Raw genomic sequence first — 90,861 nt, 5'->3', positions numbered from 1 at the left:
CTCTATCAGACTCTTTCGTGTCCGATTCCCCGTCGGAGCGGGGCTTGCTTTCCAGTTCTTCGCTTTCGCGCTTTCCCTTTCCAGCGGTTCCGACTCTACCAGACTCACTCGGCGTGTTCTGCCTCAAGAATTCCGATGGCCTTTGGATTGGCCTTTTGCCTTTCGGCTGGAATCGACTTTACCAGAAGCATTAGGGCCGATCGAATCGGTCCTGGCTGTCTGAATGTCGAATCGAATGGGCTCCGCAGGAAATTGGCTTCCATTGGGAACCCCGTAGATGTTAACTACCGCACTCGAATCTTGTCCAGTTTCGAGGCAACTGTCTAAATCTACCTCCCCACGCCAACCGTGTCAACGGTCTTTGTGGGGCGAAGAGGAGACTAACAGGTCGGGGACGCCAAGCGCACATCAGGCTGCGACGGGAAGTTCGGCGCTGCGGTCCGTGGCTTCGAGGTCTCCCGTCTGGCCGGCGCGGGCGGCTCGGCCGCCGAGGATGTAGACGTACGTGAGGAAGGTCAGCTCGGCGCCGACCCCTATGCCGATACGGGCCCATGTGGGCAGGCCGGACGGGGTGACGAAGCCTTCGATCAGCCCTGAGACGAAGAGGACCAGCGCCAGGCCGAGCGCCATTCCGAGCGCGGCGCGGCCCTGTTGGGCCAGGGCTGCGCGGCGGCTGTACGGACCCGGGTCGATGACGGTCCAGCCCAGGCGCAGTCCCGTACCCGCGACGACGAAGACCGCGGTCAGTTCGAGCAGGCCGTGGGGAAGGATCAGGACGAGGAAGGTGTCGAGGCGGCCGGCCGATGACATCAGTCCGATGCCGACTCCCAGGTTGAGCACGTTGACGAAGAGGATCCAGATCACCGGGAGGCAGAGAAAGGCCCCCAGAACCAGGCACATGGCGGCGGCCTGGGCGTTGTTCGTCCAGACCTGGGCCGCGAAGGACGCCGCCGGGTGGCTTGAGTAGTACGTCTCGTACGCGCCGCCGGGTCGCGTCATCCGGCGCAGGTCCTCGGGGGCGGCGATCGCGGACTGGATCTCGGGGTGGGCGCCTATCCACCAGCCGATGACGGCGGCGAGAAGCGTGGAGAGCAGCGCGGTCGGGATCCACCAGCGCCTGGAGCGGTAGACGGCCGAGGGGAATCCCGCCGTCAGGAAGCTCGCGGCGTCGCGCCAGCCGGCGCGGCGGGCGCCGGTGACCGTGGCGCGGGCACGGGCACGGGCCACCAGCTGGGTGAGGCGCGTGGTGAGCATGGGGTCGGGAGCGCTCGACTGGATCAGGGAGAGATGCGTGGCCGTGCGTTGGTAGAGGGTGACGAGCTCGTCGGCCTCGGCGCCGCTGAGGCGACGGCCTCGGCTCAGGAGATGTCCAGGCGGTCCCACTCTGCACGGTGGGCTGTCACGAAGACATCGAGATCCATGACCGGCTGCTGCTCCAGGCACTGGGTGCGTACGGTCCGTATTACTGCGGCGCGCTGGGCCAGCTTGGCAGACCGAGGTTTTCCCGGGGCGTGGAAGATCGGCGAAAGGTGGGCACCGGTGGACGAGCTTGTGACGGGCGACGCGGTCGTGCTGGGGCTGCGCCCGGCGCGGCTGCCGAGTCGGGCGCTCGCGCTGGCGATCGATCTCGTGATGGTCTGGTCGGTCTATCTGCTGGTGTCGGTCGGTCTGGCCGTGGCGACTGACTCGCTGGACGACGCGGCTTCCATGGCGCTGTCCGTCGCGACGTTCCTGCTGGTGCTGGTGGGTGGCCCGATCGTGGTGGAGACCCTCAGCCACGGGCGTTCGCTGGGGAAACTGGCGTGTGGGCTGCGAGTCGTACGGGACGACGGCGGGCCCATCCGGTTCCGGCACGCGCTCGTACGCGGGGCGCTCTCGGTGGTGGAGATCATGATGTCCCTCGGGGTCGCCTGTATCGCGTCGCTGGTGTCGGCGCGGGGGCGGCGGATCGGGGACGTCTTCGCGGGAACTCTGGTGGTACGGGAACGGATTCCGGCGCCGAACATGGCCACGGTCCCGGCGCCGCCGCCCTGGCTCGTCGGGCGGTTCGCGGAGCTGGACCTGTCCGCAGTGCCGGACGGCCTGTGGCTCGCGATACGTCAATACCTGACGCGCATGGGACAGCTGGACTCGGCCGTGAGCCAGGCGATGGCGGAACAGCTCGCTGGTGATCTGACGGCCCGTACGGGGGCTCCCGTGCCGCAGGGGTGCCTGCGGGCGCCTATCTGGCGGCGGTGATGAACGAGCGGCAGACCAGGGACGCGCGGCGGACCCTCACGGCTCCCGCGGCCCCGGTCGCCGTTCCCTCCCCGGTCGCCGGTTCCGTATCGGTCGCCGGTTCCGTAACCGCCGCGAGCCCGGCGGATGTTCCGGCGGCCGGCTCCCCGGTGGCTCCGGTGACCGCGCCGGATGCCGGATCGCCGCCGCCCGCCACGGGGTTCGCGCCGCCCGCGTAGGCGGCGCTCCGTCAGGACAGGGCCGACGGCGGGGATTCGAGGTCTTCGAGTTCGATGCCGGGGGCCGAGAGCACCACGTCACCGGCGAGGTGGATCGTGTGCCGCTCCCCCGTGTCCAGGGCGTTGACCTGGTACTCGTCCACGATCAGGGGCCCGTTGTCAGTGGCATGCGCTTCACTGTTCATCAGCGCCCAGGACTGATCCACGGTCCGGGGTGCCAGTACGGGGTGCGTGAAAGCCACGAGGCGTACCCGTGTCGCGGGGGAACCGGAGGTGAGACGCAGAAGCCGTGCGGTCGCTACGAGAAACGCGGGAGAGGTGCCGGTGAAGGCGTGGGCGCGGACATTGCCTTCCGTGGCATGGGTTCCGGTCGGGTCGGTACGGACCCAGGTGACGCCGTCGAGAGCGGCGCCACGGATCTCCCAGCTCGCGGCGTGCAGTTGGAGACGGATGGGGCGGCCGAGTTCGTCGAGGGCCAGATCGACGGAGCCCGCGTGGTCGCCGGAGGGAGTGGTGGTCTGGGAGACATAGCGCCAGCCGGACGGACCTGGCGCGCAGTGGAAGTGCTCGTCACCGAGAGGGGTGTGATCGTGCGGATCATGGAGCGAATAACGGCCGCGGGGCATGGGGGCTTCCGGGTCCTTCGGGTCCTCGGCGGCTGACACCTTCCCGCCACCCCCACGCGTACGGAACAAGCCCCCGACACGGGGGTGCGGGGGCCTGTTCTGTACCGCGGGTGAGGACGGGGACCGCCCCTGGGTGGGGCGGGGAGTGATCAGTAGCGGTAGTGGTCGGGCTTGTACGGGCCCTCGACCTCGACACCGATGTACGCGGCCTGCTCCGGGCGGAGCGTCGTGAGCCTCACACCGAGCGCGTCGAGGTGGAGGCGGGCGACCTTCTCGTCCAGGTGCTTGGGGAGCACGTAGACATCGGTCGGGTACTCCTCCTGCTTGGTGAACAGCTCGATCTGGGCCAGGGTCTGGTCCGCGAACGAGTTGGACATCACGAAGGACGGGTGGCCGGTCGCGTTGCCCAGGTTCAGCAGGCGGCCCTCGGAGAGGACGATGAGCACCTTCCCGTCGGGGAAGGTCCAGGTGTGGACCTGCGGCTTGACCTCGTCCTTGACGACGCCGTCGATCTTCGCCAGGCCGGCCATGTCGATCTCGTTGTCGAAGTGACCGATGTTGCCGACGATCGCCTGGTGCTTCATCTTGGCCATGTCCGAGGCCATGATGATGTCCTTGTTGCCCGTCGTGGTGACGAAGATGTCGGCGATACCGACGACATCGTCGAGCGTCGCGACCTGGTAGCCGTCCATCGCCGCCTGGAGCGCGCAGATCGGGTCGATCTCCGTGATGATCACGCGGGCGCCCTGGCCGCGGAGGGACTCCGCACAACCCTTGCCGACATCCCCGTAACCGAAGACGACCGCGACCTTTCCGCCGATGAGGACGTCGGTGGCGCGGTTGATGCCGTCGATCAGGGAGTGGCGGCAGCCGTACTTGTTGTCGAACTTGGACTTGGTGACGGCGTCATTGACATTGATCGCCGGGAAGAGGAGGGCACCATCACGCTGCATCTCGTACAGACGGTGGACACCGGTCGTGGTCTCCTCCGTGACACCGCGGATCTCGGACGCCAGGCGGGTCCACTTCTGCGGGTTCTCGGAGAGGGTGCGGTTCAGCAGGCGGAGGATGTAGCCGTACTCCTCGCTGTCCGCGGTGGCCGGGTCGGGGGCCGCGCCGGCCTTCTCGAACTCGACGCCCTTGTGGACCAGGAGGGTGGCGTCGCCACCGTCGTCCAGAATCATGTTCGGGCCGCCGGTGGGGGTGTTGGGCCAGGTCAGAGCCTGTTCCGTGCACCACCAGTACTCCTCCAGCGTCTCGCCCTTCCAGGCGAAGACCGGGACGCCCTGCGGGTTGTCCGGGGTGCCGGTGGGGCCGACCGCGATGGCGGCGGCGGCGTGGTCCTGGGTGGAGAAGATGTTGCAGGACGCCCAGCGGACCTCGGCGCCGAGGGCCACCAGCGTCTCGATGAGGACCGCGGTCTGCACGGTCATGTGCAGCGAGCCGGTGACGCGGGCACCGGCCAGCGGCTGGGTCTCGGCGTATTCCTTGCGGATCGACATCAGACCGGGCATCTCGTGCTCGGCGAGAGTGATCTCCTTGCGGCCGAACTCGGCGAGCGAGAGATCGGCGACCTTGAAGTCCTGTCGGTTGGTGACAGTCGTCATAGCGAGCTGCTCCTCGTAAACGGGGTCGAGGGTGGATACGTACTGACACTGCGGCAACGGGCATACGAATGCCCGGGGACTCGCGGCGCAGCCCGTCGGAGGCCCTCTCTCCCTCGGCCGGTCCGTACCCGGACCGCCCGACCGCCATCAGCAGCGACGTCTGGCTCTGGCCACGAATCTACACCGGTACGACCGGCGGCCCACAGTCAAATCCGTAAGCGGTCAGTCCTTGGCCGGGTTTGTACCTGTCGCCGCCGCGGACGCGCTGTAGATATCCGGCTCCAGGTAGATCACGCGGGCGATCGGCACGGCCTCGCGGATCCGGGACTCGGCTGCGTTGATCGCCTGGGCGACCTCACCGGCCGTGTCGTCGTGTTCCACCGCGATCTTGGCGGCGACCAGCAGTTCCTCGGGGCCGAGGTGAAGCGTGCGCATGTGGATGATGCCGGTCACGACATCGCCGTCGACGATCGCGGTCTTGATCTTCTCGACGTCCTCCGCGCCCGCGGACTCGCCGAGGAGCAGGGACTTCGTCTCGGCCGCGAGCACCAGCGCGATGACGATGAGGAGGATGCCGATGCAGAGCGTGCCGATGCCGTCCCAGATCCCGTTGCCGGTGGCCAGCGCCGCACCCACGCCGCCGAGCGCGAGTACGAGACCGACCAGCGCGCCGAAGTCCTCCAGGAGCACGACGGGCAGCTCGGGGGCCTTGGCCCGGCGGATGAACTCCTTCCAGGACTGCGTGCCGCGCGTGGCGTTGGACTCCTTGATGGCCGTACGGAAGGAGAGGGACTCCGCGATGATCGCGAAGACGAGCACCCCGACCGGCCAGTACCAGGCCTCGATCTCGTGCGGGTGCTTGATCTTCTCGTAGCCCTCGTAGATCGCGAACATGCCGCCGACCGAGAAGAGCACGATCGAGACGAGGAAGGCGTAGATGTAGCGCTCGCGGCCGTAGCCGAAGGGGTGTTGCGGGGTCGCCTCGCGCTTCGCCTTCTTCCCGCCGAGGAGCAGCAGCCCCTGGTTGCCCGAGTCGGCGAGGGAGTGCACCCCTTCCGCGAGCATCGACGACGATCCGCTGAATGCGAACGCCACGAACTTGGCTACCGCGATGGCGAGGTTGGCGCCGAGCGCCGCCACGATCGCCTTGGTTCCGCCGGACGCGCTCATGGGTGCGTGGGTGTCCCTTCCTTGGTCTGCGGCCCTGGCGCCGCGGTACGGCGGGACATTGTTGCAGCCGCCTTCGCGACCGCCGGCTCAGGCCACCACTGTGGCGCGGAAGACCGTACCCGTACCGGACAGTTCGGCCTTCTCGCCCGCCGGGACGAAGACCGAACCGCCGGGGGCGAGGTCCATTTGGTTGGCCCGGGGCGTGCCCGCCGTGCAGAGCAGGATCTGCGGTGTGGCGAGGGTGAGGTCGCGGGGCTCTGCGCCCGGGGCGAGCGTGTAGCGCGACAGCCGGAACTCGTCGATGGGGGTGTCGTACAACTCCTCGCCGGAGGCGGACGCCTCCGGCCGCAGGACGCCCGGCTCCGTCGCCTCGAAGCGGACGATGCGCAGCAGTTCGGGTACGTCCACGTGCTTGGGGGTGAGACCGCAGCGGAGGACGTTGTCCGAGTTGGCCATGATCTCGACGCCGAGCCCGCTGAGATAGGCGTGCGGGACGCCCGCGCCGAGGAAGAGCGCCTCGCCGGGCTGGAGTTGTACGTAGTTGAGCAGCATGGCCGCGATGACACCGGGGTCACCGGGGTAGTGCCGGGCGATCGACGCGTACGGCGCGTAGGCGCCGCCGAGCCGTTCCGCCGCGGCGGCGGCCTCGGTGACCGTGGCGGTCATCCCGTCCGGGTCCGCGCCGAGCACCGCCGTCAGGACCTCGCGCAGCGCGGCCTCCTCCGGGTGGGCGCGCAGGAGGTCGACGTAGGGCTTGAGCGAGTCGACGCCCAGCCCGGCGAGGAGCCCGGCGGCCTCCTCCGGGGCGCGGAAGCCGCACAGCCCGTCGAAGGGGGTGAGCGCGCAGATGAGCTCGGGCTTGTGGTTGGCGTCCTTGTAGTTGCGGTGCGGGGCGTCCACCGGGACGCCTCGGCGCTCCTCGTCCTCGTATCCCTGTTTCGCCTGTGCGAGGTCGGGGTGGACCTGGAGGGAGAGCGGGGAGCCGGCCGCGAGGATCTTGAGGAGGAACGGCAGCCGGGGGCCGAACTTGGCCATGGCCGCCGCGCCGAGTTCCGCCTCGGGGCCGGCGGCGATGACCTCGGAGAGCGGCTGCTCGCCGGCGCCCCGGTCGAGGCGGGACGGTGCCCCGGGGTGGGCGCCCATCCACATCTCGGCCTGGGGCTCGCCCGTGGGCGTGGCGCCGAGCAGTTCCGGGATGGCGGTCGTGGAGCCCCACGCGTAGGGGCGCACGGCGTTGGAGAGGCGGTCCATGGATGAGCTTCCTTGTACGGGGCGGGGCGGCGCTGGTGCGGGCCGGGGGCGCGGTGGGGAGCCGGGTGTTCTTCGTGTGCAGGGGGTTCTTCGTGTGCCAGGAGGTCTTCCGCTGCTGGGTGTTCCTCGTGTGCCTCGGGGTCTTGCGCCGGGGGCGTGTTGTCCGCTTCAGCGGTGGCGGGTCATGCGGGGGTGGCTCCGGCGAGCGTCAGATAGACCGTGGCGAAGTCGGTGACCGCGATCAGTTCCGCGAGCGCTTCGAGTTCGCTGCCCTCTTCGGGCTCCAGTTCGCTGATCGGCGTGTCGTGGCCGATCGCGAGTTCACGGGCGGCGGGCGCGGCGGTCAGTCCGCCCGCCGGGCGGTCCCTGAGCAGGACGATCCGGGCGCGCAGCGCCTGGCCGTCCTCCGTCCGGTCGCGGAAGAAATCGTCCGGGTCGCTCTCGCCGCCCGCGAGGTCACCGGCGAGCAGCGCGCCGTGGGCCGGGAGCGCCTCCGGGAGTTCGGCGGCGAGCGCGGGGCGGCCGGTCAGCTCGGCCAGGACGGCCGCGAAACGGCGCCCGGCCGGGGCGGCGGCCGTGCCCTCGGTCCAGATCAGCGGGAGGCTGTCGGCGAGTTCCGCGGCGAGCGTCTTGGCCGGGTTGCTGTAGGTCGCGATGGCCGGGCCGCAGCGTTCGGCGGTGCGGTCCAGCCGGTCGGCGACACGCTGGAGCGTCTCGGCCGGGGCGGTGAGCAGTCCCGCGCGGTCGAGGAGCACGAGCAGCGGGACGAGCAGCGCCCACAGCGCGCCGGAGCCGGCCACGAGGGTCCCCTCGCCCTCCGGGCCCTCCGTGTTCGGGGCGCGCTCGCCGGTCGGGGTCTGCGGGCCGTTCGGGGCGTACTGGCCGCTCGGGGCCGTTGCCATGGGGACGAGCAGGCCCCGCGCGGCGCCCACCGCCTCGCTCAGCGGGGAGCGTCCCGGGGCGACGGCGACGACCGTACAGCCACGGCGGTACGCCTGTTCGGCGAGGAGCGCGAGGCCGGGTTCGCTGCCCTCGGTCGTCGCGATCAGCAGCAGGTCCACGGGGCCCGCCCAGCCCGGCAGCGTCCAGCGCAGCGCGCCCGCGGCGGGGGCAACGCCGGTGGGCGTGAGCCGGACGACCGGGGCGGCGGCGCCCGCGAGCGCGCCGATCAGGTCGGCGGTGCCGGTCGCCGCCGCGCCGGACCCCGCGATCAGTACGGCGCGGGGGCGGCCCTCCGGGCTCAGCTCGGTGACCCCCGCCTCCGTGGCGTGCCGCAGCGCGGTGCGCACCCGGGCTCCGGCCTCGGCGGCGCCGCGCAGCAGACCGTGGCGGTCGGCACGGGCGAGCGCGTCGGGAAGGTCGAGCAGCGAGTCGTCGAGCATGGGGAGGAGCCTCCGAATCGCCGGGGCGCGGGTGCGGGGCGCGTGCGGGTGGGCGGTGGTGCGGGGCGGCGTCGCTCAGCCGGGGCGGCGGGCTTCGTCCACGAGGAGGACCGGGATGTCGTCCCGTACCGGATAGGCCAGACCGCAGTCCTTACCGGTGCAGATCAGCTCGGGAGTTTCGGCTGCGGTGCGGTCGCTGAGCGGCGCGTGGCAGGCCGGGCAGGCGAGGATCTCCAGAAGGCCGGCTTCGAGCGGCATGGGGGCGGTGTCCCTTCGAGCAGGTGGATAGAGCCACGTCAGCGTACCGCCGTCGGGCCGGGGGTGCGGGGACGCCTGCGCGGTGGGGGTACGGGAGCGCGCGGGCCGCGTCGGTACGTACCCCCGCGCGGGTCAGCCGCGGATCAGGGCCAGGGCGGTGTCCCTGATCTCGCGCATCGTCGCTTCGTCGCGCGCTTCGACGTTCAGGCGCAGCAGCGGTTCGGTGTTGGAGGGGCGGAGGTTGAACCACCAGTCGGCGGAGATCACGGTCAGGCCGTCGAGTTCGTCGAAGGTGACGCCGGCCTGGGTCGCGTATGCCGCGCGGACGGCGGCGGTGCGGGCCTTCTGGTCGTCGACGGTGGAGTTGATCTCGCCGGAGGCGGCATAGCGGTCGTACGAGGAGACCAGTGCGGAGAGGGTGCCTTCCTGTCCGCCGAGCGCGGAGAGGACGTGGAGCGCGGCGAGCATGCCGGTGTCGGCGTTCCAGAAGTCGCGGAAGTAGTAGTGGGCGGAGTGCTCGCCGCCGAAGACGGCGCCGGTGGTGGCCATTTCCTGCTTGATGAAGGAGTGGCCGACCCGGGTGCGGACGGGGATGCCGCCGTGTTCCCTGACGACTTCGGGGACCGACCAGGAGGTGATCAGGTTGTGGATGACCGTGGCGCCCGGGTGTTTGGCGAGTTCGCGCGCGGCGACCAGCGCGGTGATCGCCGACGGGGAGACGCCCTCGCCGCGTTCGTCCACGACGAAGCAGCGGTCGGCGTCGCCGTCGAAGGCCAGGCCGAGGTCGGCGCCCTCGGCCAGGACGCGGGCCTGGAGGTCGACGAGGTTCTTCGGGTCGAGGGGGTTGGCCTCGTGGTTGGGGAAGGTGCCGTCCAGCTCGAAGTACATCGGTACGACGTCGAGCGGGAGTCCGGCGAGGACGGTCGGAACGGTGTGGCCGCCCATGCCGTTGCCCGCGTCCACGACAACCTTGAGCGGGCGGATCCCGGAGAGACCGACCAGGGAGAGGAGATACGCGGCGTAGTCGTCGAGGGTGTCGCGGCGGGCGAGGGTGCCGGGGCGGGCGGCGGGCGGCGGGGTGCCGTGGGCCAGCCACTGTTCGACCAGGGCGCGGATGTCGGCCAGGCCGGTGTCCTGGCCGACCGGGGCGGCGCCGGCCCGGCACATCTTGATGCCGTTGTACTGGGCCGGGTTGTGGGACGCGGTGAACATCGCGCCGGGGACGTCCAGCGCCCCCGACGCGTAGTACAGCTGGTCGGTGGAGCAGAGTCCGATGATCGTGGTGTCGGTCCCGCGCGAGACGGCGCCCCGGGCGAAGGCCGCCGTCAGCCCCGGCGAGGAGGGGCGCATGTCGTGGCCGACGACGATCGCGTCCGCCGCGGTGACCTCGGCGAAGGCCGCGCCGAACAGCTCCGCGAGCCGGTCGTCCAGTTGGTCGGGGTAGACCCCGCGCACGTCGTACGCCTTTACGATCTGCGACAAATCCGTCACGGCCGACCCTCCAGAGCGGTTTCCCCACGGACCCGTCAAAGTACCCGTGGACGCCTCGATGATCCCGTACGGGACCGGGCGGGGTCCACGGGAACCCGGCCGGGGTCGTCGGCGGTACGCGCGAACTGGGCCGCCGTTCCCGGGAAACGGCGGCCGGGCCCGTACTCGCGGACTGCGCGTCGGGGGTCGGCACCGGCCGGTCGTCGAAGCAGAAAGAAGCTTCCGAGCAGAAGGAGCTTCCGAGCAGAGCAGAGTGGCGGTTCAGGACTCCGGGGAGCGCAGGACCCGCAGATGGCCCCGGCGCCCGACCTCCACCGGATCCGCCCCCCGCGCGCCCTTGCCGCCGGCCCCTGCGGCGCGCTCCTGTGGGCGGGCCGCTTCCCGTACGGCGTTGGCGAGAGCCTCAAGATCATCACTGCTCGGGCGCGCGGGGGCCGAGCCGTCCGTCAGACGGACGACCTCCCAGCCGCGCGGAGCGGTCAGCCGCTCGCTGTGTTCCGCACACAGGTCGTAGCAGTGGGGCTCGGCGTAGGTGGCGAGCGGGCCGAGGACCGCGGTCGAGTCGGCATAGACGTACGTCAGTGTCGCGACAGCAGGGCGGCCGCACGCGGTGCGCGAACAGCGACGTACAGGGCTCACGATGTTGGACGGTACCGCACTCTTGAGCGGGCCGCGACGACTCACCACCAGGTCACCCGCCCGTGTCGCGGCGTGATATCCCGCACAACTTGGCCGGAATCAACTGACCCGACCTGCGCGGGGAGAGGTGCGACGGGGAGACGACACCCCGTTACATGGTTACCACTTGGGGCAAACCCATAAATTATGTCATGCCCGATGATCAGGCAGATGTACGGAATCGAGCCCAAGCTTGGCCGGAATGCTCAATACGCGACATGCCGCCCGAGGGGAGACCGGAGCCGCCATGACGGAATCACGGGGAGGGCTACCCTGCGTCAGTGATGGACAGTCCTGTACCGCCCCGCCCGACCGGCCCGGGACCGCGCCGCCGTGACCGCCACGGGCGCGGTATGCGCGGGCCCGTGGCCCCGCCCCAGGTGCCTCTCGCGACCAGCCGCTCGGAGTCCTTCCGCGATCTCGTACGGGATTCCGTGGACCGGCTGGAGCGGCGCTGGCCGCAGCTGGCCGAGGTCGACTTCCTGGTCCTGGACGTGCCCGCCACGCTCGACGACACCGTGCCGCTCGGCAGCTCCGCCCCCGCGACCAAGGGCCACCCCGCGCGGATCCTCGTCTACCGGCGCCCGGTGGAGATCCGCAGCAAGAACCGCGACGAGCGGGCGCTGCTGGTGCACGAGGTCGTGGTCGAGCAGGTCGCCGAGCTGCTCGGGCTGTCACCCGAGTCGGTCGACCCCCGGTACGGGCAGGACTGAGCCCGGACCGGGGGCAGGCCGGCCGGGGCTACTTCCCGTCGACCAGGATCGTCAGGTCCTCCTTGGCCTCCGGTACGGAGACCGTCCCCCGGTCGTCCGGGAACGTCTGGACCGTGAACATCTGGACGCCGTCCTCGGGCAGGGCCAGCATGCGGGCCGCGTGGACCGGGCCGCCCGACTGCGGCTCCACCGTCAGCGCGTACGAACCTTTCAGGCCGTTCGGTACGGGCGGGGTCTCCGTCAGGGTCGTACCGCCCTTGACGGTGTAGACCTTCTCCGTCGCCTCGCCGCCCCCGCTGCCCGCCGAGGCCGTGACCTTGACCTTCGCGGTCGCGCCCGGCGCCGTCAGATAGAGCGTCGACCCCTTGGCGCGGTTGTCGGCGACGGTCGCCCTGGACTCGATCGCGCCGGTCGCCGGGATGAAGGCGATCTCCCGGTTCTCCCCCTTGCCCCGGACGACCCGCAGCGCGGCGACCACCGGGGCCCCGCGGCTTCCGTCGGAGGGGCTCAGGATCAGCGAGCCGCCCTCGCCCTTGGTGATGTCGCCCAGTTCGAGGGCGCCGGTCATCTCCGACTTGACGTGCAGGCTCTCGGCCCCGGCCGGGGTGAAGGTGCCGTCGGCGCCCGCCAGCTGCACCTTGAGGTCCGCGTCGTTGCCGCCGGTCGCGAACACCACCAGCCGGGCGTCGGTCGCGTCCGCCGGGATGCCGGGCAGCACCAGCCTGCTCGCCGGGTCGGCCGCGGCGGGCAGCCAGTCGCTGCCGCCCGCGTTGTCCGCGGCGCCGACCACGGCGCCGACCCGGCCCGCGCGGGTGCTGACGTGGACGGTCACATTGGGGGTGTCCTCGGTGGTCAGCGTGGACAGCAGGACGGGAACGCTCGACCGGGCCGGGACCGGAATGCCCTCGCCCGCGTCGGACTTGATCGCGCCGTCCTTGCCGTACAGCTCGATGTCCACGACGGCGACGGTGTCGTCGGGGTTGGTGAGGTGGACGTAGTCCTGGCGCGATCTCTCGGTGCTGGCGCCGGGGAACCAGAAGTCGGTGTCGGGTGCGGTGCAGGTCATCCCGAGCAGTCCCCGGGCGTCGCCGACGCTCACCGTGGTGGTCTGCTGGGTCGTCCAGCCGGGGGCGAGCCGGCCGGTGGCGGTGCCGACGAGCGCGGGCGACTCGGCGCCGCTCACCTCGGCGGTCACGGGCCTGCCCGGCTCCGCCGTGGAGAGGAACGGCTTGCCCTGCGCGGAGTCCTTCCCCGTCCCGCCGTTCTTCCCGTCGCCGCCCGCCTCGCTGTCGTCGGCGGCCAGCGTGACGGTGGAGGTCTTCAGCTCCGCCGAGCCCGGCTCGTCGGCCCCGGCCTCACGGTCCGCGCCGCCCTTCCCCTTGGGCGTGATGGAGGTGTACGTCGTCTCCGCGATCTCCGAGACGCTCGGCGCCGGGCAGAGCGTGCTGGTACGTTCCACGGGCAGCCGCGCGGGGGTGCGCGCCGCTGCCTCGTCGCCGGAGGCCGGCGCGGTCAGCGAGGCGAATCCGGTGACGGCGGCGAGGGCGGTGGCGGCCGCGAGGAGGGAGAGGGTGGGGCGGTTCACTGGTTACTGCTCCCGTCGGGGCGCTGACGCGGGTCGTTCTGGGTACCGTCGGTGTAGGGCTGCCGCCGGCCGTAGTACGGGTCGTACCCCGCCTGGTCGTAGCCGCTGTACGGGGTGTACGGGCCGTTCTCGTACCCGGCGTCCCGGTACGGGCCGTCCTGGTACGGGCCGTCCGGCTGGTACGGCTGCTGGTACTGGCCGTCGCCGTACTGCTGAGGCTGCCGCGACGGCTGCTGCGGCTCGTTCCCGTACGAAGGCTGGGGGGACTGCCGCGGCTCGTTCCCGTACGGAGGCTGGGACTGCGCGTAGGCGGCGCCGTCCCACTCGCCGTACGCGGCCTGCTCCGGTACGGCGGCCTGCTGCGGTACGGGTTCGGGTGCGGCCGCGGGCTCCGGTACCGCCGGAGCCTCCGGTACGGCCGCGGGCTCCGTCGCCGCGCGCAGCCTGCGCGCCCTGCGGCCCTCGCCCGACGCGGACTGCTCCGGGAGCGCGGCCACCTCGGCGGGCAGGTCGTCGTCGATCTCCCGGCGGCGCCCCGGCAGGGCGAGCACCAGCAGGACGACGGCGAGCGCGCTCTTGGTCCAGATCCACGCGGTGTGCGTGAACGGGTCCTCGTACGCGAGGTCGAGCCGGCCGCCCTCGGCGGGCAGTTCGAAGCCCTGGGCCCAGCCGTCGACGGTCTTCTTCGTCAGCTCCTCGCCGTCGAGCGTGGCCCGCCAGCCCTCGGCGGCCCGGTCCGCGATCCGCAGCACCCGTCCGGCGGCGCCCGACGGGATCGTGGTGTGCGCCTCGACCGGTTCGGACGCGACGGCCAGCGGCTCGCCGTCGCCCTTGCCGTCGACGATGATGGCCCGCGAGATCTGCCGGTCCACACGCCACAGCGCGCTGCCGTCGAGCTGGCTCAGCCGGGTCAGCCCCGGGGTCGCGTCGAGGACGCGGCCGGTCTGGCGCGGCACCCCGTCCCGTACCAGGACGTAACGGATCGCGAAGCCGCTGAGCTGGTCGGTCTGGTCGGCGCCGGAGCCCGCGACCAGGTTGGCGACGACCTTGTCGAGCCGGGCGTCACCGCCGCCCGACGCGGTCAGCTCGGCGTCACCGAGCCGCGCGCCCGAGCCCCTGACCAGGGAGTACGAGACCTCGGCCGACGAGGTGCCGCCGAGGACCAGGGTGCGCGGCTGGTCGCGGGTGATGCTCTCCTCGGCGACGAACGCCGGGACCTGCACCGGGTCGCGGCGCTCCAGCGGGCCCGCCGCGCCGCCGATCATCCAGCCGATCGCGGCGAGCGCCGGGCCGAGTCCCGCGGCGGCGGCGATGAGTACGGCGACGGGCTGGCGCCAGCCGAAGCTCCGGGTCGCGACCCGGATCCGCGCGCCGTCCGCGCCGAGGACGGCGGCGGCGATCAGCGCGAGCCCGTAGAGCAGCGTGGCGGGTCCGGCCCAGCCGGAGTTGTTGGAGAGTACGGCGAAGACCAGCGCGACGACCGCGACGGTCCAGGCCGTACGGATCGCGAACTGCCGCTCGGCGCGGAGCGTGCCCGCCAGCGCGGCCAGCACGATGCCAAGCATCAGGACGCCACCGGCCGCCTTGGGCCCGCCGGGGCTGATGCCGAGCAGGTCGAGGGCGGTCGCCGATCCCGTACCGAACTCCAGTCCCGCTTCGCGGAAGAAGGCGGCGGGGCTGGTCAGCAGCGAGAGCGACCAGGGGGCCAGCAGCAGGAGCGGGGTGCCGAGCGCGGCGAGGAAGCGCGGTCCGTACGCCGTGAGGTCGTGTCGGCGCAGGGCCAGGGCGCCGAGGCCGAGCAGCAGCGCCAGCGGCCAGACGATCGGTGTGAAGGCCATCGCGAAGGTCAGCAGGAAGGCGTAGGCCCAGGTGGCGCGCCAGCTGCCGCGCGGCTCGCCGCGCGATCCGCCGCGCAGCCCGTACGCGAGGACGGCTGCGCGGGCCATCAACGGCAGCAGGACGGCGAGGACGGCCGTGCCGAGCCGCCCGGTGGCCAGCGCGCCGGTCGCGGCGGGCAGGAAGGCGTACGCGACGCTCGCCCAGGCCCGCAGCAGCCGGGAGGGGACCAGGTCGCGCGAGGCGAAATAGGCGGTGACCCCGGCGAGCGGCACCGAGCAGACGAGCAGCACGGTGAGCGCGAGGCCGGTGGAGCCGAGGAGGAGCCCGGAGAGGGCCGCCAGCAGGGCGAGATAGGGGGGCGCGGTCACGGTGAGGCCCGTGCCGACCGGCTGCCAGCCGTCGGCGTACCGGGACCAGAGGCCGGAGACGTCGGCGGGCGCGGGGAGCAGGGCGCCACCCGCGAGCGCGCCGCCGCCGAAGAGCCCCCGGCAGGCGACGAGCGAGACGAGCAGCAGGAGGGCGAAGAGGACGGGGCCCGGCTTGCGCGCGAGCTTCTTCAGCCGGGCGAACTGCTCGACCTCCATGTAGTCCGCGTCGTCGCCGCCCGGTCCCGACTCGACGGCGCCGTGCCGTGAGCCGCCCGCGTCGGCGGTGTCGGAGTCGCCGCCGATACTGGCGGCGATCTGCTCGACGGTGACCCGGATCGTCGCGCCGGGCGGCGGGAAGAGCGGGCGCAGTTCGGCGGCCTCGACGACGCCCTTGCCGCGCTGTTTGCGGGCGGCGAGGATCCGGCCCGGTCTGAGCAGGGTGCCGAAGAGCCCCATGACCTCGTCGATGGCCTGGACGGGCGCCTTGCCGACCAGATAGGCGAGGGTGCGCAGCAGGGTGCCGACGACGATCCGGAACAGTACGTACGGGATGACGGCGGCCCGCGCGTTGGCGAGCATCGTGTAGACGGCGCCCGCCTTGTCGACCCGGTGCGGGTTGACGACGGAGCGGCCCGCGCAGTCGACCGTACGGCGTTCGCGGGCGGACGCCTCGGCGTGCCGCAGGACGGCGTCGGGGGCGACGAGCACCCGGTGGCCCGCGGCATGGACCCGCCAGCAGAAATCGACGTCGTCGCGCATCAGGGGGAGGTCGCGGTCGAAGCCGCCGAGTTCGTCCCAGACGTCGCGGCGGATGAGCATGCCGGCGCTGGAGACGGAGAGGACGGTACGGACCTGGTCGTGCTGGCCCTGGTCCTGTTCGCGCCGGTCGAGGCCGGTCCAGCGGCGTCCGCTGTTGGCGATGGAGACGCCGACTTCGAGGAGCTGCTTACGGTCGTACCAGCTGCGGAGTTTGGGGCCGATGACGACGGCGTACGTGTCGGAGTCGGCGACGCGCAGCAGTTCGGCGAGGGCGTCGGGTTCCGGCGCGCAGTCGTCGTGGAGGAGCCAGAGCCACTGCACCGGTTCGCCGTGGGGCAGTTCCGGCAGGTCGTAGTTCTCGTCCTGCCAGGTCCGGGTCACCGGGTCCCAGCCACCGGGCCGCTTGAGGTATGGCAGGTCGTCGGGGGTGGGCGCGCCGGCGAGCCGGGCCGCCTCATCGACCGCCGCGCCGAAGCCGGAGCGGCGCGCGAGATGCAGGACGCGTTCGTCGCCGAGCGACTCGGCGAGCAGCTGGGCCGAGTCGTCCGCGCTGCCGGTGTCGGCGGCCATGACGTTCTGTACGGGGCGTTCCTGGCCCAGCAGTCCGGCGAGGACGTCGGGCAGCCAGCGCGCGCCGTCGTGGGAGACGAGTACCGCGGTCACGACGTGCCGGGGGAACTCGGGGGCGGTGGTGGTGGCGGGAACGAACGCGGCTGTGGTGGGGGACATTGGGGTGGCGGGCCCTCCGGCCGGGGGGTCGCCCCGAAGGGGCGTTGGGCGTCTCGGACGGGGCCCCACACTAACGGCTGGGAATAAGAGCCGGGCGCCGTGCGCCCGATGATCCCGGACACGCCCCGGCCCGGCACGGGAGGGCGGCCGGGAAAGCGGTGGGGAAGCGGTGGGGAAGCCGCCGGAAAGCCGTACGGGAAACAGAACGGCCCGCCGTCCGCGGTGAGGTGCGGACTGCGGGCCGTGGGACCGGGACGGTCACCGTACGTCGGGAAACCGGTCATCGGCGTTCACGGGCGGATGGCGAGCAATCAGATCGCGGCCTTCTTCAGCCGCCGCCGCTCACGCTCGGACAAACCGCCCCAGATACCGAATCTCTCGTCGTTGGCGAGGGCATACTCAAGGCATTCGGAACGGACTTCGCAGGCGAGGCAGACCTTCTTGGCCTCGCGGGTGGAGCCGCCCTTCTCGGGGAAGAAGGACTCGGGGTCGGTCTGGGCGCACAACGCGCGCTCCTGCCAGCCGAGTTCTTCGTCCGCGTCCTCGACCAGCAGTTGTTGGAACAGCTCGGTCATGTGCGCCCCTCGTCTGTCTCTATTGCATCCCCGTGGGTATGGCCGTTGTCGAGTCGGCCGAACGACACGAGTGAAATTACAAGTCCGTGCTCTGGGTCGGTCAAGCCGAGATCTGCTATTGGGCCCGGTATTCACTCTCTGGAACCAAGGCTATGCGAATAGTGTTCAAATCACCAAAAACCTGACACATGCCACTGGCCTGACCGCATCCCCCTTCCTCACGACATGAGAGACGTCGCGAAACGCGAGCATGTCGCGGATCCGACCGGAGAAGCGATCCGGATCACAGTCGCTGCCCCATGTGTCCGCACCCTCCGGCATGCAAACCTCCAGCTCAGAGGATTAACCGGATGCGGTGAAACATTGGGGCCAAATCGGTCATCGAGTTGACAACCGGGAATGGATTCGCAACCTTGGTTCCATGCCAGCGAACCCCTCGCAGACCGCGACCCACGCCCGTGGGTTCCGCAGCGCTGTCCAGGCCCGCTGTTGCTGTTCCAGCTGTTGATGCCCCCGGCCTAGCCGCCACGGGCACCAGCTGCGGTCGTTCCCGGCCGCCGGTTCTCCCTCCCCGCGCTTCGCGTACGCCTTCCGGGCGCCTCCCGCTCGTACGCGCTCCGTGACACCCCCCTCACTTCGTTTCTGCCGAGGAACACCGCACCCCATGAACAGCGACAGCGACATCCAGATCGCCGGCGACCTCCTCGAGGTCCCGCACCTGCTCCGGCCCGCCCGGGAGCACCCCGTCACCGTGGCCGAATACGTGGGCCTCGCCCGCGCCCTCGCCGCCGACCGCGCGCTGTGGGCCCCGCTCGTCCAGTACGACGCCACCAGCCGCTGGTACCACCGGCTGCGCACCGGCCCCGGCTACGAGGTGTGGCTGCTCTCCTGGGTGCCGGGACAGGGCACCCACGCCCACGACCACGGCCGCTCCTCGGGCGTCCTGACCGTGCTCGAAGGAGAGCTGACGGAGCGTTCGCGCACCGGCGTCCGTACGCTCGCAGCGGGCGCCCAGCGTGTCCTCGCGCCCGGTTATGCCCACGAAGTGGTCAACGACACGTTGGAACCGGCCGTGAGTCTGCACATCTACTACCCGGGTCTGACCGAGATGCCCATGCACTCCGCCCCGGCCACCCGGAATGTCGTACCCGCCTGACGCCCACCCCTCAAGGATCACCCTGCGGCTGACAGACTGTTCCTATGCGCATTGTGGTTCTGGCCGGCGGTATCGGCGGCGCCCGTTTCCTCCGTGGCCTCCAGCGGGCCGCGCCGGACGCGGACGTCACGGTGATCGGCAACACCGGTGACGACATCCATCTGTTCGGGCTGAAGGTATGTCCCGACCTCGACACCGTGATGTACACCCTCGGGGGCGGCATCAACGAAGAGCAGGGCTGGGGGCGTCTCGACGAGACGTTCCAGGTCAAGGAGGAACTGGCGGCCTACGGCGTGGGCCCCGAGTGGTTCGGCCTCGGCGACCGCGACTTCGCCACCCATATCGTCCGTACGCAGATGCTCGGCGCCGGCTACGCGCTGAGCGCCGTCACCGAAGCGCTCTGCGCCCGCTGGAAGCCGGGCGTGCGGCTGCTGCCGATGACCGACGACCGGGTCGAGACGCATGTCGCCATCGATGTGGACGGCGAGCGCAGGGCCGTGCACTTCCAGGAGTACTGGGTGAAGATGCGGGCCTCGGTCGACGCGCACGCGGTCGTCCCGGTCGGCGCCGACCGGGCCAAGCCCGCGCCGGGGGTGCTGGAGGCCCTCGCCGCCGCCGACGTCATCCTCTTCCCGCCGTCCAACCCGGTGGTCAGCATCGGGACGATCCTGGCCGTGCCCGGTATCCGGGAGGCCATCGCCGAGGCGGGCGTCCCGGTCGTCGGTCTCTCCCCCATCGTCGGCGACGCGCCCGTGCGCGGCATGGCCGACAAGGTGCTCTCCGCGATCGGTGTCGAGTCGACGGCCTCGGCGGTCGCCCTGCACTACGGCTCGGGGCTGCTCGACGGCTGGCTGGTCGACACCGTGGACGCCGGGGCGGTGGCCACGATCGAGGAGGCGGGCATCCGCAGCCGCGCGGTCCCGCTGATGATGACGGATCTGGACGCCACCGCCGCGATGGCCCGCGAGGCGCTGGCCCTCGCCGAGGAGGTACGGGCATGACGGCGCCGTCCCCCGTGTCGTACCGGGTGCGCGCGCTGGCCGGACTGCCCGAGGTCCAGCCCGGTGACGACCTGGTGAAGCTGATCGTGACCGCCGGTCCCGGGCTGGCCGACGGGGACATCCTGCTGGTCACCTCGAAGATCGTCTCCAAGGCCGAGGGCCGGATCGTCGAGGCGGCGGACCGCGAGGCCGCCATCGACGCCGAGACGGTACGGGTCGTGGCCCGGCGCGGCACCCTCCGTATCGTCGAGAACCGGCAGGGCCTGGTCATGGCCGCCGCCGGGGTCGACGCCTCCAACACCGCCGCCGGGACGGTCCTGCTGCTGCCCGAGGAGCCGGACGCCTCCGCGCGCGCCCTGCGGGAGGGGCTGCGGGACGCGCTCGGGGTGAATGTCGGCGTGATCGTCACGGACACCTTCGGGCGGCCCTGGCGCAGCGGCCTCACCGATGTCGCGATCGGCGCCGCCGGGGTCCGCGCCCTGGACGATCTGCGCGGCGGCACGGACTCCCACGGCAACCCGCTGAACGTGACGGTCGTCGCCGTCGCCGACGAGCTGGCCGCCGCGGGCGATCTGGTCAAGGGCAAGGCCGAGGGCCTGCCGGTGGCCGTGGTGAGCGGGCTGGCGCACCTCGTGGCCGAGCCGGGCGCGGCCGAGGACGGCACCCGCGCGCTGGTGCGGGGCGCGGCGGACGACATGTTCCGCCTCGGCACCTCCGAGGCCGTACGGGAAGCGGTGACCCAGCGGCGTACCGTCCGTGAGTTCGCCGACGAGCCGGTCGACCCCGGCGCGGTCCGGCGCGCGGTCGCGGCGGCGATCACGGCGCCCGCGCCGCACCACACCACCCCGTGGCGGTTCGTCCTGCTGGAGTCCGAGCGCTCCAGGACCGCCCTGCTGGACGCCATGCGGGACGCCTGGATCGCCGATCTGCGCCGGGACGGCAGGTCGGAGGAGTCCATCGCCAAGCGGGTGCGGCGCGGTGACATCCTGCGCCGGGCCCCTTATCTGGTGGTGCCGTGTCTGGTCATGGACGGCTCGCACACCTACGGCGACGCGCGCCGGGACGCCGCCGAGCGCGAGATGTTCGTCGTCGCCTCGGGCGCCGGGGTGCAGAACTTCCTGGTGGCGCTGGCCGGTGAGCGGCTCGGCTCCGCCTGGGTCTCCTCCACGATGTTCTGCCGCGATGTCGTACGGGACGTGCTGGACCTGCCGGGCCACTGGGACCCGATGGGCGCGGTCGCGGTCGGCCGTGCGGCGGCCCCGCCCGAGGACCGGCCCGCGCGCTCCCCGGAGGCGTTCTTCGAGGTGCGCTGAGGGCCCCGGCAGGGGCTCAGAGCCGGGCGATGTCCCCCGCCCGCATCCTCGGCGCGCGGCGCGGCGGGGTGGCGCCGCTCAGCAGGATCAGCCGGACGGCGCGGTGGCGCTGGCCCTCGTACGGGGCGAGGAGGTCCAGCATCGCCGCGTCGCCCGTGTCGCGGTCACCGGCCAGCGCGTGGCCGACGATGCCGGGCAGGTGGAGATCGCCCACGGTCACGGCGTCGGGGGCGCCGTTCGCGCGCTGGACGGTCTCCGCCGAGGTCCACGGGCCGACGCCCGGGACCAACTCCAGCCGGGCGGCTGCCTGTTCGGGCTCCATCGTCGCGGCCTCCTCCAGTCTGCGGGCGACCCGGGCCGCCCGCAGGACCGTCGAGGCGCGCCGGGCGTCGACCCCGGCCCGGTGCCACTCCCAGGACGGGATCAGCGTCCAGGTCCGCGCGTCGGGCATGACGTACAGCCCCTCCCCCGGGCCCTTCGCCGCCGGTCCCGGCGCGGGCTCCCCGTACTTCCGTACCAGCAGCCGCCAGGCGCGGTACGCCTCGACCGTGGTGACCTTCTGCTCCAGGATCGACGGGATCAGGGATTCCAGTACGAGTCCGGTACGGCAGAGCCGCAGCCCCGGGCGGCGGCGCGCGGTCTCGGCGAGCAGCCGGTGGCGCGGGGTGAACCCGTCCGGGGCGTCGGCGGCGCCGAGCAGTTCGGGGAGCTGTTCGAGCAGCCAGTCCGCGCCCGGCCCCCACGCCTCGGCCGCCACCGCACCGTCCCGGCACACGACCCGCAGCGTGCCGGGCCCCTCGGGCGTCCGGCTGGCCCGCCGTACCGCCCCGTCCGCGTCCGCGCGGAACGTCGGGTCGCCCGGCCCCCTGCGCAGCGGCCCGAGCACCAGCCCGAGGTCGTACGGCTTCGGGGGCGTCCAGCGCCGCGGCTTCCCGGCCGGGGACGGGCCCGCGGGACGGGGCGCCGGGAGCGCGGGTCGGGGAGCGAAGCGGCCTGCCACAGGGGGGTCCTCGGGGGTGTCGGGGTCACCCCCGAGCCTAACCGCCCCGAACCAGCCACCAGCAGGCCCGCCACAGGCCGCTACAGGCCGCTACAGGTCCGAGGAGAACCGCACCGCCCCCGCCGGCAGCACCGCCCCGCACCACACCCGGACCCCCGACCGCAGTTCGTTGTCCGCGCCGACCACCGCGCCGTCCCCCACGACCGCGCCCGAGACCACCGTGCGGGCGCCGATCCGGGCGCCCGCGCCGATCAGGGAGTCGCTGACGACCGCGCCCGCCTCGACGACCGCGCCGTCCAGCACCGCGCTGCCCGAGATCCGGGCGCCCGCGCCGATCACCGCCGAGGCGCCGATCACCGTACCGCTGGTGAGTTTGGCGTCGGCGGCGACGGAGGCGGTCGGCAGGATCAGCCGGTCTCCGCAGCGGCCGGGGACCGCCGGGGAGGGGGCGCGGCCGAGGACCAGATCGGCGGAGCCGCGTACGAACGCCTGCGGGGTGCCCAGATCCAGCCAGTACGTGGAGTCGACCATCCCCTGGAGGTGCGCGCCCGCCGCCAGCAGCCCGGGGAAGGTCTCACGCTCGACGGAGACCGGACGCCCCAGCGGTATCGCGTCGATCACCGAGCGCCGGAACACATAGGCGCCCGCGTTGATCTGGTCGGTGACGATCTCCTCCGGGGTCTGCGGCTTCTCCAGGAACGCCGTCACCCGCCCGTCCGCGTCGGTCGGCACCAGCCCGAAGGCGCGCGGGTCCTCGACCCGGGTCAGATGCAGCGAGACGTCCGCGCCGGACGAGGTGTGCGTCGCGACGAGCGCGCGGATGTCGAGGCCGGTGAGGATGTCGCCGTTGAAGACGAGCACCGGGTCGTCCGGCCCGGAGCGCAGTCGGGAGGCGACGTTCCCGAGGGCGCCGCCCGTCCCGAGCGGGTCGCGCTCGGTCACGTACTCCAGGCTCAGACCGAGGGACGAACCGTCCCCGAAGTACGGCTCGAAGACCTCGGCGAGGTACGACGTGGCGAGGACGACGCGCTCGACGCCCGCCGCCTTCGCCCGCGCCAACTGGTGCGTGAGGAACGGGACGCCCGCCGCGGGCACCATCGGCTTGGGCGTGTGCACCGTGAGCGGCCGTAGCCGGGTGCCCTTTCCACCGACCAGGAGGATCGCTTCTGTCACCGTGTCGTCTCCGCTTCTGCAAGGGGCCGGGCTTGTCGTACGTACATGCATACATGCGTACGTACCCGGAAACCGACCAGTGTTCGCGGCGGGAAGCGAATCCGAACCTACCCGTCCCGGCCGGTCAGCGGCCCTGGTAGTCGGCGGCCGAGGTCCGTGCCGCGCCGAGCTTCTCGTAGAGCCGGATCCCCGGGCACTCGGTGGAGAATCCGTCCCGGTGGCCGGAGATCCGGTTGAGACTGACCCGGGTGCCCTTGGCGTACTTCCCGCTCCCGCCGGACGTCAGCGTGACCTTGGAGCGCGGGTCGTGCCCGTACAGCCCGAGCTTCCACGCGGTGAGCTTGGCGATGGCGGTCACGGCGGCGGCCGGTGGATTCGTACCGCTGTACGTTCCGAGGACGGCGATGCCCGTGCTGTTGGTGTTGAAGCCGAGGGTGTGCGCGCCGAGTACGGGCTTGGCCACTCCACCGGCCCGCCCTTCGTAGATGTTTCCGCACTTGTCGATGGCGAAGTTGTAGCCGAAATCGCGCCAGCCACTGCTCTTGACGTGGTAGCGGTAGATACTGCGCAGGACTGAGGGCGCCTCGGCACAGGTGTAGTTGTTCCCGGTGGCGCTGTGGTGCACGAAGGCCGCCTTGACGGTGCTGGTGTAGCCGAACCGGCTCTCGCGCAGCGACTCGTCGGCGCCCCAGCCGCGGCGGGTGATGATGGCGGGGCGCGGCCCCTCGTAGCGCTGGGCGTCCACCGAGCCGGTCGGCCCCGCGGCCCCGGTCGACTCGGCTGCCTCTGCCGCCTCCGTCGACTGCGCTGCCTCTGTCGACTGCGCTGCTTCTGTCGACTGCGCTGTCTCTGTCGACTGCGCTGCGGACAGCTCGGGGATGACGGCCGCGCCGAGCGGTGCCAGGCCCGCGTTCGCCTCCGAACTGGCCCGGTCCGCCTCGGACATGGCGGCGGCGACGTCCGACGGGCCGCCGGGCGCGGCACCGGACGCGCCCTCCTCCTGGCCCTTGGCGGGCACCCCGGCCCTGGTCGGTTCCTCGCCCGGATCGATCAGTTCCAGCCGCATACCGTACGGCAGCAGCGTACGGATCGGGCGGGTCGTCCCGCCCTCGCCTCCCTCGCCCGCGCCTCCCCCTCCGGCTCCTTCTGCTCCTTCTGCGCCTTCTGCGCCTGCGGCTCCTTCGGCTTCCTCCACGGCCCGTACGCGCAGCTCCACGCCGTCCGAATCGCCGACCCAGAGCGGCGCGGTGGAGCCATGGACCGTCCCCGAGTCGCGCTCCTCTGTACCGAGGTCGGCACCGTGTTCCTGGTTGTGCGTCTCGACGTCCTGCCAGTCGGACCAGACCTGGGTGCCGGTCGCGCGGGTACGGACCTGGACCGTGCCGTGGAGTTCGGCGTCGGCGTCGTCCCAGACGACACCGACCAGCGAGAAGGGGCGGACATCGCGCCGGGTCACGCCCTGTTCCATGGCCGCGCCGGGCGCCCGCGCCGACCGGAGGGGGGTGAGCGGGAGGGACTGGGTGGAGCCCGGCACGGAGCGGACGGCGGTGGTGCCGGTCGTGGTGGCGGTTGCCGTGGTGGTGGCGGAGGTGGCCGGTTCGGCCGCCGCGCCCGAGGACAGTGACAGGGGGAGGACCAGGGCGGCGGTACACGCGACGCCGATCGAGGATGCAAGGTTGGCACGCATGTGCCGATCCTCCGGGCGCGAGGACCCGCCCGCCCGTCGGGAAAACTGACGGCACGTCGGTCCAACCGGCGTACGGCGTCACCGGTACGGCGGCGGCGCGCGAGCCCGTCGGCGTACCCTTGCCCGGGTGAAAGCCAGCGACCGCACCCCTGCCGACCTGCTGCGATCCGCTCTCGCCGCGGACCCGGCCCGCCCCTTGGTCACCTTCTACGACGATGCCACCGGTGAGCGCGTCGAATTGTCCGTGGCCACCTTCGCCAATTGGGTGTCCAAGACCGCCAATCTGCTCCAGGGCGAACTGTCCGCCGAGCCGGGCGACCGGCTCGCGCTGCTGCTGCCCGCGCACTGGCAGAGCGCCGTCTGGCTGCTCGCCTGCTCCTCGGTCGGGGTGACCGCCGAGATCGGCGGCGACCCCGCCGGGGCCGATCTCGTCGTCAGCGGCCCCGACACGCTGGACGCGGCCCGCGCGTGCGGCGGCGAGCGGGTGGCGCTCGCGCTGCGCCCGCTCGGCGGCCGTTTCCCGCAGCCCCCGCAGGGCTTCGCCGACTACGCGGTCGAGGTACCGGGACAGGGCGACCGCTTCACGCCGTACGCCCCGGTGGACCCGGACGCGCCCGCGCTCGTCGTCGACGGTACGGAGCTGACCTCGGCCCAACTCGTCGCGCGGGCACGGGAGGACGCCGCAGGGCGCGGTCTCGCGCCCGGTTCCAGGCTGCTGTCGGGGCTCCCGTACGACAGCTGGGAGGGGCTCTCGGCCGGGCTGTTCGCACCGCTCGCGGCGGACGGGTCCGTCGTCCTCTGCCGGCATCTCGGGAAGCTCCCGGCGGACGCCCTCGAACAGCGCGTCACCAGCGAGAGAGTCACCCACCGCACGGGGTGAAACACGGGGTGAAACGCCGGGTGGACCGGGTGCGCGACGCCGTGACCAAACCGAAGTACATGATCGGCGATACACAGGTTCCCGAGCACAACCCAGGGCGGCCCTCGCCCGTCTACGACAGCAACCGGCGGCCCAGTGCGCCGCCGTACGGCTTGAAGGATGGACGAAGACGTGACCGACAGTGCTGGCACGCCGCCCGAACCGGACGAGAAGTCCGCGGAGTCCGGGAAGACCGGGGGGTCCGAGGGGTCCGGGTCGGCGGGGACCTCGGACGCTGCGGACACTGCGGATTCCACGGCCTCCTCCGACACCGCGAACTCCCCCGGCGCCACGAATCCCTCCGGCACCACGGAGGACACCCCCGAGCCCGCCGCTGACACCGTCCCCGCCGACACCGTCCCCGCTGCCTCCGTCCCCGCTGCCTCCGTCCCCGCTGCCTCCGCGCGCCCCAAGCGCAAGCGCCGCTGGCTGCGTTGGGTCGCGGTCGGGACCTCCGTCGCCGTGCTCGCGGCGGGCGGCGCGGGCTGGTGGTTCTACCAGAAGCTCGACGGCAACATCACGACCGACACCAGCACCGCCGCCGAGCTGGAGACCTACGAGAAGGACCGCCCCCAGCCCGTCGCCCTCGACGCGGAGAACATCCTCCTCATCGGCTCGGACAGCCGGGCGGGCAAGGGCAACGGCAAGTACGGCCAGGACGACGGTGGTTCACAGCGCTCGGACACGACGATCCTGCTGCATCTCGCCGCCGACCGGAAGAGCGCGACCGCCGTCTCCTTCCCGCGCGACCTGATGGTGGACACCCCGAGCTGCCGCAGGGCGGACGGCACGCGGGCGAAGGAGCGGTTCGCGCAGTTCAACTGGGCCTTCGAGGCGGGCGGGGCGGCCTGTTCCATCCGTACGATCGAGAAGCTCACCGGCATCCGCGTCGACCACCACATGGTGATCGACTTCAACGGTTTCAAGGACATGGTGGACGCGGTGGACGGCGTCGAGGTCTGTCTCAAGGAGCCGGTCGACGACAGCGACTCCAAGCTCAAGCTCCCGGCGGGCCGGCAGATCCTCGACGGCGAGCAGGCCCTCGGCTACGTACGGGTGCGCAAGAGCCTCGGTGACGGCAGCGACACCCAGCGCATAAGCCGGCAGCAGGGTTTTCTCGGGGCGCTGTTCAAGAAGGTGCAGAGCGACGGCGTACTGCTCGACCCGACGCAGCTCTATCCGGTGCTGAACGCGGCGACGAAGTCCCTCACCACCGATCCGGGTCTCGGTTCACTCAGCGACCTTTACGATCTGACGCGTTCCATGCGGAGCGTTCCGGCCGAAAAGGTGCAGTTTCTGACCGCTCCCCGGCAGCAGTACCGGTACAACGCGAATCGCGACGAACTCGTACAGCCGGACGCGGATCTCCTTTTCGAGCAGTTGCGCGACGACAAGCCCATCTCCGTATCCCTCCGGGAGAAGGCGGACGACAGCGGAACCACGGGCGACGGCGAAACCACGAAGGGCGACGAAACGGCCGGCGGCGAAACGACCCGCGTCGGCGAAACCGCGAGCGGCGCTCCGAACCCGTCGCCGACATTCTCGGGGACAAATGCCTCGGTGGGCGTGTGCGAGTAAAACGATTCCCAAAGACTCACCGGCGGTCCATGAAGATTGGGCGGATTGCCCACTTGTAAGAAGCGTGGAATTTGTCACGCGCGTCACTCGACGCTGAACTGGACGGATAGTGTGGCGCGATCCGGTGCAACCGGCCGTCAGGTCGCGCACTAGCTGGAGCGAAACCGAGCGTCTTCCGGGGAAGACCTCGCGTGGCACCGACGGAGGATTCAAGCAACCGTGGATGCACAGAACCGTGGGCAGGCGGAGGAGATCGACCCCGCCGACCAGTGGGTCCTCAACCCGGAAACGGGTAACTACGAGCTGCGACTGGACCAATCCGCTGGGCAGTCGCCCGCGGTGACTCCACCGCGAAACGCGCGTAGAGCGGCCCCCTCGCCCCGGAAGGCGGAGCCCGAGGCCGGGTCGGAGCCCGGCCCGGAATCAGGGACGGAACCGGGTGCGGGATCCGGTACGAGATCCGGCTCCCGCGGCAGCGGCAAGGCGGCCCAGCCGCGCACCGACGTGCCGGGACAGCGCGGCAGCCGCCGGGCCGGGAAGAGCCAGCCGGAGGCGGCGGCAGCGGTCGTGGGCAGGCGCAAGCGCAAGCCGAGGAAGTCGGGGAAGAAGAAAGCGCTGGGCTGGACCGGCGGGGTGCTGGCGTTCCTCGTCGTCGGCGGCTCCATCGGCGGATACCTCTACTACGAGCACCTCAACGGCAACATCGCCACCATCGATGTCGCGGGCGCGGGCAGCGGCGGCTTCAAGAAGGGCGAGCCCGTCAACATACTGTTGATCGGTACGGACAAACGTACCGGCGCCGGTAACGAGGGATACGGCGACGCGGGCAGCGTCGGCCACGCCGACACCAATTTGCTGTTCCACGTATCGAAAGACCGTACGAACGCCACGGTCCTCTCGATCCCCCGCGACCTGATCACCGATATCCCCGACTGCGAGACCAGGACGGAGAACGGCACGGAGACCATTCCCGGCACTCCGCAGACGCGGTTCAACAACAGCCTCGGCCAGGACGACCGCGACCCCGGCTGCACGATGCGTACCGTCCAGGAAATCACCGGGCTGGAGGTCGACCACTTCATGATGGCCGACTTCAACGCCGTCAAAACGCTGTCCACGGCGGTCGGCGGTGTCACGGTCTGTGTGGCCAAGGACGTCGACGACAAGAAGTCGCGGCTCAAGCTCTCCAAGGGCGAGCACAAGATCTCGGGTGAGGACGCGCTGGCCTTCGTCCGTACCCGGCACGCCTTCGGCAACGAGAGCGACCTCAGCCGGATCGAGACGCAGCAGCAGTTCCTCAGCTCGATGATCCGCGAGATGAAGTCCGGCGACACGCTCACCAGCCCGAGTAAACTGTTCAAGCTGGCGGAGGCGGCGACGAAGGCGCTCACGGTCGACACCGGCATCGGCAGCATCGACAAGCTCAGCGACCTCGCCACGGAGCTGGCCAAGGTCCCGGCCAAGAACATCACCTTCATGACGCTGCCGGTCCTCGACAACCCCGCCGAGGCGGTCAAGGCGACCGTGGTCCTCAACGACGCCGAGGCCAAGCCGCTGTTCGCGATGATGCAGAACGACGTCTCCCTCACCGAGGTGAAGAAGAAGGAGTCGGCGAAGGAGCAGGCCGCCAAGAAGGAGCAGGCGGCGCTCCTCAAGGGCACCAGGGCCGCCCCGGCCGACGTACGGGTCGACGTGTTCAACGGCGGCGGCCCGCAGGGGTCCGCGCAGGAGACGCTGAACTGGCTCCAGATCACCGAGGGCGTCCTGAAGTCCTCCAACAAGGGCAACGCCCCGGAGAACGTGGACAGGACGACGCTGGAGTACGCGCCGAACCAGGCCGACCAGGCGCGCGCGCTCGCCGCGATGATGGGGCTGCCCGCCGCCGGGATGAAGCCGGGCACGGAGGACGCCGTAGGGCTTGAGGCGATGACGCTGACCCTCGGCAAGGACTTCAAGGGCGCGGGTGTGCCGATCACGGGCCCGGCCAAGGTGTCGAAGAACGTACAGAAGGTCGAAGCGGACAAGCAGGTCTGCGCGAAGTGACGACGACGGGACGTCGGCCCGTACCGCACGAGAAGAAGATGGGCTCCTCCAGCGGGAGCGCCTCAGTAAGTACTGTCGCCGCAAACCCTCCTCCCCATGCGGAGAGCACGGCTACGGACACGGCTGCAGCTACGGCGCGGGCGCCCCGGCGCGTACTCCGCTGGTCGGCCGCCGTGCTGTCCCTGCTGATACTCGGGACGGCCGGCGCCGGTTATCTGTACTACGAACACCTCAACGGCAATATCCGCAGCGGCGCGCGCAGCGGCTCCGGGGACGACCCCGACAAAGCAGGCGCGAACGCGGCGGGCCAGACCCCCGTGAACATCCTGCTGCTGGGCTCCGACAGCCGTAACAAACCGGAGAACGTCGCGCTGGGCGGCAGCAGGAACACCATCGGCGATCCGCCGCTCGCGGATGTGCAGATGCTGGTCCACATATCCGCCGACCGGAAGAACGCCTCGGTCGTCTCCATACCCCGGGACACCCGGGTCACCATCCCCGAGTGCGAGGACGCGAAGACCGGCAAGGTCTACCCGCAGACCGAAACGATCATCAACGCCTCGCTGGGGCGCGGCGGGGCGGGCTGCACGCTGTCGACCTGGCAGCGGCTGACCGGTCTCTACATCGACCACTGGATGACGATCGACTTCTCCGGTGTGGTGCGGATGGCCGACGCGATCGGTGGCGTCGATGTCTGCGTGAAGAACAACGTCTGGGACCGGCCCACGGCCTACGCGTCCGGCGGATCGGGTCTCAAGCTGACGGCGGGCACGCACAAGATCCAGGGGGAACAGGCCCTCCAGTGGCTGCGGACCCGGCACGCCTTCTCCAGCGACCTCGGCCGCGCCAAGGCGCAGCACATGTACATGAACTCGATGATCCGCCATCTCAAGGACCAGAACGTCTTCACCGACACGGCCAGGCTCACGGGCCTCGCGGAGGCCGCCACGGAGTCGCTGGAGGTCTCCGAGGAGATCGGCACGGTCAAGAAGCTCTTCGATCTGGCGATGCAGCTGAAGAGCGTGCCGACCGACCGCGTCACCATGGCGACCATGCCGACGGTGGAGGATCCCCAGGACCGGAACCACCTGATCCCCGACCCGGCCGACGCCCCGAAGCTGTGGACGATGCTCCGCGACGACGTGGCGTTCGACAGCAACGGGGACAGCAACGGGGACAGGAGCGACGCCAAGAGCGGTTCCAGGACCGATGCCGAGGCGAAGGCACCGGCCACCCCGTCGGCGCCGGCCACCGCCGAAGCCACCAAGGAACCCGCCTCGGCGCCCGCCGACACCGGTGTGTTCGTACGCAACGGCACCGGTGGGACGTCACAGGCTCCGGTACGGGACCGGGCGGCCGCCGTCGCCGGTCTGCTCCACGCCAAGGGGTACACCCGGGCCACGGCCGACCCCCAGCCCGCTCCGCAGGAGACGACCACGGTCAGCTTCCCCAGCGTGGAGCTGGAGGGCGACGCCCAGGCGGTCGCCGCGTCGCTCGGGATTCCGCCGGCATCGGTGAAGAAGTCCACCGATGTCACGGGGATCACCGTGGTCATCGGCGCGGACTGGCGCAGCGGCTCGGCCTACCCGGGGACTGCCGAGCCCAGCGCGTCCGCGTCCGCGTCCGCCGGTGCCGGCGCTGACGGCGCTGACGGCAAGCCCTCGGCGGGCGGAATACCGGACACGGCGGACGCGATCAACGGCGCGGAGAAGGACGCGTGCATGGACGTGTACGCGCCGTACCGTTTCTGAGCGGTACGGCGCCGGTACGTACGCGAGGGGCCGGTACGTATCACGAGAGGCCGGTACGTACGCGAGGGGCCGCCCGGCGGTTCTCGGGCCGGGCGGCCCCTCGTCCACGTACACGTACCTCTTGTGCTTCTTACGCCTCTTGCGCCTCTTGCGCCTCAACCGGGCGGGCTGTCGGGCGGCGGCTCGCGATGACCTTCTTGGCCAGCGAGCGCGGGCTGGTCAGGAAGCCGTAGCCCCAGGACATGTGCATGGTGGCCAGCGCCACCGGGATCTGGAGGCGCGCTTTGAGGGGCAGGCCCCGGCCCGCCGGGAGCGAGCCCGCGGTGATCGCGGCGAGATAGCCGGCGGGGACGATCAGGCCCCAGGGGGTGAGCGCCACGCCGACGACGACGCCCGCGGCGATGGCGCAGACGGCGGTCGGGGGCGCGAGGTAGCGCAGGTTGATCGAGCCGGCGTGGTAGCGGGCGACGACATGGCGCCAGCGGCCGTAGTCCTTGTACTGCTTGGCGAGCGCCTTCACCGAGGGGCGCGGGCGGTACTGGACGCGCAGCTCGGGGGAGAACCAGATGGCGCCGCCCGCCTCGCGGATGCGGAAGTTCAGCTCCCAGTCCTGGGCGCGGATGAACTCCTCGTTGTAGCCGTTCTGCTGTTCGAGCGCCTCGCGCCGGAAAACACCCAGATACACGGTTTCGGCGGGCCCGGCCTGGCCTCCGGTGTGGAAGGCCGCGTTGCCGACGCCGATCTTCGAGGTCATCGCGGCGGCGACCGCGTGCTCCCAGTCGTTCTCGCCCTCGGCGTGCATGATCCCGCCGACGTTCTGCGCGCCCGTCTCCGCCAGGAGCCGGACGGCGGTCGCGATGTAGTTCGGCGAGAGCATGCCGTGGCCGTCGACCCGTACGACGACGGGGTGCTTGGACGCCTTGATCGCGGCGTTCAGCGCCGCCGGGGTACGGCCGGTGGGGTTCGGAACGGTGTGGACGCGGGCGCGGGCGCTCGACGCGGTCTCCCGCACCAGTTCGGCGGCGATCTCGTCGGTACGGTCCGTGGAGGGGCCGAGCGCGATCACCACCTCCATCTCACCGTCGTACTCCTGCTCCAGGATGTGCCGGACGGAGTTCCTCAGATGACGTTCCTCATTGAGCACCGGCATGATCACGGAGACCGCGGGCGACAGGGCAGGCATGTGGTCCTTCGGGTCCTTCGAGTCCTTCGGGGGGACTGCGCGGAGTGCGCTACGGCCGCCACGTTACCGCGAACGGGGGAACGCGACGCGCGCCGCCCGGTTGCGGCCGGGCGCCGCTGATCGTATGGGCCTACCGTGCGCTGATCCGCCGTTTCCCCCCGCCCCCGGCACGCTCCCCCCTCCCGTCCTCCCGTTCCCCTTCTCCCCCTCCCCCCCATCCCTCTCCCATCCCTCTCCCATCCCTCTCCCCGTCTCGCGGAGGTGCTCCCCCGTGTCCACGCCGCCCCGCACCACCCGCCGTCCCGTTCCGCCGCCCCGCCGCCGGCCCCGGCCGCGCTGGGGGGCGCGGCTGGCGACGGCGTTCTCCGTGCTGGTGCTGGGGGCGGGCGGGATCGGCCACGCGGTGATGACGAGCCTCGACACCGGGATCGGCCGGGTCGACCCGTTCAAGGACATGAAGAACCGGCCGGGCGCGGGACGCGGGCTGAATCTCCTGCTGGTCGGCACCGACGGCCGCGACCGGATCACCGAGGAGGAGCGGCGGAAGTACCGGCTGGGCGGCGCGCCCTGCCACTGCACCGACACGATCATGCTGGTCCACCTCTCGGCGGACGGGAAGCGTGCCAGCGTCGTCAGCGTGCCGCGCGACAGCTACACGGAGCTGCCCGACCACACCGACGCCACCGGCATTCACCACGGGCCGCACGCGGTGAAGCTGAACGCGGTGTACGCGGAGGGCGGGCCGCGGCTGACCGTCGCCACGGTCGAACGTATGACAGGAGTGAAGATCAGCCATTATTTGGAGGTCGACTTCACCAGCTTCATGAAGACGGTCGACGCGCTCGACGGCGTGGACATCTGCACCTCCCGGCCGCTGAAGGACGCGTACACCGGGCTCGATCTGGCGCCGGGCACCCACAGGATGAACGGCGGCGAGGCCCTCCAGTACGTACGCTCCCGGCATATCGACGGCGCGGCCGACCTCGGCAGGATGCAGCGCCAGCAGCGGTTCGTGGCCGCGCTGATCAACCGGGCGACCAGCAGCGGCGTCCTGCTGAACCCGGTGCGGTTCCGGCAGGTCGCCTCGACCATGCTCGGTTCGGTACGGGCCGACGCGGGCTTCGGTACGGAGCAGATGCTCACCGTCAACGAGGCGATGCGGGGCTTCTCGCCGTCCTCGTCGGAGTTCACGTCCGTACCGCTGGCGGGCAACGGCTCCGGGACCCTGGTCAAGGGCGTCGGCTCGACGGTGAAGTGGGACCCGGTGAAGTCGGAGCGGCTCTTCCGGGCGCTGCGCGAGGACAAGCCACTGGCGCCACCGCCCGCCGCCGGGCCTGCGGCGACGGACCGCGCCACCCCGGTCGACGTACGGCCCGAGGAGATCAGGGTGCAGGTCTACAACGGCACCCCCACGGACGGCCTCGGCAAGCGGGTCGACGACGAGTTGCGCGCCACCGGTTTCCGTACGACCGGCGCCCCCCTCACCTCCGACGCGCCCCACACCGCCCGGACGGTCGTGATGTACGACCCGCGCTGGGACCGCTCGGCGAAATCCCTCGCGGCGGCACTGCCCGGCAGCGAGCTGCGGGCGGTCGAGCGGCAGGGGCCGACGCTGAAGGTGGTGGCGGGCACGGACTTCGAGGCGGTCACGCCCGTACGGGCCGAGGAGGCGCCCCGGGGCGAGTTCGGCGCGACCACGGGTGACCAGGCGGTCTGCCCGTAGAAACGCCCCCACAACGCTATCGCGTGGGGCCGTTCCACACGTCACCTTTGTCGTTTATTAGTACGGTCCGCATTGCATCAGCTTGGCAACAGCCCCGGTCCGATTTCCCTACCTCCCTGTATGGACCACGGCAAGGCCCGGCACACTGGTCCGCATGAATGATTGGCCCGAGGGATCGAACGGCGACCGTTACGGGCGCGGCAGCGGAGGCACACAGCCCGAGGGCGCGCGTGCCATGCCGCATGCGCGGCGACGCGGGGTGCCCCAGCAGACGCCGGGATACGTACAGGGCGCCGGCCCCGTCCCCGGGTACGGCAACGGCAACGGCAACGGCAACGGCAACGGCAACGGCAACGGCAACGGGTACGGGTACGGCAACCGCGACGGCTACAACACCGGCCAGGTGTACAGCGGCGGTGGCGGCGGAGTGCCCCGGCAGAACGGTGGCGCGGGCGGCGGGGGCGGTGACTTCGGGTACGGCTACGGGTCCGGCGGGTCGCCGCAGGCCCCCGACTGGCGCAAGCGCATCAAGGTCGGCGCGCTGGCGCTGGTCGTGACGCTCCTCGCGGTCACCATCGGTACGTACTTCTGGGCCGGTTCGCAGCTGAAGCGCGAGGTCGATCTCTCCAAGGTCATCGAGCGCCCGAACCAGGGCGAGGGCACCAACTATCTGATCGTCGGTTCGGACAGCCGCGAGGGCATGTCCGACGAGGAGAAGAAGAAGCTCCACACCGGCTCCGCCGAGGGCAAGCGGACCGACTCGATGATGATCCTGCACACCGGGTCCAACGGCCCGACGCTGATCTCGCTGCCGCGCGACTCCAACGTCACGATCCCCTCGTTCAAGGGCTCCGAGTCCGGCAAGCTCTTCCCGAACACCGGCCGCCAGACCAAGCTGAACGCGGCGTACGCGGAGGACGGCCCCGAGCTGCTCGTCCGTACCGTCGAGTACAACACCGGGCTGCGGATCGACCACTACGTCGAGATCGGCTTCGCGGGCTTCGCCAATGTCGTGGACGCGATCGGCGGCGTGGACCTGGACATCCCCAAGGCGTTCAAGGACGAGAAGTCCGGCGCCGACTTCCAGGCGGGCGAGCAGACCCTCAACGGCGAACAGGCGCTCGCCTTCGTCCGTACCCGCTACGCCTTCGCGGGCAGCGACCTGGACCGTACGAAGAACCAGCAGAAGTTCCTCGCGGCCCTCGCCTCGCAGACCGCCACCCCGAGCACGATCATCAACCCGTTCAAGCTCTACCCGACGATGAGCGCGGGCCTGGACACCCTGATCGTCGACAAGGACATGTCGCTGTGGTCCCTGGGCAGCATGTTCTTCGCGATGAAGGGCGTCACGGGCGGCGACGGCACCTCCATGAACATGCCGATCTCGGGCTCCACCGGCTCCAACCTCGTCTGGGACCGGGCGAAGGTCACCGAACTGGTGAAGCAGCTCAACAACGACGAGAAAGTCACGGTCACCGGCAACTGATGTCCACGCCCACCTCCTCCCCTCCCTCCGTCGACCACGGGCTCGTCGAGGCGGCGACCCAGATCGCCCGTACCCGGGCCCGTGGCGACAACCACACCATGGCGGCCGCCGCCCGCACGGCCGACGGCCGCATCGTCACCGCGCTCAACGCCTACCACTTCACCGGCGGCCCCTGCGCCGAACTCGTCCTCGTCGGCACGGCCGCCGCCCAGGGCGTCTACGACCTCACCACGATCGTCGCCGTGGGCGACCGCGACCGGGGCGTCATGCCCCCGTGCGGCCGCTGCCGCCAGTTCCTGCTGGACTACTTCCCGGGCCTGTACGTCATCGTCGGCACCGGCGAGCAGCTCCGTACCGTACCGATCACGGCCCTGCTCCCGGAGAGCTACACGTGGGCGGACCACCAGGACTGACGGCGGGGCCGACGTAAGGCTGAGGGCCGGGTCCTTGTGGTCGGGCAGCCGGATCACAGTCCTTCCCGCCGCGGCAGCCGTACCGGTCCGTCTACGGGTACAGATCCAGTACCGCCCACAGCCGCCGCCCGTCCTCGGCGGTGTCCGTGCCACAGCTCGTGGCGCCCAGTTCCGCGATGCGGGGCAGGGTCTCCGGGGCGGCCGTGGGCAGACCGGGGCAGGGGGAGAGGACCACGACGAGCAACTGGCCGTCCTGGGGCGCGAGATGGACGCTGATCCGTTTGGCGCCGTCGGCCACCGCCGTGGTCACCAGCAGGGCGGCGACGGCGGAGGCGGCCCGGTCGGCGCCGGTGTGGCCCCACGCGTGCAGCTGCTCGACGACCCGCCGCCGCACCACGCCGGCGGTCCACGGCGAGGCGTCCAGCGTCCAGTTGACGCCACGGCGGTTCGCCATCATCACCGCCGGACGCACCGGCCGCGTCGGCGCCGGCACCGGCCTCGGCGGCTGCGCCGGACGCTTCGGAGGAGGCGGGGTCTTCGGCGGATAGTCCGGCTGCTTCGCGTCCATGGCTGGCAAGGCGACCCCCGAATCGACGGAAGTGACCCACTGTAGAACGGCGTTCAGCTACTACCGGGCAGTAGTAACACTCCCGGGTGACGGTGCGATCGTCATCGCCCCTGTCCGGGGCGAGTCGAGCCACACACTCTGCCCTCCGGCGGTGACCGTCGGACCGAACTCCTCCGCTCCTGGCCCACCGAGGTCGGCGTACTCCCGGTACACCGTCTCGACCTCGCGCCACAGGCTCCGCGCGCCGAACTCCCGTATCTCCTGCCCGGATTGGACGGTCGCGCCCGAGCCCGCCCCGTCCTGGAGCCATACGCGTACGGCGTCGCCGTAACTTTCTGTAAGCACTTGAGCCGGCCCCGGGGTACGGACGAGTTTTGGCCCCACCCTCGAACCGGTGGACGACGGCTCACTCTCGCCCCTGACGGCCGCTTCTCGCAGGCCATGTCTGTGCATCAGCCCATCACCGGCCCGGCGGTCGAACGCCCGTCGGAGCCAAAAGAACTCCGTGCACTGGAGCCCAAACAAGTGCTTACAAACACGATGGAGAAGCGGATCTCGAACTCGCTTCAAGCCCTGTGGGAGGATTCCCTCCGCCCGGTCCCCGGTCGGCAGGTCTACGGAGCCGTTCCGTCTCCCGAGAATACGGATCTGGAAATGATCTCCCAAAAATCTCCCAAATGATCTACGCGCCACAAAATGAAGCCCCTCGCGACCCCCGCGAGGGGCTTCTCCTTTTGAGCCCGTCACCCCATCCACCTGGGATAACATGCCCTTCTGCTTCGCTACGGAAGGTTCCTCGCCATCACGATGCGCTGGACCTGGTTCGTGCCCTCGTAGATCTGCGTGATCTTGGCATCGCGCATCATCCGCTCCACCGGGTAGTCGCGGGTGTAGCCGTAGCCGCCGAGCAGCTGGACCGCGTCGGTGGTGATCTCCATCGCGGCGTCGGAGGCGAAGCATTTCGCCGCCGCGCCGAAGAAGGTCAGCTGCTCCTTGGTGCCGGTCGCGCCCGCGGAGACGCGTTCCGAGCGGGCAGCGGCGGCGTAGGTGAGCTGGCGGGCGGCCTCCAGCTTCATGGCCATGTCGGCGAGCATGAACTGGACGCCCTGGAAGTCCGCGATGGGCTTGCCGAACTGCTTGCGCTCCTGGACGTACCCCTTGGCGTAGTCCAGGGCGCCCTGGGCGATGCCGAGGGCCTGGGCGGCGATGGTGATGCGGGTGTGGTCGAGGGTCTGCATCGCGGTGGCGAAGCCCGTACCCTCGGCGCCGATCAGGCGGTCGGCGGGGATGCGGACGTTGTCGAGGTAGACCTCGCGGGTCGGGGAGCCCTTGATGCCGAGCTTCTTCTCCGGGGCGCCGAAGGAGACGCCCTCGTCGCTCTTCTCGACGACGAACGCGCTGATGCCCTTGGTGCGCTTGTCGGGGTCGGTGACCGCCATGACCGTGTAGTAGTCGGATTCGCCCGCGTTGGTGATCCAGCGCTTCACCCCGTTGAGGACGTAGTGGTCGCCGTCCCTGACCGCCTTGGTCTTCATGCCGCCCGCGTCGGAGCCCGCGTCCGGCTCGGAGAGGCAGTACGAGAACAGCGCGTCGCCCTTGGCCAGCGGCCCCAGGTACTTCCGCTTGAGGTCCTCGCCGCCCGAGAGGATCACCGGCAGCGAGCCGAGCTTGTTGACCGCCGGGATCAGCGAGGACGAGGCGCAGACCCGCGCCACCTCCTCGATCACGATCACGGTGGCGAGGGCGTCCGCCCCGGCGCCGCCGTACTCCTCGGGTACGTGGACGGCGTGCAGGTCGGAGGCGACCAGCGCGTCCAGGGCCTCCTGGGGGAAACGGGCCTCTTCGTCCACGACCGCGGCGTACGGCAGGATCTTCGCCTCGGCGAGCGCGCGGACGGTCTCGCGGAGCATGTCGTGCTCCTCGGACGGGCGGTACAGGTCGAAATCGGCCGATCCGGTCACGGTCTTCCACTCCCAAAGATGCTAACTACCGTTAAGTAACCTGATTTTAGGGGCGAACCCGGCGCAGGCATAGGTGAGCTTCCCGACAGCCGCCCGCCCACCCTCCTCTACCTCGCTCACCACGCGGATATGCTCGGGCCGCGCGACACGTCTCCGGCACGCGGCCTATCCGTACCGCACTCGCCCGTATCCCTTGGAGCACCCATATGGCCCTCAAGATCACCGTGATCGGCACCGGCTACCTCGGCGCCACCCACGCCGCGGCCATGGCGGAGCTGGGCTTCGAGGTGCTCGGGCTCGATGTCGTACCGGAGAAGATCGAGATGCTCGCCGCGGGCCGGGTCCCGATGTACGAACCCGGGCTGGAGGAGCTGCTGCGCCGGCATGTCGCCGGGATCGCGGGATCCACCGGACGGCTGCGGTTCACGCTGGACTGGGCGGAGGCCGCGGACTTCGGCGACGTCCATTTCGTCTGCGTGAACACCCCGCAGAAGCACGGCGAGTACGCCTGCGACATGTCGTACGTCGACTCCGCGATGGAGAGCCTCGCCCGCCATCTGCGCCGGCCCGCGCTCGTCGTCGGCAAGTCCACCGTGCCGGTCGGCAGCGCGGACCGCCTCGCGGCCCGGATCCGCGAGCTGGCGCCCGCGGGCGACGAGGTGGAGCTGGCCTGGAACCCGGAGTTCCTCCGCGAGGGCTTCGCCGTCCAGGACACCCTGCACCCGGACCGGATCGTCATCGGCGTCACGAGCGAGCGCGCCGAGCGGACACTGCGCGAGGTGTACGCGACCCCGGTCGGGGAAGGGTCGCCGTTCGTCGTGACGGACTTCCCCACCGCCGAACTGGTCAAGACCTCCGCCAACTCCTTCCTCGCCACCAAGATCTCCTTCATCAACGCCATGGCCGAGGTCTGCGAGGCCGCGGGCGGTGATGTCGTCAAACTGGCCGAGGCGCTGGGTTACGACGACCGCATCGGCAAGAAATTCCTCCGCGCGGGCATCGGCTTCGGCGGGGGTTGCCTCCCGAAGGACATCCGCGCGTTCATGGCGCGCGCGGGCGAGCTGGGCGCCGACCAGGCGCTGACCTTCCTGCGCGAGGTCGACTCGATCAACATGCGCCGCCGGGGCCACATGGTGGAGCTGGCGCGCGAGGCCGTCGGCGGCGACGGGTCCTTCCTGGGCAAGCGGGTCGCGGTCCTGGGCGCGACGTTCAAGCCGGACTCCGACGACGTACGGGACTCCCCCGCGCTCAATGTCGCCGGGCAGATACACCTCCAGGGCGGCCAGGTCACCGTCTACGACCCCAAGGGCATGGAGAACGCCAAGCGGCTCTTCCCGACCCTCCGGTACGCGGACAGCGCGCTGGACGCGGTACGCGGCGCGGACGCCGTCCTGCACCTGACCGAGTGGCGCGAGTTCCGCGAGCTGGACCCGGAGGTCCTGGGCGAGGCCACGTCCCGCCGGCTGATCCTGGACGGCCGCAACGCCCTGGACCCGGAGGTATGGCGCAAGGCGGGCTGGACGTACCGCGCGATGGGCCGCCCGCGCGCCTGACCGCCTCTTCGCGCCTGACCACCTCTTTAAGAGGCGGCGTTTTTACGGTACGGGCCGCTCTTTACGGGCCGTACCGTTACGGGCCGCTCTTTACGGACAGCTCCGAAGAGGCGGTCCGGGCCTGTCGCCCTCCGCCAGCCTGGCGCGGTACGCGCGCATCTTGGCGCGGGCCCCGCACACCGACATGGCACACCAGCGACCGCGCCCCGCCGGGCTGCGGTCGTAGAAGGCCCACCGGCAGTCCTCCGCCTCGCACGCCTTGAGCCGTACCCACGTACCGTCCGCCACCGCGCCCGCGATGGCCACCGCGATACGGGACAGCAGCGCGTCCGGCTCCACGGCCGGGCGGAGTACGGCCGCGCCCCACGCGTCGACGGCGACCCGGAGCGGAGCGGCGGCCAGCAGCCGGTCCAGTACGGCGGTCGAGCCGTCGCCCGTGCGGTGGCCCGCGTGGGCGAGGCAGGCCGTACGCAGCGCCTCGCGGAGCTCGCGGGCGGCGGGGACGGTCCGTGCGGTGAGCCCGAAGGCGGCGCGGCCCTCCGGCGTGGCAAGTGAGTCGACGCCCGTCTCGATGTCCAGGGTGTTCACGAACCCCTGCACCAGGGCGAGCCCGCCGGGCGCGGGCGGCCTGTCAGTCATGGTTGCGACGGTACCTCCGGTGCGGGACCATGCGGCAACCATTACCTGTTAATGACGCTTACCAGTAACCGAGGAGGATCCCCATGGCCATCGCCACGCTGGGCGCCATCGTCCTGGACTGCCCCGACCCGGTCGCGCTCGCCCGTTTCTACGCGGCGCTGCTCGGCGGCGAGGTGGTCGAGGACGCCCAAGAGGACACCCAGGACGGGGACACCGAGGCCGGGGCCAGCTGGGTCGACCTGACGGGCGTCCCCGGCGCCCCACTCGCCTTCCAGGCCGCGCCCGGGTACGTACCGCCATCCTGGCCCTCGCCCGAGGGCTCCCAGCAGTTCCACCTGGACCTGACCGTCCCCGACCTGGACGCGGCGGAGGAACAGGTCCTGGCACTGGGCGCGACGGCCCTGGAGGCGGCGGACCGGAAGAGGACGTTCCGCGTCTACGCCGACCCTGCGGGGCATCCGTTCTGCCTCTGCTCGGGCTGAGCCCTGCCAGGACGGCGTCAACCAGGGGCTGACGGGGCCCTCATCCTCCCCGGCTCAGCTCGCGCGTCCCGGCGGGGCCGGCCGGAGACTCACCGTCGGCGGCGGGATGTGCTCTCGTCCGATGAGGATGAGGCGTCATTAATGGTGTTGACCTCGGGCGTGGCCCGTCTCGTCCGTCCCGACCGGATGTTGTTCTCGTGTTGGGTACCGCCAACACGTCCCTGCGGGTAGTCCTCCAGGAACTCCGGTGCTTCGTGAGACGGGTCGGCCTGCCGCCGGAGCGCGCTGCGGATGTGCTTGAGCGCTCCCGGCTCGCGAACGGCCTCGGCGCTGGCGATTCCCATGAGCGTCGCCGCCGCTCGGCACTGGTCGTCGCTCAGGCCCTCGATCTCCTCCTTGCTCAGCTGCTTCCCCTTCAGCGCCTCGACGAGGGGCAGGAATTGCTCGGCGTCGAGTTCGGGGACCAGACCGATGAACCGGCTCTCTTCCTCACGGACGTAGCGGCCGTAGGTTTTCTGGGTTCCCGGATACTGATCCATGTTGGTGGTGATGTACGGAGCCCCGCCGCGCCCGGGACGCTCGTTGTACGGACCGAACGGGGTGTCGTGGGTGGTGAAGCTCTCCGCCGCCTGGGTACCGCCGCGTGCGATGTCTCGCTCGGCCCAGCGTTCCCGCCGCTTGTTGGCCTTTTCGCGCTCCTCATCGGTGACCCTCTGCACATACGCGGCGGCGGCAGCGTTCCCCGCCATGCGCTGCACGGCCAGGACAGACGACGGAGTGGCCTGACGGTTCCCCAGGAAGGGCGCCGCATTGACGCTCTGGCTCTGGGTTGCCGAGGTCCGAGGCGGCAGAGCTTTTCCTTCCCGCTCGCCATGCTTCTGCTTGCGGTCGAAACCCATGATGCCGCCACTCCCTGTAGTGGAGTCGGCAGCCGGGCACAGCACCCGGCCCCGAACCGTTCCGCCAGTCGCCCTCGACGCTAGGCGTACCGGAGGCGTCCGTACATGTCCGCGAGGGCAACCCTTCGCCTCCTGCGGGCACACCGGGTTTCAGCGGCACCGGAGCGTCCCCGACCGATGGCGCCACGGTCCACGATGATCGGGTTTCATCCGTTTCCCGGATATCGGCACGCGACCCGCTACAGCCGGGGGTCGGACATGAAATGCTTTCTCGAACTCGGGGCGTAGTACCTCGCCTGTCGCGGCTTCCCCGAACCGCATTTATTGCACGGCAATCGCGCTACTTCGGTGAGACCCGCGCGGGGCGAAAAATGATACAAGTCCCTGACCGTTCCCTCACACTTTCCGACGCTGCACCCCGCCGAGGCCCACGATGTGGAGCGGCCTCCGTTGTCGGAAACCGAGTGATTGCAGAACAGGCAAGGGAAAGGATGCAACCCGTCCTCATTCTCGATGTAGGCAATTGCGTCAGGTTCATTGCAGCCTGGGCAAATCCACGCCATCTCAAGCCTCTCGTAGCGAGCAGGCCCGAATCATGACCCGAACTGCCTTTCTAACGCGGGCGATTGGTGTTGGTTCACCCCTGCGTGTGACGGCTCATCCGGCGAACGCCCCTGCCGGATGCCCGGCGAGTGTGGCCCCTGACGGGATCCGCGCCATTCCGTACCGGGGCCGTCCCCGCCGATCGATTTACGGGTCCGGTACGGAATTGGTTTGCTGCTGTCTTACCCCGGTGAGCGCGCCCACCCGATCGAGCGGCTCGACGGTGTCGATGTCGTCCTGGCCACCCTGGCCACCTTGGCCGCCCTGATCGCTCTGGCCGCCCTGGCCGCCCTGGCCACCCTGGTCGCTCTGGTCGCTCTGGCCGCTCTGGCCGCTCTGGCCGCTCTGGTCGCTCTGGGGACCTGTCCCCATCAGCACCCCGGTCCGGCACCTCACCGGGAGCCTGGTAGTCGGGGCAGACCGGCCGGCCACACCGACACGGTGGCCAACGCAACGCCGCACCAGACAGGTCCACGCCTTCCGCACCTTCCGCGCCACCGTCACCCTGAGGCTCGCCATAGACCTTGGGCACAAACCTTCGATCACCCATCACCCAACACCCCCCGAAGCCCCGACCCAACCCGCGTAAGAACAGGACGAGTCAGAACCGCGAACCGGCCGGGATCAGGCCACCAGCCCGGCACATCCGACGCGAGCTGCCAGAAACCCCCCGACGCACGCAACGCGTGCGACTCGTCAACATCCGCCGCCGGCACTCTTGCCGGCATCCCCTGCATGGCCATGATCGCCGCCCTGATTCGTGGAGTGATCTCCCTTCACTCCAGACAACGCGACGACTACTCACAGCGCTACGCTTGTCGCGGCGGCAGACCTGAGAGCCTTAAGAGCTATCTGCGCGGGGAGTCGGGCCAGTGAAGACACCGGAGCCGAACACAGCACTTGAGCGCCTGTATCGCGAGAGCGGATGGACAATGCGCCAACTCGCCCAAGCAATCAACCGCATCGGAACCGAGCGCGGGACCCCGCTCAAGTACCAGGACCCTTCGGTCCACCAATGGCTGAAAGGCCACATGCCCAAGGAAAGCACTCGGTCACTCATCGTGGAGGCGCTCGCCCGTAGGCTGCTCCGCCCCATCACGCACGCCGAGGCAGGGTTTCCCACAACCCGGAAAGAGCCGAATGGAGGCAGCATGTGCTACATGGAACAACGCATTGGATGACTATCCGCTGGTGCAGTCAGGAAGATTGGATCAGCGGATGCGCACCATGCTGCGACTGATCAAACCTCACCTCAGGAACCGCGCCGCCCGCGATCTCCACGACCGAGCCATCCTGGTTGCTCCGAGTTCCCTCATGATCTGAGCGACAAAGGAATCACTCCACATCCGCCGCCCTCACCCCAAGTCGCCATCATCGCCGCCGGATGATGGCACGGCAGCAGCGATCCGAGGGGGTGGGACTTACGCCCGATCCGAGGGATGGGGGCTTACCCGACACGCGATGTACCTCATTCCCGCATGCCCCGTACCCGAATTCAACAAATTCACCCAATCGGATGAACTCTGTTTCCGCAACACAATTCCTGGGCAGCGTCTCCGCCAGATCCGACCTTCCGAAAGGGACCGACTGAGGTCTTCTCGGCAACGTGACGGTTGCGGTGTGTGACGGGGTGCGGGTGCCCACTCGCGGCCTAGTTCTGCGGTGCCAGGGTGCGCAGGACGCAGAACTCGTTGCCCTCGGGGTCTGCCATGACCACCCAGTTTCGGTCTGAGCCCTGGCCCACATCCGTCTTGGTGGCGCCGAGGCCGAGCAATCTGGTCACCTCGTCCTCGGTGCTGCCGTCGATCGGGCTGACGTCGAGGTGCAGCCGGTTCTTCACGGTCTTGCCCTCGGGCACCTGGATGAACAACAGGGTGGGCGACATCTGACGGACCCGAACATCCTCGACGGTCGGAACCCAGGAGCCGATCTCGACCTTGCCGTCGCTCCGGTCGATCACCTTGAAGTCCAGGACCTCGCACCAGAAGGCCGCGAGCCTCTCCGGATCGTGGCAGTCAACGGCCAACTCGGTGAACCTACTTGTCATGACTCTCCCAGATAGTGCGGACGGGGCTCAGAGTATGCCGCCCGTCCGACAGATTTGAGATCTTCCTGACTAGGGACATCAGACGGGCTTGACCCGGCATCAGATACGCGAAAAGCCCCTGGTAGGAACAGGTCTGCGAAGATCACGTTCCGGAACCCAGAGGCTTCACGCGTTGACCAGTATCACCTACACCGCAACACTCGACGTCGGCAGGGAGACCGCCGAAACTCTCGCCCGGCTCTTGCGCGAGCACCGCGAACGGCTCGGCACCCGCAAGGGGACCCGCGCTCTGGGCGTCTTCAAGCAGGGTGTCCTGGTGCTGCGGTGGTTCGTCGACGGGACCCGGCTGGCCCAACTCGCCCGGGATAACGGGGTTTCGGTACCCACCGCGTACCGCTACTTGCACGAGGGGCTGACCGTGCTCGCCGACCACGCCCCGGATCTGTCCACCGCGCTGGAACGGGCGACGGCCGCCGGCCACACCCATCTCAACCTGGACGGCACCGTCATCCGTACCGACCGCGTCGCCGCCCCGGGCCCCAACGGCGCCGACCTCTGGTGGTCCGGGAAGCACAAGCACCACGGCGGCAACGTCCAGGTCATCTCCGCCCCCGACGGCTGGCCCATCTGGGTCTCCCCGGTCCGCCCCGGCCGCGAGCACGACACCACCTGCGCCCGCACCCACGGCCTGGTCGACGCCCTCAACCGACTCGCCTCCACCCTGGACATTCCTACCCTGACCGACCTCGGCTACGAGAACGCCGGCGACGGCTTCCGCCACCCGGTCAAAAAACCCATGGGCGGCGAACTCGACGACGCGCAGCAGACGTTCAACTCGGTCATCCGAGGCGTCCATGCGGTCGCCGAGCGGGCCAACGCCCTACTCAAGGTCACCTTCAAGGCCCTGCGCCGGGTCAGCCTCGACCCCAGCGGCATCACCCGGATCGCCCGAGCCGCCCTCGTCCTGCTCCAGTTGGAGCACGGCCGAACGACTTGAACGAAGATCACGAACCGTCACGAGACGTTACCGAGAAGGGTTCACTGTGAGTTACGAAGATAACGGCGACATGACGATTTACCAGGTTGTCATTAACGACGAAGAGCAATACTCCATTTGGCCGTCCGGCAGAGAGATCGCCATCGGCTGGAAGGCGCAGGGCAAGACGGGAACCAAGGCCGAGTGCATGGAATACATTAAGGAAGTGTGGACGGATATGCGCCCCCTGTCGCTCCGCAGGGCAATGGGAGAGTCCGTTTAAGGACGGATCCGGATTTACCGGTTCGCCCCCACGCAGGTGGGACCGCAGGAAAGATCTCAGCCGCCGTGACACCATGTTTCGCCCCCGGTACGAGCCACTCGGCGCCCGTACCGGGGGCGCCATGCTGTTCGGTGCGTCCTCAGCCGTCCAGCTCGGCGATCGTCGCCCGCGACGGGCCGCGTTCGGCGGTCAGTTGCCGGGACACGTCCTCCGCCGCGCGCAGCGCCCGTACCGCGTTCTGCCAGGTCAGCTTGGCCAGATCCGTGGTGGACCACTTGCGGGCCAGCAACTCCGCGATCAGGTTGGGGTAGCCCGAAACATCGTCCAGCCCCACGGGGGTGAACGGTGTGCCGTCGTAGTCGCCGCCGATCCCGATGTGGTCGACGCCCGCGACCCCGCGCATGTGGTCGAGGTGGTCGGCGACGGTGGAGACCGTGGCGACCGGGCGGGGGTGGGACACCTCGAACGCCTCGTGGACCTTCATCGCCTCGGCCGTGGTGGAGAGCGGATGCAGCCCGTGGGCGGTCATGTTCTCGTCCGCCTGCCGGTTCCACTCGACCGCCTCGGGGAGGACGAACTTCGGTACGAAGGTGACCATCGCGACGCCCCCGTTCCCGGGCAGCAGCTCCAGCACGTCGTCCGGGATGTTGCGCGGATGGTCGCAGACCGCGCGCGCCGACGAGTGCGAGAAGATCACCGGCGCCCCGGTCACGGCGAGCGCGTCGCGCATGGTCGTGGCGGCGACGTGGGAGAGGTCGACCAGCATGCCGACGCGGTTCATCTCGCGTACGACCTCCCGGCCGAAGGCGGAGAGCCCGCCCACGCCGGGGACGTCCGTCGCCGAGTCGGCCCAGGCCAGATTGTCGTTGTGGGTGAGCGTCATGTAGCGGACGCCCAGGGTGTACAGGGCCCGCAGGGTGGCGAGGGAGTTGTTGATGGAGTGGCCGCCCTCGGCACCCATCAGCGAGGCGATCCGGCCCTCGCGGCGCGCCGTCTCCATGTCGTCCGCCGTCAGCGCGCGAGCCAGGTCGGCGGGGTGCCGGGCGAGCAACTGCCCGACCACGTCGATCTGTTCGAGCGTCGCGCTGACCGCGTCGTCCCCGGCCATGTCGGACTGTACGTACACGGACCAGAACTGCCCGCCGACTCCGCCGAGCCGCAGCCGGGGGATGTCCGTGTGCAGCAGCCGCGAGGTGTCGTCGGCGATGTCGAGGCGGTCCAGGTCGTACCGGACGTGCTCGCGCAGCGCCCACGGCAGATCGTTGTGGCCGTCGACGACGGGGAAGTCGGCGAGCAGCGCGTGCGCCCGGTCGAGGAAGCCCGCGCCGGCGGACGGCGCGGCCGTCACTTGCCGAATCCGAAGTGGTCCAGGCCCGCGACCTTGGCGCGCAGCCGCTTGCCCTTCTCCGTCGCCTGGTCGTTCAGCTCCTGCTGGAACTCCCGCATCCGGCGCTGGAGTTCGGGGTCGTGCGCCGCGAGGATCCGGGCCGCCAGCAGCCCCGCGTTGCGCGCGCCGCCGACCGAGACCGTGGCGACCGGCACCCCGGCGGGCATCTGGACGATGGAGAGCAGGGAGTCCATGCCGTCGAGGTACTTGAGCGGTACGGGAACCCCGATCACCGGCAGCGGCGTCACCGAGGCCAGCATGCCCGGCAGATGCGCCGCGCCGCCCGCGCCCGCGATGATCGCCTTGAGCCCGCGCCCGGCGGCGTGCTCGCCGTACCCGATCATCTCGTGCGGCATCCGGTGGGCGGAGACGACGTCGACCTCGTACGGGATCTCGAACTCGTGGAGCGCCGTGACAGCGGCCTCCATGACGGGCCAGTCGGAGTCGGAGCCCATGACGACGCCGACGAGGGGGGAGTTCATTCGGTAATCGTTCCTCGGAGGTATCCGGCGGCGTGGCGGGCGCGGTCCAGCACGTCGTCCAGGTCGTCGCCGTAGGTGTTGACGTGGCCCACCTTGCGGCCGGGCTTCACGTCCTTGCCATACATGTGGATCTTCAGCCGCGGGTCGCGGGCCATGCAGTGCAGATACGCCGTGTACATGTCGGGGTAGTCGCCGCCGAGGACGTTGCACATCACGGTCCAGGGCGCGCGCGGGCGCGGGTCGCCGAGCGGCAGGTCGAGCACGGCCCGTACGTGATTGGCGAACTGCGAGGTGATCGCGCCGTCCTGGGTCCAGTGCCCGGAGTTGTGGGGGCGCATCGCGAGTTCGTTGACCAGGATGCGGCCGTCCGCCGTCTCGAACAGCTCGACCGCGAGATGGCCCACGACGCCCAGCTCGGCGGCGATCCGCAGCGCGAGCCGCTGGGCCTCGCCCGCCAGCTCGTCCGAGAGGCCGGGGGCCGGCGCGATCACCGTGTCGCAGACACCGTCGACCTGCTGGGACTCGACGACGGGGTACGCCACGGCCTGGCCGTGCGGCGAGCGGACTATGTTCGCCGCCAGCTCCCGTACGAAGTCGACCTTCTCCTCGGCGAGGACCGGGACCCCGGCGCGGAAGGGCGGTTCGGCGTCCGCCTCGGACCGTACGACCCAGACCCCCTTGCCGTCGTACCCACCGCGCACCGTCTTGAGGATCACGGGGAAGCCGTCGCCCTCGGCGGCGAAGGCGGCCACATCGGCGGGGCCGGTCACGATGCGGTGGCGCGGGCAGGGGACGCCCAGCTCGGTGAGGCGCGCGCGCATCACGCCCTTGTCCTGGGCGTGCCGGAGCGCGTCCGGTCCCGGCCTGATGGGGATGCCGTCGGCCTCCAGTGCGCGCAGATGTTCGATCGGCACGTGTTCGTGGTCGAACGTGATCACATCGCAGCCGCGCGCGAAGTCACGCAGTGTGTCCAGGTCGCGGTAGTCGCCGACCACGACATCGTTCACCACCTGGGCCGCGGAATCCTGGGGGGTGTCACTGAGGAGCTTGAACCTGAGGCCGAGGGGGATGCCCGCCTCGTGGGTCATACGGGCGAGCTGACCGCCGCCGACCATGCCGACTACCGGGAATGTCACGTACCCAGGGTATCCGCCGCCGCCCCCGCCCTCCCTCATCGCCCGCCGCCACCGGGCGTTTGCGTACGGTCGTCCCGGGCGGCCCGCCGGGGGCCCTGGTTAGCATGGTGCGGTACTGGCATTCGGTATCGATCACCCAAACCGGTGGTCGGGCGGTACCGGGCGAGCCATCGAGCGGGCTGTCGAGCGACTGGGGCTGAACGGGCATATGAGCGAACGCGGCGCACTGCGCGTGCGGCTGGACCGGCTCGTCCGCGAGGTGGTCAGGTTCGGCGCGGTGGGCGGCGCGGGGCTCCTGGTCAACCTGCTGGTCTTCAACCTCCTGCGGCACACCACCACGCTGCCCGTGGTGCGGGCCAGCGTCCTGGCCACGGTCGTCGCCATCGCCTTCAACTACGTGGGCTTCCGCTACTTCACCTACCGCGACCGCGACAAGAGCGGCCGGACCCGCGAGCTGACGCTCTTCCTGCTGTTCAGCGCGGCCGGTCTGGTGATCGAGAACGGTGTCCTGTACGCGGCGACCTACGGCTTCGGCTGGGACACCCCGCTCCAGAGCAACGTGTTCAAGTTCCTCGGCACCGGGATAGCGACGCTCTTCCGCTTCTGGTCGTACCGGACGTGGGTCTTCCGCTCCGACCCGTCCGACCCCGCGGACGGAGCCCCTTCGGTACGGGACCGGCCCCAGCCCGACCGCGTCGGCTGAGCCCGCGTACGGCGGGGGCATCAGCGGACCGGCCGCTCCGACTCCTTGGGCGCCTTGCGGTTGTTGCGCGCCTCCCGGCTCAGGAACAGCGCGAAGACCGGCGGCTGCTGCTGGACCAGCTCCAGCCGCCCGCCGTCCGCCTCCGCCAGATCCCGCGCCACGGCCAGCCCGATCCCGGTGGAGTTGCGGCCGCTGATGCTCCGCTCGAAGATCCGCGCCCCGAGATCCGCCGGTACGCCGGCCCCCTCGTCGGTCACCTCGATGACCGCCTGATTGCCGGTGACCCGGGTGCGCAGCGCGACCGTACCGCCACCGTGCATCAGCGAGTTCTCGATCAGCGCGGCCAGCACCTGGGCGACCGCGCCCGGGGTGGCGACCGGCCGCATCCCCGGCTTGCCCGAGCAGACGATGGCGCGTCCGGCGCTGCGGTAGGCCGGGCGCCACTCCTCGATCTGCTGCTTGACGACCTCGTCGAGGTCGAAGGCGACGGCGGAGCCGGTCCGCGGGTCGCGCGCGTTGGTGAGCAGCCGCTCGACCACATCGGTCAGCCGCTCCACCTGCGTCAGCGCGATCATCGCCTCCTCCTTCACCGTGTCCAGGTCGTCGGTGACGGAGATCTCCTCCAGCCGCATCGACAGGGCGGTCAGGGGCGTACGGAGCTGGTGCGAGGCGTCCGCCGCGAGCCGCCGCTCCGCCGTGAGCATCCGGGCGATCCGCTCGGCGCTGGCGTCGAGCACATCGGCGACCCGGTCCAGCTCCGGTACGGCGTACCGCTTGTGCCGGGGGCGCGGGTCCCCCGAGCCGAGACGCTCGGCGGTCTCGGCGAGGTCGGTGAGCGGGGAGGCGAGCCGGTTGGCCTGCCGTACCGCCAGCAGTACGGCGGCGATGACGGCCAGCAGCGCGACCGCGCCGATGATCAGCAGGGTGCGGCCGACCTCACGGGTGACGGAGGAGCGCGCCTCCTCGACCGTGACGGTCTCGTTCTCCTCGCCGGTCTCCGTGGCCCGGATGACACTGCCGACGGGCCGCACCCCGATCTCCACGGTGTCCCGGCCCGGGATCTCGATCCGCGCGTACCGCTTCTGGTCGACCTGCTCGGCCAGCACCTTGGCGGTCACCCGGTCACCGCCGAGGAGCCGGCCGTCGACGATACTGACCAGCCGCAGCGCCTCGGAGTCCACACTCTCCTGGGCGCTGTTGCTGATGGTGCGGGTCTCGACGATGACGAGCGACACCCCGAAGACCGCGATGACGACGAGCACCACGGCGAGCGTGGAGTTGATCAGACGACGGCGCACCGTTAGCTCTTCTTATCTCGGTTCTCGTTAGCTCTTCAGCTCTTCAGCTCTTCGTATTCAGCTCCCGGGCTCGCGTTCCCCCGGGCTCTCGAGCTCTTCTCAGCTCTTCTCAGCTCTTCTCGAAGCGGAAGCCGACACCCCGGACCGTGGCGATGTAGCGCGGGTTGGCGGCATCGTCACCGAGCTTCTTGCGCAGCCAGGAGATGTGCATGTCGAGGGTCTTGGTCGACGACCACCAGGTGGTGTCCCAGACCTCGCGCATCAGCTGGTCCCGTGTCACGACCCGGCCCGCGTCGCGGACCAGGACCCGCAGCAGGTCGAACTCCTTGGCGGTGAGCTGGAGCTCCTCGTCGCCCATCCAGGCCCGGTGCGACTCGACGTCGATCCGTACGCCATGGGTCGCGGGCGCGGGCGCCGGGTCGGCTGCGCCGCGGCGCAGCAGCGCCCGTACCCGCGCGAGCAGCTCGGCGAGCCGGAACGGCTTGGTCACGTAGTCGTCGGCACCGGCGTCCAGACCGACAACGGTGTCCACCTCGTCGGCGCGGGCGGTCAGTACCAGGATGGGGATCGTGTGGCCCTCGGCACGCAGTCTGCGCGCGACCTCCAGGCCGTCCATTCCGGGCAGCCCCAGGTCGAGTACGACCAGGTCGATACCGCCCTGGAGTCCGGCGTCCAGAGCGGTCGGGCCGTCCTCACGGACCTCGACTTCATAGCCTTCCCGGCGCAGGGCGCGGGCCAGCGGCTCCGAGATGGAAGCGTCGTCCTCGGCGAGCAGTACACGCGTCATGAGGTGATGGTAGACCGCACGGGGTGGGCTGCGGGCCCCGCTCGGCGGCACCTTCACCTTCCTCGCGCGAACGGATGATCCACCTTCGAATATAAGAATTCAATCCCCTCCTACCTGTGATCCACATCTCATACCTGTTCATATCGGCCGCTGTCATGCCGTATGGTGTCGAGGCGCATGTAGCAGTACTTGGGGACCTTTGGGCCACTGAGGCCCGAAGGTCTCTTTTACGTACGGGAGCCTCCGCGAGAGCCGGGCTCCGCACCCGCACGACACCCGCACGCAAGGATCTACCCATGGCGTCCAGCCTGACGAAGGACCCGACCGGCGCTCCCGCCGGATCCGGGAAGACCTTCTTCGGCCACCCCCGCGGACTGGCCCCGCTCTTCATGACCGAGATGTGGGAGCGCTTCAGCTTCTACGGCATGAGGGCCCTGCTCACCATCTACCTGCTCTCCGGCGGGCCCGACGCCTCCAAGGGGCTCCAGGGCGGCGGCCTGGGGATGGACCTGGCCACCACCACGGCCATCTACTCCATCTACCTGTCGATGGTCTACCTGCTGGCCCTGCCGGGCGGCTGGCTCGGCGACCGGGTGTGGGGGCCGCGCAGGACCGTCACGATCGCGGCCTGCACGATCATGCTCGGCCATCTCACCCTGGCGCTGCCGGGCACGGGGACCTTCTTCGTCGGCCTGGCGCTGGTGGCGATCGGCTCGGGGCTGCTGAAGGCCAACATCTCCACGATGGTCGGCCATCTGTACGACGGCCCCAACGACCCGCGCCGCGACGGCGGCTTCACCATCTTCTACATGGGCATCAACATGGGTGCCTTCTTCGCGCCGCTGGTCATCGGGACCGTCGGGGAGAAGTACGACTGGCACCTCGGCTTCGCCCTCGCCGCCGTCGGCATGGCCATCGGCCTGACCGTCTTCCTGCTCGGTACGAAGAACCTCAGCCCGCGGAGCAGCGTCGTCCCCACCCCGCTCTCCCGCGAGGAGCGCGCCACCTGGCTGCGCAAGGGCATGACCTGGCTGCTGATCGCCTCCGTCTTCTACGCCGTGGTCGGCCTCAGCGGCCACTTCACCCTCAACTGGGCGATGGTCCCGCTGACGCTCGCGGGGGTCGTCATCCCGGCGGGCGTACTGATCCGGATCAAGCGCGACAAGGAACTCGACACGGCCGAGCAGAGCCGGATGTCCGCGTACATCTGGTTCTTCGTCGCCGCGGCCGTCTTCTGGATGATCTATGACCAGGGCGGTTCCACGGTCCAGGCGTTCGGCACGACGAAGGCCGCCGACCAGCTCTTCGGATTCTCCTTCCCGACCTCCTGGTACCAGTCGCTGAACCCGGTCTTCATCATGGCGCTGGCCCCGGTCCTCGCCTGGTTCTGGCTGTGGCTGAACCGCAGGGGCCAGGAGCCCAGCACGGTCGCGAAGTTCGCCGCCGGGCTGTTCTTCATCGGTGTCTCGTTCTTCTTCTTCCTGATCCCGCTGCTCATGGCGGGCGACGGCACGCTGGTCAGCCCGATGTGGCTGGTGGGCATCTATCTGATCCAGACGGTCGGCGAGCTGTGCCTCTCCCCGGTGGGCCTGTCGGTGACGACGAAGATGGCGCCCGCGAAGTACGCCAGCCAGATGATGGGCGTCTGGTTCCTGGCGGTCACCGCGGGCGACTCCGTCACCGGACTGCTGTCGATCGGCGGGGTCGATCTGAGCGGTACGAGCGTGGTGGGCCTGGAGGCGGCGCTCGCCGTACTCGCGGGGTTCGCGGTGTTCATGTACCGCAAGCGGGTCAGGGCGCTGATGGGCGACATTCACTGAGCCGAGCGGTAGGGCGTGGTACCGAGCGGTACGCGATACGGCGAGGGCCGTTGTACCGGAATCCATAATTCCGGTACAACGGCCCTCGCCGATGCCGAGCGACTACGCGGGGACGGCCAGCTCCGCCCAGACCGTCTTGCCCTCGGTGCCGGGGGTCCTGGCGACCCCCCAGTCGAGGCAGAGCCGCTGGACGATGAACATGCCGTGCCCGCCGGGCCGGCCCGCCCGGTGCGGCGTGCGGGGCTCGGGCGCTCCCGTACCCAGGTCGCTGACCTCCAGCCGCAGCACCTTGGCGGCGTACGAGACACGCAGTCCCTCGGGGCCCCCGGCGTGCAGGCAGGCGTTGGTGACCAGCTCGGAGACGACCAGCAGGACGTCCTCCGCCGCCGCCCGCCGGTCGGCGGTCGCGGCGGGGAGCCAGCCCCAGTCGTGGAGCGCCTGGCGGGTGAAGTCGCGCGCGAGCGGAACGACACCGCCGGCACCGGACAGCACGAGCGAACGTGCCTGCCCGCCGGACGTCGCGGCGGGCGGCGCCGCCTCGCCCGGCTCGGGGCCGAGGTCGCCCGGCGGAGGCTGCCGGGTGGTGCACATCAGCGCTTCACCTCACCGATTCACCGCAATATGGAATAGACACTGACAGGACGGACGGAACGGAAGTTCATCAGCACGGGACGGGACCGACACGGAGAGCGAGGGTCCGAGAAATCGCGTCGCACGGGTCCCGGCCGTACGGGTCCCAGGATTCCAGCTCTCGAACAGCCCGCCCGAGGTCTTCTGCCCCTCCGAATGGTGACAACACCCACTTCACCGATACGGAAATGATGACAGAGGCCCCGTAAAGGACACCAGGGCCGTGGGCAGGGGCCCGCTCAATCCGCCAGGGCGTCTTCCAGGGAGTCATGGACGGTGAAGACCGCGTCCGCCCCGGTGATCTCGAAGACCCTCGCCACCACGGGCGGCATGGCCACCAGATGGACCCCGCCCCCGGCGGCGTCCGCCTTCAGCCGGGCACCGAGCAGCACATTGAGCCCGGTGGAATCGCAGAACTCCAGCTGCGAACAATCGATGACCAGGCGCGATCTGCCACGTTCGAGCGCGTCGTCCAGAGGGGCCCGCAACAGCTCGGCCGTGTGGTGATCCAACTCACCGGCCACCGTCACCACCTCGCTCCGGCCCTCGGTCCGAACACCGACCGAAAGTCGGCCCCGGTTCGCGCTGCCGACCGTCTGGCGGTCCATGCCCGTCCCTCTTCGCCGTGTCGTACGCCGTCGTCAGATGGTGTCGCCCCGTCGCCATCACAAACGGATGACGTCCGCCGAACATTACGCCTTTCACACGTCGGCCGGTACTCAAACTCCCCCACAATACGGCCATATCGCACAATTCGCACTTGCAACCGCCCCCGCCCACCGGGTAGGGCTTGTAGAGCACCAATTCGACATTTCCACCGCGACCGGCTTCGGAGGCGCCCGCAAACCGCAGAACGTGTAGTGGCTTCGGCAGCCATATGCCGAAAACGTATGGAGGAGACCATGTCACCCCGGCTCGACGAAACGCGTACCCCGCACGCGCCGTCGGCAACTCTGCCCGCACCGTCCGATTCCGAGACCCCCGTCACACCGCCCACCGCATCGCCGGAAGCCCCCGCGATCACCGGACTTGAGGGTCTGCCCGAGATCCCGCCCTTCGCCGATGTCGGAGCGGTCGACGCCCGAGCCCTGTCGAAGACGCTCTTCGCCCGCCTCGACGCCCTCGAAGAGGGCACCCACGAGCACTCGTACGTACGCAACACCCTGGTCGAACTCAACCTCGCCCTGGTGAAGTTCGCGGCCTCCCGCTTCCGCTCCCGCAGCGAGCCGATGGAGGACATCATCCAGGTCGGCACGATCGGTCTGATCAAGGCCATCGACCGCTTCGAGCTGAGCCGTGGCGTCGAGTTCCCCACCTTCGCGATGCCGACCGTCATCGGCGAGATCAAGCGCTTCTTCCGCGACACCTCGTGGTCGGTACGCGTCCCGCGCAGACTCCAGGAACTCCGCCTCGACCTCGCCAGAGCCGGCGACGAACTGGCCCAGCGACTCGACCGCGCCCCCACCATCGGCGAACTCGCCCACCACCTCGGCCTTACCCCCGAGGAAGTCGTCGAGGGCATGACCGCCAGCAACGGCTACACCGCCGGCTCCCTGGACGCCCAGCCCGAGGAGAACGACGCCGAGAGCGCGCTCACCGACCGCATCGGCTACGAGGACCACGGCCTCGAAGGCATCGAGTACGTCGAATCCCTCAAACCCCTGATCGCGAACCTCCCCGCCCGCGACCGCACGATCCTCTCCCTGCGCTTCGTCGCCAACATGACGCAGTCCGAGATCGGCGAGGAACTGGGCATCTCCCAGATGCACGTCTCCCGCCTGCTCTCCCGCACCCTCACCGGACTCAGAAAGGGCCTGACACTGGAGGAGTGACGGGTGGGGCCCGGGGCAAGGCTCTCCAGCAGGCAACCGGAGAAGGCCGCCACGATGCCGTGGCGGCCCTTCGGTTCTGCCCTCGGATTGCTTCGGTCACGCAGCGTTGGGGTCCTTGCCCACCAGGCGGGTCAGCAACTCGACGATCTGGGCCTGGTTGTGGTCGATCTTCTGACCGAGTCCATCGATCTTGGTCTCGACCGCTCCCAGCCGGGTCTCCACGCCATCCAGCCGGGTCTCGACACCATCCAGCCGCGTCGTATTCGCGCCGACTTCGAGGCGCAGATGAAGAACATCGGACTTGATGACCGTCAGTGAATCATTGGTCTGCGCCGCGTGCTGTTCGTAGCGGCGGGTCAGCGCGGCGATTTCGCCTTGCGCGAGTGGATCTTCAGGCACGGGAACTCCGATCGGTAGAGGCGAGGCCGCAGCCTCGATTGTCTCAGAGGAGGGAGGTAGTACGTCTGTCGGTATTCAGGGTTCGGGTGAGGCCACGACAACGCCCGGGGCGGTCGTGAGCAGATAGACCAGGGATCCGTCCCTGACCAGATACGAGTACGTCTCCCCCCGCCCCAACCGGGCGACCGCCCGCGCGTGCTCCCGCCCGTCCGCCATCCACCCCCGTACGGGCACGGCGGCAGGCGCGTCGAGCTGGTCCGCGATGTGCTCCGCGCGGAGCATCAGCCAGGCCACGGCCATCCAGGGCGTACGAGCGTGATGCCCCCGAGCCGGAACAGGTGTCGATCGCCGATCAGGTAGGCGACGCAATCCGACTGGTATGCCAAGGTCGCGCCCGTTGTATCCGTTGTGTCCGTCGCGTCCGGCTCTAACATCCCGGCGGTCGGCCCGGTTCGATCAGCAGGTGCGACCACACCGTCTTCCCCGGATCGCGCGGACGGACGCCCCACTTGTCGGAGAGCGCGTCCACCAGTAACAGGCCACGCCCTCCGAGGTCTTCGTCCTCCGGCTTGCGCATCTCGGGCATCTGCCACTGGAACGAGTCGGAGACTTCGAGCACGAGTACGCCGCAGCGCCGACGCAAGCCCAGTTCGAAGAAGTCACCTGTCCCACGGGCGTGTTGGACGACATTGGTCGTCAACTCACTGGTGATGAGGGCGGCGACCTCGACCAGCTCGCCAAGTCTCCACTCCGTCAAGAGCCCTTCGACGTGCTGCCGAGCGGCGGGGACGGAGTAGGTGCGGATGCGGAATCTTGTGATGTTTGTGCGCCCGGACATGAGTCTCCCAGGGTCGTTGGGCAGGCCGAATCAGAGTCACCTAACGTCCCGACATGGCAACTTTCTGTGACAGAATCCACAGTAGGGCGCAACTGAAGCGTTTCGCAACAACGCAAGTCGCAAATTGCGCACCACATAAAGGCCGCCTTCGACTGTCGGCGGCACCCCGCAGCCATGCAGACTGGTCAAGGACAATGGAGGGAAACAGACATGCCCGCAGGTGGACGGCCTACCGTGCGCAGTAGGCAACTTGGAGCGTCGCTCAAGCGATACCGTGAGGCGGCGAAGCTGGATCAGCAGCATGCCGCCGACCACATCGCGGGCTCCAAGACCAAGATCAGCAGGATGGAGACCGGTCAGGTCTCGGCCCGTCCTGGTGACGTCCGGCTACTGCTGGAGCTGTACGGGGTCGAGGATCACGCGGTCCAGATAGAGCTCGAACAGCTCGCCCGGGAGTCCAACAAACGCGGTTGGTGGCTCAATTTCCCGTGGGCACGCAAGCGTCCGGGGTTCTCCGACTTCGCCACCCTGGAGACGGACGCCACGTACATCCGTACCTGGCAGCCTCTTTTCATCCCCGGTCTGCTCCAGACGGACGACTACATCCGGACCCTGGTGGCACAGAGTCTGAGCGTCCAAGCCCCCGGAGCGGTCGAGGAATCAGTGGCCATTCGGCAGACCCGTAGAAAGTTCATCGCGGAGGGCGGCTCACAGTTCGCAGCGGTGATCTGGGAGCCGGCCCTGACCGCGCCCATGCCCTCACCGAGGGTGCACCGCGAACAACTGCTGCACATCACCGAGGTCGCCCAGCAGCAGAACATCAGCATTCAGGTACTGCCACTCACCGAGTGGCGAGCCGCGCATCTGTCGCCCCACTTCACCATGCTCAGCCTCGGCGCCGAACCCGCGTCGGAGGTCGTCGCCTACGACACAACGATGAGTACGGTGCTTCTTGAAAGCCTGGAGGACATGGCCGTGCACGCCAAGATCTTCGAATCCCTGAGGTCTGCCGCCCTGACCCCTGATCAGAGCCTCGCTTTCATCAGACAGACGCTGAAGGACATCCCTGCGGACGCGAAAGAAGCGGAATGAAGAACCAGCGCATAGTTACGGCGTTCAAGAAGGCCAGCCGCTCAGCAGGCGGGGCCCAGGACTGCGTCGAAGTCGCCCACACCGCCGACGGCGGCCGCGCCGTTCGTGACAGCAAGAACCGTGACGGTGGCACCCAGTACTACCCGCCCGCCGAATGGGCCACCTTCCTCGACGGTCTGAAGTCCGGAGACCTCGGACCATGACCGTGCGCGAGGCAACGGAAGAGCTGGGCGTCGTCATCGCGCCGGGCACTCGACGCTGAGGCCGAAGCAAGGCGGAGGCCCCGAAGGGCCTCCGCCAGGTTTCTTTCACCGATCTCGCCGTCGCCGAGCGCCTCAGGCCCCTCGGTCGGCAGCGCGCCCTGATCGAGCAGCGTGCGCACCAGATGTCGCTGCGTCGTCATCCCGCCTCACTTCTTCGGGGGTTCGTACGGTTTGGTCGGCCCCGGCGGTTTGTCGCGGTGTCCGTCGCTCTCGGAGGTGTCCGGCTTGCCGGAGTGGTCTCCACCGTGCTTGCCCATGATTGCCTCTTCTCCTATGACGCCATTTTTCCTGCTCACTGACGTTACGGAGAGGGAGAGTCACCGGTCCACGGTGTTGCACCTTGTTGCAGGCCATTCACCCGAGGGAGTCAATCGCCTTACCGATCAGGGCCCTTGCGCGGGGCCCGTATACGGCCATCCGACCGAGCCGGGCGAAAGCCCGCCGGTACACCTCCACCTCGCCGGGGACCGTGACGGTGACTTTGGCCGACAGCAGCTCGACATGGACTCTCATGTCGTCGAACATCGTGAACGTCTCGGTCCCCCACAGGACGCGAGGCACGGAACTCGGAATGATCCCCAGCGAGACAGCGGGATACGACATGGCGGTCAGCAGATGGGCGAGCTGACCGGCCATCACCGTGTCGGCGCCGATGCGCTGGGAGAGAGCGTCCTCCTCGACCAGCAGTACGACACGGTGTCGCCCGTCGCGGACGATACGTGACCGGTCCACCCGTGCCGCCGCCGCCTCGTCGATGTCGTCGGGGAGTCCCCGGAAGTCCGCCACAAGGGTCAGGAGGGCGCGTGCGTAGTCCTCCGTCTGCAGCAGGCCGGGCACGACCTTGGTGCAGTACGCGCGGATCAGCGTGGTGCGCTCGTACAGCGGAACACCGGCCTGCTGGAGTCGGCGCAGGCCCCTCCGCTGCATGCGCCGCCACTCGACATACATCAAATCCGCGGACCGGGTGGCGGCGATGAGGTCGTCCGCCCGGCCCTCGGCACCGCAGGCGGCACACCACACCCTGATGTCGGTGTCCGAGGGCGTGGTTTTCGCACTCTCGACCCGCGAGATCTTCGCCTTGTTCCAGCCGCACAGATCGGCCAGCGCCTGCATGGTCAGGTTCGCGTCGAGGCGTACGTCCTTGAGCTGCGCGGATACGGATGCGCGTACGGCTTGGGCGCTGGAGAACGGAGACGAGGACATCGCGGTCTCTCCCTATCGGACATGTCGCGATCCGTTGAAAGACCTTCACCCTACGGAGTCGGGCCGGTCAAGTGCGCATGCCCCCGCCCCGCCCCTGGGCCCCATTGACGGCGCGGCCGGAAGGGGACACATTGGCCGGGGCAGGGGGGAAGTGGAATGGCTCTTGGGGAGGGCTACCGGGCGGAGCCGTCGGCGTATTCGGCGCTGGAGGCGCTGATGCGCGACCGCCTCGGCAGGGAGTGTCTGTACGTGCCGTCGTGCCGGTTCGGGCTGTACGTGGCCCTGCGGCGCTGGTGTGCGCCCGGTGGGCGGGTGCTCATGTCGCCGGTCAACGACGACGTCATCTTCTTCGTGGTGCTGGCCGCCGGACTCCGGCCCGTACAGGCGCCGTTGGACTCTCGGGACGGCTCCATCGACGTGTCCGCCGTGCCCGAGGACGTGTGGGGCGGGCTGTCCTGCGTACTGACCACCAATCTCTACGGGAACCCCGACCCCGCGCCCGAACTGCGGTCGCGGTGCGACGCGTTGGGGATTCCGCTGATCGAGGACGCCGCCCATGCCATCGGGAGCGCCGTGGGCGGGAGGCCGGTCGGGGGGTTCGGGGACGCGGCCGTGTTCAGTCTGTCCAAGCACGTGGGGGCCGGGACCGGGGGGTTCCTGGCCTTCGACGGTTCCGGGCTTCGGGATGAACTCGGCGCGATGCGCGATGAGTTGCTTCTACCGGGGCGGCTGCGTTCCGAGCTGCTCCATGGGTTACGGCCCTACGCCGAAGCCGGTGTCCGTGGGCTGCGGCTCGTGCGGGCCGCGCGGGCCGCGTTGCGGTTGCTCGGGCAGGAGGAGCGTGCCGGGATCCGCATGCCGCTGCGGGCAAGGGAGTTGACGGAGGCGCTCCGTACGGCGCCGGGGCTCGACGGGTTCGACCCCTGGGTCCGGGTGGACATGCACGACTACCGGCTTCGCCCCGGCCGGACCCGGCTCCGCCGTACGGAACGGCTGCTGTCCGGCGTCGGCGTACGGCTCGACGCCCATCTCGCCGGTACGGAACGGCTGTTGGCCACCCCATGGGCGCGGCGGCCCGCCGGGCCCGTACAACCGCTCTTCCGGGTGCCGCTGCTGGTCGCCGACCGGGACGCCGCCATCGCCGCGCTCGCGCGGCAGCGCGTCACCACCGGGTATCTGTACGATCCGCCGCTCGATGTCTACGCGGGCGGTGGCGAGTTCACCGATCCGTCGCCCTCCCCCGGCCCCGCCGCCCGGTTCGCCCGGCACGCGCTGCCCGTGGATCCGTGCCGGGCCGAGCAGGTGATCCGGATCCTCGGGGCGTCGGGCGCGCGTCCGGTGGAGTGGGGGGAATCCGCGCGGGGGGAAACCGGCAGTCGTGGCTGAGGTGGCCCGGCTGCGAAGACCCGAGGGGGCCGCCGCACCCTCGCCCGTCCCGCCACCCGAAGCCGAAGGCGCCGGCGGGGACTCCCTGTTCCGTAACGCCTACGCCCTCATGTTCTCCACCGGCGTCTCCGCCGCCCTCGGCCTCGGCTTCTGGCTCGTCGCCGCGCGCTACTACACCGAGGAGGCGGTCGGTCAGGGCTCCGCCGCCATCGCCGCCATGCGGCTGCTCGCCTCGATCACCGCCACCACCATGATCGGCGCGGTGGTGCGCTACGTCCCCCGGGCCGGACGGGCCACCGCGCCACTGGTGTGGCGGGCGTACGGGTTGAGTTCGCTGGTGGTGTCGGTCGCCTGTGCGGTGTTCCTGGCCACGCTCGACCTGTGGGGGCCGTCCTACGCGCCGCTCGACGGGATCACCGCGGGCTTCGTCTTCACCGCCGCCTGTGTCGCCTGGGCACTGCTCACCCTCCAGGACGGGGTGCTGACCGGGCTGCGGCGCGCCTTCTGGGTGCCGGTGGGCAACGCGGTGTTCTCCATCGGCAAGCTGCTCATGCTGGCCGCGTTCGCCACGGCGATGCCCGTCCTCGGCGTGTTCGTCTCCTGGGCGGCGGCCATCGCCCTGTCCGTACTGCCGCTCGGCTGGCTGATCTTCCGCCGGCTCATCCCGCGCCAGGCCGCCGCCGACCGCGACCGCGAACCGCTCCGGATGGCCGACATCGGGCGGTTCCTGGCCGGGGACTCGGTGGGGGCGCTGTTCAGCCTGGCGATGATCAACCTGCTGCCGGTGATGGTCGCCGTACGCTTCGACGCCGCGCACAACGCGTTCTTCTACACCGCCTACACCGTCGGCGGCACGATGGAGTTCATGGCCATCAACATGGCCTCCTCGCTCACCGCGCACGCCTCCCACAGCCCGGACCGGCTGGCCGAGGGCGTCCGGGGGGCGCTGCGCCGGATGGCGCTGCTGCTGGTGCCCGTGGTGCTGGTCCTGGTGGTGTTCGCGCCGCAGATCCTGGCGCCCTTCGGCGCGGACTACGCGCACCACGGCACCACCGTCCTGCGGCTGCTGGCCGCCGCCGCGCTGCCCCGGGTGGTCGTGGAGCTGTACATCGGGGTGCTGCGGGTCCAGGGCCGTACGGGCGTGCTCGCCGTGCTCCAGGGCGCGATGTGCGTGCTCGTCCTGGGCAGCGCGGCGTTCCTGCTCGGCCCGGCGGGGATCTCCGGGGCCGGTCTCGCGATGCTGCTGTCCATGACGCTGATCGCCCTGGTCGCGGTGCCGGGGCTGCGCTCCGCCCTGCGCGCCCCGGGCAGGGGCGGCCCGCAGGAGCCGCCCGTCGCGCAGGGCGCGCAGGAGTACGGGACCGGCTGGGCCCGCGAGGCCGCCCGGCTGCGCACGGCCCACGCCGCGGCCCACGCCGTCCCGGCCGGGAGCGGTGCCTTCCCCGGCGCCCCGGCCCGCGCCCCCGGGCCGCCCGTCGACGAGAGCCGGCCGATCACCCTGCTCTGGCTGCTGCTCGGGCTCGCCGCCGGGCTGTTCTGGACGCCGTTGGTACGGGTCGGGGACATCGGCCGCGACGAGCTGACGGGCGCCCAGCTCATCGACGTACTGCCGCCGCTGACCCTGGTCGCGGGGATCCTGCTGATCGTCGTCCAGTGCGGGGCCGTCTCGCTCGTACGGCCGGGGCCCGTGCTGCTCACGCTGGGGCCGCTGGTCACCTTCGCCGCGCTGCACTCGGCGCCGCCGCTGCTCGGGGTACGTCCCGATCGGGCGTCCGGGCTCTGGCACCGGCCGGTGGCGGACCTGGTCGCCCTGCTGCCGGGGCCGGTCGGGGCGGACGCGGCGGAGCGGGCCCTGCCCGTCGTACTGCAACTGCTGTGTCTGGGGCTGGCCGCCACCGTCCTGTGGGCGCTGCGTACGGACGGGCGGGTCGCGGCGAGTGCGGTGTGGGTGCTCGCGGTGGCCGGGTGGGCGGCGCAGGACCCCTTCGCCGCCGCGTCGGTGCCGGTGGCGTCGGGGCTGGCGCTCACCGCGGGGGTCGCCGTATCGGTCCGGTACGGCCGGAGACCGCGGGGAGGTGAGCCCGACCGATCCAGAAAGGGGCGATAGCGTTCATATCACCCACAATCTCCCAAGGAGGCCCCATGTCCGACAGCGCCACGCGCCCCGTGCTGGAGCCCGCCGCCGCGGCCTTCGCCGAGGCCGCCGTCGACCCGCCGCACCTGACCGACCGCCCTCCGGCCGAGGGCCGCAGGGCCGTGGACGAGGCGCAGTCCGGCGCGATCGGCATGCCGGAGATCGCCGAGGAGTGGGTGACCGTGCGGGGCGGCCCGACCGGCTCGGTCCGGGCCCGGATCGTCCGGCCCGCCGGTGTGGGGGGAGTGCTGCCGGTGGTCCTCTACCTCCACGGCGCCGGGTGGGTCTTCGGCAACGCCCACACCCATGACCGGCTGGTACGGGAACTGGCCGTGGGCGCCGGGGCCGCCGTCGTCTTCCCCGAGTACGACCTGTCCCCCGAGGCCCGCTATCCCGTCGCCATCGAGCAGAACTACGCCGTCGCCCGGTGGGTCGTCACCGACGGCGCCGCCAAGGACCTGGACGCCGCGCGTATCGCGGTGGCCGGTGACTCGGTCGGCGGGAACATGGCCGCCGCGCTGACCCTGATGGCCAAGGAGCGCGGCGATGTGCCCCTGGTCCAGCAGGTGCTGTTCTACCCGGTGACCGACGCGTCCTTCGACACCGGCTCCTACCGGCAGTTCGCCGAGGGCTACTTCCTGCGCCGTGACGGCATGCGATGGTACTGGGACCAGTACACGACCGACGCGAACCAGCGCGCCGAGATCACCGCCTCCCCGCTGCGCGCCACCACCGAGCAGCTCGCCGGCCTGCCCCCGGCCCTGGTCATCACCGCCGAGGCCGATGTCCTGCGCGACGAGGGCGAGGCGTACGCCAACAAGCTCCGCCGGGCCGGAGTCCCGGTCACGGCCGTCCGCTACCAGGGCATCATCCACGACTTCGTCATGCTCAACGCCCTGCGCGGGACCCAGGCCGCCGAAGCCGCCATCACCCAGGCGGCCACCACCCTGCGTACCGCGCTGCACCACGGCTGACCGCGAACGGGCCGCTCTCAGCGCGTCGGCACCCGCTGGTTGAAGTAGGGGGCGGCGCCCGCGTCCCGGTAACCGGCCAGCGCCGGGCCCTTGTCGACCGTCAGGTCGCAGTTCTCCCCCGGTACCGGCCGGTTCCAGTGCACCATCGCCTTCACCCCCGGCAGCGTCGGCGCCACCTCGGGAATCGCCTGGTACCAGCCGCGCTGCCGGTCGGGGCGGTCCGGGTCGGGGGCAGTGCTGAACTCGGACAGCATGAGGGGCTTCCGGTCGGAGATGTTCGCGCGTATCCAGTCGTACGTGGGCCGCTGACTGCTGTCGAAGTCCAGCCACTTGGCGTCCCGCTGGCACTGGAAGTAGTTGTACTGGTCCATACCGATCCAGTCGACGTACGCGTCGCCCGGGTAGAGCGACTTCATCAGCTCGGCGTTGCCCAGATAGCCGGAGACCGTCCATACCCACACCACGTTGTCCACACCGAGCTTCTCGAACCGGTCGTGGATATGGCGGTACGCGGCGACGAACTCCTCGGGGGTGCCCGCGTCCGGCGTACGGAAGTCGGTCTCCTGGTCGAAGGAGAAGAAGACGCGCTTGCCGTACGCCTTGAGCCGCCGGGCCTGCGGGTCGATGATCTCCTCGTCGAACTTCCCGGCCGCGACATTGCGCCAGCCGAGCTGGGTCTCCGTCCAGTTCTCGTGGTGCGGCTCGGTCCAGACGGTGGATTCCCAGGCCAGCATCAGCATCCGGTCCCGACCCAGCTCCTGTTCGTCCTCGGTGAGCAGGACGCCGTCCCGCTCGGTGTTCGACATGTCGTGGTAGTTGTAGACGAGGTCGAGCTTGCGGCCGATCCGCTTCTCGAAGGCGTACACCGCGTTCTTGAGCGAGCCGTTCTCGTCGTACGGGATGTACGCGCCCCACCACGCCCCGCACGGCGGTTCCAGCAGCGCGGTCGGCGCGCACCGGCCGCTGGGCAGCGCGCCGGAGGCCGCGTTGCCGGGGAGGCCGTGGTCCGCCGACGCGCCCCGCTCCTCGCGGATGATCCAGACGCCGAGGCCCACGACCAGGGCGCCGACCGCCGCGAGGACCAGGGCGAGGTACGTCGTACCGTTCCGGCTCCTCATCGGCCCCTCCAGGGGCCCGGCTCGAGCCGCCCGGATCCTCGGGTCTCGGCGGGTGGGGATACGGCGGGGAGCAGCGCCGCGACGGTGGTGAACGCGGCGAGCGAGCCCAGGAACAGCCCGACCGTGAACCCCGCGACCAGGTGGAGCGCGGTGGCCGTCAGCACGGCGAGCGACAGGCTGAGCGGTGCCGCCAGCGCCACCACCTCCAGCCGGGCCCCTGGCCGCAGGCCGCGCGGCAGCGGGAGGAGCAGGGCGCAGCCGGGACCGAGGGCGACGAAGAGCAGGACGGGGATCCAGCGCGCGGGGGCGCCCGGGGGCAGTTCGGTGGCGGCGAGGGCGAGCCAGCCGGAGAGCGCGAGGGCCGCTCTGATCGCGGGCCCGGACCGGGCCGTCTCGGTCGTGGGCCGGGTGGGGGTGCGTATGCCGGGCAGGCCCGTGGCTTGTTGTCGCATGGCTGCGGTCTCCCTCTCCGTGACGGTCTGTTCCAGTGTCCGAGTCATCGGCGCGGCTCCGTGACGGTCTGTTCCAGTGTCCGAGTCATCGGCGCGGCTCCGTGACGGTCTGTTCCGGCGCCTCGGTCATCGGCGCGGCTCCGTGACGGTCTGTTCCAGTGTCCGAGTCATCGGCGCGGCTCCTCCTCGACGTGCTCCAGGAACAGCCCGTTCTCGCCCTCCTCCACCACCCGGAAGTACGGCGAGCGCTTCAGCGCCTCACTCATCCGGGTGAAACTGCCCGCCGGGAGATACCCCTCGCCGATCGTGGCCTTCTCCTGGGACGGCGTGAGCAGGACGTACGCGGGACGGCCCGCCGGGATGCCCGCGTCGAGGTAGCCGGCCGGGTCCTTCAGCATCTTCAGGTTCTCCGGGACCTCCTGCTCCGTGAAGAACCAGCGTTCGTAGTGGTCGTAGCGGTAGTACGCGCCCGGGAAGGACCCGGTGGCGGCCATGACCAGCGCCCCGTCCGGCGCCCGGTCGTAGGACCGCTGGACGAACGCGGCCTCGGCCGGAGGCGCGTACTGCATGCCCTCCTTGCCGTAGTACGAGGGCAGGAAGCCCGCCAGCAGCGCGAGCAGCGCCACCGGCAGGGCGAGCGCGGCGGTCCGGCGGGCGTACCGTCTCGCCCTGCCCGTACCGGCGGCGGTCGGGACGAGCGCGGCGGCGGCGAAGAAGGCGGTGCCGGGCAGCCCGAACAGATAGACCCGGAAGAGCATTTCGCCGCCGTAGTCGTTGACGGCGAACAGCGGTACGGGCGCCGCCGCCGCCAGCAGCAGCGGCAGCGCGCTCCGTACGAGCCGGCGGCGCAGCAGGACGGCCGTGCCGGCGAGCGTGCCGAGGACCAGCACCATCATGATGTTGGCCGCGCCCACCAACTCGGGCCCCGGGCCTGTCGGTTCACCGGCGAAGCCGGGGCGGGAGTTCTTCATCAGGTCGCCCGCCGAGTCGCGCAGGGTGGCGAGCGTGTCCAGGAACAGGACGCGGCCCATCGTCAGGTCCCAGATCAGCATGGCGAGTCCGGTGACGGCGAGCAGCCCGAGGTTGCGGTAGCGGCGGGTCAGACAGAGCGCCGTCAGGGTCATGCAGAGCATGACGGGCGTCAGTTGGTGCGCGGCGTTGACGGCGGCGATCAGCGGCGCGAGGACCGCGACGCAGACCGCCCGCCGGCGCGGGGTGGTGGACGGTGGCGCCACGGCCGCCGCCGGGTCGATCAGGGAGCGGTCGCGCAGCCGCCCGGCGGATCCGGGCCGTACGAAATGGCGTACCACCACGGCGAAGACGCTCAGGAAGAGCAGATACGCGAGGGCCTGCGGGGCCAGATAGTCCTGGCCGACCCAGTTGGCCAGCTGGAAGATCCAGACGGCGGTCCAGACGAGGCGCCAGTCGTCGGTGAAGGTGCGGTAGACCAGCACCAGGACGGGCAGGATGAGCAGCCCGAAGACCACCGGCGCCCAGTTGGTGTACGCGGCGGCGCCCTGCACCCCGAAGGCCCTGATCAGGGCCGCGTTGAGCGAGAAGAACCCCGGCCACTGGTCGTACGCGGACATCCCGCCGGACAGCTCGGCGTGCGGGTGCACGGTCCCCTCGGCCAGCAGCCGGGCGATGACGGCGTCGTGCTTGGACGCCCAGGCGTAGCGCACCGAGTCGTAGAGCAGCGCGGGCGGCGCCTTGAGGGCGAACAGGAGGGCGACGCAGTAGGTCAACGGCCACTGGGGGGCGGTGCCCGCCCGGCGGAGGGCGAGCAGGAATCCGCAGGTCAGGACGGTCAGCGAGGCGTAGAAGGCGATCGGGAAGCGGTCGAGGAGCCCGAACTCCCCGATGTCCCGGAACCCGATCCGGGGCAGCGACCAGGTCCACAGGGCCGCCGCCGTCAGCAGGAGCGACCAGGTGAGCGGGGGGCGGAGGCGGCGGGTTCGGCGGGGTTTTCGGGGCGGCGGGAGCGCCTCGGCCGGTTCCGTTACGGGGGCGGCGCCCGCGCCGACTGTGGCTGCGGCTTCCGTTCCCGTCCCGGCGTCCGCTCCGGTCCCGTACCCGAGCCGCGCGTGAAGTGCGTCGGAGTGCGTCACCCGGCGAACTCCGCCCCGCGCACCCGGGCGCGCGCCCCCCGGTACAGCCGCCAGCCGAGCGTCGGCAGCGAGTCGGGGAAGGGCGCGACCCTGGTCCGCTCGCCCCTGGCGGCCACGCCCGCCATCCACGCCTCGACGTCCGCGACGGTGTGGGTGCGGCGGACGATGAGCCGGGCGATGCGGTACGTCTCGTCGCGGCCCGAGCTGAGGGCATGGCGTACGGCGACGGCGGACGCGTACCCCGCGCGCACGGCCGCCCGGCGCACCGCGCCGTTGTTGTAGCCGTGCGGATAGGCGAGGTGCGCCACCTCGTGGCCGAGGAGGTCTTCCAGTACGGCCTTCGGCTCGCGGAGTTCGCGGTCGAGGGCGGCGGGTCCCAGCGTGTCCAGTTGGGGATGGGTGACGGTGTGGGCGCCCACCTCCACTCCGTACCGCTCCAGTTCGCCCGCCCGGCCGAGCGGCATCATCGGGGCGGGCGGCAGCAGGCTCGTACGGCCGGGGGCGAGCGCCCCGGTGGTCAGATAGGCGGTCCCGGGCAGGGCGCGGGCGGCGAGCGCCTCGGCCGTGGGGCCGGGGAGATCGGCGAAGCCGTCGTCGAAGGTGAGCACGACGGGCCGGGCGGGCAGCCGCGCGCCGCGCGTCAGATGCCCGGCCAGCGCGCTGACCGGGACGGCGGTCCTGCCGCTGGCGACGACGGCGTCGAGATGGGCGGCGAAGTCCTTGGGCGTGACGGTGAATTCGGCGATCCAGGCGGGCGGGTCGTCCATGACGGCGTGGTAGAGGAGGACGGGGATGGGGGCGGGCGCGGAGGTTCTCATACGGGGCCTTCCTCGCGTCTCCGGGCTCCTGCCTGCCCAAGCGTCTCCCCCTGCCCAAGCGTCTCCCCCTGCCCGCGCGCGTCGCGTTCGCGTTCCCGCCCGCGCGCGTCGCGTTCCCGCCCGCGCGCATCGCGTTCGCGTTCCCGCCCCTGCTCCCGTTCCCGCCCGCGCGCACGTTCGCGTTCCTGGCTGCGGGCCTGCCTGCGCGCCTTCACGTAGCCGAGCGGGCCGTACAGCATGCCCCTGCGCTCCAGCCGGGAGAGCCCGCGCGGCCACTGGTGGCGCGCGCCGTGCGTCCCGAGCGTCGCGGAGGCCGCCGGTCCCCCGGCGCCGCCGTCGCCCGGCCGGTGTGCGGTGATCGCGCGGGCGTGGGCCAGTCCGCGCGGGAGCCTGACGAGCAGGGCGGGCAGCAGCGCGGGCCTGCGGACCAGGATCGCGGTGAGATACGCGGTGAGGCCCGCGCCGTATCCGTACGCCTGGTTCCTGAGGTCCTGCCAGGTCTCGCGGTGGTGGTGCCAGACCAGCGCCTCCGGGGTGTAGCGCAGCCGGTGGCCCGCCGCCAGGATCCGTACGAAGGCGTAGAGGTCGTCGCCGCCCCTGGCGGGGGTGCCGGTGCCGGTGGCCGGGTCGAAACCGCCGACGGCGCGTAACGCGTCGGCGCGGAACGCCATGTTGGCGCCGGAGCCGAAGCTGCCCGCCGTGAACGGGAACAGCGGCTCGTCGGCGGGCGGCCCCGCCGGGTCGTACAGCCGGGGGGTGAAGCCCTTGGCGAAACCGCCGTGGCTCTCCAGCAGGATCTGCGCGGGGGTGGTGAGCCGGGCCGGGAGGATCAGGCCGGTGGCGCAGCCGAGGGCGGGGTCGGCGGCGAAGGGCGCGGTGAGCGCGGTGAGCCAGTGCGGGTCGGCGACGACGTCGTCGTCCGTGAAGGCGATGACCGCGCCGTCCGCGTCGGCGATGCCCCGGTTGTGGGCGACGGCCAGTCCGGGGCGCGGTTCGGTGACATACCCGACGCGCCCGGCGTAGCGGGACGCGACGAGGTCGCGGGTGGCGGTGGTGACGGGCGCGTTGTCGACGACGAGGATCCGGAAGTCGGGGTGGTCCTGCGCGAGGAGCGAGTCGAGGGCGCGGCCGAGCTGTCCGGCGCGCTCGCGGGTGGCGACGACGACGGTCGTACGGGGGAGGTCGCCGCCGGCCGGCGCGGCCCGGGGGCCGGGGTCGTCGTCCTCGTACGGGTCGCCCTTCCGTGCGCGGAAGGCGGCGGCGAGGGCCTCGGCCGGGTCCTCGCCCGGCTTCACCTGGCCGAGCACGGTGGCCACCGGGCGGCCCTCGATCCGGACGAGCGCGTAGATGTCGCCCTCGCCCGGGGGCGGGCCGCCGGGCGCCGGGACCAGGGACAGAACCTTGCCGTCGGGGCCGTCGAGATCGAGTTCGGCGACGGCGATGGGGCGCGGCGCGGGTAACCGCGGTACGGACGAGGTGCGTGAGGTGTACGTCATCGGCTCCCCCGAATTGGGTGCGGATCCTGGGACGGCTTCACTGCCGGCGGCTGCTGCTGTTGCTGTTCCGGATCCGGCCCACCCGGTTGAGCGCCCGCTGCGCGTATCCGGCGAGCCTGGGCCGGTCCCGTACGAAACCGTGTGCCCGGCGGGACGGTTCGCGGGTCAGCCAGGAGAGGGCCGCGCGCGGGCCCGGCCGGGCGGCCGCGCCCTCGTACACCCGCAGCCCGCCGGTCTTGAGCGCGTCCTTGTACTCCGCCGTCCCGCGTCCGAGGTCGAGCATCCCGATGCCCGCCGCCGCGGCTGCCTCCGCCATCCGCAGATGGAGGACGAGCCCCGGGGAGTACTTGGCGAACTCCGGGTCGTACGCCGGGAACCAGCAGGACAGGACGGTGCGCGAGCGCAGCCCGAAGTGCGCGGCGACGGGGCGGTCGGCCACGTACAGCACGGAGAGCACACCGGAGCAGCCGGGCGCGCGGGTGCGGGCGAGCTGTCGTACGAGATCGCTGATCCAGTCCTGCGCGAAGCGGTCGCGGCGGCCCGTCCTGCGGTACTGCGCGGACTTCCACTCCATGAGCGTGCGCAGGGCGGCCGGGTCGCGCTCGTCGAAGACGAACCGCACCTCGCCCGCCTGTCGGCCGAGCCTGCGCTCCTTGGCGGCCGTCGTACGGAAGAACTTGGGCGAGCGGACGCGCAGGGCCGCTTCGTACGCCTCGTACCCCTCCCCCAGGTCGATGACCGGGGACTCCAGCTCCTCGGCGGCGGCGGGGACGAACAGTCCCTGGCCCGCTTCGAGGTTGTCGAACTCCCAGGAGGAGAGGGAGCAGCCCTGGAGCAGCTCGCGCGCCGAGAGCCGCAGGCCGGTACGGAACACCGCGCCCTGGCAGTCGGACACGCCGAGGCCGATGGCCCTGCCCCGGCCCAGCAGGCCCTTCTCGTACGGAAAGAAGCCGATCGGCTCCTCTTTCTGTATTTCTTGTACTTCTCGCGTTCCTTGGGCTTCTTGCGTTCCCTGTATTTCTTGCACGGCTCCCTGCACGGCTCCTCGTGCGACTTCTTGGGCTCCTTGTGCGACTTCTTGTACGACGGCGACCCGGGCCCCCGGGCGTACCAACCCGACCGCCCGGGTGAATTCCGGCTCCATGAACGGATTGTCGGGCGCGCCCGACATGGCGCGCAGTGCGCGCCATGTCTCGGCGTCCGCCTCGCTCAGCTCCCCCGGTGCCACCACACGGATGTGCGTGCGCGCAGCACTGCGTACCTCGCTCAACTCGACCCCCCGGTCCCCACCCCGCTCGAAAGGACGGTACCGGGCGAAATCATTCCGGGACAGTGCCACTCGCCCATCCGGTGACGGATGTTTGTTCATACGCTCATAGGCGCAGCCCGACGGCGAGAGCGATCGTCAGCCCGAGCGTGCAGACCGCGACGACGAACCATGCATGGTGTTTCGCCTCGGGTGTCATGACCGGCGCCGGCCCTCGCGCTCCCGGGTCCGCAGGTACTCCATGAAGGTGCGGCACATACGCGCCATCGCGCGCATATGGACCCAGTTGGCCATGGCCCCGTCACCGGGGCCGCAGTCGGTCAGGTCGTACCAGTCCTTGAGCGCGCCCTTGGCCCGTACCGAATGCTCGGACTCGGGGATCGACTCGACGATCGCGACGAGCCGTGCCCCGTGGCCGATGAGCCGGACGGTGAGGTCGGTGATCTCCGCGGGTGGCGGCATCATCCGGTGCGGGGCGAGGGCGCGGTCGGCGTCGAAGCCGATGGCGTCGACGTCCAGGGAGGAGAGGGATTCGGCGTCGGTGGTGTCGGCGGTGTCGATGGGATGGGTGGGATGGGTGGTACGAACGGTGCGGTTCGTCCGGGCAGCCGGCGTGGTGTGCGTGGTGTGCGCGTTTTCGCCTGTGCCACCTGTTCTGTCGTCTGTCACTGTGGTCACCTTGACCCCCGTCTTTGTGTGCTCTGCTGCTGTGCCTCTACAAAGAGAGAACCGCGCCGCCACCCTCCGCGAGTACCGTGGAGTACAGGTCTGATGATGAAAGCCATGAACGCACTGGGGGAGTTGGAAACATGGCGAGTAATTCACGCACACCCAATACCGGCCTGGCCGCCCTGCTCGCGCAGGCGAAGTGGTCCCGTTCCCAGTTCGCACAGATCATCAATCGCATGGGCGCCGAAGCCGGTCTCAAACTTCACTACGATCAGTCGGCGGTCTCTCACTGGGTCGCGGGCACCACACCCAAGGACCAGGTCAGGCCACTGATCGTGGAGGCTTTCTCACGGAAGCTGAGCCGTCCTGTCACCCATGCCGAGGCCGGACTGCCGACCTCGAACTTCGGCACGTCGGGCGCTCCGGGATCGCCCGCCTCGCCTTTCTCCCCGCTTTCCTCCTCCGTCGCCGGATCACCCGGCTCAACTGCCTCTTCCGGTGTCAACACGCTCGAAGAACTGGTCGATATGGGGAGGGCGGACATGGACCCGTCACGCCGGAGTCTGATCGCCGCGGGGCTGTTCTCCGCCGCTGTCGTGGTGCCGCTGTTCCCCGATCTGGCGCATGCCGCCACCCCGTCGGCCGCCACCCCGGGAAAGCGGACGGTCAGGATCGGCGCCCCTCAAGTACAGGCCGTACGCACAATGACGGACCGAATAGCAGACATTCTGGATGAACTGGGTGGAGGCCACGCACGCCCGATGGCCGCCGCGTTCCTGGTGAACACGGTCATGCCGTGGCTGACGGCGGAAGCGGCCGAGGGGGTACGGAACGACATGCTGGCAGCCGCCTCCGATCTGGTCTACCTGACCGGGTGGATGGCGATGTACGAGCGGGCCCACGGCCTCGGCCAGCGCTACTACCTCCGCGCCCTGGAGCTGGCGGGGGCCGCCGAGGACCACCTCACGTACTGCCGCACCCTGCGCGGCATGTCCCTCCAGGCGTCGAACCTCGGTTACGGCAGACGCGCCCTGGAGCTGGCCGACTCGGCCGCCGAGGCATCGCCGAAGGCCGAGCCGCGCCTCCAGGCATTCCTTTCCGGACAGCAGGCACATGCCGCCGCCATGGTCGGCGACAAACGCCGGGCCCTGGACCGGCTCCGGCAGACCGAGGCGGCGCTGGCCAGGGCGGACGACCGCCGCGAGTCGGTGGGGGGATACGACAGGACCGCGTACCTCTTCCATGTGTCGCACGTGCTGTACGAGTTCAAGGACCTGCCGGGGTCCATCTCGGCGCTCCAGCAGTCCCTGCGGGTCCAGCGCAAGAACGAACGCCAGGGCCGCGTGCACTTCCTCGCCGTACTGGCGCAGCGCCAGCTCGAACTGGGGCATCTGGAGGCGGCGTGCGACAGTTGGGCGCAGTTCCTGGAGGAGTACGAACACGTGTCGTCGGCCCGGGGTGACGAGCACTTCGAGACGATGCGACGGCGTCTGAGGCCGTACGCGAAGACACGTGCCGTACAGAACCTGCGGCCCAGGATGGAAGAGGTGGCGGTGCTGAAGGCGTAGAGCCGGCCTGCCTGTTCAGGGGCGGCTCAGTCGCTCCCGTGGATCCGCGTCCCGCGTCGCCAGACCGCCGAGACGAGCGGGACCCCCGGGCGGTAGGCCAGGTGCACATGGCTCGGGGCGTCCAGCAGGGCGAGGTCGGCGCGGGCACCGGGGGTGATCCGGCCGAGGTCGGCGCGGCGCAGGGCGCTCGCGCCGCCCGCGGTGGCGGACCACACGGCCTCGTCCGGGGTCATGCCCATGTCGCGTACGGCGAGGGCGATGCAGAACGGCATCGACGAGGTGAAGGACGAGCCCGGGTTGCAGTCCGTGGAGAGCGCGACGGTCGCCCCCGCGTCGAGCAGCCTGCGGGCGTCGGGCCACTGGGCTCGGGTGGAGAACTCCGCGCCGGGGAGGAGCGTGGCGACGGTGTCGCCGTGGGCGAGGGCGTCGACATCCGCGTCGGTCAGATGGGTGCAGTGGTCGGCGGAGGCTGCGCCGAGTTCCACGGCGAGCTGTACGCCGGGGCCGTAGGAGAGCTGGTTGGCGTGGACGCGGGGCAGCAGCCCCTTCGCCAGACCGGCGGTGAGGATCGCACGGGCCTGGTCGCCGTCGAACGCGCCCTGCTCGCAGAAGACGTCGACCCAACGGGCGTACGGGGCGCAGGCGTCCAGCATCTCCCCGGTGACGAGCGCGACGTAGCCGGCGGGGTCGTCGGCGTACTCGGCCGGGACGACATGGGCACCCAGATAGGTGACTTCCTCGGTCTGTTCGCGGGCGATCCGCAGGGCGCGGGCCTCGTCCTGGACGGTCAGGCCGTAGCCCGACTTGGTCTCCTGGGTCGTGGTGCCCTGGCGGGCGGCCTCGGCGAGGTAGCGGGCGAGGTTGGCGCTCAGCTCGGTGTCGGTCGCGGCGCGGGTGGCGGCGACGGTGGTCCGGATGCCGCCCGCGGAGTAGGCGCGGCCGGACATCCGGGCGTTGAACTCCTGGGTGCGGTCGCCCGCGAAGACCAGGTGGGAGTGGGAGTCGACGAAGCCCGGGACGGCCGCCCGGCCGCCCGCGTCGACGGCGTTGTCAGTGGCGGGTGCTTTGCTTGATTCACCGACCCAGGCGATGCGGTCGCCGTCGATGACGACGGCCGCGTCCTGGATCAGACCGAGGGGCGTTCCGTCACCGAGAGAGGGGTCGTTGGTGACCAGACCGGCGATGTTGGTGATGACGGTGCTGGTGGGGGCCGTGGGGGGCGTGGCGGTCGTCGTCATGACGTGGATGCTCTCCTTCGGTGGCCTCGGAGCCTGTCGGGCGGCTCTCAGCCGCGCAGGGCTGCGATGGATTCGGCGAGTGCCGCGGGGACATCGGGGACCAGGGTGTGGACCCCGTCCCGTACGACATGACGGCCGCCGACCACGGTATGGCGTACGTCCGCCGCGGAGGCGGCGAATACGGCGGTCTCGGCTCCGAGTCGCGGCGGTGCGCCCGCTGTTCTGACGGAGTCCAGCGCGATCGTGGCGAAGTCCGCGGGCGCGCCCCGGGCGATCCGGCCCGCGTCGGGGCGGCCGAGGGCCGCGTGGCCGTCGGCGCTGGCGGCCCGGAGGAGGGCCGCCGCCGGCCAGTGGCCCCGGGTGCGGGAGCGCAGGCGTTCGTTCAGTTCCATCGCGCGCGCTTCTTCGAGTACGTCGATCACGGCGTGGCTGTCGCTGCCGAGCGAGAGCGGCGAGCCCGCGCGCTGGAGGCGGACCGCCGGGCCGATGCCGTCCGCCAGGTCGCGTTCCGTGGTGGGGCACATGCAGGTGCCGGTGCGGGAGTCGCCCAGCAGGGCGATGTCCTCGTCGGTGAGATGGGTGTTGTGGACGCCGGTGGTGCGGGCGCCCAGGACGCCGTGGTCGGCGAGGAGACGGGTGGGGGTGCGGCCGTGGACGGCGAGGCAGGCGTCGTTCTCCGCGGTCTGCTCGGAGAGGTGCACATGGAGGGGGGCCCGGTGGGACTCGGCCCACGCGGCGACGGTGGAGAGCTGCTCGGCGGGTACGGCGCGTACGGAGTGGATGGCGGCGCCGATCAGGGCGTGCTCGCTGTCCCGGTGGGCGGCGGCGAGCGCCGAGGCGCGTTCCGCCCAGAGGGTGGCGTGGGTGTCGGAGAAGCGGAGCTGCTCCTCGCCCGGGGGCACGCCGCCGGGCCGGTCCGAGAGGCCGGCGGAGAGATAGGCGGTGTCGAGGAGGGTGATCCGGATCCCGGCCTCCCCGGCCGCGGCGATCAGGGCCTCCCCCATCGCGTTCGGGTTGTCGTAGGGCACCCCGCCGGGCGCGTGGTGGAGGTAGTGGAACTCCCCGACCGCCGTGATGCCGGCGAGCGCCATCTCGGCGTACACCGCGCGGGCGAGCGCGTGGTACGAGTCCGGGGTGAGCCGGGCGGCCACGCCGTACATCACCTCGCGCCAGGTCCAGAAGGTCCCGGAGCCGACCTGGACGGTGGAGCGCAGGGCGCGGTGGAAGGCGTGCGAGTGGGCGTTGGCCAGGCCGGGGACGGTCAGCCCGCGCAGGGCCGTGGCCCCGGGGGGCGGGGCGGTGACCCCGGTGCGGATGCCGGTGATCCGGCCGCCCGAGGTCTCGACGACGACGCCCGACCGGACGGCCGCCGTCTCGGCACGCGGCGCGCTGTCCGCGCCGGGGGCCGAGCCCGGGACCGTGTCCGTGTCCGGGACCGTGTCCGGGGCGGGCTCCAGCCAGGCGTGTTCCAGCCAATACGTGGCGGAGGCGGGGGCCGGGCTCATGCGCACGCGAGTCCTTCCAGTACGTCGGCGAGTGCCAGGACCCCGGCCACGCAGTCGTCCTCGGCGGCGTATTCGGCCGGGGAGTGCGAGACACCTGTGGGGTTCCGTACGAACAGCATGGCGGTCGGAATGGACCCGGAGAGGATCCCGGCGTCGTGTCCGGCGCCCGTCCCGAGGACGGGCACGGCGAGCGGGGTGTTCCTGCCGGAGCCGAGGATCCTGCCCAGCTCGTCCCGCAGGGCGTGCTCGAACTCGACCACGGGGGTGAACGACTCCCGTACCACCCGCAGATCGATCCCGGCGCGGTCCGCGTGGGCGCGGGCGGCGGTCTCGATCCCGGTGACGACGGCGTCCAGGGCGGACTGGTCGGCGGCGCGGGAGTCCAGCCAGCCACGGACGAGGGAGGGGATGGCGTTGACGCCGTTGGGTTCGACGGAGATCTTGCCGAAGGTGGCGAGGGCCCCGGCCAGCTCCGCCTCCCGGCGGGCCGCGAGGACGGTCTCGGCGTACGTGAGCATCGGGTCGCGGCGGTCGGCGAGGCGAGTGGTGCCCGCGTGGTTGGCCTCGCCCCGGAAGTCGAACCGCCAGCGGCCGTGCGGCCAGATCGCGGAGGCGATGCCGACGGGGTCACCGGAGAGGTCGAGGGCGCGCCCCTGTTCGACGTGCAGCTCGATGAAGGCGCCGATCCGGGCCAGCCGTTCGGGGTCGGGGCCGATGGTGGACGGGTCGTGTCCGGCGGCCTCCATCGCCTTCGGCAGCGGGACGCCGTCGCCGTCGCGCAGCTCGTACGCCTTCTCCGCGGTGAGCTGTCCGGCGGTGAGCCGGGAGCCGACACAGGCCAGTCCGAAGCGGGCGCCTTCCTCGTCACCGAAGTTGGTGATGGCCAGCGGCCTGGTGAGCCGGGCTTCCCGGCGGCGCAGTTCGTCGAGCGCGGCGAAGGAGGAGACGACACCGAGCGGCCCGTCGAAGGCGCCGCCGTCCGGTACGGAGTCCAGGTGCGACCCGGTGACGACGGCGTCCCCGGCGAGCGGGTCGCCGAGCCAGGCCCACTGGTTGCCGTTGCGGTCGAGTTCGTACGTCAGCCCCCGGGACTCGGCCTGCGCGCGGAACCAGGCGCGGCAGTCGGTGTCGGCGGCGGTCCATGCGTAGCGGCGGTAGCCGCCGCTGCCGGAGTCCCGGCCGATGGGCGCCAGCTCCTTCCACATCTCGTGGAAGGAGGAGGAGCCCACGGGCCGCTCCGGGGAGGACTGGAGGGTCACGCCTCGCCGCCCTCGCGCACGGGTGCGTCGTCGCCCTCGCGCATGGGGATGCGGACGTCGCGCTCGTCGGCGACCGTGTCCGCGATGTCGTAACCGGCGTCGACGTGGCGGATGACGCCCATGCCGGGGTCGTTGGTCAGGACGCGGCGGATCTTCTCCCCGGCGAGCTTCGTGCCGTCCGCGACGGTGACCTGTCCGGCGTGCAGGGAGCGGCCCATGCCGACGCCGCCGCCGTGGTGGATGGAGACCCAGGACGCGCCGGAGGCGACGTTGACCATGGCGTTGAGCAGCGGCCAGTCCGCGATGGCGTCGGAGCCGTCGAGCATGGCCTCGGTCTCGCGGTACGGGGAGGCGACGGAGCCGCAGTCGAGGTGGTCGCGGCCGATGACGAGCGGGGCGGCGAGTTCACCGGAGGCGACCATGTCGTTGAAGCGCTCGCCGGCCTTGTCGCGCTCGCCGTAGCCGAGCCAGCAGATACGGGCGGGCAGTCCCTGGAAGTGGACGCGCTCCCCGGCCAGCTTGATCCAGCGGGCCAGCGACTCGTTCTCCGGGAACAGCTCCAGCATCGCCTTGTCGGTCTTGTGGATGTCGGACGCCTCGCCGGACAGGGCGGCCCAGCGGAAGGGGCCCTTGCCCTCGCAGAACAGCGGCCGGATGTAGGCGGGGACGAAGCCGGGGAAGGCGAACGCCCGGTCGTACCCGGCGAGCTGGGCCTCGCCGCGGATGGAGTTGCCGTAGTCGAAGACCTCGGCGCCCGCGTCCATGAAGCCGACCATCGCCTCGACGTGGCGGGCCATCGCCTCCCGCGAGCGCAGGGTGAAGTCGGCGGGCTTCTCGGCCGCGTAGGAGGCCATGTCGTCGAAGTCGACGCCGATGGGGAGGTAGGACAGCGGGTCGTGGGCGGATGTCTGGTCCGTGACGATGTCGATGGGCGCGCTCTCGGCGAGCATGCGCGGCAGCAGTTCGGCCGCGTTGCCGAGCAGACCGATGGAGAGCGGGCGGCGCGCGTCGCGGGCCTCGACGGCGAGCTGGAGGGCGTGCTCCAGCGAGTCGGCCTTCACATCGAGGTAGCGGTGCTCGATCCGGCGCTCGATGGCGCGCGGGTCGCAGTCGATGCAGATCGCGACGCCGTCGTTCATGGTCACGGCCAGCGGCTGGGCACCGCCCATACCGCCCAGACCGGCGGTGAGGGTGATGGTCCCGGCGAGGGTGCCGTTGAACTTCTTCGCGGCGACGGCGGCGAACGTCTCGTACGTGCCCTGGAGGATGCCCTGGGTGCCGATGTAGATCCAGGACCCGGCCGTCATCTGCCCGTACATGGTGAGCCCGAGCGCCTCCAGGCGCCGGAACTCCTCCCAGTTCGCCCAGTCGCCGACCAGGTTGGAGTTGGCGAGCAGCACGCGCGGCGCCCACTCGTGGGTCTGCATCACGCCCACCGGACGGCCGGACTGGACGAGCATCGTCTCGTCCTGCTTGAGGGTGCGCAGCGTACGGACCATGGCGTCGTAGGAGCGCCAGTCGCGGGCGGCCTTGCCGGTGCCGCCGTAGACGACGAGCTTGTCGGGGTGCTCGGCGACCTCGGGGTCGAGGTTGTTCTGGAGCATGCGGAGGGCGGCTTCCTGCTGCCAGCCCAGGGCGCTCAGTTCCGTACCGCGCGGCGCCCGTACGGGGCGGGGTCCTGACATGGCGATGCCTCCTCCGAAGTCCATTACTTATTCACATCCTCTCTGACTGAATACTTGTAGTCAACGGCTGCGGGCCGGATCGCCGGATGATTGGCTGGCGCACATGGCTCCCACCGCGCACCCCGGCCGGTACGACGGCCCTCACGACAGCCGGTACGACACCCCGCGCAGCGCCCCGGGCGGCAGCCCCGACACCCCCCACCGGCACGCGGCCCGCCGCGATCTCGCCGTACGCGCCGCCGCGGCCCAGGGCCTGGTCAGCGAGGCCGAGCCGGTCGTCGCCCTGCTGGACGTGGCCGGAATCCGCGCCTCGGCCGCCGCGCTCCGTGCCGCCTTCGCGGAGGTCACCGCGCCGGGTACGCCCGTGCTGCACGCCTTCGCCGTCAAGGCCGCGCCGCTCGTCCCCGTACTGCGGCTGCTCGACGCCGAGGGCATCGGCGCCGAGGTCGCGAGCCCCGGGGAGCTGGCGCTCGCGCGGGCGGCGGGGATACGACCGGACCGGATCGTCCTCGACTCGCCCGCCAAGACCCGCGCCGAGCTGCGCGAGGCGCTCGCCCTGGGCATCGCCGTCAACGCCGACAACCCGCAGGAGCTGGCCCGGCTCGACGCCCTGGTCGGCGCGACCGACGCCACGCCCCCGCCGCTCGGGCTGCGAATCAATCCGCAGACCGGCGCCGGTTCCATCGGCGCGCTGTCCACGGCGACCGCCACCTCCAAGTTCGGCGTGGCGCTGCGCGACGAGGGCGCCCGCGCCCAGGTCGTCCGGGCCTTCCTCGACCGCCCCTGGCTGACCCGGCTGCACACCCACTCCGGCTCGCAGGGCGTTCCGCTGGAGCTGATGGCGCGGGGCGTACGCGCGGTCTACGAACTGGCCGAGGAGATCAACGCGGCGGCCGGCCACCGCCAGGTCGGGACCATCGATATCGGCGGTGGCCTCCCGGTCAATTTCGCCTCCGACGACCAGACGCCGACGTACGCCGACTACGCCCAACTGCTGAAGGCCACCGTCCCGGAGCTACTGGACGGGCGCTACGGCCTGGTGACCGAATTCGGTCGCTCGCTGCTCGCCGAGCACGGCACGATCCTCGCCCGCGTCGAGTACGCCAAGTCGGCCGGGGGCCGTCCGATCGCGGTGACCCATGCGGGCGCGCAGATCGCCACCCGTACGGTGTACGACCCGGCCTCCTGGCCGCTGCGCATCGCCGCCTATGACGCGGAAGGCCGCCCGCGGACCGGTCCCGCCGTGGCCCAGGACATCGCGGGCCCCGCCTGCTTCGCGGGCGATCTGCTCGCCGCGAACCGGCCGCTGCCGCTGCTGGAGCAGGGTGACCTCGTCGCCGCGCTCGACACCGGCGCGTACTACTTCGCCCACCACTACGCCTACAACAGCCTCGTCCGTCCCGCCGTTCACGGCTTCACCACCGCCCCGGACGCGACCGGCGCGACCGGGGTCCGCTTCCTGTCCGTACGGGCGGCGCAGACCGTCGAGGAGATCGTCGCCGAGTCCGGCGGCGACCGCCCCGACGCGCTCCTGGATCACTGACCCCGTACGCCCGGGTCCCGGAGGCGTACGGAACGGAGTGGCCGAACATGCGCGTCCGCCCCGTCCACCCCCTATAGACCATGTCCACCCTCCGCATGCATGTTCCGATGGAAAATGCCAGAACTCCCACCCGACCCACGAACGTTGCGTAATCTCGCGGTTACTGCCACACGACAGTGCGCCCGCACGCCCGGCTGGGAGGGGAGTCCGCGTGCCCGGAATCGATGCATGCCTATCGGAGGCGATGAGCCTGCCGGGAGCGCTCGGTGCGGCGATTGTCGACTGGACGAGCGGGCTGGCGCTCGGCACAGCGGGGGAATCGCCCAACGGTGACCACGAGGCCACCGCCGCCGAGACGGCCGAGCTGGCCAGGGCGGCGGCGGAGTACTCCGCGTTCGCCCCCACGGCAGCCATGCCCCCGACAGCCATGGCCCCGACGACCGCCGCGAGAATCAGCGCCGGGGAGAGCGACAAGGGCCCACCCGTAGAGGACCTCATCGTCACCACCCGTACCGGCTATCACATCATCAGCTTTGTCGAGACGACGTTCGACAGCAGCGTCTTCCTCCATCTGTGGCTCGACCGCGACAGCGGCAACCTCGCGCTCGCCCGGATCAGACTGGGCAGGCTCGCCGAGCGGCTGGTGCTGGAGTGAGCGCGAACGCCGGGACCACGGGGACTGCCGGAGCTGCCGGGACTGCCGGGGCTGCCGGGGCCTCCAGGGCCTCCAGGGCCACGGGGGCTGCCGGGGTCCCAGGGACCTCCAGACCCACAGAAACCACAAGAACCACAGGAACAACTGAGATCACCGGGACCGCCGGAGCCCTCGGAGCCACCGGGGCCACGGGGACCGCCGGGGCTGCCGGGACCGCCGGAGCCCTCGGAGCCACCGGAACCACCGGAGCCACTGGAACCTTCGGAGCCCTCGGAGCCACCGGAACCGCCGGTGCCATCGAGACCGCCGGGGCCGCCGGAGCCACTGGAACCGCCGGGGCCGCCGGGGCCGCCGGGGCCGCCGGGGCCGCCGGGGCTGCCGGGACCGCCGGAGCCCTCGGAGCCGCCGGGACCACCGGAGCCACCGGAGCCGCCGGTGCCATCGAGACCGCCGGGACCGCCGGAGCCACTGGAACCTCCGGGGCCGCCGGGGCCGCCGGGGCCGCCGGTATGGAAGCCCCGCCCTACACCCTCTCCTCCATCCGGTCCTCCCTCTCCCCGATGCTCGTCCGTCTCGCCCGGGAGCGCGCGACCGGCGCGCTGCTCCGCGATCACGGCACGCTCTATCTGGCCGAGGGCCGCGTCGTACACGCGGAGAGCCCCGCCGCCCCCGGCATCGACGTCCTCCTCACCCGGGGCGGCCGATTACCCCGGGAGGGCTGGGAGGAGGCGGTGGACCGGGCGGGGACCCGTCGCGAGGTCGGCCGGTTCCTCGTCGACAGCGGCCGAATACACAGAGGTGAGCTGGAGATATGCCATCTGGGCGCGTTGTTCGACGCCGCCTTCTTCGTGCTCTCCCCCGGCAGCGGACCGACCCGGTTCCGTTACGGGGTGGAGCACTGGATCGGTCCCGTACGTCCCGTATCCGCGCCGGCGGTCGAGCGCGAGACACGGCGCCGGCGCGAACTCCTCGACCATGTCTGGCCGTACGCGGCCGTCGACACCGCCCCCGTGGTCGCCCGGCCCCCCGCCCCGGGCCAGGCCGTCACCCGCCGCCAGCGGCTGCTGCTGGAACTGGCCGACGGCGTACGTACCCCGGTGGCCATCGCCTGGGCCCTGGGCCGGCCCGCGTTCCACACCCTTCTCGACATCCGGCGGCTGGCAGCGGCCGGGCTCGTCGAGACGCCGGACGAGCCGCCGACGGCCGCGCCCCCGACGCTTCCCGCGTGGGTCGCCACCGTCTCCGGCGACCCGGACATCGCCCTGTTACGCCGACTACGCGACGCCCTGGAGGCAGCCCTGTGACCCCCCGTCCCATCCACCGTCATCCGGACCGCGCCACGCCGTCATGGTCATGAGACGCGCTCTTCGGGCGCGTGCCGAGAGGAGACAGCTGATGACGGCAGAAGCCGATGTGCTCGGCGAACTCAGGCGGCTACGGGCCCGCCTCCCCCAGCTCACGGGGTCGCTCGCGGCCAGTACCGACGGCCTGGTGCTGGCGGGCGACATGGCCGACGTGGAGCCCGAGGGCGTGGCCGCGCTCACCGCCGCCGCACTGGGCGTCGCGATGCGGCTGACCGACGCCACCGGCCAGGGCGGCTTCAAGGAGCTGCTGATCCGTGGCGAGTTGGGCTACATCGCGACGTACGCGGCGGGCTCCTCGGCGGTCCTGACCCTCCTCGCGGAGCCCCGGACCAATGTGGGCCGGCTCCATCTGGAGGCCCGCCGCTCCAGCGCCCGGATCGGCGAACTGGTCGACGGCGCCCTCGAACGACTGGAGAACGTCTGACCCAGGCCCGCCGCCATCCCCTCCGATGCCCCCCGCCCCACCACTCGCCCCACCACCCCGCAGTACGGGCGCGCCCGGAACACCCCGGACCGCCACCGGACCGAAAGGAAGCCCGATACTCATGGCCAGTACCGAATCAGCGCTCAAGGAAGCCATCGCCACCATCGAAGGCGCCCTGGGAGCGGCCCTCGTCGACTACGCCAGCGGCATGGCCCTCGGCACGGTCGGCGGCAGCAAGGAACTCGACCTGACGGTCGCGGCGGCGGGCAACACCGACGTGGTCCGCGCGAAGGTCCGCACCATGGAACTGCTCCACATCAAGGACGAGATCGAGGACATACTCATCACCCTCGGCACCCAGTACCACCTGATCCGCCTCCTCAAGGGCCGGGGAAACAATGGCCTGTTCCTCTACATGGCCCTGGACAAGTCCCGCGCCAACCTGGCGATGGCCCGCCACCAGCTGGGAAAGATCGAGGCGTCGCTGGAAGTCTGAGCAACGAGGCCGGCACCGCGCCCGCACCCGCTCACATCAGGAGACGCGGGCACGGGCACGGCGCCACCGGCCGCGTTCCCCATCGCTCGGTAGCCGACGAGAACCAACCCCCCACTACCGTAAGCGCCTTGCAGGCTACTCAGTGCACACACGAGGTCGCGCTTGACCTTGCCGAAAGGGGACACGCATGTCGCAGAAACACCGCTCGCCCATCGGAGACGACGGCTCGCAACCCGGCCGACCGATCCCGCCGAAGCCACCCGAGCCCGCACCGAAGCCGGAACAGAAGTAGGAATCCGCCCCATGCACTCCCCCGACGCCAGCGATTCCGCCCGCGCGGCGGGGGCACTCCGCCTCCTGGACGAGATCGCCCGTACGCGTACGGAACCGGTCCCGGCCCACTGGCGGGAGGCGCTCCGCGACGTCCCCCGGGACGCGTTCCTGCCGGGGCGGCTCTGGCTGCGGGACGGCGCGGGCGGTCACCGCCCGTGCGACCGGAGCGACGACCCGGACGGCTGGCTGGCCGCCGCGTACTCCGACGCGCCCCTGGTCACCCGGTTCGTGACCGAGTCCGACGGTACGCGCTCCCCCGCCTCGTCCGCGTCCGCGCCCAGCACCGTGCTGCGCCTGCTGGAGGACGCCCAACTGACCGACGGCGCAGGGGTGCTGGAGATCGGCACCGGCTCCGGCTACAACACGGCGCTGCTGTGCGCACGGCTCGGGGCCGCTTCGGTGACCTCCGTGGAGGTGTCTGCCGACCTCGCCGCCCGCGCCCGCGCCCACCTCGCCGCGCTCTCGTACCACCCCACCGTCGTCCACACCGACGGCGCGCGCGGCTGGCCGCCCACCGCTCCGTACGACCGCGTCCTCGCCACCTGCTCGGTGCGGGCCGTCCCCGCCGAGTGGCTGGACCAGACCCGCCCCGGCGGACGTATCACCACCCCGTGGGACAGCGCCTGGTCCTGCTACGGGACTCTGAACCTGACGAAGCGTCAGGACAGGTCCGCGGAGGGCCGGTTCTCGGCGTACGGCTCGTACATGCTCATCAGCGGCCAGCGTACGGACGTCGAGCTGCACCGCGACGTCCTGCGCCCCGGGCAGTCCCCCGCGACGCGTACGACCGGTCTCTCCCCCTGGGACGTCGCCGGGGCCGATCCCGGCCTGGACCTCCACCTCGGGCTGACGGTCCCGGGCGCCTGGTACTCCTGGGACACCGAGGGCGGGACCGCCCACACCCGGCTCTGGCTCGCGGACACCTCCGCCACGAGCTGGGCGAGCGTCGACTACGACGGCCGCCAGACCGAGACCTTCGCCGTCGCGCAGTACGGACCGCGCCGCCTCTGGGACGAGGTCGCCGCGGCCCGCGAGCGGTGGCTCCTGGCCGGAGCGCCGGACATCGGCCGGTACGGACTGACGGTCGCCCCGGGCGTACAGCGAGCCTGGCTGGACACACCGGACACCCCGGTGCCGTGAACGGAGCTCAGCGACGCCGGGGGCGCCGGGCCCCGCCGGGGAGGGCGTCGCCCGCCCCGATGCCCGTCGTGCGGTAGCCGGTCACCTTCTCGCCGGTGGGCCGTCCGCTTCCGGCCCAGTCGGTACGTACCCACAGCAGCGTCTCGTCGCTGCGTTCGCGGGCGCCCAGCCACAGGGACTTGAGCCAGAGCCCGGCGCCCGCGCCCGCGAGGGCGAGCCCTCCGGCGATGGGCAGCGCGAACGACGCGCCGGCAGCCAGCAGGAACGCGCCCAGCAGCCACCAGAGGTGCGCACGGCGCCAGTTCCGCAGGGTGACGGCGCGGTCCTGGAGATAGTCGTACTTCGCGGCCCGGGGCGCCCCGTCCGCTCTGGCGGCGTACCGGCGTCTCCGTACGAGCGCCACCACCCCCGCGCACACCAGGAACAGCGCCGCGCCCGCGTACCCGCCGATCCGGCGCCCGGTCAGCCCGGGGATCAGGAACCCGATCCCGGCGGCGAGCACCCCCAGCCACCACAGGGGCACCGCCCCGGCTCGTACGATCACTGCCACCCGCGCCAGAGACTGCCCACCGCGCCCCACTCGCTGCCTCCTCAAGTCGCCGTCAGGAACCGTTCGTGGCGCAGGATAATAACGGTTCCTGAGCGTTCCCTGAGAGAGCGGAAACAGCCTGATGTGCCCCGCGATACGGGATCGGCGCCCGCGCTCACCACTCGTACGGGTGAGGTGCCGTGTCATTGTCCCGGCTTCTTCTCCCCGGGACGGGAGACTGGTCGGGCCCGCGATACCCATACCGAAGGATCATCATGGCGGAAGAGCTGTTCGCGACGTTGAAGACCAACCAGGGTGACATCGAGGTCCGGCTGCTGCCGAACCACGCCCCCAAGACGGTGGCCAACTTCGTGGAGCTGGCGAAGGGCGAGCGCGAGTGGGTCGACCCGAACACCGGGCAGCGGACCAACAAGCCGCTGTACGACGGGACGGTGTTCCACCGGGTCATCGAGGGCTTTATGATCCAGGGCGGTGACCCCCTGGGCAACGGGACGGGCGGCCCCGGATACAAGTTCGCCGACGAGTTCCACCCCGACCTGGCGTTCACCAGGCCCTACCTGCTCGCCATGGCCAACGCGGGCCCGGGAACCAACGGATCCCAGTTCTTCATCACCCTGGGGGCCACCACCTGGCTCACCGGAAAGCACACCATCTTCGGCGAAGTCACCACCGACGCCGGCAAGAAGATCGTCGACGCCATCGGTACGACGGACACCAACCCCCGCACCGACCGCCCCGTACACGACATGGTCATCGAGAAGGTCGTCATCGAGACCCGCTGACTCCGGCGGAGCTCGTACCTGCCCCTGAACCTGAACCTGCCCCTGCCCCTGCCCCGCATCGGCCCCGCATCGGCCCCCGATGCGGGGCAGGTTCATGAAGCCGCCGAAGGGGTCAGGGGGTCACATTGATGAAGAGGCCGAAACAGAAGCTCCCCGGAGCCGCGGACCGGGTGATGAAGCGATGGCGCATGCCCGCGGGTACGTAGAAGGCGCCGGGGGAAACGAGAGTGTGGCTCTCCCCTTCCACTTCGACAGTGATGGTCGCCTCTCCGGGCTCCTTGGAGAAGAGCAGATAGATCTCCGGTGTCTCATGGACATGGGGCTCGGCGACGGGCCGTCCGACCAGGTCGCTGATCTCGGCTCCGCCGAGTTCGACCGGTATGCCACCGAACATGTCGCTGGTGAGCAGAAAGGGCACCGGCGCATGGTGCCCGACGACCTCTCGAAGAACGGGCAGCTTTCCGGCCGACGAAGGCTGGGTGTGCTGTGTCAACTGTCCACCTTCTCTACTGAGGTTTCCCTGTTGAGGCTTCTCTACTGAGGGGTTTCCCTGTTGAGGCTTCTCTGCTGAGGGGTTTCTCTGCTGAGGCTTCTCTGCTGAGGGACCATGGTCAGTTCCGCTGGAGCACTGGCATCACCTGCTCCCCGAAGAGCCGGTACGACTCTTCCACGGCTGTGCGATCGGGCCAGTTCCCGGCGAAGAATCCGATGACGTTCGCGACACCTGTGCGCCGGGTCTGGTCGATGAGCTGTTCGGCGACCTCGCGCGCGGTGCCGGCGACGATGTCTTCCACGGGCAGATCGGGCATGAGCTGCCGTGCCGACTCGCTCTGGTCCGCGGCCTCGGCGCTGCTGGACGCCACGAAGACGGAGCGTCGCAGGGCCAGGTCCTGGGCGCGCGGCCGGTGGCCCTTCTGCTCCGCCGCCGCACGGTAGGAGTCGAAGACCTCGGCCATCTCCTCGGTCGTGAGGAAGGCGCTGCACAAACGGTATCCACGCCGGCCCGCCGCGGCGGCGGAGGAAGCGCTGCGCGCCGTTGCCCACGGCCGCAGCGGATCCTGCACCGGACGCGGCACGACGGTGAGCCCGTCGAAGGACCAGAACCGTCCGTGATGGGAGACCGACCGCTCGGAGAGGGCCCGGTCGAGGATGTCGAGCGCCTCTTCGTAGCGAGGGGCTATCTCCTCGGCGGGGATGCCCACCGCCTCGGCCTCGGCGGGGCCGGTGCCCCGGGCCACCCCCAGTTCCGCGCGGCCGTCGCTGATCTGGTCCAGCGTGCCGATGTCCTCCAGGACCCTCCAGGGCTGCCACAGCGGCAGCACCAGACCGAGGAACCCGACGCGCAGCGTGCTGGTGCGAGCGGCGACCGCCGCGGCGAGCATGCCGGGCGTGGGGCACACACGCAACCCGTTGAAGTGGTGCTCGCTGAAGAACACACCGGTAAATCCGAGGGACTCGGCCCGCACCGCGCATTCCAGCCGCCACGCGTATTCGTCGGCGCACTGGCGCGCGTCGAACTTGAGCGGATCCGCCTCCAGAGAGATGTTGGTCTGCTCAAAGGTCCAGGCGTTGATCACCGTTTCACTCCGCCTCGGGTACGGACAGCAGGAAGGCCCAGGTGGCCGGTACCCCGAACGGTACGCAGCGCTCCAGCGTGAACCCGGCGTCCGCGAACGCCCGCAGATACGTTTCCTTCGTACGCAGTGGCACCCCCATCACCGCGTGCACCAACTCGAATTCCAGGTTGAAGATGGGAAGCGGTCCGCTGTGGTCGTCCCAGTCCTGGAGCGCGGTGTCGGCGAAGAGGAAGGACCTGGCGTCGGGGAAGGCCGCGCGCAGCGTACGCAGGACGGCCGCGTGGTCGTCGTCGGTGGCGAACAGGTCGTGCAGCATCAGGAAACCCGTGACGAGGTCGACCCCCGGGAAGGTACGGGTACTGAGCGTGTCGAGCACGTTCTCGTGGACGATGTCCACCCGGTCGGCCAGCCCGGCCGCACCGACCCGGTCGGTGGCCAGCTCGCAGGCGGCCCGGCTGATGTCGATGCCGATGCCGCGACGCTGCCCGTCGGCCGTGCACAGGCGGATCAGCCGGGTGGCGTCACCACAGCCGATGTCGGCCATCGTGCCGAAGTCGATGCCCGCCAGGATCTCGGCTTCCGCCTTCTGCATGAGGGCGCGGTCCGCCTCGCCGGCACCGATGGCGACCATGCCCTCGTCACGGCGGACCTCCTGGCCGTAGGTCAGTTCGCGCGTCGCCAGACCGTGCAGGTTCGCCAGCAGGCTTCCGTAGCCGCCCACTCCCCAGACGAAGAGGCCGGCCTGTTCCACCAGCGCGCGTCCGGTGTCGGTGAGCGCCACGGTGGCGTCACCCAGCCGGACGTAGCCCAACAGGGCCATGACCCGGAGCAGCGCACGCATCCGGTCCTCGCTCACGCCGCCCCGCCGGGCGAGGCCGGACACGTCCACAGGCTGATCGCCGAGAGCCGACCAGATGCCCAGACGATGGAGCGCGAAGACCACCTGGGCCCCCGTATAACCGTTGAAGAGGGCCGCGGGCTCCACCGGCTCCAGAGTGGGGGTCGGGCGCAACCAGTGAGGTATGAGGTCGGCGGCCGAACTGTCCGGGACTTCCACGGACTCGCCGCGAGAATCCGTCGCGGTCGCGGTTGCCGGCTCCGTCTCCGTGCCGCCGAGGACGTGGGCGAGCGCGTCGGCAAAGCGTTCCATGTCCGCCGGGACGCCCACGGTGACCCGTATCCACCCGGCACGGCCGAAGGGCGCCAGGTCCCGTACCAGAATCCGGTGGTCGTTCGCCAGGCGTCGGGCGGTGGCGGTGCTGTCCGGGCCCGCCTCCACCATGACGAAGTTGGCGGCGGAGGGAAGGTGGCGGATGCCCCGCTCGCCGAGGAGACCGCAGAGCAAGTCACGGGCCTCGCCCGTCCGCCGACGGACGGACGGCAGGAAGTCCTTCTCGGCCAGCAGCATGGGTACCGCGATCTGTGCCGGCCGGTTGATGTGAAACGGCATGGACTGCCGCGCCCGCCAGAGGCGGCCGACCAGATCCTCCGGGCCGACCGCGTATCCCACACGTAAAGACGCCAGCCCCCACGCCTTGGAGAAGGTACGCAGGACAAGGACGCACCGGCCGGTCACCGCGGCCTCCAGGGCGGAAGCCTTCTCGTCGGCGACGAAGTCCATGTACGCCTCGTCCACGACCAGGACGGTCCCGTGCTCGTCCGCGGCGGTCAGGCAGCGGGCGAGATCACCCCTGTCGAGCAGGGCACCGGTGGGATTGTGCGGATTACAGAGAAACACCAGCTCTACGCCCGCCTCGCAGGCCGCGACGACGGCGTCCGCGGTTCCGCTGCCGTCCTCACCGGCGGGGAGTTCCTGCGGTTCGATGCCCGCGGCGGTGCAAGCCAGCCGGTAGCCGGGGAACGTACTGGCCGGAACCGCGACCCCGCCCCCACGGGCGAAAGCGGACACGACCAGGTGGATCAACTCGTCCACGCCGTTGCCGACGGCGATCTGTTCCGGGGCGCACCGGATGTACTCGGCGACAGCGCGCCGCACCTGGGACGACTCGGCTGCCGGATAGCGCGAGCAGTTCTCGCGAGCCTCTTCGGCAAGACGCTGAGCAATGTGGCCAGGCAGCCTGTAGGGAGACTCGTTCTGGTGCAGCCGCAACATGTCGTCCGTCACCTCGGTGCCGATGCCGCCCCCCGCGTAATCGACCCCTGCCAGCTCGAAAAGACCAGTGTAATCGCGCACATTGACTCCTCTTATGGACCTGGGAGGGGAACCTAGGCGGGAGGTCGAGTTTTACGCAAGTAAAGCTTCCACCCGCAAATTTTTACGTTACCCATTTCAAGCCACAGCATCCCGCTTTTTTGGCCAAAACACGGCACCTGCGGTTCAATTCCAACCTCCGGTGCTAGATTCCGGGCATGTCTTCAAACGATCCAGGAGAGCACTTCCGGGGCGACATATTGGTTACCTCCAGAAGCTTCGGTGAATACAAAGAAAACTTTGCACTAATAGAGAGCGACCTAAGATCCGGGAAAATACTTGACTGCCCTGGTGGGGCCAGTGATTTCGGGGCC

General features: G+C 70.7%; 79 protein-coding genes and 2 pseudogenes. 32 read left to right on the top strand and 49 right to left on the bottom strand.

Going from position 1 to position 90,861, the window contains the following annotated elements:
* Nucleotides 1-408: 408 nt before the first annotated feature.
* Nucleotides 409-1,421: pseudogene (locus ACIP8W_RS08895) on the bottom strand (stage II sporulation protein M).
* 118 nt (nucleotides 1,422-1,539) lie between these two features.
* On the opposite strand from ACIP8W_RS08895, the pseudogene ACIP8W_RS08890 reads away from it, so the two are divergent.
* A pseudogene (locus tag ACIP8W_RS08890) lies at nucleotides 1,540-2,456 on the top strand (RDD family protein).
* Nucleotides 2,457-2,467: 11 nt separating this feature from the next.
* Here the strand turns inward: ACIP8W_RS08890 and ACIP8W_RS08885 are convergent.
* From ACIP8W_RS08885 to ACIP8W_RS08850, 8 genes are all read right to left on the bottom strand, one after another.
* Nucleotides 2,468-3,082 carry a hypothetical protein gene (locus tag ACIP8W_RS08885; protein ID WP_401952111.1) on the bottom strand — a complete coding sequence of 205 codons (615 nt, stop codon included), beginning with the start codon at nucleotides 3,080-3,082 and terminating at the stop codon, nucleotides 2,468-2,470.
* Nucleotides 3,083-3,231: 149 nt separating this feature from the next.
* The gene (gene ahcY, locus ACIP8W_RS08880) at nucleotides 3,232-4,689 is read right to left on the bottom strand and encodes an adenosylhomocysteinase (RefSeq protein ID WP_401951342.1); all 1,458 of its coding nucleotides are present in this window, start codon (nucleotides 4,687-4,689) and stop codon (nucleotides 3,232-3,234) included.
* A 222-nt stretch (nucleotides 4,690-4,911) separates the two neighbouring features.
* On the bottom strand, nucleotides 4,912-5,859 hold the full coding sequence (locus tag ACIP8W_RS08875) for a cation diffusion facilitator family transporter (protein WP_401951345.1): 948 nt from the start codon (nucleotides 5,857-5,859) through the stop codon (nucleotides 4,912-4,914).
* 87 nt (nucleotides 5,860-5,946) lie between these two features.
* Nucleotides 5,947-7,110 (bottom strand): mannose-6-phosphate isomerase, class I, encoded by a 1,164-nt coding sequence (gene manA / locus ACIP8W_RS08870; protein WP_401951348.1) that lies wholly within the window; start codon nucleotides 7,108-7,110, stop codon nucleotides 5,947-5,949.
* A gap of 182 nt (nucleotides 7,111-7,292) precedes the next feature.
* Nucleotides 7,293-8,492: an SIS domain-containing protein gene (locus tag ACIP8W_RS08865; RefSeq protein WP_402151246.1), complete on the bottom strand. Its 1,200-nt coding sequence runs from the start codon at nucleotides 8,490-8,492 to the stop codon at nucleotides 7,293-7,295.
* 75 nt (nucleotides 8,493-8,567) lie between these two features.
* Nucleotides 8,568-8,750 carry a Trm112 family protein gene (locus tag ACIP8W_RS08860; RefSeq protein ID WP_401951354.1) on the bottom strand — a complete coding sequence of 61 codons (183 nt, stop codon included), beginning with the start codon at nucleotides 8,748-8,750 and terminating at the stop codon, nucleotides 8,568-8,570.
* Between the two features lie 132 nt (nucleotides 8,751-8,882).
* Nucleotides 8,883-10,241: a phosphomannomutase/phosphoglucomutase gene (locus ACIP8W_RS08855; protein ID WP_402202452.1), complete on the bottom strand. Its 1,359-nt coding sequence runs from the start codon at nucleotides 10,239-10,241 to the stop codon at nucleotides 8,883-8,885.
* A gap of 261 nt (nucleotides 10,242-10,502) precedes the next feature.
* A complete protein-coding gene (locus ACIP8W_RS08850) occupies nucleotides 10,503-10,928 on the bottom strand; it encodes a DUF3499 domain-containing protein (RefSeq protein ID WP_401951360.1) in 426 nt (141 codons plus the stop codon).
* A gap of 275 nt (nucleotides 10,929-11,203) precedes the next feature.
* Between ACIP8W_RS08850 and ACIP8W_RS08845 the strand changes: the two genes are divergently transcribed.
* Nucleotides 11,204-11,632: a metallopeptidase family protein gene (locus ACIP8W_RS08845; RefSeq protein ID WP_401952114.1), complete on the top strand. Its 429-nt coding sequence runs from the start codon at nucleotides 11,204-11,206 to the stop codon at nucleotides 11,630-11,632.
* A gap of 28 nt (nucleotides 11,633-11,660) precedes the next feature.
* On the opposite strand, the gene ACIP8W_RS08840 is transcribed toward ACIP8W_RS08845, so the two are convergent.
* From ACIP8W_RS08840 to ACIP8W_RS08830, 3 genes are all read right to left on the bottom strand, one after another.
* Entirely contained in the window at nucleotides 11,661-13,217 is a 1,557-nt protein-coding gene (locus ACIP8W_RS08840) for a DUF5719 family protein (protein WP_401951362.1), read from the bottom strand.
* The gene (locus ACIP8W_RS08835; RefSeq protein ID WP_402202449.1) at nucleotides 13,214-16,912 is read right to left on the bottom strand and encodes a glycosyltransferase family 2 protein; all 3,699 of its coding nucleotides are present in this window, start codon (nucleotides 16,910-16,912) and stop codon (nucleotides 13,214-13,216) included. Before ACIP8W_RS08835 ends, ACIP8W_RS08840 begins: the two co-directional genes overlap by 4 nt.
* 311 nt (nucleotides 16,913-17,223) lie before the next feature.
* Nucleotides 17,224-17,487 (bottom strand): WhiB family transcriptional regulator, encoded by a 264-nt coding sequence (locus tag ACIP8W_RS08830; protein WP_014046372.1) that lies wholly within the window; start codon nucleotides 17,485-17,487, stop codon nucleotides 17,224-17,226.
* 664 nt (nucleotides 17,488-18,151) lie between these two features.
* Between ACIP8W_RS08830 and ACIP8W_RS08825 the strand changes: the two genes are divergently transcribed.
* Genes ACIP8W_RS08825 through ACIP8W_RS08815 form a run of 3 tightly spaced genes read left to right on the top strand, consistent with a single transcriptional unit; the run spans nucleotide 18,152 to nucleotide 20,957 of the window.
* Nucleotides 18,152-18,643 (top strand): cysteine dioxygenase, encoded by a 492-nt coding sequence (locus ACIP8W_RS08825; RefSeq protein WP_402202447.1) that lies wholly within the window; start codon nucleotides 18,152-18,154, stop codon nucleotides 18,641-18,643.
* Nucleotides 18,644-18,687: 44 nt separating this feature from the next.
* Nucleotides 18,688-19,644 (top strand): 2-phospho-L-lactate transferase, encoded by a 957-nt coding sequence (cofD, locus tag ACIP8W_RS08820; protein WP_401951369.1) that lies wholly within the window; start codon nucleotides 18,688-18,690, stop codon nucleotides 19,642-19,644.
* Nucleotides 19,641-20,957: a coenzyme F420-0:L-glutamate ligase gene (locus ACIP8W_RS08815; RefSeq protein ID WP_402202445.1), complete on the top strand. Its 1,317-nt coding sequence runs from the start codon at nucleotides 19,641-19,643 to the stop codon at nucleotides 20,955-20,957. The genes cofD and ACIP8W_RS08815 overlap by 4 nt, the downstream gene beginning before the upstream one ends.
* Nucleotides 20,958-20,973: 16 nt before the next feature.
* On the opposite strand, the gene ACIP8W_RS08810 is transcribed toward ACIP8W_RS08815, so the two are convergent.
* The 3 genes from ACIP8W_RS08810 to ACIP8W_RS08800 all read right to left on the bottom strand — a co-directional run bounded on the left by ACIP8W_RS08810 (nucleotide 20,974) and on the right by ACIP8W_RS08800 (nucleotide 24,817).
* The gene (locus ACIP8W_RS08810; protein ID WP_402202443.1) at nucleotides 20,974-21,957 is read right to left on the bottom strand and encodes a DNA-3-methyladenine glycosylase family protein; all 984 of its coding nucleotides are present in this window, start codon (nucleotides 21,955-21,957) and stop codon (nucleotides 20,974-20,976) included.
* Between the two features lie 90 nt (nucleotides 21,958-22,047).
* Nucleotides 22,048-23,181 carry a sugar phosphate nucleotidyltransferase gene (locus ACIP8W_RS08805; RefSeq protein WP_402202441.1) on the bottom strand — a complete coding sequence of 378 codons (1,134 nt, stop codon included), beginning with the start codon at nucleotides 23,179-23,181 and terminating at the stop codon, nucleotides 22,048-22,050.
* A gap of 73 nt (nucleotides 23,182-23,254) precedes the next feature.
* Nucleotides 23,255-24,817: an N-acetylmuramoyl-L-alanine amidase gene (locus ACIP8W_RS08800; RefSeq protein ID WP_402202439.1), complete on the bottom strand. Its 1,563-nt coding sequence runs from the start codon at nucleotides 24,815-24,817 to the stop codon at nucleotides 23,255-23,257.
* Nucleotides 24,818-24,944: 127 nt separating this feature from the next.
* Here ACIP8W_RS08800 and ACIP8W_RS08795 point away from each other — a divergent pair, with 127 nt between their 5' ends.
* The 4 genes from ACIP8W_RS08795 (at nucleotide 24,945) to ACIP8W_RS08780 (ending at nucleotide 31,108) form a co-directional block, all read left to right on the top strand.
* Nucleotides 24,945-25,697 carry a TIGR03089 family protein gene (locus tag ACIP8W_RS08795; RefSeq protein ID WP_401951383.1) on the top strand — a complete coding sequence of 251 codons (753 nt, stop codon included), beginning with the start codon at nucleotides 24,945-24,947 and terminating at the stop codon, nucleotides 25,695-25,697.
* 159 nt (nucleotides 25,698-25,856) lie between these two features.
* The gene (locus ACIP8W_RS08790; protein WP_402202436.1) at nucleotides 25,857-27,314 is read left to right on the top strand and encodes an LCP family protein; all 1,458 of its coding nucleotides are present in this window, start codon (nucleotides 25,857-25,859) and stop codon (nucleotides 27,312-27,314) included.
* Nucleotides 27,315-27,533: 219 nt separating this feature from the next.
* A complete protein-coding gene (locus ACIP8W_RS08785; RefSeq protein WP_401951388.1) occupies nucleotides 27,534-29,357 on the top strand; it encodes an LCP family protein in 1,824 nt (607 codons plus the stop codon).
* A 38-nt stretch (nucleotides 29,358-29,395) separates the two neighbouring features.
* Nucleotides 29,396-31,108 (top strand): LCP family protein, encoded by a 1,713-nt coding sequence (locus ACIP8W_RS08780; RefSeq protein WP_402202434.1) that lies wholly within the window; start codon nucleotides 29,396-29,398, stop codon nucleotides 31,106-31,108.
* 130 nt (nucleotides 31,109-31,238) lie between these two features.
* On the opposite strand, the gene ACIP8W_RS08775 is transcribed toward ACIP8W_RS08780, so the two are convergent.
* Nucleotides 31,239-32,291, bottom strand: coding sequence for a glycosyltransferase family 2 protein (locus tag ACIP8W_RS08775; RefSeq protein WP_402202432.1), 1,053 nt, complete (start codon nucleotides 32,289-32,291; stop codon nucleotides 31,239-31,241).
* 271 nt (nucleotides 32,292-32,562) lie between these two features.
* On the opposite strand from ACIP8W_RS08775, the gene ACIP8W_RS08770 reads away from it, so the two are divergent.
* From ACIP8W_RS08770 to ACIP8W_RS08760, 3 genes are all read left to right on the top strand, one after another.
* Nucleotides 32,563-34,014: an LCP family protein gene (locus ACIP8W_RS08770; RefSeq protein WP_401951393.1), complete on the top strand. Its 1,452-nt coding sequence runs from the start codon at nucleotides 32,563-32,565 to the stop codon at nucleotides 34,012-34,014.
* Between the two features lie 154 nt (nucleotides 34,015-34,168).
* The gene (locus ACIP8W_RS08765; RefSeq protein ID WP_402202430.1) at nucleotides 34,169-35,500 is read left to right on the top strand and encodes an LCP family protein; all 1,332 of its coding nucleotides are present in this window, start codon (nucleotides 34,169-34,171) and stop codon (nucleotides 35,498-35,500) included.
* Complete coding sequence (locus ACIP8W_RS08760; protein WP_401951398.1) at nucleotides 35,500-35,913, top strand: cytidine deaminase family protein; 414 nt, start codon at nucleotides 35,500-35,502, stop codon at nucleotides 35,911-35,913. Before ACIP8W_RS08765 ends, ACIP8W_RS08760 begins: the two co-directional genes overlap by 1 nt.
* A gap of 91 nt (nucleotides 35,914-36,004) precedes the next feature.
* On the opposite strand, the gene ACIP8W_RS08755 is transcribed toward ACIP8W_RS08760, so the two are convergent.
* The 3 genes from ACIP8W_RS08755 to ACIP8W_RS08745 all read right to left on the bottom strand — a co-directional run bounded on the left by ACIP8W_RS08755 (nucleotide 36,005) and on the right by ACIP8W_RS08745 (nucleotide 38,442).
* Complete coding sequence (locus ACIP8W_RS08755) at nucleotides 36,005-36,481, bottom strand: hypothetical protein (protein ID WP_402153693.1); 477 nt, start codon at nucleotides 36,479-36,481, stop codon at nucleotides 36,005-36,007.
* A 60-nt stretch (nucleotides 36,482-36,541) separates the two neighbouring features.
* Nucleotides 36,542-36,826: a hypothetical protein gene (locus ACIP8W_RS08750; protein WP_401951402.1), complete on the bottom strand. Its 285-nt coding sequence runs from the start codon at nucleotides 36,824-36,826 to the stop codon at nucleotides 36,542-36,544.
* Nucleotides 36,827-37,263: 437 nt separating this feature from the next.
* Entirely contained in the window at nucleotides 37,264-38,442 is a 1,179-nt protein-coding gene (locus ACIP8W_RS08745; RefSeq protein WP_401951405.1) for an acyl-CoA dehydrogenase, read from the bottom strand.
* A gap of 206 nt (nucleotides 38,443-38,648) precedes the next feature.
* Here ACIP8W_RS08745 and ACIP8W_RS08740 point away from each other — a divergent pair, with 206 nt between their 5' ends.
* Nucleotides 38,649-39,995 (top strand): UDP-glucose dehydrogenase family protein, encoded by a 1,347-nt coding sequence (locus ACIP8W_RS08740; protein WP_401951407.1) that lies wholly within the window; start codon nucleotides 38,649-38,651, stop codon nucleotides 39,993-39,995.
* A gap of 90 nt (nucleotides 39,996-40,085) precedes the next feature.
* On the opposite strand, the gene ACIP8W_RS08735 is transcribed toward ACIP8W_RS08740, so the two are convergent.
* Entirely contained in the window at nucleotides 40,086-40,634 is a 549-nt protein-coding gene (locus tag ACIP8W_RS08735) for a CGNR zinc finger domain-containing protein (RefSeq protein ID WP_402202426.1), read from the bottom strand.
* An 83-nt stretch (nucleotides 40,635-40,717) separates the two neighbouring features.
* Here ACIP8W_RS08735 and ACIP8W_RS08730 point away from each other — a divergent pair, with 83 nt between their 5' ends.
* Nucleotides 40,718-41,116, top strand: a complete 399-nt coding sequence (locus ACIP8W_RS08730; RefSeq protein WP_401951412.1) for a VOC family protein — start codon at nucleotides 40,718-40,720, stop codon at nucleotides 41,114-41,116.
* Nucleotides 41,117-41,205: 89 nt separating this feature from the next.
* Here ACIP8W_RS08730 and ACIP8W_RS08725 read toward each other — a convergent pair whose 3' ends face one another.
* The 3 genes from ACIP8W_RS08725 to ACIP8W_RS08715 form a co-directional block, all read right to left on the bottom strand.
* Nucleotides 41,206-42,015, bottom strand: a complete 810-nt coding sequence (locus ACIP8W_RS08725) for a hypothetical protein (protein ID WP_402202424.1) — start codon at nucleotides 42,013-42,015, stop codon at nucleotides 41,206-41,208.
* 750 nt (nucleotides 42,016-42,765) lie between these two features.
* Nucleotides 42,766-42,990 carry a hypothetical protein gene (locus tag ACIP8W_RS08720; protein WP_402202422.1) on the bottom strand — a complete coding sequence of 75 codons (225 nt, stop codon included), beginning with the start codon at nucleotides 42,988-42,990 and terminating at the stop codon, nucleotides 42,766-42,768.
* A gap of 1,279 nt (nucleotides 42,991-44,269) precedes the next feature.
* Complete coding sequence (locus ACIP8W_RS08715) at nucleotides 44,270-44,665, bottom strand: VOC family protein (RefSeq protein WP_402202420.1); 396 nt, start codon at nucleotides 44,663-44,665, stop codon at nucleotides 44,270-44,272.
* Nucleotides 44,666-44,837: 172 nt separating this feature from the next.
* On the opposite strand from ACIP8W_RS08715, the gene ACIP8W_RS08710 reads away from it, so the two are divergent.
* Together ACIP8W_RS08710 and ACIP8W_RS08705 are read left to right on the top strand one after the other, a co-directional pair.
* Entirely contained in the window at nucleotides 44,838-45,662 is an 825-nt protein-coding gene (locus ACIP8W_RS08710; protein ID WP_402202418.1) for a transposase family protein, read from the top strand.
* 70 nt (nucleotides 45,663-45,732) lie between these two features.
* A complete protein-coding gene (locus tag ACIP8W_RS08705) occupies nucleotides 45,733-45,924 on the top strand; it encodes an MbtH family protein (RefSeq protein WP_402202468.1) in 192 nt (63 codons plus the stop codon).
* Between the two features lie 139 nt (nucleotides 45,925-46,063).
* On the opposite strand, the gene ACIP8W_RS08700 is transcribed toward ACIP8W_RS08705, so the two are convergent.
* The 3 genes from ACIP8W_RS08700 to ACIP8W_RS08690 are packed head-to-tail and all read right to left on the bottom strand — an operon-like array spanning nucleotide 46,064 to nucleotide 48,968.
* The gene (locus ACIP8W_RS08700) at nucleotides 46,064-47,272 is read right to left on the bottom strand and encodes a dipeptidase (RefSeq protein ID WP_402202416.1); all 1,209 of its coding nucleotides are present in this window, start codon (nucleotides 47,270-47,272) and stop codon (nucleotides 46,064-46,066) included.
* Nucleotides 47,269-47,793, bottom strand: coding sequence for a 5-(carboxyamino)imidazole ribonucleotide mutase (gene purE, locus ACIP8W_RS08695; protein ID WP_401951421.1), 525 nt, complete (start codon nucleotides 47,791-47,793; stop codon nucleotides 47,269-47,271). The genes ACIP8W_RS08700 and purE overlap by 4 nt, the downstream gene beginning before the upstream one ends.
* Nucleotides 47,790-48,968: a 5-(carboxyamino)imidazole ribonucleotide synthase gene (locus tag ACIP8W_RS08690; RefSeq protein WP_401951424.1), complete on the bottom strand. Its 1,179-nt coding sequence runs from the start codon at nucleotides 48,966-48,968 to the stop codon at nucleotides 47,790-47,792. The genes purE and ACIP8W_RS08690 overlap by 4 nt, the downstream gene beginning before the upstream one ends.
* Nucleotides 48,969-49,137: 169 nt before the next feature.
* On the opposite strand from ACIP8W_RS08690, the gene ACIP8W_RS08685 reads away from it, so the two are divergent.
* Nucleotides 49,138-49,632 carry a GtrA family protein gene (locus tag ACIP8W_RS08685; RefSeq protein WP_401951427.1) on the top strand — a complete coding sequence of 165 codons (495 nt, stop codon included), beginning with the start codon at nucleotides 49,138-49,140 and terminating at the stop codon, nucleotides 49,630-49,632.
* 20 nt (nucleotides 49,633-49,652) lie between these two features.
* Here the strand turns inward: ACIP8W_RS08685 and ACIP8W_RS08680 are convergent, their stop codons facing one another.
* Both ACIP8W_RS08680 and ACIP8W_RS08675 read right to left on the bottom strand, forming a co-directional pair.
* Nucleotides 49,653-50,930, bottom strand: coding sequence for an ATP-binding protein (locus ACIP8W_RS08680; RefSeq protein WP_401951430.1), 1,278 nt, complete (start codon nucleotides 50,928-50,930; stop codon nucleotides 49,653-49,655).
* Nucleotides 50,931-51,039: 109 nt separating this feature from the next.
* Nucleotides 51,040-51,717: a response regulator transcription factor gene (locus ACIP8W_RS08675; protein ID WP_401951433.1), complete on the bottom strand. Its 678-nt coding sequence runs from the start codon at nucleotides 51,715-51,717 to the stop codon at nucleotides 51,040-51,042.
* A 296-nt stretch (nucleotides 51,718-52,013) separates the two neighbouring features.
* Between ACIP8W_RS08675 and ACIP8W_RS08670 the strand changes: the two genes are divergently transcribed.
* The gene (locus ACIP8W_RS08670) at nucleotides 52,014-53,537 is read left to right on the top strand and encodes a peptide MFS transporter (RefSeq protein ID WP_402152145.1); all 1,524 of its coding nucleotides are present in this window, start codon (nucleotides 52,014-52,016) and stop codon (nucleotides 53,535-53,537) included.
* Nucleotides 53,538-53,639: 102 nt separating this feature from the next.
* Here the strand turns inward: ACIP8W_RS08670 and ACIP8W_RS08665 are convergent, their stop codons facing one another.
* Together ACIP8W_RS08665 and ACIP8W_RS08660 are read right to left on the bottom strand one after the other, a co-directional pair.
* Nucleotides 53,640-54,128 carry an ATP-binding protein gene (locus tag ACIP8W_RS08665; RefSeq protein ID WP_401951438.1) on the bottom strand — a complete coding sequence of 163 codons (489 nt, stop codon included), beginning with the start codon at nucleotides 54,126-54,128 and terminating at the stop codon, nucleotides 53,640-53,642.
* A gap of 278 nt (nucleotides 54,129-54,406) precedes the next feature.
* Nucleotides 54,407-54,775 carry an STAS domain-containing protein gene (locus tag ACIP8W_RS08660; protein ID WP_402152141.1) on the bottom strand — a complete coding sequence of 123 codons (369 nt, stop codon included), beginning with the start codon at nucleotides 54,773-54,775 and terminating at the stop codon, nucleotides 54,407-54,409.
* 294 nt (nucleotides 54,776-55,069) lie between these two features.
* Between ACIP8W_RS08660 and ACIP8W_RS08655 the strand changes: the two genes are divergently transcribed.
* Nucleotides 55,070-55,999: an RNA polymerase sigma factor SigF gene (locus ACIP8W_RS08655; protein WP_401951444.1), complete on the top strand. Its 930-nt coding sequence runs from the start codon at nucleotides 55,070-55,072 to the stop codon at nucleotides 55,997-55,999.
* Nucleotides 56,000-56,095: 96 nt separating this feature from the next.
* Here the strand turns inward: ACIP8W_RS08655 and ACIP8W_RS08650 are convergent, their stop codons facing one another.
* The 3 genes from ACIP8W_RS08650 to ACIP8W_RS08640 form a co-directional block, all read right to left on the bottom strand.
* The gene (locus ACIP8W_RS08650; RefSeq protein WP_402202411.1) at nucleotides 56,096-56,398 is read right to left on the bottom strand and encodes a hypothetical protein; all 303 of its coding nucleotides are present in this window, start codon (nucleotides 56,396-56,398) and stop codon (nucleotides 56,096-56,098) included.
* A 75-nt stretch (nucleotides 56,399-56,473) separates the two neighbouring features.
* Nucleotides 56,474-56,698 (bottom strand): hypothetical protein, encoded by a 225-nt coding sequence (locus tag ACIP8W_RS08645; RefSeq protein ID WP_402202409.1) that lies wholly within the window; start codon nucleotides 56,696-56,698, stop codon nucleotides 56,474-56,476.
* A 127-nt stretch (nucleotides 56,699-56,825) separates the two neighbouring features.
* Nucleotides 56,826-57,236 carry an ATP-binding protein gene (locus tag ACIP8W_RS08640; RefSeq protein WP_401951451.1) on the bottom strand — a complete coding sequence of 137 codons (411 nt, stop codon included), beginning with the start codon at nucleotides 57,234-57,236 and terminating at the stop codon, nucleotides 56,826-56,828.
* Nucleotides 57,237-57,470: 234 nt separating this feature from the next.
* On the opposite strand from ACIP8W_RS08640, the gene ACIP8W_RS08635 reads away from it, so the two are divergent.
* The gene (locus ACIP8W_RS08635) at nucleotides 57,471-58,328 is read left to right on the top strand and encodes a helix-turn-helix domain-containing protein (RefSeq protein WP_401951454.1); all 858 of its coding nucleotides are present in this window, start codon (nucleotides 57,471-57,473) and stop codon (nucleotides 58,326-58,328) included.
* A complete protein-coding gene (locus ACIP8W_RS08630) occupies nucleotides 58,325-58,531 on the top strand; it encodes a DUF397 domain-containing protein (protein ID WP_401951456.1) in 207 nt (68 codons plus the stop codon). The genes ACIP8W_RS08635 and ACIP8W_RS08630 overlap by 4 nt, the downstream gene beginning before the upstream one ends.
* Nucleotides 58,532-58,945: 414 nt before the next feature.
* On the opposite strand, the gene ACIP8W_RS08625 is transcribed toward ACIP8W_RS08630, so the two are convergent.
* On the bottom strand, nucleotides 58,946-59,794 hold the full coding sequence (locus ACIP8W_RS08625; RefSeq protein ID WP_401951458.1) for a helix-turn-helix domain-containing protein: 849 nt from the start codon (nucleotides 59,792-59,794) through the stop codon (nucleotides 58,946-58,948).
* A 216-nt stretch (nucleotides 59,795-60,010) separates the two neighbouring features.
* On the opposite strand from ACIP8W_RS08625, the gene ACIP8W_RS08620 reads away from it, so the two are divergent.
* The 3 genes from ACIP8W_RS08620 to ACIP8W_RS08610 are packed head-to-tail and all read left to right on the top strand — an operon-like array spanning nucleotide 60,011 to nucleotide 64,288.
* Nucleotides 60,011-61,180 (top strand): DegT/DnrJ/EryC1/StrS family aminotransferase, encoded by a 1,170-nt coding sequence (locus ACIP8W_RS08620; protein ID WP_402202466.1) that lies wholly within the window; start codon nucleotides 60,011-60,013, stop codon nucleotides 61,178-61,180.
* Nucleotides 61,173-63,287 (top strand): lipopolysaccharide biosynthesis protein, encoded by a 2,115-nt coding sequence (locus ACIP8W_RS08615; protein WP_401951460.1) that lies wholly within the window; start codon nucleotides 61,173-61,175, stop codon nucleotides 63,285-63,287. The genes ACIP8W_RS08620 and ACIP8W_RS08615 overlap by 8 nt, the downstream gene beginning before the upstream one ends.
* A gap of 35 nt (nucleotides 63,288-63,322) precedes the next feature.
* Entirely contained in the window at nucleotides 63,323-64,288 is a 966-nt protein-coding gene (locus ACIP8W_RS08610; RefSeq protein WP_402152129.1) for an alpha/beta hydrolase, read from the top strand.
* Between the two features lie 17 nt (nucleotides 64,289-64,305).
* Here ACIP8W_RS08610 and ACIP8W_RS08605 read toward each other — a convergent pair whose 3' ends face one another.
* The 7 genes from ACIP8W_RS08605 to ACIP8W_RS08575 form a co-directional block, all read right to left on the bottom strand.
* Nucleotides 64,306-65,406, bottom strand: a complete 1,101-nt coding sequence (locus ACIP8W_RS08605; protein WP_401951464.1) for a glycoside hydrolase family 26 protein — start codon at nucleotides 65,404-65,406, stop codon at nucleotides 64,306-64,308.
* Nucleotides 65,403-65,906 carry a hypothetical protein gene (locus ACIP8W_RS08600; RefSeq protein WP_402202408.1) on the bottom strand — a complete coding sequence of 168 codons (504 nt, stop codon included), beginning with the start codon at nucleotides 65,904-65,906 and terminating at the stop codon, nucleotides 65,403-65,405. The genes ACIP8W_RS08605 and ACIP8W_RS08600 overlap by 4 nt, the downstream gene beginning before the upstream one ends.
* A gap of 119 nt (nucleotides 65,907-66,025) precedes the next feature.
* On the bottom strand, nucleotides 66,026-67,966 hold the full coding sequence (locus ACIP8W_RS08595) for a hypothetical protein (protein WP_402202407.1): 1,941 nt from the start codon (nucleotides 67,964-67,966) through the stop codon (nucleotides 66,026-66,028).
* Complete coding sequence (locus tag ACIP8W_RS08590; protein WP_401951472.1) at nucleotides 67,963-68,784, bottom strand: polysaccharide deacetylase family protein; 822 nt, start codon at nucleotides 68,782-68,784, stop codon at nucleotides 67,963-67,965. The genes ACIP8W_RS08595 and ACIP8W_RS08590 overlap by 4 nt, the downstream gene beginning before the upstream one ends.
* Complete coding sequence (locus tag ACIP8W_RS08585) at nucleotides 68,781-70,280, bottom strand: glycosyltransferase (RefSeq protein ID WP_402202406.1); 1,500 nt, start codon at nucleotides 70,278-70,280, stop codon at nucleotides 68,781-68,783. The genes ACIP8W_RS08590 and ACIP8W_RS08585 overlap by 4 nt, the downstream gene beginning before the upstream one ends.
* 37 nt (nucleotides 70,281-70,317) lie before the next feature.
* Nucleotides 70,318-71,511: a GNAT family N-acetyltransferase gene (locus tag ACIP8W_RS08580; RefSeq protein ID WP_401951478.1), complete on the bottom strand. Its 1,194-nt coding sequence runs from the start codon at nucleotides 71,509-71,511 to the stop codon at nucleotides 70,318-70,320.
* 231 nt (nucleotides 71,512-71,742) lie between these two features.
* Nucleotides 71,743-72,216 carry a DUF6415 family natural product biosynthesis protein gene (locus tag ACIP8W_RS08575; protein WP_401951481.1) on the bottom strand — a complete coding sequence of 158 codons (474 nt, stop codon included), beginning with the start codon at nucleotides 72,214-72,216 and terminating at the stop codon, nucleotides 71,743-71,745.
* A 140-nt stretch (nucleotides 72,217-72,356) separates the two neighbouring features.
* Here ACIP8W_RS08575 and ACIP8W_RS08570 point away from each other — a divergent pair, with 140 nt between their 5' ends.
* Entirely contained in the window at nucleotides 72,357-73,784 is a 1,428-nt protein-coding gene (locus ACIP8W_RS08570; RefSeq protein ID WP_401951483.1) for a hypothetical protein, read from the top strand.
* Nucleotides 73,785-73,810: 26 nt separating this feature from the next.
* Here ACIP8W_RS08570 and hutI read toward each other — a convergent pair whose 3' ends face one another.
* Genes hutI through hutU form a run of 4 tightly spaced genes read right to left on the bottom strand, consistent with a single transcriptional unit; the run spans nucleotide 73,811 to nucleotide 79,471 of the window.
* On the bottom strand, nucleotides 73,811-75,022 hold the full coding sequence (hutI, locus tag ACIP8W_RS08565) for an imidazolonepropionase (protein WP_401951486.1): 1,212 nt from the start codon (nucleotides 75,020-75,022) through the stop codon (nucleotides 73,811-73,813).
* Nucleotides 75,023-75,069: 47 nt separating this feature from the next.
* The gene (locus tag ACIP8W_RS08560) at nucleotides 75,070-76,527 is read right to left on the bottom strand and encodes a formimidoylglutamate deiminase (RefSeq protein WP_402202405.1); all 1,458 of its coding nucleotides are present in this window, start codon (nucleotides 76,525-76,527) and stop codon (nucleotides 75,070-75,072) included.
* Nucleotides 76,524-77,732 carry an allantoate amidohydrolase gene (locus ACIP8W_RS08555; protein WP_402202464.1) on the bottom strand — a complete coding sequence of 403 codons (1,209 nt, stop codon included), beginning with the start codon at nucleotides 77,730-77,732 and terminating at the stop codon, nucleotides 76,524-76,526. The genes ACIP8W_RS08560 and ACIP8W_RS08555 overlap by 4 nt, the downstream gene beginning before the upstream one ends.
* A 50-nt stretch (nucleotides 77,733-77,782) precedes the next feature.
* Nucleotides 77,783-79,471 carry a urocanate hydratase gene (gene hutU, locus ACIP8W_RS08550; RefSeq protein ID WP_401951492.1) on the bottom strand — a complete coding sequence of 563 codons (1,689 nt, stop codon included), beginning with the start codon at nucleotides 79,469-79,471 and terminating at the stop codon, nucleotides 77,783-77,785.
* A 103-nt stretch (nucleotides 79,472-79,574) separates the two neighbouring features.
* Here hutU and ACIP8W_RS08545 point away from each other — a divergent pair, with 103 nt between their 5' ends.
* The 6 genes from ACIP8W_RS08545 to ACIP8W_RS08520 all read left to right on the top strand — a co-directional run bounded on the left by ACIP8W_RS08545 (nucleotide 79,575) and on the right by ACIP8W_RS08520 (nucleotide 85,426).
* A complete protein-coding gene (locus tag ACIP8W_RS08545) occupies nucleotides 79,575-81,014 on the top strand; it encodes a diaminopimelate decarboxylase (protein WP_401951495.1) in 1,440 nt (479 codons plus the stop codon).
* Nucleotides 81,015-81,225: 211 nt separating this feature from the next.
* Nucleotides 81,226-81,669, top strand: coding sequence for a hypothetical protein (locus ACIP8W_RS08540; RefSeq protein ID WP_401951498.1), 444 nt, complete (start codon nucleotides 81,226-81,228; stop codon nucleotides 81,667-81,669).
* Between the two features lie 509 nt (nucleotides 81,670-82,178).
* Nucleotides 82,179-82,973, top strand: coding sequence for a transcriptional regulator (locus ACIP8W_RS08535; RefSeq protein ID WP_401951501.1), 795 nt, complete (start codon nucleotides 82,179-82,181; stop codon nucleotides 82,971-82,973).
* 91 nt (nucleotides 82,974-83,064) lie between these two features.
* A complete protein-coding gene (locus tag ACIP8W_RS08530) occupies nucleotides 83,065-83,457 on the top strand; it encodes a roadblock/LC7 domain-containing protein (protein ID WP_401951503.1) in 393 nt (130 codons plus the stop codon).
* 121 nt (nucleotides 83,458-83,578) lie between these two features.
* Nucleotides 83,579-83,953: a hypothetical protein gene (locus tag ACIP8W_RS08525; RefSeq protein ID WP_401951506.1), complete on the top strand. Its 375-nt coding sequence runs from the start codon at nucleotides 83,579-83,581 to the stop codon at nucleotides 83,951-83,953.
* 303 nt (nucleotides 83,954-84,256) lie between these two features.
* Entirely contained in the window at nucleotides 84,257-85,426 is a 1,170-nt protein-coding gene (locus ACIP8W_RS08520; RefSeq protein ID WP_402202404.1) for a methyltransferase domain-containing protein, read from the top strand.
* Between the two features lie 7 nt (nucleotides 85,427-85,433).
* Here ACIP8W_RS08520 and ACIP8W_RS08515 read toward each other — a convergent pair whose 3' ends face one another.
* Nucleotides 85,434-86,006, bottom strand: coding sequence for a hypothetical protein (locus ACIP8W_RS08515; RefSeq protein WP_402202403.1), 573 nt, complete (start codon nucleotides 86,004-86,006; stop codon nucleotides 85,434-85,436).
* A gap of 224 nt (nucleotides 86,007-86,230) precedes the next feature.
* Here ACIP8W_RS08515 and ACIP8W_RS08510 point away from each other — a divergent pair, with 224 nt between their 5' ends.
* A complete protein-coding gene (locus tag ACIP8W_RS08510) occupies nucleotides 86,231-86,758 on the top strand; it encodes a peptidylprolyl isomerase (RefSeq protein WP_401951515.1) in 528 nt (175 codons plus the stop codon).
* A 112-nt stretch (nucleotides 86,759-86,870) separates the two neighbouring features.
* Here the strand turns inward: ACIP8W_RS08510 and ACIP8W_RS08505 are convergent, their stop codons facing one another.
* The 3 genes from ACIP8W_RS08505 to ACIP8W_RS08495 all read right to left on the bottom strand — a co-directional run bounded on the left by ACIP8W_RS08505 (nucleotide 86,871) and on the right by ACIP8W_RS08495 (nucleotide 90,529).
* Nucleotides 86,871-87,176 (bottom strand): cupin domain-containing protein, encoded by a 306-nt coding sequence (locus ACIP8W_RS08505; protein WP_401951518.1) that lies wholly within the window; start codon nucleotides 87,174-87,176, stop codon nucleotides 86,871-86,873.
* A 193-nt stretch (nucleotides 87,177-87,369) separates the two neighbouring features.
* Complete coding sequence (locus ACIP8W_RS08500; protein WP_402149170.1) at nucleotides 87,370-88,335, bottom strand: LLM class flavin-dependent oxidoreductase; 966 nt, start codon at nucleotides 88,333-88,335, stop codon at nucleotides 87,370-87,372.
* A 4-nt stretch (nucleotides 88,336-88,339) separates the two neighbouring features.
* Nucleotides 88,340-90,529 (bottom strand): aminotransferase class I/II-fold pyridoxal phosphate-dependent enzyme, encoded by a 2,190-nt coding sequence (locus tag ACIP8W_RS08495; protein ID WP_402202401.1) that lies wholly within the window; start codon nucleotides 90,527-90,529, stop codon nucleotides 88,340-88,342.
* Nucleotides 90,530-90,861 lie beyond the last annotated feature (332 nt).

This window comes from Streptomyces sp. NPDC088554, from assembly GCF_044752945.1.
Classification (GTDB): domain Bacteria; phylum Actinomycetota; class Actinomycetes; order Streptomycetales; family Streptomycetaceae; genus Streptomyces.
Note: the sequence above shows the minus strand (reverse complement) of the source record. Positions and strands in the feature narration are given on the sequence as shown.

Coding starts and splice junctions, on each gene's coding strand:
- ACIP8W_RS08885 (WP_401952111.1), bottom strand. CDS start 3,082: ATGCCCCGCGGCCGTTATTCGCTCCATGATCCGCACGATCACACCCCT.
- ahcY (WP_401951342.1), bottom strand. CDS start 4,689: ATGACGACTGTCACCAACCGACAGGACTTCAAGGTCGCCGATCTCTCG.
- ACIP8W_RS08875 (WP_401951345.1), bottom strand. CDS start 5,859: ATGAGCGCGTCCGGCGGAACCAAGGCGATCGTGGCGGCGCTCGGCGCC.
- manA (WP_401951348.1), bottom strand. CDS start 7,110: ATGGACCGCCTCTCCAACGCCGTGCGCCCCTACGCGTGGGGCTCCACG.
- ACIP8W_RS08865 (WP_402151246.1), bottom strand. CDS start 8,492: ATGCTCGACGACTCGCTGCTCGACCTTCCCGACGCGCTCGCCCGTGCC.
- ACIP8W_RS08860 (WP_401951354.1), bottom strand. CDS start 8,750: ATGCCGCTCGAAGCCGGCCTTCTGGAGATCCTCGCCTGCCCGGCCTGC.
- ACIP8W_RS08845 (WP_401952114.1), top strand. CDS start 11,204: ATGGACAGTCCTGTACCGCCCCGCCCGACCGGCCCGGGACCGCGCCGC.
- ACIP8W_RS08835 (WP_402202449.1), bottom strand. CDS start 16,912: ATGTCCCCCACCACAGCCGCGTTCGTTCCCGCCACCACCACCGCCCCC.
- ACIP8W_RS08830 (WP_014046372.1), bottom strand. CDS start 17,487: ATGACCGAGCTGTTCCAACAACTGCTGGTCGAGGACGCGGACGAAGAA.
- ACIP8W_RS08825 (WP_402202447.1), top strand. CDS start 18,152: ATGAACAGCGACAGCGACATCCAGATCGCCGGCGACCTCCTCGAGGTC.
- cofD (WP_401951369.1), top strand. CDS start 18,688: ATGCGCATTGTGGTTCTGGCCGGCGGTATCGGCGGCGCCCGTTTCCTC.
- ACIP8W_RS08815 (WP_402202445.1), top strand. CDS start 19,641: ATGACGGCGCCGTCCCCCGTGTCGTACCGGGTGCGCGCGCTGGCCGGA.
- ACIP8W_RS08805 (WP_402202441.1), bottom strand. CDS start 23,181: ATGCATGTACGTACGACAAGCCCGGCCCCTTGCAGAAGCGGAGACGAC.
- ACIP8W_RS08800 (WP_402202439.1), bottom strand. CDS start 24,817: ATGCGTGCCAACCTTGCATCCTCGATCGGCGTCGCGTGTACCGCCGCC.
- ACIP8W_RS08790 (WP_402202436.1), top strand. CDS start 25,857: ATGGACGAAGACGTGACCGACAGTGCTGGCACGCCGCCCGAACCGGAC.
- ACIP8W_RS08780 (WP_402202434.1), top strand. CDS start 29,396: ATGGGCTCCTCCAGCGGGAGCGCCTCAGTAAGTACTGTCGCCGCAAAC.
- ACIP8W_RS08775 (WP_402202432.1), bottom strand. CDS start 32,291: ATGCCTGCCCTGTCGCCCGCGGTCTCCGTGATCATGCCGGTGCTCAAT.
- ACIP8W_RS08765 (WP_402202430.1), top strand. CDS start 34,169: ATGAATGATTGGCCCGAGGGATCGAACGGCGACCGTTACGGGCGCGGC.
- ACIP8W_RS08760 (WP_401951398.1), top strand. CDS start 35,500: ATGTCCACGCCCACCTCCTCCCCTCCCTCCGTCGACCACGGGCTCGTC.
- ACIP8W_RS08755 (WP_402153693.1), bottom strand. CDS start 36,481: ATGGACGCGAAGCAGCCGGACTATCCGCCGAAGACCCCGCCTCCTCCG.
- ACIP8W_RS08740 (WP_401951407.1), top strand. CDS start 38,649: ATGGCCCTCAAGATCACCGTGATCGGCACCGGCTACCTCGGCGCCACC.
- ACIP8W_RS08735 (WP_402202426.1), bottom strand. CDS start 40,634: ATGACTGACAGGCCGCCCGCGCCCGGCGGGCTCGCCCTGGTGCAGGGG.
- ACIP8W_RS08730 (WP_401951412.1), top strand. CDS start 40,718: ATGGCCATCGCCACGCTGGGCGCCATCGTCCTGGACTGCCCCGACCCG.
- ACIP8W_RS08725 (WP_402202424.1), bottom strand. CDS start 42,015: ATGGGTTTCGACCGCAAGCAGAAGCATGGCGAGCGGGAAGGAAAAGCT.
- ACIP8W_RS08720 (WP_402202422.1), bottom strand. CDS start 42,990: ATGGGGACAGGTCCCCAGAGCGACCAGAGCGGCCAGAGCGGCCAGAGC.
- ACIP8W_RS08715 (WP_402202420.1), bottom strand. CDS start 44,665: ATGACAAGTAGGTTCACCGAGTTGGCCGTTGACTGCCACGATCCGGAG.
- ACIP8W_RS08705 (WP_402202468.1), top strand. CDS start 45,733: ATGACGATTTACCAGGTTGTCATTAACGACGAAGAGCAATACTCCATT.
- purE (WP_401951421.1), bottom strand. CDS start 47,793: ATGAACTCCCCCCTCGTCGGCGTCGTCATGGGCTCCGACTCCGACTGG.
- ACIP8W_RS08690 (WP_401951424.1), bottom strand. CDS start 48,968: ATGAGGGAGGGCGGGGGCGGCGGCGGATACCCTGGGTACGTGACATTC.
- ACIP8W_RS08685 (WP_401951427.1), top strand. CDS start 49,138: ATGAGCGAACGCGGCGCACTGCGCGTGCGGCTGGACCGGCTCGTCCGC.
- ACIP8W_RS08675 (WP_401951433.1), bottom strand. CDS start 51,717: ATGACGCGTGTACTGCTCGCCGAGGACGACGCTTCCATCTCGGAGCCG.
- ACIP8W_RS08670 (WP_402152145.1), top strand. CDS start 52,014: ATGGCGTCCAGCCTGACGAAGGACCCGACCGGCGCTCCCGCCGGATCC.
- ACIP8W_RS08665 (WP_401951438.1), bottom strand. CDS start 54,128: ATGTGCACCACCCGGCAGCCTCCGCCGGGCGACCTCGGCCCCGAGCCG.
- ACIP8W_RS08660 (WP_402152141.1), bottom strand. CDS start 54,775: ATGGACCGCCAGACGGTCGGCAGCGCGAACCGGGGCCGACTTTCGGTC.
- ACIP8W_RS08655 (WP_401951444.1), top strand. CDS start 55,070: ATGTCACCCCGGCTCGACGAAACGCGTACCCCGCACGCGCCGTCGGCA.
- ACIP8W_RS08645 (WP_402202409.1), bottom strand. CDS start 56,698: ATGGCCGTGGCCTGGCTGATGCTCCGCGCGGAGCACATCGCGGACCAG.
- ACIP8W_RS08640 (WP_401951451.1), bottom strand. CDS start 57,236: ATGTCCGGGCGCACAAACATCACAAGATTCCGCATCCGCACCTACTCC.
- ACIP8W_RS08630 (WP_401951456.1), top strand. CDS start 58,325: ATGAAGAACCAGCGCATAGTTACGGCGTTCAAGAAGGCCAGCCGCTCA.
- ACIP8W_RS08625 (WP_401951458.1), bottom strand. CDS start 59,794: ATGTCCTCGTCTCCGTTCTCCAGCGCCCAAGCCGTACGCGCATCCGTA.
- ACIP8W_RS08620 (WP_402202466.1), top strand. CDS start 60,011: ATGCGCGACCGCCTCGGCAGGGAGTGTCTGTACGTGCCGTCGTGCCGG.
- ACIP8W_RS08610 (WP_402152129.1), top strand. CDS start 63,323: ATGTCCGACAGCGCCACGCGCCCCGTGCTGGAGCCCGCCGCCGCGGCC.
- ACIP8W_RS08605 (WP_401951464.1), bottom strand. CDS start 65,406: ATGAGGAGCCGGAACGGTACGACGTACCTCGCCCTGGTCCTCGCGGCG.
- ACIP8W_RS08600 (WP_402202408.1), bottom strand. CDS start 65,906: ATGACTCGGACACTGGAACAGACCGTCACGGAGAGGGAGACCGCAGCC.
- ACIP8W_RS08590 (WP_401951472.1), bottom strand. CDS start 68,784: ATGAGAACCTCCGCGCCCGCCCCCATCCCCGTCCTCCTCTACCACGCC.
- ACIP8W_RS08585 (WP_402202406.1), bottom strand. CDS start 70,280: ATGACGTACACCTCACGCACCTCGTCCGTACCGCGGTTACCCGCGCCG.
- ACIP8W_RS08570 (WP_401951483.1), top strand. CDS start 72,357: ATGGCGAGTAATTCACGCACACCCAATACCGGCCTGGCCGCCCTGCTC.
- hutI (WP_401951486.1), bottom strand. CDS start 75,022: ATGACGACGACCGCCACGCCCCCCACGGCCCCCACCAGCACCGTCATC.
- ACIP8W_RS08560 (WP_402202405.1), bottom strand. CDS start 76,527: ATGAGCCCGGCCCCCGCCTCCGCCACGTATTGGCTGGAACACGCCTGG.
- ACIP8W_RS08555 (WP_402202464.1), bottom strand. CDS start 77,732: ATGTGGAAGGAGCTGGCGCCCATCGGCCGGGACTCCGGCAGCGGCGGC.
- hutU (WP_401951492.1), bottom strand. CDS start 79,471: ATGTCAGGACCCCGCCCCGTACGGGCGCCGCGCGGTACGGAACTGAGC.
- ACIP8W_RS08545 (WP_401951495.1), top strand. CDS start 79,575: ATGGCTCCCACCGCGCACCCCGGCCGGTACGACGGCCCTCACGACAGC.
- ACIP8W_RS08535 (WP_401951501.1), top strand. CDS start 82,179: ATGGAAGCCCCGCCCTACACCCTCTCCTCCATCCGGTCCTCCCTCTCC.
- ACIP8W_RS08530 (WP_401951503.1), top strand. CDS start 83,065: ATGACGGCAGAAGCCGATGTGCTCGGCGAACTCAGGCGGCTACGGGCC.
- ACIP8W_RS08525 (WP_401951506.1), top strand. CDS start 83,579: ATGGCCAGTACCGAATCAGCGCTCAAGGAAGCCATCGCCACCATCGAA.
- ACIP8W_RS08520 (WP_402202404.1), top strand. CDS start 84,257: ATGCACTCCCCCGACGCCAGCGATTCCGCCCGCGCGGCGGGGGCACTC.
- ACIP8W_RS08510 (WP_401951515.1), top strand. CDS start 86,231: ATGGCGGAAGAGCTGTTCGCGACGTTGAAGACCAACCAGGGTGACATC.